Source organism: Marinobacter lipolyticus SM19 (assembly GCF_000397065.2).
Taxonomy (GTDB): Bacteria; Pseudomonadota; Gammaproteobacteria; order Pseudomonadales; family Oleiphilaceae; genus Marinobacter; species Marinobacter lipolyticus.
The window spans coordinates 15,302-110,984 of sequence record NZ_KE007326.1 but is presented as its reverse complement, the minus strand read 5'-3'; the positions used below and the strand labels follow the sequence as shown (position 1 = coordinate 110,984).

78 protein-coding genes and 2 tRNA genes are annotated in these 95,683 nt (G+C 56.4%); 52 read left to right on the top strand and 28 right to left on the bottom strand.

The genetic code is table 11. The features are described 5' to 3' along the window. Window positions 1-95: 95 nt before the first annotated feature. Window positions 96-1,277: a thiolase family protein gene (locus MARLIPOL_RS12565; protein WP_012138534.1), complete on the top strand. Its 1,182-nt coding sequence runs from the start codon at window positions 96-98 to the stop codon at window positions 1,275-1,277. Between the two features lie 6 nt (window positions 1,278-1,283). On the opposite strand, the gene MARLIPOL_RS12560 is transcribed toward MARLIPOL_RS12565, so the two are convergent. Together MARLIPOL_RS12560 and MARLIPOL_RS12555 are read right to left on the bottom strand one after the other, a co-directional pair. Continuing rightward, the gene (locus tag MARLIPOL_RS12560; RefSeq protein ID WP_012138532.1) at window positions 1,284-2,288 is read right to left on the bottom strand and encodes an AraC family transcriptional regulator; all 1,005 of its coding nucleotides are present in this window, start codon (window positions 2,286-2,288) and stop codon (window positions 1,284-1,286) included. 90 nt (window positions 2,289-2,378) lie between these two features. Beyond that, on the bottom strand, window positions 2,379-4,310 hold the full coding sequence (locus tag MARLIPOL_RS12555; protein ID WP_012138531.1) for a sigma 54-interacting transcriptional regulator: 1,932 nt from the start codon (window positions 4,308-4,310) through the stop codon (window positions 2,379-2,381). 300 nt (window positions 4,311-4,610) lie between these two features. Between MARLIPOL_RS12555 and MARLIPOL_RS12550 the strand changes: the two genes are divergently transcribed. Genes MARLIPOL_RS12550 through cynS form a run of 4 tightly spaced genes read left to right on the top strand, consistent with a single transcriptional unit; the run spans window position 4,611 to window position 8,300 of the window. Beyond that, window positions 4,611-6,035, top strand: coding sequence for an ABC transporter substrate-binding protein (locus MARLIPOL_RS12550; RefSeq protein ID WP_012138530.1), 1,425 nt, complete (start codon window positions 4,611-4,613; stop codon window positions 6,033-6,035). Window positions 6,036-6,037: 2 nt separating this feature from the next. Next, window positions 6,038-6,865, top strand: coding sequence for a nitrate ABC transporter permease (gene ntrB, locus MARLIPOL_RS12545; protein ID WP_012138529.1), 828 nt, complete (start codon window positions 6,038-6,040; stop codon window positions 6,863-6,865). A 55-nt stretch (window positions 6,866-6,920) separates the two neighbouring features. Then, window positions 6,921-7,829: an ABC transporter ATP-binding protein gene (locus MARLIPOL_RS12540; protein WP_012138528.1), complete on the top strand. Its 909-nt coding sequence runs from the start codon at window positions 6,921-6,923 to the stop codon at window positions 7,827-7,829. A gap of 27 nt (window positions 7,830-7,856) precedes the next feature. After that, window positions 7,857-8,300, top strand: coding sequence for a cyanase (gene cynS, locus MARLIPOL_RS12535; RefSeq protein ID WP_012138527.1), 444 nt, complete (start codon window positions 7,857-7,859; stop codon window positions 8,298-8,300). 364 nt (window positions 8,301-8,664) lie between these two features. Here cynS and MARLIPOL_RS12530 read toward each other — a convergent pair whose 3' ends face one another. Continuing rightward, entirely contained in the window at window positions 8,665-8,943 is a 279-nt protein-coding gene (locus MARLIPOL_RS12530; protein ID WP_012138526.1) for an ACT domain-containing protein, read from the bottom strand. Further along, on the bottom strand, window positions 8,940-10,640 hold the full coding sequence (gene ilvG, locus MARLIPOL_RS12525) for an acetolactate synthase 2 catalytic subunit (protein WP_012138525.1): 1,701 nt from the start codon (window positions 10,638-10,640) through the stop codon (window positions 8,940-8,942). Before ilvG ends, MARLIPOL_RS12530 begins: the two co-directional genes overlap by 4 nt. Window positions 10,641-10,962: 322 nt before the next feature. Between ilvG and MARLIPOL_RS12515 the strand changes: the two genes are divergently transcribed. The 3 genes from MARLIPOL_RS12515 to MARLIPOL_RS12505 are packed head-to-tail and all read left to right on the top strand — an operon-like array spanning window position 10,963 to window position 15,868. Then, window positions 10,963-12,045 carry an efflux RND transporter periplasmic adaptor subunit gene (locus tag MARLIPOL_RS12515; protein ID WP_012138523.1) on the top strand — a complete coding sequence of 361 codons (1,083 nt, stop codon included), beginning with the start codon at window positions 10,963-10,965 and terminating at the stop codon, window positions 12,043-12,045. A 5-nt stretch (window positions 12,046-12,050) separates the two neighbouring features. Then, window positions 12,051-15,122 (top strand): efflux RND transporter permease subunit, encoded by a 3,072-nt coding sequence (locus tag MARLIPOL_RS12510; RefSeq protein ID WP_012138522.1) that lies wholly within the window; start codon window positions 12,051-12,053, stop codon window positions 15,120-15,122. Beyond that, on the top strand, window positions 15,119-15,868 hold the full coding sequence (locus tag MARLIPOL_RS12505) for a pseudouridine synthase (RefSeq protein WP_012138521.1): 750 nt from the start codon (window positions 15,119-15,121) through the stop codon (window positions 15,866-15,868). The genes MARLIPOL_RS12510 and MARLIPOL_RS12505 overlap by 4 nt, the downstream gene beginning before the upstream one ends. Here the strand turns inward: MARLIPOL_RS12505 and MARLIPOL_RS12500 are convergent. Genes MARLIPOL_RS12500 through MARLIPOL_RS12485 form a run of 4 tightly spaced genes read right to left on the bottom strand, consistent with a single transcriptional unit; the run spans window position 15,856 to window position 22,823 of the window. Continuing rightward, window positions 15,856-17,727: a sensor domain-containing phosphodiesterase gene (locus MARLIPOL_RS12500; RefSeq protein WP_012138520.1), complete on the bottom strand. Its 1,872-nt coding sequence runs from the start codon at window positions 17,725-17,727 to the stop codon at window positions 15,856-15,858. The two genes, MARLIPOL_RS12505 and MARLIPOL_RS12500, sit on opposite strands and share 13 nt — an antisense overlap. After that, complete coding sequence (locus MARLIPOL_RS12495; protein ID WP_145768786.1) at window positions 17,720-19,129, bottom strand: amidase; 1,410 nt, start codon at window positions 19,127-19,129, stop codon at window positions 17,720-17,722. The genes MARLIPOL_RS12500 and MARLIPOL_RS12495 overlap by 8 nt, the downstream gene beginning before the upstream one ends. Before the next feature lie 2 nt (window positions 19,130-19,131). Further along, entirely contained in the window at window positions 19,132-19,902 is a 771-nt protein-coding gene (djlA, locus tag MARLIPOL_RS12490; protein WP_012138518.1) for a co-chaperone DjlA, read from the bottom strand. 47 nt (window positions 19,903-19,949) lie between these two features. Further along, window positions 19,950-22,823 (bottom strand): HD domain-containing phosphohydrolase, encoded by a 2,874-nt coding sequence (locus MARLIPOL_RS12485; protein ID WP_012138517.1) that lies wholly within the window; start codon window positions 22,821-22,823, stop codon window positions 19,950-19,952. Window positions 22,824-22,902: 79 nt separating this feature from the next. Here MARLIPOL_RS12485 and alkB point away from each other — a divergent pair, with 79 nt between their 5' ends. After that, complete coding sequence (gene alkB, locus MARLIPOL_RS12480; RefSeq protein WP_012138516.1) at window positions 22,903-23,571, top strand: DNA oxidative demethylase AlkB; 669 nt, start codon at window positions 22,903-22,905, stop codon at window positions 23,569-23,571. Window positions 23,572-23,591: 20 nt separating this feature from the next. On the opposite strand, the gene MARLIPOL_RS12475 is transcribed toward alkB, so the two are convergent. From MARLIPOL_RS12475 to MARLIPOL_RS12460, 4 genes are all read right to left on the bottom strand, one after another. Then, a complete protein-coding gene (locus tag MARLIPOL_RS12475) occupies window positions 23,592-24,872 on the bottom strand; it encodes an MgtC/SapB family protein (protein WP_012138515.1) in 1,281 nt (426 codons plus the stop codon). Between the two features lie 57 nt (window positions 24,873-24,929). Beyond that, a complete protein-coding gene (locus MARLIPOL_RS12470) occupies window positions 24,930-26,111 on the bottom strand; it encodes a BaiN/RdsA family NAD(P)/FAD-dependent oxidoreductase (protein WP_012138514.1) in 1,182 nt (393 codons plus the stop codon). Between the two features lie 94 nt (window positions 26,112-26,205). Then, window positions 26,206-27,009: a PhzF family phenazine biosynthesis protein gene (locus tag MARLIPOL_RS12465; RefSeq protein ID WP_012138513.1), complete on the bottom strand. Its 804-nt coding sequence runs from the start codon at window positions 27,007-27,009 to the stop codon at window positions 26,206-26,208. Continuing rightward, on the bottom strand, window positions 27,006-27,311 hold the full coding sequence (locus MARLIPOL_RS12460) for a hypothetical protein (protein ID WP_012138512.1): 306 nt from the start codon (window positions 27,309-27,311) through the stop codon (window positions 27,006-27,008). Before MARLIPOL_RS12460 ends, MARLIPOL_RS12465 begins: the two co-directional genes overlap by 4 nt. Window positions 27,312-27,489: 178 nt before the next feature. Between MARLIPOL_RS12460 and MARLIPOL_RS12455 the strand changes: the two genes are divergently transcribed. After that, entirely contained in the window at window positions 27,490-28,899 is a 1,410-nt protein-coding gene (locus MARLIPOL_RS12455; RefSeq protein ID WP_012138511.1) for an aminotransferase-like domain-containing protein, read from the top strand. Here MARLIPOL_RS12455 and MARLIPOL_RS12450 read toward each other — a convergent pair. Beyond that, complete coding sequence (locus MARLIPOL_RS12450) at window positions 28,885-29,532, bottom strand: response regulator transcription factor (RefSeq protein ID WP_012138510.1); 648 nt, start codon at window positions 29,530-29,532, stop codon at window positions 28,885-28,887. The genes MARLIPOL_RS12455 and MARLIPOL_RS12450 overlap by 15 nt on opposite strands. Beyond that, window positions 29,525-31,003, bottom strand: a complete 1,479-nt coding sequence (locus tag MARLIPOL_RS12445; RefSeq protein ID WP_012138509.1) for a sensor histidine kinase — start codon at window positions 31,001-31,003, stop codon at window positions 29,525-29,527. The genes MARLIPOL_RS12450 and MARLIPOL_RS12445 overlap by 8 nt, the downstream gene beginning before the upstream one ends. A gap of 173 nt (window positions 31,004-31,176) precedes the next feature. Here MARLIPOL_RS12445 and MARLIPOL_RS12440 point away from each other — a divergent pair, with 173 nt between their 5' ends. The 6 genes from MARLIPOL_RS12440 to MARLIPOL_RS12415 all read left to right on the top strand — a co-directional run bounded on the left by MARLIPOL_RS12440 (window position 31,177) and on the right by MARLIPOL_RS12415 (window position 38,236). Further along, window positions 31,177-32,805, top strand: coding sequence for an acyl-CoA synthetase (locus MARLIPOL_RS12440; RefSeq protein WP_012138508.1), 1,629 nt, complete (start codon window positions 31,177-31,179; stop codon window positions 32,803-32,805). 95 nt (window positions 32,806-32,900) lie between these two features. Then, window positions 32,901-34,277, top strand: a complete 1,377-nt coding sequence (locus tag MARLIPOL_RS12435; protein ID WP_012138507.1) for a solute carrier family 23 protein — start codon at window positions 32,901-32,903, stop codon at window positions 34,275-34,277. Between the two features lie 223 nt (window positions 34,278-34,500). Further along, on the top strand, window positions 34,501-35,325 hold the full coding sequence (locus tag MARLIPOL_RS12430; RefSeq protein WP_012138506.1) for a metal-dependent hydrolase: 825 nt from the start codon (window positions 34,501-34,503) through the stop codon (window positions 35,323-35,325). A gap of 120 nt (window positions 35,326-35,445) precedes the next feature. Then, on the top strand, window positions 35,446-36,396 hold the full coding sequence (locus MARLIPOL_RS12425; RefSeq protein ID WP_012138505.1) for a DegV family protein: 951 nt from the start codon (window positions 35,446-35,448) through the stop codon (window positions 36,394-36,396). Window positions 36,397-36,534: 138 nt separating this feature from the next. Further along, on the top strand, window positions 36,535-37,569 hold the full coding sequence (locus MARLIPOL_RS12420) for a hypothetical protein (protein ID WP_012138504.1): 1,035 nt from the start codon (window positions 36,535-36,537) through the stop codon (window positions 37,567-37,569). Between the two features lie 31 nt (window positions 37,570-37,600). Beyond that, the gene (locus MARLIPOL_RS12415) at window positions 37,601-38,236 is read left to right on the top strand and encodes a LysE family translocator (protein WP_036191748.1); all 636 of its coding nucleotides are present in this window, start codon (window positions 37,601-37,603) and stop codon (window positions 38,234-38,236) included. A gap of 78 nt (window positions 38,237-38,314) precedes the next feature. Here the strand turns inward: MARLIPOL_RS12415 and fdxA are convergent, their stop codons facing one another. Continuing rightward, entirely contained in the window at window positions 38,315-38,638 is a 324-nt protein-coding gene (fdxA, locus tag MARLIPOL_RS12410) for a ferredoxin FdxA (protein WP_012138502.1), read from the bottom strand. Window positions 38,639-38,777: 139 nt separating this feature from the next. Next, on the bottom strand, window positions 38,778-41,387 hold the full coding sequence (gene mutS, locus MARLIPOL_RS12405; RefSeq protein ID WP_012138501.1) for a DNA mismatch repair protein MutS: 2,610 nt from the start codon (window positions 41,385-41,387) through the stop codon (window positions 38,778-38,780). Between the two features lie 81 nt (window positions 41,388-41,468). Here mutS and pncC point away from each other — a divergent pair, with 81 nt between their 5' ends. The 3 genes from pncC to MARLIPOL_RS12390 all read left to right on the top strand — a co-directional run bounded on the left by pncC (window position 41,469) and on the right by MARLIPOL_RS12390 (window position 43,585). After that, window positions 41,469-41,969 (top strand): nicotinamide-nucleotide amidase, encoded by a 501-nt coding sequence (pncC, locus tag MARLIPOL_RS12400; RefSeq protein ID WP_012138500.1) that lies wholly within the window; start codon window positions 41,469-41,471, stop codon window positions 41,967-41,969. 74 nt (window positions 41,970-42,043) lie between these two features. Then, window positions 42,044-43,096: a recombinase RecA gene (gene recA, locus MARLIPOL_RS12395; protein ID WP_012138499.1), complete on the top strand. Its 1,053-nt coding sequence runs from the start codon at window positions 42,044-42,046 to the stop codon at window positions 43,094-43,096. Between the two features lie 27 nt (window positions 43,097-43,123). Then, window positions 43,124-43,585 carry a flavodoxin family protein gene (locus MARLIPOL_RS12390; protein WP_012138498.1) on the top strand — a complete coding sequence of 154 codons (462 nt, stop codon included), beginning with the start codon at window positions 43,124-43,126 and terminating at the stop codon, window positions 43,583-43,585. 6 nt (window positions 43,586-43,591) lie between these two features. Here MARLIPOL_RS12390 and MARLIPOL_RS12385 read toward each other — a convergent pair whose 3' ends face one another. Beyond that, window positions 43,592-43,966, bottom strand: coding sequence for a PilZ domain-containing protein (locus tag MARLIPOL_RS12385; RefSeq protein ID WP_012138497.1), 375 nt, complete (start codon window positions 43,964-43,966; stop codon window positions 43,592-43,594). A gap of 277 nt (window positions 43,967-44,243) precedes the next feature. Here MARLIPOL_RS12385 and MARLIPOL_RS12380 point away from each other — a divergent pair, with 277 nt between their 5' ends. The 3 genes from MARLIPOL_RS12380 to MARLIPOL_RS12370 are packed head-to-tail and all read left to right on the top strand — an operon-like array spanning window position 44,244 to window position 48,930. Beyond that, on the top strand, window positions 44,244-46,652 hold the full coding sequence (locus MARLIPOL_RS12380; RefSeq protein WP_012138496.1) for a Lon protease family protein: 2,409 nt from the start codon (window positions 44,244-44,246) through the stop codon (window positions 46,650-46,652). Between the two features lie 37 nt (window positions 46,653-46,689). Further along, complete coding sequence (gene fixJ, locus MARLIPOL_RS12375; RefSeq protein ID WP_012138495.1) at window positions 46,690-47,316, top strand: response regulator FixJ; 627 nt, start codon at window positions 46,690-46,692, stop codon at window positions 47,314-47,316. 45 nt (window positions 47,317-47,361) lie between these two features. Next, window positions 47,362-48,930, top strand: coding sequence for an ATP-binding response regulator (locus MARLIPOL_RS12370; protein ID WP_012138494.1), 1,569 nt, complete (start codon window positions 47,362-47,364; stop codon window positions 48,928-48,930). Here the strand turns inward: MARLIPOL_RS12370 and MARLIPOL_RS12365 are convergent. Beyond that, entirely contained in the window at window positions 48,927-49,799 is an 873-nt protein-coding gene (locus MARLIPOL_RS12365) for a MaoC/PaaZ C-terminal domain-containing protein (protein ID WP_012138493.1), read from the bottom strand. The genes MARLIPOL_RS12370 and MARLIPOL_RS12365 overlap by 4 nt on opposite strands. Before the next feature lie 231 nt (window positions 49,800-50,030). Here MARLIPOL_RS12365 and MARLIPOL_RS12360 point away from each other — a divergent pair, with 231 nt between their 5' ends. Then, window positions 50,031-51,062 (top strand): AraC family transcriptional regulator, encoded by a 1,032-nt coding sequence (locus MARLIPOL_RS12360; protein ID WP_036191625.1) that lies wholly within the window; start codon window positions 50,031-50,033, stop codon window positions 51,060-51,062. Between the two features lie 170 nt (window positions 51,063-51,232). Then, window positions 51,233-51,309: transfer RNA gene (locus MARLIPOL_RS12355), tRNA-Asp, on the top strand. A 61-nt stretch (window positions 51,310-51,370) separates the two neighbouring features. Here MARLIPOL_RS12355 and MARLIPOL_RS12350 read toward each other — a convergent pair. Beyond that, window positions 51,371-52,432, bottom strand: coding sequence for an AraC family transcriptional regulator (locus tag MARLIPOL_RS12350; protein WP_012138491.1), 1,062 nt, complete (start codon window positions 52,430-52,432; stop codon window positions 51,371-51,373). 147 nt (window positions 52,433-52,579) lie between these two features. Between MARLIPOL_RS12350 and MARLIPOL_RS12345 the strand changes: the two genes are divergently transcribed. The 23 genes from MARLIPOL_RS12345 (at window position 52,580) to MARLIPOL_RS12235 (ending at window position 81,200) form a co-directional block, all read left to right on the top strand. After that, a complete protein-coding gene (locus MARLIPOL_RS12345; protein WP_012138490.1) occupies window positions 52,580-54,649 on the top strand; it encodes an oxidoreductase in 2,070 nt (689 codons plus the stop codon). Window positions 54,650-54,843: 194 nt separating this feature from the next. Beyond that, window positions 54,844-56,094 (top strand): hypothetical protein, encoded by a 1,251-nt coding sequence (locus tag MARLIPOL_RS12340; protein WP_012138489.1) that lies wholly within the window; start codon window positions 54,844-54,846, stop codon window positions 56,092-56,094. A gap of 127 nt (window positions 56,095-56,221) precedes the next feature. Continuing rightward, window positions 56,222-57,106 carry an NAD(+) kinase gene (locus MARLIPOL_RS12335; protein WP_012138488.1) on the top strand — a complete coding sequence of 295 codons (885 nt, stop codon included), beginning with the start codon at window positions 56,222-56,224 and terminating at the stop codon, window positions 57,104-57,106. A 2-nt stretch (window positions 57,107-57,108) separates the two neighbouring features. Then, the gene (locus MARLIPOL_RS12330; protein WP_012138487.1) at window positions 57,109-58,122 is read left to right on the top strand and encodes a metallophosphoesterase; all 1,014 of its coding nucleotides are present in this window, start codon (window positions 57,109-57,111) and stop codon (window positions 58,120-58,122) included. A gap of 3 nt (window positions 58,123-58,125) precedes the next feature. Continuing rightward, on the top strand, window positions 58,126-58,986 hold the full coding sequence (locus tag MARLIPOL_RS12325; RefSeq protein ID WP_012138486.1) for a rhomboid family intramembrane serine protease: 861 nt from the start codon (window positions 58,126-58,128) through the stop codon (window positions 58,984-58,986). A gap of 165 nt (window positions 58,987-59,151) precedes the next feature. Beyond that, complete coding sequence (locus MARLIPOL_RS12320; protein ID WP_012138485.1) at window positions 59,152-59,442, top strand: YeaC family protein; 291 nt, start codon at window positions 59,152-59,154, stop codon at window positions 59,440-59,442. Window positions 59,443-59,477: 35 nt separating this feature from the next. Beyond that, a complete protein-coding gene (locus MARLIPOL_RS12315) occupies window positions 59,478-60,281 on the top strand; it encodes a DUF2797 domain-containing protein (protein WP_012138484.1) in 804 nt (267 codons plus the stop codon). 87 nt (window positions 60,282-60,368) lie between these two features. Further along, the gene (gene pepN, locus MARLIPOL_RS12310) at window positions 60,369-63,011 is read left to right on the top strand and encodes an aminopeptidase N (protein WP_012138483.1); all 2,643 of its coding nucleotides are present in this window, start codon (window positions 60,369-60,371) and stop codon (window positions 63,009-63,011) included. Window positions 63,012-63,154: 143 nt separating this feature from the next. Then, complete coding sequence (locus tag MARLIPOL_RS12305) at window positions 63,155-64,543, top strand: DUF1329 domain-containing protein (RefSeq protein ID WP_012138481.1); 1,389 nt, start codon at window positions 63,155-63,157, stop codon at window positions 64,541-64,543. 113 nt (window positions 64,544-64,656) lie between these two features. Beyond that, window positions 64,657-65,751 carry a WD40/YVTN/BNR-like repeat-containing protein gene (locus MARLIPOL_RS12300; protein ID WP_012138480.1) on the top strand — a complete coding sequence of 365 codons (1,095 nt, stop codon included), beginning with the start codon at window positions 64,657-64,659 and terminating at the stop codon, window positions 65,749-65,751. A gap of 43 nt (window positions 65,752-65,794) precedes the next feature. Next, on the top strand, window positions 65,795-68,179 hold the full coding sequence (locus tag MARLIPOL_RS12295) for an efflux RND transporter permease subunit (RefSeq protein ID WP_012138478.1): 2,385 nt from the start codon (window positions 65,795-65,797) through the stop codon (window positions 68,177-68,179). A 180-nt stretch (window positions 68,180-68,359) separates the two neighbouring features. Beyond that, window positions 68,360-69,343 carry a TAXI family TRAP transporter solute-binding subunit gene (locus tag MARLIPOL_RS12290; RefSeq protein ID WP_012138477.1) on the top strand — a complete coding sequence of 328 codons (984 nt, stop codon included), beginning with the start codon at window positions 68,360-68,362 and terminating at the stop codon, window positions 69,341-69,343. A gap of 84 nt (window positions 69,344-69,427) precedes the next feature. Continuing rightward, window positions 69,428-72,028: a TRAP transporter permease gene (locus MARLIPOL_RS12285; protein ID WP_012138476.1), complete on the top strand. Its 2,601-nt coding sequence runs from the start codon at window positions 69,428-69,430 to the stop codon at window positions 72,026-72,028. Window positions 72,029-72,182: 154 nt separating this feature from the next. Beyond that, complete coding sequence (gene thrS / locus MARLIPOL_RS12280; protein WP_012138474.1) at window positions 72,183-74,108, top strand: threonine--tRNA ligase; 1,926 nt, start codon at window positions 72,183-72,185, stop codon at window positions 74,106-74,108. Continuing rightward, a complete protein-coding gene (infC, locus tag MARLIPOL_RS18430) occupies window positions 74,105-74,650 on the top strand; it encodes a translation initiation factor IF-3 (protein WP_082446173.1) in 546 nt (181 codons plus the stop codon). Before thrS ends, infC begins: the two co-directional genes overlap by 4 nt. 93 nt (window positions 74,651-74,743) lie before the next feature. Beyond that, window positions 74,744-74,935 carry a 50S ribosomal protein L35 gene (gene rpmI / locus MARLIPOL_RS12270; protein WP_007151842.1) on the top strand — a complete coding sequence of 64 codons (192 nt, stop codon included), beginning with the start codon at window positions 74,744-74,746 and terminating at the stop codon, window positions 74,933-74,935. A 50-nt stretch (window positions 74,936-74,985) separates the two neighbouring features. Then, window positions 74,986-75,339, top strand: coding sequence for a 50S ribosomal protein L20 (gene rplT / locus MARLIPOL_RS12265; RefSeq protein WP_012138471.1), 354 nt, complete (start codon window positions 74,986-74,988; stop codon window positions 75,337-75,339). A gap of 152 nt (window positions 75,340-75,491) precedes the next feature. Continuing rightward, window positions 75,492-76,490 (top strand): phenylalanine--tRNA ligase subunit alpha, encoded by a 999-nt coding sequence (pheS, locus tag MARLIPOL_RS12260; protein ID WP_012138470.1) that lies wholly within the window; start codon window positions 75,492-75,494, stop codon window positions 76,488-76,490. Window positions 76,491-76,551: 61 nt separating this feature from the next. Then, on the top strand, window positions 76,552-78,924 hold the full coding sequence (pheT, locus tag MARLIPOL_RS12255) for a phenylalanine--tRNA ligase subunit beta (RefSeq protein ID WP_012138469.1): 2,373 nt from the start codon (window positions 76,552-76,554) through the stop codon (window positions 78,922-78,924). Window positions 78,925-78,927: 3 nt separating this feature from the next. Further along, complete coding sequence (ihfA, locus tag MARLIPOL_RS12250) at window positions 78,928-79,230, top strand: integration host factor subunit alpha (RefSeq protein WP_012138468.1); 303 nt, start codon at window positions 78,928-78,930, stop codon at window positions 79,228-79,230. Then, window positions 79,211-79,576, top strand: a complete 366-nt coding sequence (locus MARLIPOL_RS12245; protein WP_012138467.1) for a MerR family transcriptional regulator — start codon at window positions 79,211-79,213, stop codon at window positions 79,574-79,576. The genes ihfA and MARLIPOL_RS12245 overlap by 20 nt, the downstream gene beginning before the upstream one ends. Window positions 79,577-79,694: 118 nt before the next feature. Continuing rightward, complete coding sequence (locus MARLIPOL_RS12240; RefSeq protein WP_012138466.1) at window positions 79,695-80,258, top strand: NADPH-dependent FMN reductase; 564 nt, start codon at window positions 79,695-79,697, stop codon at window positions 80,256-80,258. Between the two features lie 21 nt (window positions 80,259-80,279). After that, on the top strand, window positions 80,280-81,200 hold the full coding sequence (locus MARLIPOL_RS12235) for a pirin family protein (protein ID WP_012138465.1): 921 nt from the start codon (window positions 80,280-80,282) through the stop codon (window positions 81,198-81,200). 32 nt (window positions 81,201-81,232) lie between these two features. Here MARLIPOL_RS12235 and MARLIPOL_RS12230 read toward each other — a convergent pair whose 3' ends face one another. From MARLIPOL_RS12230 to MARLIPOL_RS12215, 4 genes are all read right to left on the bottom strand, one after another. Continuing rightward, window positions 81,233-81,853 carry an SCO family protein gene (locus tag MARLIPOL_RS12230; RefSeq protein ID WP_012138464.1) on the bottom strand — a complete coding sequence of 207 codons (621 nt, stop codon included), beginning with the start codon at window positions 81,851-81,853 and terminating at the stop codon, window positions 81,233-81,235. Further along, window positions 81,850-82,692 carry a cytochrome c oxidase assembly protein gene (locus tag MARLIPOL_RS12225; protein ID WP_012138463.1) on the bottom strand — a complete coding sequence of 281 codons (843 nt, stop codon included), beginning with the start codon at window positions 82,690-82,692 and terminating at the stop codon, window positions 81,850-81,852. The genes MARLIPOL_RS12230 and MARLIPOL_RS12225 overlap by 4 nt, the downstream gene beginning before the upstream one ends. A 157-nt stretch (window positions 82,693-82,849) precedes the next feature. Further along, window positions 82,850-82,926: transfer RNA gene (locus MARLIPOL_RS12220), tRNA-Pro, on the bottom strand. Between the two features lie 112 nt (window positions 82,927-83,038). Continuing rightward, on the bottom strand, window positions 83,039-84,682 hold the full coding sequence (locus MARLIPOL_RS12215; RefSeq protein ID WP_012138462.1) for an FMN-binding glutamate synthase family protein: 1,644 nt from the start codon (window positions 84,680-84,682) through the stop codon (window positions 83,039-83,041). Between the two features lie 246 nt (window positions 84,683-84,928). Between MARLIPOL_RS12215 and MARLIPOL_RS12210 the strand changes: the two genes are divergently transcribed. After that, window positions 84,929-86,521 carry a BCCT family transporter gene (locus tag MARLIPOL_RS12210; RefSeq protein ID WP_012138461.1) on the top strand — a complete coding sequence of 531 codons (1,593 nt, stop codon included), beginning with the start codon at window positions 84,929-84,931 and terminating at the stop codon, window positions 86,519-86,521. A gap of 70 nt (window positions 86,522-86,591) precedes the next feature. On the opposite strand, the gene MARLIPOL_RS12205 is transcribed toward MARLIPOL_RS12210, so the two are convergent. The 4 genes from MARLIPOL_RS12205 to MARLIPOL_RS12190 form a co-directional block, all read right to left on the bottom strand. After that, window positions 86,592-87,542: an alpha-L-glutamate ligase-like protein gene (locus tag MARLIPOL_RS12205; protein WP_012138460.1), complete on the bottom strand. Its 951-nt coding sequence runs from the start codon at window positions 87,540-87,542 to the stop codon at window positions 86,592-86,594. Further along, the gene (locus MARLIPOL_RS12200) at window positions 87,542-89,059 is read right to left on the bottom strand and encodes an inactive transglutaminase family protein (protein WP_036191613.1); all 1,518 of its coding nucleotides are present in this window, start codon (window positions 89,057-89,059) and stop codon (window positions 87,542-87,544) included. The genes MARLIPOL_RS12205 and MARLIPOL_RS12200 overlap by 1 nt, the downstream gene beginning before the upstream one ends. Continuing rightward, window positions 89,056-89,757, bottom strand: a complete 702-nt coding sequence (locus MARLIPOL_RS12195) for an ATP-dependent zinc protease family protein (protein WP_012138458.1) — start codon at window positions 89,755-89,757, stop codon at window positions 89,056-89,058. The genes MARLIPOL_RS12200 and MARLIPOL_RS12195 overlap by 4 nt, the downstream gene beginning before the upstream one ends. Before the next feature lie 268 nt (window positions 89,758-90,025). Further along, entirely contained in the window at window positions 90,026-90,388 is a 363-nt protein-coding gene (locus MARLIPOL_RS12190; RefSeq protein ID WP_012138457.1) for a hypothetical protein, read from the bottom strand. Between the two features lie 326 nt (window positions 90,389-90,714). On the opposite strand from MARLIPOL_RS12190, the gene MARLIPOL_RS12185 reads away from it, so the two are divergent. Together MARLIPOL_RS12185 and MARLIPOL_RS12180 are read left to right on the top strand one after the other, a co-directional pair. Then, on the top strand, window positions 90,715-91,995 hold the full coding sequence (locus tag MARLIPOL_RS12185; protein ID WP_145768791.1) for a DNA recombination protein RmuC: 1,281 nt from the start codon (window positions 90,715-90,717) through the stop codon (window positions 91,993-91,995). A gap of 5 nt (window positions 91,996-92,000) precedes the next feature. Then, complete coding sequence (locus MARLIPOL_RS12180) at window positions 92,001-92,861, top strand: hypothetical protein (protein WP_012138455.1); 861 nt, start codon at window positions 92,001-92,003, stop codon at window positions 92,859-92,861. Between the two features lie 10 nt (window positions 92,862-92,871). Here MARLIPOL_RS12180 and MARLIPOL_RS12175 read toward each other — a convergent pair whose 3' ends face one another. After that, window positions 92,872-93,891 (bottom strand): AraC family transcriptional regulator, encoded by a 1,020-nt coding sequence (locus MARLIPOL_RS12175; protein WP_012138454.1) that lies wholly within the window; start codon window positions 93,889-93,891, stop codon window positions 92,872-92,874. Between the two features lie 173 nt (window positions 93,892-94,064). Here MARLIPOL_RS12175 and MARLIPOL_RS12170 point away from each other — a divergent pair, with 173 nt between their 5' ends. Both MARLIPOL_RS12170 and MARLIPOL_RS12165 read left to right on the top strand, forming a co-directional pair. Continuing rightward, window positions 94,065-95,189, top strand: coding sequence for a CaiB/BaiF CoA transferase family protein (locus MARLIPOL_RS12170; RefSeq protein WP_012138453.1), 1,125 nt, complete (start codon window positions 94,065-94,067; stop codon window positions 95,187-95,189). Window positions 95,190-95,300: 111 nt separating this feature from the next. Next, a complete protein-coding gene (locus MARLIPOL_RS12165) occupies window positions 95,301-95,657 on the top strand; it encodes an EF-hand domain-containing protein (protein ID WP_012138452.1) in 357 nt (118 codons plus the stop codon). Window positions 95,658-95,683 lie beyond the last annotated feature (26 nt).

The following is a 95,683-nucleotide window of genomic DNA, read 5'->3' as shown; positions in this document are numbered from 1 at the left end:
GATGTTTTGGTCGAGCGTACATGGACGTATTCACAGCGTGTCCCTGAAAGACTTCCCCATACTCGGCCCTGCACCGAATCAAGAGGACAAATACCATGAGCACCAACGACGTAGTAATAGCAGGATCAGCAAGAACTCCCATGGGCGGCATGATGGGTTCCCTGAGTTCGGTCCGCTCCCCGGAACTGGGTGCGGTGTCGATCAAGGCGGCGATTGAGCGTTCAGGTCTGCAGCCGGCGGACATTCAGGAAGTGATTATGGGCTGCGTACTGCCGGCCGGGCTGGGTCAGGCACCGGCGCGCCAGGCCTCCCGCGCTTCCGGCATCCCGGACAGCTCCGGTTGCACCACCATCAACAAGATGTGTGGCTCCGGCATGCAGGCGGTGATCATGGCTCACGACCAGATCAAGGCCGGAACCAACAACGTCATGATTGCCGGTGGCATGGAAAACATGAGCCAGGCGCCGTACCTGCTGCCCAAGGCCCGTGGTGGCATGCGCATGGGCCACGGCCAGGTGATGGACAGCATGTTCCTGGACGGCCTGGAAGACGCCTACGAAGGCGGCCTGATGGGCGTGTTTGCCCAGCGCACGGCGGACAAGTTCAACATCACCCGGGAAGCCATGGACGAGTTTGCCATCGGCTCCCTGAACAAATCCCTGGCGGCCATCGAGAGCGGCTGGTTCAAACCGGAAATTGTGCCGGTGAGTGTGCCTGGCCGTGGTGGTGAGACGGTGGTGGACACCGACGAGCAGCCGGGCAAGGCGCGCCCGGAAAAGATTCCGACGCTCAAGCCCGCGTTCGCCAAAGACGGCAGCGTGACGGCCGCCAATGCCAGCTCCATCAGTGATGGCGCTTCTGCGCTGGTTCTGGCGTCCGCAGCGGAAGCCGAATCCCGGGGGCTGACACCCCAGGCGCGCATCGTGGCCCACGCGACCCATGCCCGCTTGCCGTCCGAATTCACCCTGGCGCCCATCGGCGCGATCGAGAAGGTGCTGAAGAAGGCCGGCTGGACAGTCGACGATGTCGATCTGTTCGAAATCAACGAGGCGTTCGCCGTGGTGACCCTGGCGGCCATCAACGAACTGAAGCTGCCGGCCGACAAGGTCAATGTGTATGGCGGCGCCTGCGCCCTCGGTCACCCGATCGGGTCGTCTGGTTCTCGCATCATCATCACCCTGATGAATGCCCTGAAACAGCGGGGCCTCAAGCGTGGGGTTGCTTCACTGTGCATCGGTGGTGGTGAAGGCACGGCGGTTGCCATCGAGCTTCTGTAAGCGGGTCTAATAGTCCTGTTTGCGGTAGGCAAGGGGGCTGAGCCCGGTCCAGTGCTTGAAGGCACGGGAGAAGGCGCCGGGCTCGGTGAACCCCAACTGGGATGAAATCTCGGTGATGGTCAGGTTAGGTCGCAGCAACAGTGTGACCGCCTGATCCCGCCGCAGGTTGTCCTTGATCTTCTGATAGGCGCTGCCTTCGGATTTGAGCTTGCGGCTCAGGGTGTTGCTGGTCATGTTGAGGTGATCCGCCATCGTCTCCAGGGTCGGCAAGCGATCCTGGTCCATCCCTTCCAATAGTCTTCTTACCCGCGTTGTCAGGCTGTCGTCATCATCGGTCCAGACCAGCAGGTTGCGGGGCGAACTCAGTATAAACTCGTCCAGTTCCGCCGGTGTCCGTGTGACGGGCATGGTCAGGTACGCCTTGCTGAAGAACAGGCTGTTGCGCGGCTGCTCGAAGTGACACTGGCACGGGAAGACAAAGCGGTATTCATCGAAATGGCCGGGCAGCCCGTGCTGAAACGTGGCGTGGCTGAGCACGATCTTACGCCCGATCAGCCACCCTACCAGCCGGTGCCACACCATCAACAGCCATTCAATCAGGAACTGATCCGGGTCCAGCTCCGGATGGCGATGGGTCATGGTCAGTTCCGCTTCTTCCCCCTCGGTGTTCAGCTCGATCTCGATGTCGTGATTGAACAGCCGGTAGCAGCGAATACTCTGGCGGATAACGTCTTCCAGGGTGGCACTGTGCACCACCAGGGACCCCATCAGGTGGAAATGCCCGACCCTGCAAGGCTGGGTGGTGCGCCCCATGAATTCATCATCCAGCACCTTCCACGTCATGCGGAACAGGCGAATGAACTGCTCGGTGGGCAGCCGTGCCCGTGGCGGGTAGATGAAGTCCGGATCGATTCCGTTCTTGTGCAGCAATTCCGCGATCGGCAGACCACGTTTCTCCAACCCGTGCAGGACGGCTCGGGCATAGTGTGAGGAGAACGTCAGGTTGTGCATGACACGGTTTCCTTGGTGACAATCACGGGTGGGCCATATGATTTGTCAGCATTGTACCAATGTTCGCGTTAATGCTGTGTTCTGGGTTTGTTATGGAAAATCTGACGTTACCGGCCTGACCTGAAACTCCCTGGGTTCGATCTTCAGCTTCTTCAGACGCGAGGTCAGGGTGGTGGGTTTGATGCCCAGCATGGCCGCCGCGCCGTCATCCCCGAATACCCGGCCACTGCTCATTGTCAGGGCTCGTGCCAGGTTCTGTTTCTCCAGCTCCCGTAGCTCCTGCTCTGTCATTAATTCATCGCTGAAATGCCGGGCCGGGGGCGTATCTGCCTTTGTGGTGCGGGCTGCGGAGTCCGGCCCGGGCAGGTCCAGATCCAGCCGGCCGTCGGCGGTGATCACCTGGCGCTCAATGACGTTTTCCAGCTCTCGCACATTGCCGGGCCAGTGGTAGGCTTTCAGGGTTTCAACGTCACGTTCTCTGAGGGCCAGCTGAGGCCTGTTGAATTTCTGGCAAGCCCGGTTCAGGAACTCCTGGGCGAGGATGGGAATGTCCTCCAGGCGACGACGCAGTGGCACGGACTCGATGGGGAACACGTTCAGGCGGAAGTAGAGGTCTTCCCGGAAGGTTCTCTCCTGAATTTCCGCCTTCAGATCCCGGTTGGTGGCGGCGATCACCCGGACATTCACGGCCCGGGTGCGGTTCTCGCCGACCCGCTCGAATTGCTGATCCTGCAGAACCCGCAGTAGTTTGCCCTGCAGTTCAAGCGGAATTTCTCCGACTTCGTCCAGGAACAGCGTGCCACCATCAGCCAGTTCGAATCGGCCGACGCGATCACTGATGGCACCGGTGAAGGCGCCTTTGATGTGGCCGAAGAACTCGCTCTCGAACAGGTCTTTGGGAATAGCGGCGCAGTTGACCCGAATCAGGGGCCGGTCCCGTCGGCTGCTGGACTGGTGAATGGCGCGGGCGATCAGCTCCTTGCCTGTGCCTGATTCACCGGTGATCAGCACGTTGGCGTCGGTGGGAGCTACCATGCCAATGCGGCGGACGATGGCCCTGATGGCCTGGCTCTGGCCAAATATTTCGTGAAAGTGGTATTCGGCGCTGAGCTCTTCTTGCAGGTAGGCGTTTTCCATCTCCAGTCGATGCTTGAGGCTCTCTACCTCTTCCAGTGCTTTCTGAAGCTCCTTCTGTGCCTGCAGGCGCGGTGAGATATCCCGGAATACGACAACAGCACCCACCGGGTGGCCATTATCCAGGATGGGGGTGCTGGTATATTCAACCGTGAATCCGCTACCGTCCTTGCGCCAGAACCAGTCTTCGCCCACCCGTTTGACGCTGGCATCCCGGAAGGCTGCGTAGATAGGGCACTCTTTCAGCGGGTAAAGGCTGCCGTCCTCATGGGAATGATGTACCACCCGGTGAATAACCCGTCCCATTAGCTCATCCATTCGCCAGCCCAACATGCGTTCCGCCGCAGGATTAGCGAAGGTAGTTCGCCCTTCGGCATCGACGCCATAAATACCCTCCCCGACAGCATGCAGGATCAGTTGATTCTCCCGCTCTATGTCTTTGAACAGCTCTTCAACCCGACGCCATTCCAGCAGCCCGCCCCGGTGGTAGTGGTTGGCATCGTGTCGCTCCCGCAGTGTGCGTAGCTGGCGCCGGTCCCGAAGCAACAGTAATACGTTCCGCGATTCCGCCTCGCCCACCCGAGAGGAGGAGATCTCCAGCTCCACTGTGTGGCCGTCCCGATGCTGAAGGATGAAGTCCCGGCTCCAGCCGTGGCTGCGGAACAGGGTCTCCTCAGTAAAGGCAATCAGTTGCGGGCGCTGGTCCGTAAACAGGTGGGTGCAGGGAGTGCCTGTCAGAGATTGCCGATCGGTGCCGATCATCCGCCCCATGGCGCTGTTGGCCGCCAGGATAAGATCCCGGCCAGCGTCCACCAGCAGGGCGGCTTCTGGCAGATGATCAATCCAGTTGGTGGTGGCTTTGGGGATGGCGGTGGTTTCGTGGCTCATGGCGCTGTCCTGTGTCATTCCGTAAAGGACAAAACAAACCTTGTGCCAACTACGAAACATCGCAGTTACGGCTACGAAATATCGTTAACTACGAAATATCGTCGTTGATCCAGATTCGAGTATTATAAAAAAATATATAGTAAACAGAGCTTTAGATAATGCCGGGGACTTGGCACAAACCCTGCGATAGCTCTCCCAGAAATCGCAACCGGTCCGGCGAAATATTCGCACTGGACCCGAGCTGCGCCTTTGCTGCACCGCGAGAGTGCAAAAACAATCCGAGATTAGGGAGAGTGCCCCATGACCACGAAAAGCCTTGGCAATCCGTTTGACGGTGACCAGTCACTGATCCACGCCAAAACCTGCGGTTGTCCGGAATGCAAACCCGGGCAAAAGGCGCCGTCGATGTCTCTGAAACCGCAGCAATCACCGAGCCAGGATGCCTCGGTTCCCGGGGAGGGAATGGATTCCGAGGAGATGATGGATCGGGCCATCGAGAGTGCGGTCGTCCGATCTGTTTTCGGCCATAACGATCACAGCCGCCGGAGTTTCATGAAAATGATGGGCGCGGGCACGGCAGCGGCGTTGCTTGGCAGCGTTTTCCCCATGGATAAGGCCAAGGCGGCTGTTAAGGAATCTCTCGGCAAGCTTGAGAAAACCAGACTGAACGTCGGCTTTGTGCCGATCACCTGTGCCACGCCCATCATCATGGCGCACCCGATGGGGTTCTATGAGCGTTATGGATTGGACGTGACGGTCACCAAAACCGCCGGCTGGGCGGTGGCCCGGGACAAATCCCTGGCAGGCGAATACGACGCCTCCCATATGCTCACACCCATGCCCCTGGCCATGACCATGGGCGCCGGCTCCACGCCGCAACCGTTCATCATGCCTGCGGTTGAAAATATTAATGGCCAGGCCATCGTTCTGCATGTTGATCATAAAGACAAGCGGGATCCGAAGCAGTGGAAAGGCTTCAAGTTCGGGGTGCCGTTCGAATACTCCATGCACAACTTCCTGCTGCGTTACTACCTGGCCGAGAACGGCATCGACCCAGACAAGGACGTGCAGATTCGCGTGGTTCCGCCACCTGAAATGGTCGCCAACCTGCGCGCCGGTAATCTGGATGGCTACCTGTCCCCGGATCCGTTTAATCAGCGTGCCGTGTGGGAGAAGGTGGGGTTCATTCACATGCTCACCAAGGACATCTGGGAAGGCCACCCGTGTTGTGCCTTCGCGTGCAGCCAGCAGTTTGCTACCGAGAATCCGAACACCTACGGCGCGTTGCTCAGGGCAATTATCGACGCCACCCAGTACTCCAATAATCCTGATAATCGTAAAGAAATATCCGAGGCGATAGCGCCCAAAAACTACCTGAACCAGCCAGTGCCGGTGATCCAGCAGGTACTGACCGGCTACTACGCTGATGGTTTGGGAGAGATTCAGAACGTTCCGGATCGGATCGATTTTGATCCCTTCCCGTGGCATTCCATGGGTATGTGGATCCTGACCCAAATGAAGCGCTGGGGTTATATCGAGGGGGACGTCGATTACAAAGGCATTGCCGAGCAGGTCTACCTGGCCGGCGAGACCGGAAAGCTGATGGAGGAAATGGGGTATGCCGCTCCGGATAAAACCTACAAGACCCATACGATCATGGGCAAAACCTTCGATCCGAACCGCCCGGAAGAGTACGCCCGCAGCTTTGCCATAGGGAGGGTGTAACCATGGCCTCCCTGAACATGCGGGCGGCGATCCTGTCGATATCGTTCCTGATTCTGGCTCTGGGACTTTGGGAAATGGCGACCCAGCCGCCGGAAGCTCAGACGGGAATGACTGAGTACGAAATGCTCATGGGCGGTGCCGAACAGGAGTCCCGGGTGCCACCACCGTCGGCGGTAATCAAGCTTGCCTGGGCTGAGTTGTCGAACCCGTTCTATGACGCCGGCGCCAACGACAAAGGCATCGGCATCCAGCTGGCCTATTCCGTGTACCGGGTTCTGACTGGCTACCTGGCGGCCATGGCCATCGCCTTGCCAGTGGGTTTCCTGATTGGCATGTCGCCGCTGATGTACAAGGCCCTGAATCCCTACATCCAGCTACTGAGGCCCATATCGCCGCTGGCCTGGATGCCGCTGGCGCTGTTCATCATTCAGGATTCCGACGCATCGGCCATCTTCGTCATCTTTATCTGCTCGATCTGGCCGATGTTGCTCAATACCGCGTTCGGCGTTGCCAATGTGAGGCAGGACTGGGTGAACGTGGCCCGCACCCACGAACTGGGGCCCCTGCGCACCGCCATTACGGTGATCCTGCCGGCGGCGGCGCCCACTATCCTGACCGGTATGCGCATTTCCATCGGCATTGCCTGGCTGGTCATCGTGGCGGCAGAGATGCTCGTGGGCGGCACCGGCATTGGCTACTACGTGTGGAACGAATGGAACAACCTGGATCTGGCCAGTGTGATCTTCTCCATCCTGATGATCGGGGTGGTGGGCATGTTGCTCGACCTGGCGCTGGGGAAGGCCCAGAAGCTGGTGGAATACAAAGAATGAGCGGTCCGGCACCGGTTTCCGGTGCCGGCCTCAACCCTCCGAATGGAGACCTGTTATGAGTAAATCATTCCTGGAAGTAGATGGCCTGTCCAAGGTGTATCCGGACGGCCAGGGCGGTGAGTTGACCGTCTTCGGGGACATCCGCTTTGCCCTGGAGAAAGGTGAGTTTGTTTGCATCATCGGCCACTCCGGTTGCGGCAAATCCACCATCCTGAACGTTCTCGCAGGCCTGGATGAAGCCAGCGCCGGCAACGTGGTGATGAATGGCAAGGAAATCAAAGGCCCCGGCCTTGAACGCGGTGTGGTGTTCCAGAACTACAGCCTGCTGCCCTGGAAAACCACCCTGAACAACATCGTCTTCGCCGTCCGCGCCCGCTGGCCCGGGTGGTCCAAGGAAAAGGTGAAGGAGCACAGCGAACGCTATCTGAAAATGGTGGGCCTGGACCACGCCCTGAACCGCAAGCCATCCCAGCTGTCCGGCGGCATGCGCCAGCGGGTAAGTATCGCCCGGGCCTTCGCCACCCAGCCGGAACTTCTGCTGCTGGACGAACCCTTTGGCGCACTGGACGCCCTGACGCGGGGTGTGATTCAGGACGAACTGGTAAAAATCTGGGAAGAAACCCGCCAGACCGTGTTCATGATCACCCACGACGTGGACGAAGCCATCCTGCTCTCTGACCGTATCTTCCTGATGTCCAATGGCCCAAACGCCCGCATCGCCGAAAGCGTCAAAGTAAACATACCGCACCCGCGGGCTCGCTCTACCATATTCCAGAACCCCGCCTACCACAAAACCCGGGACTACCTGGTGGACTTCCTGGTTAACCGGAGCGGCTCGGCTCTGCCCGAGAGAGACGGCAGCCCGAAATTCATCGAGCCCGCCAAAGGCGTTGCCCAGTCAAAGCCAGCGTCCGCTGAAACCGAATCCGAATCTGACACTGCTGCCCGTGCGGTGAATGCCTGACGTTAAAACTCAAGAGAGGAAACAGCCATGATGAACAAAGAACTGATGACCGCCAAAATCCTGGAAGCCAAAGTGTCCAAGGGCATGACCTGGGAATCCATCGCCGAAACCATCGGCATGTCCCCGGTGTTCACAACATCGGCAGCCCTGGGCATGAACAGCCTGACCGAAGACAAAGCCTTCGCTTTGTGTGAAATCCTCGGCCTGGACAAGCCGGTGGCGGAAGCCCTGCAGGTCTGCCCCAAGAAAGCCTGGGACGGCGCCGTTCCCCAGGATCCTTTGATCTACCGCCTGTATGAGGTAGTCGGTGTATACGGCGATACCATGAAGGAGCTCATTCACGAGAAGTTCGGCGACGGCATCATGAGCGCGATCGATTTCACCATGGACATCGAGAAGGAAGAGAATCCCAAGGGCGACCGTGTTGTGGTTACCATGAATGGGAAGTTCCTGCCTTACAAAGCCTGGTAATCTCAGGGCCTGTAACTTTGGAGTTTCCGTCCTTGTAGCCTGTGGGTTGTGGGGCGGGCTTGCGGGGTGGCAGGTGGAGTTTTTCTTGGAAAAAGAACTCGCTGCGCTCAGACACCTTTTTCCGGCGAAAAATCCACCTACCACCCCGCGCCGACGTGCAACACGGGTTCACCAAGTTAAAGACTTTCTTCTTTTCTTTTAACTTCGGGATATCGTTTCTGCCCGTCGGTAGGGGGTGGGGGTGTCTTTTCTGCCGGGAATAAAGGTGTCTCAGCGCAGCGAGTTCTTTTTCCCAGAAGAAAAGACACCCCCACCCCCTACCTGCCCGCCAGTACCTAAGGCTACAGAGAGTCCGACTCCCAACTCAGGCCGAACGAGACCGAGCCACGGAACCAGACCCCAAAACAACCTCGGCAACCGTGTGAAGCTTTTCGAGTTGCGACTGCAACATGGCTATCGGCCGAGTGCCTTCCAGGGTGAGGGCGATGTTCAGATGCTCGTCGGCGGTTTCTACCGCCATGGTGGCGATCCGGAACCCGCGGATGCGGACCACCTGGCAGAGCCGTTCCAGGGCGGCGGCTTCGTGGGTCATACGGCAGTTGATGGTATAGCTGGGTGTTGATGGCTGGCTTTGCGGGTTCATGCAACCTGCTCCTTGCTGGCTTTGGCGGTGCGGGCGGTTTCGTCGATCATATCCGTGTTGCTGGCGCCGGGTTTGACGATGGGCCATACGTTTTCTTCCCGGCTGATGGCCACGTGCAGCAGCATCGGGCCGTTGTAGGCGAGAATGGTTTCGATGCCGCGGCGGATCTGGTCGGTGCGTTCAATGTGCAGGGCCGGGATATCGAAGGCCCGGGCCATGGCCACGAAATCGGGGTTGTCGTCCAGGTTTATCTGGCTTTCCCGGTTGTTATAGAACAGTTCCTGTTGCTGGCGGACCATGCCCAGGCACTGGTTGTCCATCACGACCAGTTTTACCGGCAGGTTGTAGCGGCGGATGGTAGCCAGCTCCTGGGCGTTCATCATGAACGACCCATCGCCCGTCACGTTGATAACGGTGCTGTTACGGTCGGCAAACTGGGCACCGATGGCGGCGGGCAGGCCGAACCCCATGGTGCCGAGGCCTCCACTGGTGAGGTGATGGCGGGGGTGGTCGAACTCGTAGTGCTGGGCCACCCACATCTGGTGCTGGCCGACATCGCAGGCAATGACGGTGTCATCTGGCGCGACGCGGGAGAGCTGGCGGATAAAGGCGGGGCCAGTAATGGGCGCCAAAGCTTCTTCATTGTCGGCGGCGTGGAACCCCGCCGTGGTATACCAGGTACGGCACTGTTTCTGCCAGTCGCCGATGGCCAGTGGTCTGTCCTGCAAGGCGGTGGTCAATGCCGTGAGAATGTCATTCAGGTCCCCGCGAATGGCCAAATCGGCCGGGCGCAATTTGTTGATCTCAGCGGCATCTGCATCAATGTGAATCATCTTCGCGTTGGGCGCGAAGCCGTCGAGTTTGCCGGTGGCGCGGTCATCCAGGCGGGCACCGATCACCAACAACAAATCACATTCGTCCACCGCTTTGTTGGCGGCCCGGGAACCGTGCATCCCCAGCATGCCGAGGTTGTAGGGATTGTGCTTGCCGGGGTTGCCAATGCCCTTGAGGGTGACCACGGCCGGCATCGCTGAGGACTCCGCAAACGTGCGGAAACTGTCCTCGGCGTGGGCCAGGCTGATGCCGCCACCGCTGTAAAGCAGGGGTTTGCGGGCAGCGCGCAACATGGCGAGGGCTTCGGTCAGGTCCGGGTTGCTGGTAGCCTGTTGCGTTGACTGGGCAAAGGGGGCTTCGGTAACGTCGGTCAGCAAAAGATCCTTGGGTATATCAATCCATACCGGTCCCGGTCGGCCACTCTGAGCCAGTTCAATGGCCTCATGCATGATGGCGGGCAGGGCGTCCGCGTCGTCCACCAGGTAGCTGTGTTTGACGATGCCCAGGGTCATCCCCAATACGTCGGTCTCCTGGAAAGCATCCGTGCCGATCAGACCGGAGGGTACCTGCCCGGTGATCACCAGCATGGGAATGGAGTCCCGGTGGGCATTGGCCACGCCGGTAATGAGGTTGGTGGCGCCGGGGCCGGAAGTGGCGATACATACACCCAGGCGACCACTGGCGCGAGCATAGCCATCGGCCGCCAGGGCGCAACCCTGTTCATGGCGGCACAGCACGTGCTCCACGCCCACATCGTCCACCAGCGCGTCGTATAGCGGCATGATGCAGCCGCCCGGATAACCGAAAACCGTACTGATGTCGTGGCGGTGGAACGCTTCAAGAATGTGCTGTGCGCCGTTCATGGTCGTTTTTCCTTTTTCTTCCGCAAAAAAAAGCCCCCGGGACCTTTCGGTGCCAGGGGCTCTTGGTGTCTTGTCAGGTTTGTCGCTATCTCACCCGCTTGTCCACGCAAAAGCCCCCGGACGGTACCACGACCACCAGGACTAGCTTCACAAGGACGATTACAGCGTTGAAGTTCATGAGATAAATACGCTTGCTCAAACTCTGCTTACGATGATGGAAAGTTAACCCGGGAATGAAGATCAGTGCAACCCCTGATTCCACTTTTTTGTGATACCGTTTAACTCCCTGATACATAACACATGCGCAAGAAACGAGAAGAACATGAGCAAGAGTAGGTGGGGTTCCATCGGGTTGTCATTACTGGTGATCATTGCACTCGTGCTCTGGCTGGTCAGTGGTGAGGTAAAGGTGGCGCAACAGGAAGCTCCGGACATGGACGGTGCCAGTGTTGCGGAGCCACCCAGCGTCGAGGTGGAAATCCTGCAGTCCCGTCTTTACGAGCCCGGACTGATGTTGCAGGGGCAACTGGAACCCTGGCGGACAGTGGTGATCAGCGCCGGTGTCAGTGGGACGGTGGAAGAACTTACGGTAGACCAGGGTCAGAGGGTCAAACAGGGGCAGACCCTGTTGCGCCTGTCTGATGACGGTCGCAGGGCCAGTGTTGAACGGTGGCAGGCCAGGGTTCGGAAGCTGGAAGCGGATCTGGCCGCCGCTCGCCGTCTTGGCGCCAGCAACCTGGCCAGCCAGTCGGATATCCTGGGGCTGGAGAGCGATTTGTCCGCAGCTCGTGCGGAATTGGCGCAGGTCCGCCATGCTGTTAATGATCTCGCCCCCAAGGCACCTTTTGATGCCATTGTGAACCGTCGCGACGTGGACCTGGGCAATCTGGTGCAGCCGGGTACGGCACTGTTCGAACTGGTTCAGGTGGACCGCCTCAAGGCAACCGGACAGATACCCCAGCAATCGGTTGGGGACGTGGCGGAAGGGCAAAGCGTTTATATCCGCTTGCTCAATGGTGGTTCTCTGAAAGGGACGGTGAGTTTTGTGGCCAGCGCGGCCAACCCGCAAACCCGCAGCTTTGCCGTTGAAGTGACAGTGGAGAACCCGGACCTCAAACGGGTAGCGGGAGGCAGTGCTACATTGCGGATTGCATTGCCGGAAACCCGGGCCACGTTTATTTCACCGGCCTACTTGTCACTGGGGGACGACGGTCGCCCGGGTGTGCGTTATGTGGATGAAGACAATCGGGTGGTATTCCGTAATGTCACCTTACTGAACGTGACCACCGATGGTGCCTGGGTCAGTGGACTGCCAGACGAGATCCAGCTGATTACCCGCGGTGGAGGCTTTGTGTCCATAGGGCAGGAAGTGCAACCGGTTGACCGTTCACGAGACCGGGGCTGAACAGCATGCGCACCCTGATATTTGCAGCCCTTGATCGCAGCCGTACCAGCCTTCTCACCCTCACGTTTCTGATTCTCGGCGGGATCGCGGCCTTCCAGAGTATTCCCAAGGAAGCCAATCCGGACGTCACCATCCCGATGATCTACATCTCCATGACATTGGAAGGGATCAGCCCGGAAGATGGCGAGCGCTTGCTGGTCCGACCGATGGAGCAGGAACTGCGCTCTCTGGAAGGCATCAAGGAAATGAAGGGAACGGCATCGGAAGGCCATGCCTCCGTTATGCTGGAGTTCGACGCCGGTTTTGATCCCGATAAAGCCCTTCAGGATGTACGGGAGAAAGTCGATACCGCTCGCACGAAACTTCCCCAGGAAGCCGACGAGCCAAGAGTCAACGAGATCAACGTGTCGCTATTTCCGGTGCTGTCTGTCGGGCTTTCCGGTCCGTTGTCGGAACGGGAACTGATCACCATTGCGCGACGACTCCAGGATGCCATCGAGGGCATTCCGGAAGTGTTGGAGGTAGAGATTGGCGGCGACCGGGAAGACCAGTTGGAAGTGGTGGTGGACCCCCAGGTGCTGGAAAGCTATGGGGTCGATTTCGATCAGCTTGCCACCCTGATTACGCGTAACAACCAGTTGGTGGCCGCTGGCAGTCTCGACACCGGCGCCGGACGGATGGCGGTGAAAGTGCCCGGGGTGATCGAAAACATCGAAGACGTGATGTCCATGCCCATCAAGGTGGACGGCAATACGGTCGTTACCTTTGGCGACGTGGCCATGTTGCAGCGTACGTTTAAAGACCCGAGAGGATTCGCCCGTATCAATGGCGAACCCGCACTGGTTCTGGAGGTTTCCAAGCGAACCGGGGCCAATATCATAGAAACCGTGGCACAGGTCAAAGGGTTGATTGAGGCGGCGGATTCCGAGTTGCCGGACGAACTGGATGTTCGCTACATCATGGATCAGTCCACGGAAGTCCGCGATATCCTGAGTGACCTCCTGAACAATGTGCTGACGGCCATCGTGCTGGTCATCATTGTGGTAATTGCGGCCATGGGACCGCGCTCCGCGGTTCTGGTTGGCCTCACCATTCCGGGCGCATTTCTGACAGGTATCCTGGTCATCTGGGGAATGGGGCTGACCCTGAATATTGTGGTCCTTTTCAGCCTGATCCTGGTGGCCGGGATGCTGGTGGATGGCGCCATTGTGGTGTCGGAGCTGGCGGACCGGAACCTGTCTGACGGCCTGGGCGTTCGATCCGCCTGGGCGGAGGCCGCAAGCCGGATGGCGTGGCCCATCATTGCGTCCACCGCCACAACCCTGGCGGTATTTGCGCCGTTGCTGTTCTGGCCGGGAGTGGTCGGGGAGTTCATGAAGTTTCTGCCCACCACCGTAATTATCTGCCTTACGGCTTCCCTGCTGATGGCTCTGGTATTTCTGCCGGTACTCGGCGCTGTCAGTGGTGGTAAACGAGCCCGGCATACGGTGGGAGGGGGGGCTATGATGGACGGGTACCGCAAACTCCTCGCAACTTTGCTGAGCAGACCGGGATTCACCCTGTTGGGCGTGCTGGGGCTGATCGTGGTGATTTATGCCGGCTATGCCCGCTTCAATCATGGCGTGGAATTCTTCCCCGAGGTCGAACCCGATTCGGCCCAGGTGCAGGTGCGGGCCCGGGGCGATCTGTCGATCTGGGAGCGTGACCGTATTGTTCGTGAGGTGGAGCACCGTCTGCAGGGTATGCCAGAGGTCAAGGCGCTGTACGCTCGTTCCATGGTGATGGCTGATAACCGGATGGCTCCTGACGTGATCGGGGTGTTGCAGTTCCAGTTTACCGATTGGTTTAACCGGCGATCCGCCAATGACATTCTCGAGGATTTTCGGGAGCGCACCAACGACATTCCGGGCATCCAACTCGAGTTCCGGAAACAGGAAGGTGGTCCGGCGGGTGGGAAACCTGTTGAGTTAAAAGTCAGTAGTCTTGTAAACGACTCTCTTCACGGCTACGTGGACCTGATTCAACAACGTATGTCCGCTATGGGCGGCTTCGTTGACATAGAAGATGACCGCAGCCTGCCTGGAATTGAATGGCGATTGCAGGTGGACCGTGAAGCGGCCGCGCGTTTTGGCACGGATGTGCTGAGTGTAGGCAGCGCCGTGCGATTGATTACCAACGGTCTGGTATTGGCCACCTACCGCCCGGAAGATGTCCGGGATGAAGTGGACATTGCGGTCCGGGTTCCCAACAACTGGCGCGAACTCGACCAGTTCCAGCGTCAAACCATCAACACCAGCCGTGGCCAGGCACCCTTGTCGGAGTTCGTGTCCCTGGAGCCGGCGCCGAAGACCGGTAGCATTGTCCGGGTGGATGGTCAGCGCACGGTCACCATAAAATCCGATATTGAGCCGGGGCAGCGGGTCGACGAATTGCTGCGTAGCCTGCAGGCGGAGATACCGGAACCCCCGGAGGGTGTGACGGTCACGGTGGGCGGAGAGAACGAGGACCAGCAGCAGGCGGCCAACTTCCTGACCACCGCGTTCCTCGTGGCCATCGCGCTCATGCTGCTGATATTGGTGACCCAATTCAATTCCCTGTATCAGACCTTCCTGATCCTCTCTGCGATCGTGCTTTCGACGGCAGGAGTGCTGCTGGGATTGCTGCTGAATGGTCAGTCATTCGGCATTGTGATGGTGGGGATGGGAATCATTGCCCTGGCAGGGATTGTGGTGAACAACAACATCATTCTGATTGATACCTACAATAAGATGCGGAAGAGTGGGATGGTGGCCTATGAGGCGGCACTGGAAACCGGTTGCCTGCGTCTGCGGCCGGTATTGCTGACGGCCGTCACCACGGTATTGGGGTTGATGCCCATGGTGTTGGGCGTCAACGTTGATTTGCTGACCCCATCCCTTGGTATCGGGGCACCCTCCACCCAGTGGTGGACCCAGCTGTCCAGTGCCATCGCCGGTGGCCTGACCTTCGCGACGATCCTTACGCTGTTGCTGACTCCGGCGCTACTGGTTCTGGGTGACCGTGTGGGGCACAGAGTCCGGGGGATCATCAGGAGATGACGTTTGAGCAGAACCCCCTGACTGAGCTGTATCGGGATTCTCAACTGCTGGTTGTGCACAAGCCAGCGGGACTGTTGGTACACCGTAGCCCCATCGACCGACATGAAACTGAATTTGCGCTGCAGTATGCGCGGGCGTTGAATGGTGGGGAGCATGTCTACCCGGTGCATCGCCTGGACCGACCTACATCCGGCATCCTGGTGTTTGCCAGGGATCGAGACACGGCGCGTACTCTGGGCCTCGCGATGATGTCGGGAGAAGTGTCCAAGACTTACCTTGCGATGGTGCGGGGCTGGCCGGCGGAGTGCGGTGAGATTGACCACCCGCTGCGGGACGAGCCTGAAGATCGACGTCTCCGGGGCGTTGAACAGCCAGTCAGGGAGGCGCTCACACGTTATCGGACCCTGGCAACCGCAGAGATACCAGTCGCCATCGAGAAATACCCGACCAGCCGGTACGCGGTTGTCGAGCTTTGCCCGAAAACCGGTAGAAAGCACCAGCTTCGACGGCACATGAAGCATATCCATCATCCGATCATTGGCGATGCCAATCATGGCCGGGGCCGACACAATCGTTATTTCGCGGAGAGATTTGGACAGGGGCGGTTGATGCTGGCGGCTACCCGCCTGGAATTCAGGCACCCCGCTTCCGGGGAGCCGATGTCTATCTGTGCGCCTCCGGAAAGCAGCTTCCTTGACGTATTGTCTGTCTTTCCCGACTTTATCGCCCCGGATCAACCGGAGTAATAGCGGTCAATGATTTGGGAAAACGGGAGCGGTCTACTGTAACGATAGCCTTGGAGATAGTCGCAGCCTTTGTTCAGCAGCCACGCTTCATGGGCTTCATGCTCGACACCCTCTGCCACGACAGAGAGTCCGAGGCCTCTGGCCAAGCCGATGATGGACAGGGTAATGGCGCAATCGTTTTCGTCATCCGGGAGGTTGTTGATGAACGAACGGTCGATCTTGATCCGGGAAAACGGCAGGCTTTTGAGGCGGGACAATGACGAATAGCCAGTACCGAAATCGTCGATGGCAAGTTCGGCTCCGGCCTGGACCAATTGCTCAAGCACCTTCTCGATGATCCCGGAATCACCCTGGATCGAGTCTTCGGTGACTTCAAACTGAAGGGCGCCGACCGGCATCCGTTTGTTGGCGCATATTTCCTTGATCCGATCAGGCAGGTCAACCGTCAGAACCTGTTCGGCAGACAGGTTGACCGAGATGGTCGGCAGTTGGATGCCTGATGATGACGCTTCGGACCAATCTTCGCAGACCCTGCGCAATACGCACTCGCCCAGGGCGTACATCAGACCACTGCCACGGGCAATGTCCAGAAACTCGATGGGTGATAACCATCCCCTCTGCGGGTGATTCCAGCGAACCAGGGCCTCCATGCAGACCACGTTTTTTCCCGCCTGATCAACAATAGGCTGGTAAAAAACATCCAGGGCGTCATTGTTGATGGATGACCGTAGTTCCCGCTCAAGTGCGAATCTCGATTGAGCGCTGGTCTGGATCGCGGAATCGAAAACGGTGGCCTGGGCCCGTCCCAATTTTTTTGCATGGTACATGGCGGATTCTGCACCGCGTAACAGTTCCTGCGGTTCCACACAGTCTTTCGGGAGAAGGCAGATGCCCAGGCTGGCACTGATCCCAAGAGACTGGCCTGATACCCGGATCGGTTGTTCTATGGCCCTCAGAATCTGGTCAGCAGCGTGATTCAGGGCTTCCGGCTGTGTTTGGTGGCGGATCAGTATTGCGAACTCGTCGCCACCGATGCGAGCCAGCATGTCTTTGCCCTCAAGGCTCAATGTCTTGAGGCGTTGACCAATCTCCGCAATAACGCTGTCTCCAGCCTGCGGTCCCAGGCCGTCGTTAATGGCTTTCAGGCGGTCCACGTCGATCCAGATCAGTGCCAGGCTGCCTTTTTGGCGCTTGAGGATCTTTTCCGCCAGGTGAACGACGCGGTCCTTGAGGTAATCGATATTGGCGAGGCCGGTGAGTGGGTCGAACCGGGAGAGATAATCAAGAGCCTTTTGTGAGTCCTTCCAGGCTTCGTAAGTGTTCACCAGGCTTATGGTGTCGGCGATGGATACGGCAAACGAGAGTTCCGGCAACGTCCAGACCCGTGGGTGACAAGCTTCCAGACACACTACACCGCTTAGACGGGAACCATCGAACACTGGCGTATCGAGCATGGAGTGGATTCCGACCGAAGGCAGGTAATCCGAGTTGAAGCTGGATGTTCGAGGGTCGTTTCGAGCGTCATTGACCGACAGAACCCGTTCCTCGCCGATGGCCTGGAAATAATCTGGATGGTCTGAGCGGTAGAGGTTGACCGGACTCAGATCCTCGTCTCCTGAAGCAACACTTTGCGGGCTGATATCGTGCTCCTGCTTAATGTCATGCAGGCATTCGCAGGTAATGCAGTCCCTTTCCGGAGAGAAGTACCACACACTCACTCTCTCCACATTCAGCAGGCGTCCACAAAGAGAGGCCAGCGTCGAGAGTTTGCTGTGTCTTTGTTGCCTGATGAAGCCGGAATCGTGACTTAACTCCATCAGGGCCTTGTGGTAGCTCACAAAGATTTCGCTGTCATGCATGGTATAGAGAATATTCCTCCTCTAGCGAATACGCCAACTCTAGCAGAGTTTGTTCACCACCGTGACGCCCCATCAAGTGAACCGCAACAGGAAGGTTATTGTCAGTTTGCCCCATGGGAACCGAGATCGCCGGTGCACCAGTGGCGTTTGCCAGAGGGGTGAAGCTGACATAGCGGGTGAGCCGCTCGAACAGTGTGTCAAAATCCTGCTCCGGGTTCAGGTAACCGATCTCTGGTGTAGTGTGTCCGAGGACCGGGGTCAGGATGGCGTCAAAGCCGGCCACTGCTTTGGCATAGTCGTGGTAACTGCGGCGCAGCCGCCACAGGGTGGCTGGCAGTTTATAGAACTGCCGGCGGAACATTCTATCGAGGCCATTGGTCAGACTGTCGACCCGGGATTTATCGAATTCCGGATGCATCAGCTTGCGGCCGTTGGCCTTGACGCCAAATGCCAGCATGCCCCAGTAGTGCGCGAAGTCATTCGGGAACGAAGACGCGATGGGTACATCCATCGGCACAATGCGGTGCCCCATGCCTTCCAGTAAACGTGCTGTGTGCTCCACCGTTTCCCGGGTTTTCTGGTCGGTGGCGTGGCCGTTGATGGAGTCCAGTACCAGACCGATGGTCATTGAGCGCCGCGACGGGCCCTCGACCATGCCCATTGGAGGCAGTTTGCGGTTGTAATAGTGCTTTTCCGCCTCGGCGTAGAAGCGGGCAGTATCACGCACGCTGCGGGTCACCACGCCGTCACTGACTATGTTGATGGGCAGGGATTTGGCGGCGTCATTGTCGATCAGGCGACCACGGCTGGGTTTCAGGCCGATTAACCCACAGCAGGCTGCGGGTATGCGAATGGAACCTCCACCGTCGTTAGCGTGAGCAATAGGGACTACGCCGGCAGCGACCAGCGCGGCAGAACCACCGGAAGAGGCGCCGGTGGAATAGGCGAGATTCCACGGGTTTCGTGAAGGTGGCGCACTGGCATGTTCGGTGCTGGCATTAAATCCGAACTCAGGCAACGTGCTTTTGCCAAGGCAGATGTAGCCCTGGGCGAGCATCTGTTCAGCGAAAGCACCGGTTTTTGCGGCAATGTGGGGAGGAACGGCGGCGGAACCGTGGCGGGTCGGCATTCCGGCAACGTCCATGTTGTCCTTGATGAAGGTGGGAACGCCGTGAAAGAACCCACCGGAAGGCTGCGAAGTATCCTGAGTCTTTTGCTCGAAGCTCTCGTAGACGATGCCCCGGATGAATGGCTCGACCTGTCGGGCGCGCTCAATGGCGGCTGCCGTGACCTCGGATACTGATACCTCACCGCGCCGGATCAGATCCGCCAGGCCCGTGGCGTCATGATTGCCCAGTGCGTCGTTCTTGAAGGCATGGACGGACGCCGGTTGTTCCCGCATGGTCATTTCCTGGCGTCCTTGATGACATCGTAGGCGTGGCTGATTTCCCGCGTCCGTTCTTCGGCCATTTCCCGCATGCTTTCAGGTAACCCGCGACCTGCCAGTTTATCCGGATGATTTTCACTCATCAGCTTGCGGTAGGCTTTCTTGATGTCCGCATCGCTGGCGGATGAGGATACCCCGAGTGCCTTGTAGGCGTCGTCAATCTGTTGCGCCGATGAGGGGCGCGCGCCGCCGGCCTGACCGGCGTGAGAGCCGCGCAGCATAGCTTCCAACTGATCCACCTGGCTTTCTGGCAGTCCCAGGCCTCGGGCAATTCGCACCAGCATTTCATGTTCGGCCGGATGCACCACACCATCGGCGGCGACGGCCGATACCTGAACCTGGAGAAACATCTGCAGCAATGCCGGCTGGCCACCACTGATCCGCAGAAAATGGCTCAGTTCTGCTTCCAGGTCAAAGTCCGGCTCCTTGCCCCGGTTGAAGGCGGCCTTGGCGGATGCCTTCTGTTCTTCGGACAGTCGGAAGCGCACAAACAGCGATTCGGCCATCTGGATTTCGTCCTGGCTGACAACGCCGTCGGCTTTGCACAGCGCACCCATGACGGCGAAAACCGAGTCCACGAAGCCCAGCTGTATACTCTGAAGCTTGCCCAGCAGGCGGCTTTTGAGTCGTTGAACGAGAAACGCACCGAGGACGGCGCCGATAATAAAACCGGGGAACTTGCCGAACGCGTACCCGATCAGACCACCAATTATGATTGCAAACAGCATGGATATCCCTTCAAAAACGATAGATCAGTCGCAAAGTATACGGATTTTCAGTCAGCTTTCATGAATTGGCTTTCATCAACCTCATCAATCTGTTCGGGCCTGAGATGTTGTTCTCCATAGCGACGGTAGGTACCGGAACGGACGAACAGCTCAAACACTGGGCGGTCAATGTGGCCGTCCTCCACCATTCGCGCCATGATGGTCAGGGCCTGGGTGAGAGTTTTACCGTCCTTGTAGGGGCGGTCGACGGCCGTCAGTGCCTCGAATACATCGGCTACTGCCATGATGCGTTCGGGAATGCCCATATCGTTACTGTTGAGTCCACAGGGGTAGCCCTTGCCATCCATTCGCTCATGATGGGTGCCAGCGAGGTGCGGCACATTGGCCAGGCGGTCAGGCAGGGGCAGCGCGTCGAGCATGCAGATGGTCTGGACAATGTGCTCGTTGATCTTGAACCGATCTTCGTCCGTGAGGGTGCCCTTGGCAATTGTCAGGTTGTGGACTTCCCCCCGGTTGAACGCGTACTCCGGCAGTTTCATATCGAATCCCCAACGGTTGCGGGGATCGTCCTTTTGCACGGGCGGTACCTGGTTTCCCCATTCGCGCAGGTGTGATGGCTTGTCGGCCAGCAGCGTCTCAGTTGCTGGCAGGGCCTCTTCTGGAATGCCCTCCAGAGCCTGGTGTTCATCGCTCGACAGACCGATTCGGTCGCTGAAATGCCTGAGCCAGCGGCGTCCAGCAATGTTCCGGATGCGGGCAATGTCAGCGTCGTCCATAAACTCGCCACCAATGTTGGCTTTGGCAATAAACGCGAATTCTTCCTGCAGGGACTGCTGCGCTTGATCCCGCTGCTGGCGGGCATGGTCGGCGTCTTCTCCGTCCAGGATGGCGGTCAGGCAGTCAATTTCGACATCCCGGTGCAGTACCTCAAAGCGTGTACGTATTTCGTGGATACGGTTGTGGATGGTTTCCAGTTTAACGGCTTTGTCCACCACGTATTCAGGGCTGGTGATCTTGCCGCAGTCGTGCAGCCAGGCGGCAAGGTGGAATTCGTAGCGCTGCTCGTCGTTTAGCTGAAAGTCGCGGAACGGCGCTTCAGTACTTTTCTCCGCCTCATCCACCAGCATCTGGGCCAGTTTTGGGACCCGGTCACAGTGCCCCCCCGTATAGGGTGATTTGGCGTCAATGGCGTTGGCCACCAGGCGGATAATGCCCTCCAGCAGCGCCTGTTGGCTCTCGATCAGTTCGCGGGTCTCAATGGCAACGGCGGCAGAACCGGCGATTTCATCGACAAAGACAATCAGATCGTCACTGAGGTGGGTGTGGTCTCCATGTTCCATTTCGATGACCATGGCGCCGATCAGCTGTTTCTGGCGGTTACGGAGGATGGCAAAGACCGGATGGCCCGGCAGGAGTTGGCGCAGATGCTTGATGATGTCGCTGTCATCCGCGTCGGATCTGACCTCATTGACGGTGGGTGGCAGGTTGAGGTCCCTGTCGACGGCGAGGGTAAGCTCGCTGTTCTGTCGGCTGAACAGGTAGATAGCGCCCCGGTTCTGGCCAACGATGTGAACGATCTGGTCGAGGATGTCCCGAAGCAGCGTGTTCAGGTCCTGCCCCCGGTTCAGAACCGTGGCAATGTTCTGGAAGCTGTGAATCGTGCTGGCCATATCGTCGAGCGCCACACTGAGCTGCCGTGCTTCACGTATGTGGGAATCCACTTTGATGGAGGTGTCGAACCGGAAGCGGGACAAAGAGCTGACCCGGTCGGTTAGCCGTTCCAGGGGTTTTCCGACCCTGCGACCCAGCAGCCAGCCGATGATCAGCAACAGCAGGGCAATGGCGCCAGCCATTACCGTCTGTCGTGACAGGGCGCTCCAGACGTCGGCAAGCAGCTCGTCGGCGGGAATGGCAACCGCAATGGTAAGGCCTTCGCCGTCGAGTGACGCCAGTGGTTCGGTCATGCCATACCAGTCCCTGTTCGCCGAGGTGTAGCGGCTGACACCGTGACGATCGCCATCCGTTTGGGCGCGGGCCATGGCATCCGCCAGTGCCGGATGGGGCAGGTTGTCTACCTGGACCGGTCCTGCCCCGTTGGTGTCGGTGCTGAGAGACTGGTCTGTGTTGGAATAGGCAAGCACCGCCCCCTCCCGGTTCACGATACCAATCCGTGTACCCGGCGTATGCCTCAGTTCGGCCAGTTGCTGGCTGAGATCCGATACCGTGACATCCACACCGAACACCGCGCCGCTGTCGCCATCACCCGTAGCACGGCGGGAAAGTGTCAGCCCGGTCTCACGGGTAGTGAAGAATACATAGGGATCGGTTAACTCGGTGATGCCGGATATCTTGGCCTGCTGATACCAGGGGCGGCTCCGCGGATCGAATTCATAGGTTTCCGGATATTCGCGGGAGATCAACGTCCGGTCCTGATCGTAGAAGTGCCACTCCGGATGGCGTCTGCCTTCGCTGTCCCGGGTAATGGTCTGTAGCAGGAAACGGGTATTCGACGGCGCGTCGGGGAAGCGCGACACTTCACTTTCGCGGACTTTCCGCAGCAGGAAAAAGTCGCCATCGCCGTAGCCGGCATACACTGCACTGACAATATCGCTGCTGGTCAGGATGTCCGCAATGACGGGTAAACGGGCCAGCCGTTGCTCCAGGCTGTCGGTCTTGGCGAGTGGGTCATGGCCGAGCACGGCCAGAGCCGCCGCAGGCGGCCCGGTAATGGCGCGGATGCGGTCGTCAACACTAACGGCAAGTTGTTTTGCGGTTGCGCTGGCGGCAGAGACTTTGGCCGCTTCCATACCACGAAAACTTTGACCAACGAGTACAATGGTTAAAGTGAGCATGCCCAGGGTAATGGCCGAAGCGATCAGAAAAGCCAGGGAAACCTGGGCCGACTGGTGTTTGGCTGACATCAATGATCCTTGAACGACAAAAAAACTTAGTCTGATCGTATAAAGGTAGTCCCTGAACCGTGATTTTTCTTTGAATGTTATGAAAAACTCTCTCTCTATAACGCCTGATCTGTTTGCCGGGGACCTCCCAGCCCCCTGGGTCGAACCCATTGTTGACGATGCCGTAGTCCTGAGGCATTTCGCCCTTGAACAAGAAGAGGTGTTGTTGGCTGCCATTGTCAGTATTGCTGCTCAGGCGCCGTTCAGGAACATGCAGACACCGGGAGGTCACACCATGTCGGTGGCAATGACCTGTTGCGGAGAATGGGGCTGGGTGACGGACAGTTCTGGATACCGCTACCAGTCTACGGATCCTGACAGCGGGCTTCCGTGGCCGGCGATGCCGAAGGTGTTCAGGGACCTGGCGGTCGGGGCCGCAACCGAGGCGGGATATCGGGGCTTTGAGCCGGATGCATGTCTGATCAATCGGTACCGACCCGGCGCCAAAATGGGTCTGCATCAAGACAAGGACGAGAAAGATTTCAGCCAGCCCATCGTATCTGTGTCACTCGGGATTCCGGCAACCTTTCAGCTGGGTGGTGCCAGACGTCGTGACCGCCCGGTGAATACCACGCTGACCAGTGGCGATGTGGTGGTGTGGGGGCAATCGGCGAGGATGAACTATCACGGGGTGCTCCGGCTCAAATCGGGACAGCACCCGCTGACCGGGGATCTCCGCTACAATCTCACGTTCCGGCGTGCTCGCTGACCCTTCGAATATCGACCTTGCTAGAGCAGCCAGGCGACCGTAAGCCCGGCCAGGAGGGAGACAACCATAGGCGCTCCGACCAAAAGCCCCATCTCTTTCCCGCCAATGCTGCCAGACATGCCTGCTTTTACCAGATTGTTCACTGACGCAGCCAGCACGATGCCTATCACCGCAGTTTGCATGGATATCGCCTCCAGGGACATTCGGGTGAGTGACAGCGTGATGGCATCAACATCGGCAATTCCAGACGTGGCTGCAAGCACCAGAATGCCAATATTCCCCAGCCAGGTTCGCAGATATTCCCCGAGCAACAGGATGGCGGTCAGCAACAGACCGAACACAAAAGCGGACTTGAGGTCCAGGGGGTTCTGCGTCAGCTCCGGTTGCGGTACGTTCAGGCGATTCTCATTACGCTTCCAGATCAATAACGCGGGAACATAAAGTAACGCTGACATCACGACTACCGGCCACAGGAGCTTGGGCAGTAGCGCCGGGTTTATGAGTGCGCAGTACACAAGAATACGGGGGAACATGGTGCCGCAGGCAATCAGCGTGCCGCTCGCGAACTGAGGGCTGAGATTGGGTGCCGTTGAAGCCTGACGTGCAAAATGTAGCGTCAGCGCCGTGGATGAACTGAGACCCGCAAACAGACTGGTGAACAGGATGCCTTTGCCCATCCCGGCCAATCGGATGGCGAAATAGCCCACAAACGAAATGGACGCGATGAGCACCACCAGCCACCAGATCTCGTAGGGGTTGAGTACACCGCCGGGCCCCATGCTCTCATTAGGTAGTAGTGGAAGCATGACCAGGGAAATCAGCAGCAGCTTGAGGGCAGCGTCCAGTTCGTGGGACTTCAGTCGATTCACGGCGTCGTGAATTTCCTGCTTATTATCGAGAATGATGGCAGTAACGACAGCCGCTGCGGCGGCAAGGGCAGGATCCACCGATACGGCGATGGCGCCATAGCAGAAAGTGAGAACCATCCCGACCGTGCCGGTTATGCTGAAATTGCGGATGTGTGCCAGTCGCTCGCTGTAGGCCACCAGCGCCATGGCCACCACGCTGATCAGCAGCACAGGAAAGGCCCATTCGGTAATCTCCCGGGTCAATACCGCGGCAACACCACCCAGAAGCCCCAGTAAGGCGAAGGTGCGGATACCGGCAATTCGTTCACCGGCTTTCTGGTCCCGGGCGCCCCAGCCTCGTTCGAGGCCAATGATCGCCCCCAGAAGCAGGGCAATCGCCAGGTTGAGAGTGGTCTGGTTGCTCGTCAGGAATTGGTTGGTCAGTTCGTCCATTCGTCCGCTCGATTGTTGGCCTGCTCGAGTGTTCAGATTCGGGTATGTCTCTGAAGTCTAGGCGCTATTGCCAGCCGCGACACCCGATGCCCAGGCCCACTGGAAATTATGCCCACCCAGATGCCCGGTCACATCGACCACCTCGCCGATAAAATACAGGTTGGGCTGGTCCAGCACCGCCATGGTTTTGGAGGACAGCTGGCGGGTATCTACGCCGCCAAGGGTCACCTCCGCGGTACGATACCCCTCTGTACCGGCTGGTTTGATGGACCATTGACCGAGGGTGTTTGCCACCTGTTCGATGTCGGTATTCTTGTATCCCTGCAGGGGCCCGGTCCAGCCATTGAGGTCATTGAAGGCTTGGGCAAACCGTTTTGGCAGGTGCTGGACGAGATACTGGCCAACAGTGGATTGCGGCTTCTCCTTGCGCAGTGACAACAGGTCTTCGCGGATCTGGCAGGCGGGCAGCAGGTTGATCGCCAGACTGTCCCCGGGCTCCCAGAAGCTGGAGATCTGCAGCATGGCAGGCCCGCTGAGACCGCGATGGGTGACCAGCATGGGCTCGCGGAAGTGTTCGTTGTTGCAGCTGACATCTACCGGGCAGCTGATGCCGGACAGGGGCGCGAGTTGCTGTTTCAGCTCCGGGTGGAGCGTGAAAGGCACCAGGCCGGCGCGGGTTGGCAACACCTCAAGTCCGAATTGCTTTGCGATGTCATAACCGAAACCGGTCGCCCCCATGGTGGGGATGGACAGTCCGCCACAGGCGACCACGAGGGAGTTGCAGCTCAGGGTGCCCGAACCGGTGCGCAGCTGATAACCGCCGGATATTTCGGCAATGTCCCGCACCTGGGTTTTCATGCGAATCTCGGCGCCGGCCCATTCACACTCGGTCAGCAGCAGGTTGAGGATGTCCTTGGCGCTGTCCCGGCAGAACAGCTGCCCGGCCGCCTTTTCTTCGTGCTCTATAGCGTGGCGTTCCACCAACTCCAGAAAATGCTGGGGCGTGTAGCGCTTCAGGGCCGAGATGCAGAAGTGGGGGTTCTGCGACAGGAAGTTGGCGGGGGTGCTGTTGAGGTTGGTGAAATTGCATCGCCCGCCACCGGACATCAGGATCTTCTTGCCTGGCTTGTTGGCATGGTCCAGAACCAGTACCCGGCGCCCGCGATACCCAGCGGTGGCTGCGCACATCAGGCCCGCCGCCCCGGCACCGATAATAATCACGTCGTAGTCTGAAGCCATGGTATAACCGCAATCCGTTCAAAGGTGCGGAGATTATACGGACTGGCGTCGGCGACGTCTGCCGGGTACGGCGGTGAGATCCTTAATCGACCAGTCAGAGGTACACCTGGCCCTCCATGTAAAAAGCGGCCTGCCCGGAAATATTGACCCGGTCGCCTGTCAGTTCGCAACGCAATTCGCCACCGCGGGCGGACAGTTGCCGGGCTTCAAACGTTGTGCCTCCCAGGCGTTCCGCCCAGAACGGAACCAGCACACTGTGAATTGAACCGGTGACCGGGTCCTCCTCGATACCCACGCCGGGAGCAAAGTAGCGACTGACGAAATCGCAGTCATCACCCCGGGCGGTGACGATCAGGCCCTGGTTACCCAGTTGCTTCAACAACCGAAGGTCCGGTTTGGCGTCAATCACCGCCTGTTCTGAATCCATGACGATCAGGTAGTTGGTGTCATTCGGCACATACAGGGCGGTATCGGGAGCTTCTGGTAGGGCCTGCCGGACGAGCTCCGGTGTGGGCTGCTCCTGCCAGTCGAGGCGCGGGAAATCCAGGGCCAGCCAGCCGTCGTCGGTCTGGCGGACGCCAAGGACGCCGCTTTTTGAGCGGAAACGAATGGTTTCTTTCTCCCAGCCCAGCTTGTTGAAAATGATCCAGGCGCTGGCGAGTGTGGCATGGCCGCACAGGGGTACTTCGGCTCCGGGCGTAAACCAGCGGATATGAAAGTCCACTTCCGGATCGTCTTCCTCGGCTACGAAATAGGCCGTTTCTGACAGATAATTCTCAAGGGCAAGGGCCTGAAGTGTCTCGTCCTCAAGCCAGCTCTGCAGTGGCATAACGGCGGCGGGGTTGCCACCAAACAGTTTGCTGGTAAACGCATCGACCTGGTAAATCGGATAACTCATTGACTTGTCTCCCTGAGAATTCGTTTAGCGTAGTGGTGGGCTTTTCCGGTCGCAAACCGTTCAAGCTCGATTTCACTGTAAAAATGCAGTTCTGGCAATGGCCTGGTGTGGGTGACCACCCAGTGATCCCGGTGTTCACGGTTCACCCGAAATCCAAGATCATCCAACCATTGCAGGGTCGCCCGCATGCCTTTCAGCGATACAGGCGCTGCCGGTCCGTGGTTCAGTGCCAACAGGTCTTTCCTGCTACTGCGTGGCGGTTCAGTGACTGTCTGGGGCAGAGCCCTTGTCAGTGCGTACATGGTGAAATTCCTTCTTCCATTGACGATGATTCCATTGTGTTCTCAGGCTGACATCCATAACAGATTCAGATAATCTGTTTTTGAACCGGTACAGATGTGTTGTAGAGGTATCTGTACTGGTCAGAATTCGGGCCATCTGTACTGCCCGCAGGCTCCTCAGGTTTGGCAGGATAACGCTATGGGTATTCTCTATAATCAGGTGGCAGATCAGCTTCAGGCTCTGATTCGCGATGGTGTCTATCGCGAAGGCGAGCGTTTGCCCGGCGTAAGGGTGTTGAGCCGGCAGTTTGGTGTCAGCATTTCGACGATTCTGCAGGCGCACCAGACACTGGAGGGCAGGGGGTATCTGGAAGCCCGTGAACGCAGTGGCTATTTCGTGCGGTTGCCGGCAAAGGATGCGCCGGAGCCGATCATGCAGCGATACCGGGCGAAGCCGGTGCCTGTCAGCGCACGGGACATGGCCCTGGAATTGTGTGTCGATGAGCAAAAGCGCATGGTGCCGCTGGCCGCCGCGGTACCGCACCCGGACTTTCTGCCAGTACGACAAATTCAGCAGTCTATCCTTTGGGCTGGCCGACGGGGGCTGGAATACCAGGATTACGCCTTTCCCGGTAAGGAATCCTATCGACGTCAGCTGGCCCAGCGCATGGCCACTCTGGGGGTGCCGGTCACCGCTGACGATATCCTTGCCACCAATGGTGCCCAGGAGGCCATTATCCTGGCCCTGCGGGCGGTCACTGTGCCCGGTGATATCGTGGTGGTGGAGTCGCCTTCCTTTCCAGGTATTCTCCACGCGTTGGAAGTGGTGGGTTTACGAGTCATTGAAGTGCCCACGCATCCATCCGACGGGCTGAGCCTGGAAGGTTTACAGGTGGCGTTGGAGCAGTGGCCGGTCAAGGCCTGCGTCGTAGTGGCCAACCACAGCAATCCCCTGGGTGCGTGCATGCCCGATGAGCGCAAGCGTCAGTTGGTGGACATGTTGGAGGACGCACGCGTACCGCTGATAGAGGACGACATCTATGGTGACCTGTTCCATAGCGGCGAACGCCCGCGACCGGCCAAGGCGTTCGATCGGACCGGCAACGTGATTTACTGCAGCTCCTTCTCGAAAACCATTTCCCCGGGGCTCCGGCTGGGGTGGATGGTGCCTGGTCGTTACATGGCTGAGGCCCGGCAACACAAGTACTTCGTTAACCTGGCGACTTCCAGCATCCCGCAACTGGCGGTGGCTCACTTTCTGGAACAGGGTGGCTACGATCGTTACCTGCGTTCGGCCAGACAGAACTATCGACAGGCAACTGAGCGTATGAGAGCAACGGTGGCCCGCTGGTTCCCTGAAGGTACCGCCGTCAGCCGGCCCCAGGGCGGGTTTGTGATCTGGGCTCAGTTGCCGGGGAAGAATACCGGCACTGACGTTTATCGTCGGGCCCGGGAGGAAAATATTAATGTCGCTCCGGGGCTTATATTTTCAACCGCCTCCAAGTACAACAACTGCCTGAGGATTAACAGTGCCAACCCCTGGAGCGATCGTATCGAGGGCGCGGTGCGCAGGTTGGGGGAGCTGGCGGAACAATCACTCAACGGCTGATTTACGCAAATCCAGCGGATCCATCAGCCCGGCGGCAATGGCGATACCGGTGACGTCCGGCATCCGTTCCGCGCCCAGTCGTTTCATAACCCGGGAGCGATACAGGTCGATGGTCTTGATGCTGACATCCAGCATCTCGGCGATCTCGCGGCTGGTGTAACCTTGAGCCAGGGGCAGGAATACGTCTCGCTCCCTCCGGGTGAGGGTGGCGATCAGTGCTTCGGTGTCTTCGTTTCCCTGTGGCTGTGGCTCTGGTTGCTGGTGTTCCTGCAGCGCCTGCTGCACGCTGTCCAGTAGCAACTGTTCATTGAACGGTTTTTCGATGAAGTCGACGGCGCCCGACTTGAATGCCCTCACGACGATCGGGACATCCGCATGCCCGGAGACAAAGATAATCGGGAGGCGGGAGCCGCGTTTTTGTAATTCTTCCTGCACATTCAGTCCGCCCAGGCCGGGCATTCGCACGTCGAGAATGACGCACCCGCTGGCTGTGTCTGTCAGTGCCTCCAGGAACTGACGGCCGTCTGCGTACGCCCGGACGTTGAGACCAACGGACTCCAGCAGCCACTGGGTGGATTCAAGCATGCCGGCGTCGTCATCGACCACGTAGACGGTGGTGGCTGAATCAGTCATGTGGGGGTGTCTCCGTTATCTGGACAGGTTTGTGGCGTGAGGAGGTCGCGGGCGGAAACCGGCAGGTCAGCGTCAGCCCACCATGCTCGGCCCTGGCCGCGTCCAGGAAACCGCCGAACCCTTCGATAATGGAGCGGCTCATGGACAGGCCCAGTCCCAGGCCCTGGGGCTTGTTGGTGTAAAACGGCGTGAACATCTGTCGCAACCCTTCGTCGTCCAGCCCCGGCCCCTGATCGGTCACCTGGATCAGCGTTTCCTGATCCCCGGTGACCATGGTGGTGATGGTGATCCGGGAGGAACCATCCTTTCCGGTTTCGGCGTTGGCATCGATACCGTTGCGAATCAGGTTGATCAGCACCTGTTCCAGTAACACCGGGTCGGCGGTTATGACCGGCCCGGTATTGGCCAGCTGTTCGTGGATAGTAACTCGGTGTTTTTCCGCATCCCACTGGCACAGTCGCACCACATTGGTGATGACGTCATTAACCGCAATGGGAGCGGTGCGCTTCTGGCCCTTGCGCAGGAAGGCTCGCAGTCGCTTGATCACTTCCGACGCCCGGTTGGCGTGATGGGTAATGCGCTGCAGGCCATCGTCTACGCGGTCCAGGCAATCGGGGTTGTTACGTGCCTGTTTCAGGTAGCGTTGGCTGGCGCTGGCAAAGTTCACGATGGTGGCCAGTGGCTGGTTCATCTCATGGGCAATGCCCGAGGCCAGTTCGCCCAGGGTCGCCAGTCGTGCGGTGTGGGCCAGCTCGTCGGCCAGCCTCCGGTTATTCTCCTCGGACTCCACCCGCGCGGTAATATCCCGGGACACGCTGACAACCTCGATCACCGCGCCAGTATAGGTTTCGCGAATGGCGCGGCTGGCTATCTCGAACCAGCGCTTGCTGCCGTCCCGGTGGGTAATATTCAGGGTCATGGTGGCGTAGCCATCATCTCGTAACTTTTGCCGGGTTTCGTCCAGTTGCTGGCTCACCCCGGCTCCCCGAAAGATGTCCTCCAGGGGTTGGCCGCGAAGTTCCTCGGGCCAGTATCCCAGCAAACGCCAGGATGCGGGGGTGGCATCAATGAACTGTCCATCGGGCGCGTGGCGGGAGATCAGATCCGTCGTGTTTTCTGTGATCAGGCGATACAGCCGGCTGGCACGGGCTGCCTCATCCCGCGCCTGGATCTCGTCGGTGGCATTGCGCCCCCGTGCAATGACCTCACCAGTGTCGGGCGCTGGTATAAAGGTCCAGAGCAGGATGCAGTCCGACACCCGGCTTTCAACGGATTCAATGGCCCGCTGCTGGTCCAGGCAAGCCTTGACCAGGGCCCGGGTGTTTGTCGGGAGCAAGGCATATGCTTCGTTGTGATGGCAATGCTGGCACAGTTTTAAAGCTGCGAGGTTTTTACCTTTTACCTTGGCATTGCTATCCAGAATAAGGGTGGCTTCCGGGTCGAGGTCCTGAAGTGGGCTAAGCTTGGTCAAGGGGATAACGTCTCATCATCTGATATTTATATAGTATTAGCTCTATAATACGTTGGTGTAATTTATAGTATATTCCCTATCAAATACTATTCCGACTATATTGAAGTATAGCTGTTATAGCGTACTCCCTGAATACACCATAAGAACAATGCAGCTCGCAGAGGACCACAACCATGACCTCGATTTTTGACCAGGGTCTTGCACCCATTGATGCCAACTACGCTGTTCAGTCTCCTGTTGATTTTATTGAACGTACGGCCAGTGTGTACCCGGAATACCCGGCGGTGATTCACGGGGCGCTGCGCTACACCTGGCAGCAAACCTACGATCGCAGCCGCCGTCTTGCCTCGGCCCTGGCCGGCCGCGGAATCGGGCGTGGTGATACTGTCGCGGTGATGCTGCCCAATATTCCCGCCATGGTGGAGTCCCATTTTGGTGTGCCGATGATCGGAGCCGTACTCAATACACTCAACGTCCGTCTGGATGCTGAAGCCATCGCATTCATGTTGGGGCATGGTGAGGCGAAGGTGGTGATTGCCGATCGTGAATTCGGTGAGGTGATCCGCGATGCGGTCAGCCGTCTGGATGCCAAGCCGCTGGTGATTGATGTGGATGATCCGGAATACGGCGAAGGCACCCAGGTCAGTGACCTGGATTACGAGGCCTTCCTGCAGGAAGGGGATCCGAACTATGCGTGGCGTTTCCCGGAAAACGAGTGGGATGCGATCTCCCTGAATTACACCTCTGGCACCACCGGCAACCCCAAGGGGGTGGTGTATCACCACCGTGGCGCCTACCTCAACGCCCTGGGCAACCAGGCGGTGTGGTCCATGGACATGCACCCGGTGTACCTCTGGACCCTGCCGATGTTTCACTGCAACGGCTGGTGTTTCCCGTGGACCGTTACTGCCATGGCCGGCACCCACGTGTGCCTGCGTCGGGTGGATCCGGAAAAGATCCTGCAGCTGATCCGGGATCATCAGGTTACCCACATGTGCGGCGCGCCGATAGTGCTTAATGCGCTGCTGAACGTGCCCGAATCAGCCAAAACCGGTATTGATCACGAAGTGAAGTCCATGACCGCCGGCGCTGCACCTCCCGCCCAGGTGATTGGTGCCATCGAAGAGATGGGTATCCAGGTGACTCACGTCTACGGCCTGACCGAAGTCTATGGCCCGGTCACGGTCTGCGCGTGGAAATCCGAGTGGGATGCCTTGCCATTGCATGATCGCGCCAGAAAGAAGGCTCGTCAGGGCGTTCGTTATCACACTCTGGCCGGCACCATGGTGGGCGATCCCAATAACATGGCACCGGTGCCGAAGGATGGCAAAACCATCGGTGAAATATTCCTGCGCGGCAATACCGTGATGAAGGGTTACCTGAAGAATCCGAAAGCCACCGAAGAAGCTTTCCGTGGCGGCTGGTTCCACACCGGGGATCTGGCGGTATGGCATGAAGACGGCTACATGGAAATCAAGGACCGCCTGAAAGACATCATCATTTCCGGCGGCGAGAACATCTCCACCATTGAAGTGGAGGACACCCTGTATCGTCATCCTGCTGTGCTTGAGGCTGCGGTGGTCGCCCGCCCGGACGAGAAATGGGGCGAAACGCCCTGCGCTTTCGTCACCCTCAAGCCGGAAGCAGGCGATGTCAGCGAAGAAGACATCATCAGCTTCTGTCGTGAGCACCTGGCCCGCTTCAAGGTGCCCAAGACAGTGGTTTTCTCGGAATTGCCCAAGACATCCACCGGCAAGATCCAGAAGTTTGTGCTGCGTGACCAGGCGAAAGAGCTGGAATAACCCGGCGCCTTTCTGGTCTGGCGCTCGCCCCTCTAACTAAACCCCACAAAAACAACATCAGGTGCATGCATTGGCATGCACCCGGAGGCCTTATTATGCAAATTTTTCATAGAAACAACGGGGAAGAGCAGCCGTACTGGCCCGCCGGCCCCTTTAAGGTTCGCTTGCCGTTTGTCCATTATCGCTGGGAATTCGCGGAGATGGTCCAGGCACTGATCATGTTCGTGGTCAGTCTGGCGATGATTCCGCTGCTGGAGAAATACCTGGGCGTGCCCTATGACGTGGCCCTGGCCTATGTGGTGATCTGCGGTATCGGTTTCATGCTGCCGGCGTTGTTGGGCGTGCCATTGGTGCCGGGCTGGATCACCCCGGGCATTCCGGTGGTGTTGCTGTTTCTGGGTGACTATGAACCTGGTCCCGAAGCCATTCAGGCCCTGTTCGCGCTGCAGTTCCTGGTGTTCATTATCTTCCTTGTGCTGGGAGTAACCCGCCTGGGCAGTAAACTGGTGGAGCTGATTCCCCGTTCGATGAAAGGCGGCATCATCATCGGTGCCGGTATCGCCGCGTTGATGGGGGAAATCGAAGCGGGTGGACGGTTGGCAGAAACACCGATCTCGCTGATTGTGGGTGGTCTGGTGTGCCTGTATCTGATGTTTTCCGTGTCTTTCAAGGGCTTTGTGGATACCAGTAATCTTGCCCGCAAGATCGCCAACTACGGCATGGTGCCGGGGATGGTGGTTGCCATTCTTGTGGGTTTTGCCACCGGCGAGTATGAGGTGCCGAATGTCGAGTGGGGCATTACCAAACCGGCCTTTGACGAGCTTTGGAACTATCTGCCGTTTGCGGTTGGGTTCCCGGATGCCGAGGTGTTCATGTACGCCGTGCCGACCGCGGTGATTGCCTACGTCATCGCTTTCGGCGACATCGTAGTGGGGCAGTCGCTGATGAATCGGGTGGATCACCTGCGCAAGGACGAAGACATCGACAACAGCATTGACCGGGTTCACCTGGTGACTGCTATCCGCAACGGCGGTCATGCGTTCTTCGCACCATACCCGGGGCTGGCCGGACCGATCTGGACAGCCGTTACTGCGACCATGGCCGAGCGCTACAAGTACGGTCGCAATGCCATGGATTCAATCTACAGTGGCGGTGGCACCTTCTGGATTACCGGCTTTATCGCGCTGTTTATGCTGCCGCTGGTGAGTTTCTTCCAGCCGGTGCTGCCCATTGCGCTATCCCTGACCCTGTTGCTGACCGGTTACATCTGCCTGATGGTGGGGCTGGAGCAGCTGGAGAATAACACCGAGCGTGGAATAGCCGGCACCATGGGTGTGGTGCTGGCGGTCTATGGCGCGGGTTGGGGGCTGGCTACCGGGGCGGTTCTTTATTTTCTGATTGAGCGCACCAAATTGCTTGGCTTCACCGCAGACCCGGAAGCGCCGGGCGCGAAAGTCGCGGAAGAGCACTAAACCGGTCGCCTCCGCTGCAATGGCTGGAGGCGATCAACCCCTGTGTGTCCTTCGGGGGGTATAGGTATAGCCGTACCTCCCTTTTTTGACTAAATGTCATTTCGTGACAATTTGTCTGATTTTACCCTTTATCGACTTCCTTCCCTTTGCTTTTCAGGTTTAAACTGATGTGGCTGATTGTTTTTCGTCCGCCATCTCATAATCATAAAAACCGGAGGCAATCATGACCATCAGCTCTACGCCCGACGACGTGAGCGTTGCTCCCCGGCACCTGCGGTTTGACGTCGCCGAGGACCTCAAGACTTTGTGGCACGGTAACGATGCCTTTCGTACCGCGTTTTTCAACGCTCTATCCCTGCAGTTTCCGGACGGTGAGCAGCAATTTATCAATGCCGTGCGCCATTACCGGGACAGGATTGATGACCCCAAGCTGGCGGAAGAAATCCGCGGATTCATCGGCCAGGAAGCGCTGCACAGCCGTGAACACAAGAGCTATAACGAGGCTCTGAAAGCCCGTGGCTATGATATTGATGGGCTGGATCGCCGATTCCGCAAACATATGGACTGGGTGGCCCGCCTTCCCGCGAGCCGACAGCTCGCAGGCACCTGCGGTGCGGAGCATTACACCGCCGTGTTGGCCAATGCGATTCTGAGCCACCCGGAATGGATGGACGGGGCAACCCCGACCATGAGAGCCCTCTGGCGCTGGCATGCCATTGAGGAAACCGAACACAAATCCGTGGCTTTTGATGTCTACCGTCACTGCATTGGCAACGAACGGCTGCGACGCATTGTCTTCCTGTTCGTGACCTGGAATTTCTTCAAGTACACCTTTATTAATACCTGCAGCCTGCTGAAAACCGATGGCGAACTCTGGAATCTCCGGACCTGGCTTGGCGGCCTGAATTTCCTATGGGGAAAACCGGGGGTGTTGCGCAAGTGTCTGCCGGATTTCCTGGCCTATTTCCGGAAAGGGTTTCACCCGTGGCAGCAGGATAACCGTTCACTTTTGGAGGACAATCTGAGGGAGCTGGAAAACGTGGTGTGAGCGTCGTAACAGGTGATTGCTGAACCAGTGATCACTCTGTGCAGGACCGACCGCTGCCAAAAACAACGACAATAAAAAACGGAATTCCATTGCTGGAATATCCCTTACCTGGAGGCACCAATGCGAGTTGGATTAATCGTGGATTCTGCGTGCGACTTACCCTATGAGTTCAGTCGCAAGCATGGTCTGTTTATACTCCCCGTCACCGCCGTGATAGATGGCCAGACCTACGTTGATGAACACGATCCTGTTCTTACCCAGGAGTTCTATCAGAGTGGGCTGCTGCAGCGAGGGCACCACGCCGAGACTCAGGCATTCACCGCAGAACAGATTCATGACCTGTTCATGGAAAAAATAGTGACACAGTATGATTTGGCAATCTGTGAATCGGTTACCAGAACGAGAAGCCTGATTTTCCAGAACGCGACCGAAGCAATGAACAGTGTCATGGCGCATTACCATGAACCCCGGAAGGCCGCTGGACGGGAAGGCCGGTTTTCCATGCGTGTCATTGACAGCAAACAGATATTCGCAGGGCAAGGGTTGCTCGCAGCGCATACGGTCCGGTTGATCGGTCAGAATTTGTCGAAAAATGCTTTGCGTCATCAAGTGGACAGTTTTACGGACAAAATATACACCTGTGTTATCCCCCGGGATTTGCACTATATCCGGGAGCGTGCCCGTCGCCGTGGCGACAAGAGTGTGTCCGCCCTGGTGGCATTTCTGGGTAAGGCTTTGAACATTACTCCGATAATTTTCGGCCAGGGGGCCATTGGCGAACCGGTGGCAAAAACGCGGGATTTCAATGTCGCGGTTGAAAAAGTGATGAACTATGCTGCGGCGAGGGTGGAGGCTGGGCTGTTGACGCCTTATGTGAGTCTTTCCTGTGGGTTGTCCTGGACCGAGATTGAGGCCCTGCCCGGCCTTAATAATCTTCGGGATGTCTGCGAGCGTCACGGTGTGGAGTTACTGCTGTCCCAGATGGGGATCACCAGTAGTATCTATGTGGGGCCTGGCAGCCTTTGCCTGTCTCTTGCTGCGGATCCTCATCATTTCAAGGATTTTCAGTAGTAACCATTCGACAGTGCGGCCGGTGGCAACTGACCCGGCCGCACCCGCCTACCGGTAATTTTGGCAAACCTTTCCCATCAGTCTTCATGTTAGCCTCTGGTCATCGGATCTCATTCCAGAAACAGGACAGCTGACACCATGACAAAAGCCAACACGGATCTCGCCAATGAGCTGCTTGAGCAGCATGTAAAATTCGAACTGGCGGCACTGAAAGGCGCAAAGCTGCGCAAGTTTGTAGAGAATGAAGTCGGTGAACTGCTGAACTACGCCGAAGACGTTACTCTGGGCCGGATTACCTCGGAAGAGCAGGTGATGGGGGTGATTCAGCGTATTGTCGTGGATATGGAATTGGGTGACGGGCTCCCTGAAATGGCTGCGGAAATGGCCACGGAAGTGCTGAATGCTTCGGTACAGGCCGAGACAACTCTGGGCGAGATCTTTACCCGCGAACAGGCCACCGGTTTTCTTGAGGAAGCGCTGGAGTTGCGGCAGCAGCGTGAGCGTATCATCAGCGAAATCATGGCTCACCCGGTGTATCAGGAGCTGGTTTCCAACGTGGTTTATCACGGTCTGGTGAACTACCTCTATGAAGACAATCTGATCACCAAGTCTGTCCCGGGGGTGGGCTCGGTGATGAAATTTGGCAAGCGCATGGCCAATAGGGCGGTGCCTGGCCTGGACGAAACTTTCGAGAGGCGCATCAAGGCCTGGCTCTCCGACAGCCTGCCCGGGCTGATCAACCGCAGCGAACAGTTTCTGCATCGTGCCTTGTCCGACAGTGAGCTGCGAGACAGTGTGATGGCGGCCTGGGTGGCAGTGGAGGATCGCACCATTGAAGACCTGCACGAAGGGCTGGGTGACATCCAGTTGCAGGAATTCGTCGTCATGGGGTACGAGTTCTGGCTGCAGTTCCGCCAAACGCCGTATTTTGAGGGATGTGTCAGGGCGGTGGTGTCTCATCTGTTTGCCAAATACGGCGACCGGCCCATCACCGATCTGCTGAATGACGTCGGCGTTACCAGGGACGTGATCATGGCGGAAATTGATGGCTTCATCCTGCCGGTTGTGGACGTTTTGAGGGAAGAGGGTTATGTTGAGGCCCTGGTTCGTCGCCGTCTGTCGCCGTTCTATAAATCCGCCGCGGCACGAAATATTCTCCAGCAGGAGGCCTGATCACAGGGGCCTTCGCGTCTGAGTGGAGGCAATTGTGTTTTCGGAACTGTTCTGGGCCTATCTGGTCGCCATAACTCTGCTGACGGTGAGCCCGGGCGTCGATACTCTGCTGGTCATGCGCAACACCGGTCGGGGCGGTCTGAGGGACGGTTGCGTGACCAGTGTGGGTATATGCAGTGGTCTCTTCATCCATGCGACATTGTCCGCCTTGGGCATTTCCATACTTCTGGTGGAAACAACCTGGGCATTCTCCGCACTCAAGTGGGCAGGTGCCTGTTATCTGGTGTGGCTGGGCATTGGATCTCTACGGCAGGCCATGAGGCGGGGAGACCTGCCCCGTACCACCGATTCCCCTGTTATCAGGCGGGTCGTTTCCCATCGGGAATCCTTTCAGGAAGGTCTGCTATCCAACGTTCTTAACCCTAAGACCGCGCTGTTCTACATGGCGCTTTTGCCTCAGTTTGTTGACCCCTCCGGCCATGCATTCCAGCAATCGTTGATTCTGGCAGGCGTGCACTTTCTGTTGGCGATGTTCTGGCAATGTGGGCTGGCGTGGGTTGTTGTCCGCTTCAAAGGCCTGGGGGCGAGTGCATGGGTAAAAAGGGTATTGAACGCTCTGACCGGTGGGTTCTTTGTGGCCATGGGTGCGAAGCTCGCGGTGAACTGATCGCCTTTCGTTTGAGGGCAAAGAAAAAGGGAAGCCGAAGCTTCCCTTTTCTGGTTCACGTCATGGGACGAAACGGCATCACTTCTCCAGATACTGGAGCTTGTTGGGCTTGCCATCCCACTCTTCCGCTTCTGGAAGCGGGTCTTTCTTTTCGGTGATGTTCGGCCATTTGCCAGCCAGGTCAGCGTTGATCTCAACAAACTGGACCTGATCGGCGGGCAGTTCGTCTTCGGAGAAAATCGCCTCAGCAGGGCATTCCGGTTCGCACAGGGCGCAGTCAATACACTCGTCCGGGTCGATCACCAGAAAGTTCGGGCCTTCGTAAAAGCAGTCAACCGGACATACCTCTACGCAGTCGGTGTATTTACACTTGATACAGTTATCAGTAACGATAAAGGCCATAGTTTGATTCCTGGTCCAGTGGTCAGTCTCATCAGTTTATAATATGAAGTGCGCGATATTGTAGGGAGCGACCCCCGCTCCCGCAAGCGTCAGGCCGCTATAAACTTATTACATAGATCAATCCGGCCGGTTTTGCTGTCTATTTTTTGGTCAGTTCTTTTAGTTCGTACAGTTGATTGAGCGCTTCCCGGGGTGTCAGGTCGTCCACGTCGAGTTTTTTCAGGGCTTCCTCCACTGCGCTCGGCTCCAGACTGGCGAACATATCCCCTTGCCAGACGGCTTCATTCACCTGCGGTTCTCTGGCAATTTGCTGCGTCGGTGCCACCGGGTCCGCCGGCGTGCTGTTGCCTTCCAGGTGGGCCAGCTGAGCCCTGGCATTGCGGATGACATCCTGGGGTACACCTGCGAGTTTGGCCACCTGCAGGCCGTAGCTCTGGCTGGCCGGGCCGTCGTGGACATTGTGGAGGAACACAATGCTGTCATCGTGCTCGGTGGCAGTCAGGTGCACATTGATCGCATGCCGCAGCTCTTCGGCCAGTTGTGTCAGCTCGAAGTAATGGGTGGCGAACAGCGTATAGCAGCGGGTTTCTTTCGCTAGGTGTTCGGCCGTGGCCCAGGCCAGGGACAGGCCGTCGAAGGTGCTGGTACCACGCCCCACCTCGTCCATCAGCACCAGGCTGTACTCAGTGGCATTGTGGAGAATGTTCGCGGTTTCCGTCATTTCCACCATAAAAGTGGAGCGGCCGCCGGCAATGTCATCGGAGGAGCCCATGCGGGTAAAGATGCGGTCCACCGGCCCCACGATAGCGCGGTTGGCCGGGACAAAACTGCCGGTATAGGCCAGCAGGGCAATCAGTGCCGCCTGGCGCATGTAGGTGGACTTACCGCCCATGTTCGGGCCGGTAATCACCAGCATGCGACGCTGGGTGTCCATCAGCAGGTCGTTGGGGACGTAGGGCTCGCTGAGGAGCTGTTCTACGACCGGGTGGCGGCCTTCCTCTATATCAAAGCCCGGCATTTCGCTGAATTCCGGCGCACAGAAGCGCAGGCTGGTGGCGCGCTCGGCAAAGTTGCTCAGTACGTCCAGCTCAGCAAGGGCCTGTGCGGCATCCTGCAAAGGGGCCAGTTCTGCGGCGACGGTTTCCAGCACGTCATCATAGAGGGATTTTTCCCGGGCCAGGGCGCGGCTCTTGGCGCTCAGGGCCTTGTCCTCGAACTCCTTCAGTTCCGGGGTGATAAAACGCTCGGCATTTTTCAGAGTCTGACGGCGTATGTAATCCACCGGCGCCTGGTCGGACTGAGCGCGGCTGATCTCGATGTAATAGCCGTGAACCCGGTTGTAGCCGACTTTCAGGGTGGAGATGCCGGTGCGCTCTTTTTCCCGGGTTTCCACGTCCAGTAGATACTGGCCGGCGTTTTCGCTGATGTTGCGCAGTTCGTCCAATTCTTCATCGAACCCTTCGCGAATCACACCGCCGTCGCGGATCACCACGGGAGGATTGTCGATGATAGCCCGTTCCAGCATATCGGCCAGTTCCGGGTATTCCCCGATGATGGACGCCAGTTTGAGGACGTGATCAGAGTTGACCGGTTTCAGGGTTTCCTGCAAATCTGGCAGCGCCTGAAACGCATCCCTCAGTCGGGCCAGGTCCCGGGGCCTGGCCGAGCGTAGTGCGACCCGGGCAAGCACCCGTTCAATATCCCCCACGGTTTTCAGCAGGTCATGAACCGGCTCGTAGTGAAAACCGTCCAGTAGGGCGGAGACCGCTTGTTGGCGCTGTTGTACCACGTCCACGTCACGCAGCGGTCGATTGAGCCAGCGGCGCAGTTCGCGGCCACCCATGGAGGTGGCGGTTCTGTCCATTACCCAGGCGAGCGTGTGCTGGTGGCCGCCCATCAGGTTGGTGTCGATTTCCAGGTTGCGACGACTGGTGGCGTCCAGGATCACGGCTTCTTCACGGCGTTCCCGGGTCAGCTTACGAATATGGGGCAGGGCGGTACGCTGGGTTTCCCGGGCGTATTGCAGCAGGCAGCCAGCGGCGCAGATGGCCAGTGTCAGTTCCTCACAGCCGAAGCCGGTCAGGTCCCGTACCTGGAGTTGCTGGGTAATGACCCGGCGTGCGGTATCGGACTCGAACAGCCAGGGGCCCTGCCTGCGAATGCCGGTGAAGCCTTCGAGCAGCTCCTGATAGGGGAAATCCTCACTGATCAGGATTTCCGCCGGGCGGAGGCGCTGGAGCTCCCCCTGCAGGGCTTCCGGGTTCTCCAGTTCGGACACCGCGAAGCGACCGCTTGAGATGTCCAGGGAGGCAAAGCCGAACTGCTCCCGGTGGTTGAATATCGCCACCAGCAGGTTGTCCCGGCGGTCCTCCAGGAAGGCATCGTCGCTCAGGGTGCCGGGGGTGACGATGCGGACCACCTGTCGCTCCACCGGGCCTTTGCTCGTTGCCGGATCACCAATCTGTTCACAGATGGCGATGGATTGACCTGCTCTGACCAGCCGTGCAATGTATCCTTCAGCGGAATGGTACGGAATCCCGGCCATGGGAATCGGGTTGCCACCGGACTGGCCTCGGGCCGTGAGCGTGATGTCCATCAGCTCCGCGGCCTTTTTGGCGTCTTCGTAGAACAGCTCGTAAAAATCGCCCATGCGATAGAACACCAGTTCATTCGGGTGTTCGCCCTTGATTTTGAGGTACTGCCTCATCATCGGGGTGTGCTGGGATAGGTCGGTCTGAGCTACTGACATGAAGACGTCCGGATCATTGGCTTTAAACAGAGTCGGGGATTGTAAGAAAATAACGTCCCGGATGAAACGAGGAAAAGGATTATGTCTGTTACCGATGAGCAACTTGAGAGTGCCGCGAATCGGTTGGGTGACCATCTGATCCGGCACGGCCGCACCATAGCTACCGCCGAAAGCTGCACAGGCGGTTGGGTCGCCAAGGTGCTGACTGATCGGGCCGGTTCGTCCGCCTATGTAGAGGCCGGTCTGGTGACCTACAGTAACGACGCCAAAAGAAAGCTGCTTGGTGTTACCGGAAAATCGTTGGAAGAGCATGGTGCCGTCAGCGAACCGGTGGTGCGGGAAATGGTCGCTGGTGCGCTGGCCGCCACCGGCGCCAGTGTGGCGGTGGCGATCAGCGGTGTTGCAGGCCCCGGAGGCGGCAGCGAGGATAAGCCCGTGGGCACCGTCTGGTTTGCCTGGGGCAGTAGCCTGGACAATACAGTGGCCAGAGTGGAATGTTTCCCGGGCGACCGGCATGAGGTCCGAAGACAGGCCGTTTTGTATGCACTTCAGGGTGTTACAGGGTTTGTCGAGTCAGCCTGAAAACAGGGGTTGGTCTCGCCGACGGGTTATGTTTTAATACTGTTCAAATATACAGGAATGAGGATTTCGCACCGATGGAAGACAACCGCAAGAAAGCATTGAGCGCAGCATTAAGCCAGATCGAGCGTCAGTTCGGTAAGGGCGCCGTCATGAAAATGGGCGATCAGCCCCGTGAGGCCATCCCTGCGGTTTCCACCGGTTCCCTTGGGCTGGATGTTGCCCTCGGTATTGGTGGCCTGCCATACGGTCGGATTGTCGAAATCTACGGCCCGGAAAGCTCCGGTAAAACCACGCTGACCCTGCAGGTGATTGCGGAAGCCCAGAAGCAGGGCAAAACCTGCGCCTTTGTGGACGCCGAGCATGCCCTGGATCCTGTGTATGCTGAAAAGCTGGGCGTGAATGTCGACGACCTGCTGGTTTCCCAGCCAGACACCGGTGAGCAAGCCCTGGAAATTGCCGATATGCTGGTGCGCTCCAATGCGGTGGACGTCATCATCGTCGACTCAGTCGCGGCCCTCACACCAAAAGCGGAAATCGAAGGCGAAATGGGTGACAGCCACGTCGGCCTGCAGGCCCGCCTGATGTCCCAGGCCTTGCGTAAGCTGACCGGTAACGTCAAGCACGCCAGCTGCCTGTTGGTGTTTATCAACCAGATCCGCATGAAGATCGGCGTTATGTTCGGCTCTCCGGAAACCACCACCGGTGGTAACGCCCTGAAATTCTATTCCTCTGTACGTCTCGACATCCGTCGTATCGGTGCCGTTAAAGACGGCGACGAAGTCGTGGGCAACGAAACCCGCGTTAAAGTTGTCAAGAACAAGGTATCCCCGCCGTTCAAGCAGGCCGAGTTCCAGATCATGTACGGCAAGGGTATTTACCACATGGCCGAAGTGCTGGACATGGGCGTGAAGGAAGGTTTCGTGGACAAGTCCGGCGCCTGGTACGCCTACAACGGTGACAAGATCGGCCAGGGCAAGGCCAATGCCTGCAAGTATCTTGAAGAAAACCTGGAAATCGCCCACGAAATCGAAGCCAAGGTGCGTGAGAAGCTGATGCCCAAGCCGGTTTCCAAGAAAGAAGCGGAAGCAGCAAAAGAGCCGGCGGAAGCCAACGGTGAACTGCTTTAAGGTTTTAGCCTTTCGGGGGAGGACGCAATGAAACGACTGCTAATCGTCGCCCATGCGCCTTCCCCAAATACCCTCCGATTGCGCGACGCCGTTAAAGACGGCGCTTGCCATGAAGACATCGAGGCCGTCGAGGTGGTGGTCAAAGCACCGCTGGAGGCCGGCCCCGATGACATCCTCAACTGCGACGCCATCATCCTCGGTACCACCGAAAACCTCGGTTATATGAGCGGCGCCCTCAAAGACTTTTTCGACCGCAGCTACTACCCCTGCCTGGAACTGACCCAGGGCCTTCCCTTTACCTACTACATCCGCGCCGGCCACGACGGCACCGGCACCAATCGCGCCATCGAAAGCATCACCACCGGCTTGCGCTGGAAACTGATCCAGGAACCGCTGATCTGCCGCGGTGAGTACAGGGATGAATTCGAGGAGCAGTGTCGGGAATTGGGGATGTACGTGGCGGCAAGTCTGGATGCCGGTCTGCTATAGCGGGCACTAGGCGCAACGATTGTAAAAGCCTTCAATCCGGGACAGGGCATTGTCCACAGTCCTGGAATATCGCTTTCGATCACAGCAATAGCTGAAATGAAGGCTGAGCCGGTACCCGGTCTGGAACGGTTGGCAGCTTACCACTTCCGCAATGACCCGGGATTCAGAAATGTATTTGCCATCAAAGTCCAGGTGCAGGGTGGTTCCCGGGTCCACTGGGCGGGGGCACAGAACCGCCATGCCGTAACGATTCATGTCCAGGCAGGTAACCGCCACAGGCTTCCGGCTCCGGCCGAAAAAGCGCCGTTCACGTAACCGAACCCTGAGGCACATGGCTGGGTAGCGGTCCTTGATTCTGCGGTCTGCGGAATCATTCGTCATAGGTGCATCCGTTGCGAGTCTTATGATTATTCTGTTTCCGGGCGTCCGCCGGGAGGGAAAGTCTAGTTCCGGTTCGGCTGTCTGAAAAATGACCACTCCTGAAATTGTGAACTGAATAACATAAACAGGATTGTCCTACCGCATACGAGAAATCTTCAGTGGGAACGCGACATAGCGGGCTGCAGATTCTACAATGACCGGCTATCGAACTAACCGGTTGGCGTTTTATCCCGAAACTGGAATCGCCAAAGCATTCTGACCGTTACAGGACCGAACCTTGAAGTCACTGTCCCTGCATCAGCTATACAAAGCCTGTGTCCTAAAAGATTTGCCATTCAAAACCACCCGGCAACTGGAGCCGTTGGCTGAAATCGTTGGCCAGAACCGGGCCCAGGAAGCCGTCCGTTTTGCGTTGGCCATGCCCCACAGCGGTTACAATGTCTATGCCGTTGGCCGTAACGGTTTGGGCAAGCGCACCATGATGCTCCGTTACCTCGAACATCATGTGGACACCGAGCACAGTAGTCACGACTGGTGTTATGTCGCTAATTTCGAGGAGCCACGAATACCGAAGCTGCTTCGTTTGCCGGCGGGTAAAGGCAACGCCCTGAAGCAGGACATGGAACGTTTAATGGGGCGGCTCATGAAAATGATCCCCCAGACCTTTGATAGCGACAGCTTTCTGGAGCGTTCTGAACAGCTCAAGAATGAGTACGGAAAGAAGCAGGAAGACGAGCTGGAGAAAGTGGCCAATCAGGCGAAACGCAAGAAGGTCAGCCTGACGGTGACAACACCGGGCGGCTACCGACTGGTGGCTATGAACGGCGAGGAGCCGCATACCGCTGAGACGTTCCAGGCACTGACTGACGAGGAGCGGGAAAAGTTCGAGGACTCCATCAATAAGCTGGAGAAAAAGCTGCGCCAGGCCCTGCGCAAGCTGGCGGATTGGGAGCAGGAGTATGCCGAGAAACAACAGGCGCTTAACCAGGAAACTCTGGAAGGAATTTCCGGGCACCAACTGGACGAGCTGATCGCCAAGTACAAAGACTTGCCGGACGTGGTGGCTTATTTCGAGGCGGTAAGGACGGATCTTGCGGATAGCCTGGATATTTTTCTGGAAGATAACGAAGAGCAGGCGGCGATTGCTTACGCGTCCCTGGACAAGAAAATGCCCCGCCGGTATCTGGTCAATGTCCTGGTGCACCAGAAAACGGATGAGGTACCGGTGGTGGTAGAGGACAACCCGACCTATCACAACCTGTTCGGTTATGTGGAGAACGTGACCTACAAGGGAACCGTGTTTACCGATTTCTCCCTGATTCGTCCGGGCAGCCTGCACCGGGCCAACGGCGGCTACCTGTTGATGGATGCGATCAAGGTGCTGGAGCAGCCGTTTGTCTGGGATGGACTGAAGCGGGCGTTACGGTCCAAGTCGATTCAGATCAATTCCCTGGAACGGGAAATGACGTTGTCCGGGACCATATCCATCGAACCTGAGGCTGTCCCCCTGGACGTCAAGATTGTCCTGTTCGGTGACCGTGAAACCTGGATGCTCCTGCAGGATTACGATTCGGAGTTTTCCGAGCTGTTCCGGGTGACCGCGGATTTCGAGAATGAAATGTACCGGACGGATGACAGTCAGTTCTTGTATGCAAAGTTTATTGCCAGCCTGGTCAGCGAAAAGCAGTTGCTGCACTGCAGCAATAAGGCTGTGGCGCGGATTATCGAATACAGTGCCCGCATGGCCGATCATCAGGATCGCCTTTCCCTGCACGCGGCGGATATTGCCAACCTGCTGCGGGAATCCGATTTCTGGGCGCGTCAGGCGGGGGCCAGGCTGATTCAGGATATTCATGTGGAGCGTGCGCTGGAAAGTGCCAGGTATCGCAGCAGCCGCATTCGCGACCAGTTCTATGATTCCATCCGTGATGGCTCCACACTCGTATCCACTGAAGGTGCCTGTGTCGGGCAGGTCAATGCCCTGTCGGTACTTTCCACCGGCGGCTTTGAATTCGGGCTGTCAAACCGTATCACAGCCACCTGCTATTATGGTGATGGCGCCGTCATGGACATCGAGCGGGATGTCAAACTGGGTGGGAATATTCACTCCAAAGGCGTGATGATTCTCAGCTCCTGGCTGGCGGCTCATTTTGCCGTAAATGATCCCATGCACTTGTCTGCCAGTCTGACCTTCGAGCAGAACTACGGAGAAGTGGATGGCGACAGTGCGTCTCTGGCGGAGTTGTGTGCCCTGGTGTCCACCTTATCCGGACTGCCGGTTCGTCAGGATCTGGCGATCACCGGTTCGGTGAACCAGTTTGGCGAGGTGCAGCCCATTGGGGGTGTCAACGAGAAGGTTGAAGGTTTTTTCCACACCTGTCAGCTCAAGGGCGGCCTGACAGGCACCCAGGGGGCCATCCTCCCGGCTACTAACGTGCAGAACCTGATGTTGGACAGTGAGGTGGTCCAGGCTGTGCGTAAAGACCAGTTTGCGGTTTATTCCGTAAGTCGTGCGGAGGAGGCGATCACATTGCTGCTGGGTAAGCCTGCGGGCAAGGCCGACGCAAAGGGCCGGTACCCGAAGCAGAGTGTTTTTGGCATTATCCAGCAACGCCTGGAAAAAATGCGCGAGCATGAGCGCCAGGAACACGCTCGGGATGAGCAGAAAGACCCGTCAATTCACTGACCGGCAACGATAATAAAGGACAGGAGAACAAGATCACATGACTGATATCCAGCAAACCGTGTACGTGGTAGAAGATGACGAAGCCGTCCGTGATTCACTGGAGCTGTTGCTCAAGTCTGATGGCAAGCCGGTAAAAACCTACGAGAACGCGACGGCTTTTCTGCGGGATTACTCCGAGAAAATGGCCGGCTGTATTGTGCTGGATATCCGCATGCCAGGGATGGATGGCATGGAGCTCCAGAAAAAGCTCAATGACAAACACTCCATTCTGCCGATTATTTTTGTGACCGGTCACGGTGATGTGCCTATGGCCGTTGATGCCATGAAAGAAGGTGCGGTGGACTTTATTCAGAAGCCATACCGTGAAGAGGCGTTGCTGGAGAAGATTGAGGCTGCCCTGAAACAGGACCTGGAACAGCGTAAGTCGTTGGATGAGAAGCAGGAGATCATCAAGCGAATCAAAAGCCTGACGCCGAGGGAGCATGAAATCATGGATCGGATGATCGCCGGTCAGGCCAACAAGGTGATCGCCATTGAGCTGGAAATCAGTCAGCGCACGGTAGAGATCCACCGTTCGCGGGTGATGCATAAAATGGGGACCCATTCGCTGGCGCACTTGGTTCGCATGGTCCTGTCAGTAAAGGACCTTATCGACGCCCGCTGAATTGGCCGGCATGATACGGTCAACTTTTCAACCGGTCCTGTTTATATGACTGAAGCTGTCAGCGAGACTGCAGAGGTGACGGTTCTGCTTGTGGATGATAATCCGCAGAACCTCAAAGTCCTCTATGAAACCCTGAAGGACAAAGGCTACCGCCTGCTGATTGCCAATGACGGCGAAAAGGCCCTGGACCTGGCCCACCGCCACCAGCCAGAAGTCATTCTGCTGGATATCATGATGCCAGAACTGGATGGCTATCAGGTGTGTGAGCGATTGAAAGCCGATCCGGTCACTTCTGACTGTGCGGTCGTGTTCCTGTCTGCTCTGGATGATGTGCAGGCAAAGGTCAGGGGGTTTTCCCTCGGTGGTGCAGACTATATTTCCAAGCCGTTCCAGGCCCAGGAGGTCATCGCACGGGTAAAAACTCACGCCCGCGTTATCCGCCTTGAGCGGGAACTCCAGGAGCGCAACCGGCAACTGGAAAGTGACCAGGCACGTATCCTGAACTCTATCAGTGAGGGCATTTACGGCCTGGATGCCGACGGCAACATTGTTTTTGCCAACCCCGCTGCCGCACTGATCATGCGGGCCCCGACGGAAGAACTGATTGGTCGTAATTTCTTTGAACTTCACTGCACCGCCAACGATGATGCGGGCACCAGTCAGCATCCGGTGCGGTCAACCTGTAGCGAGGGTATTCCCGAGAACCAGAGGGATATCGTCATGGGGCGGCCGGATGGAACCTCCTTCCCCGCCGAATGCCGTTCCACCCCCAAGCTGGATGGTGACGAACTTCGTGGTGCCGTCGTCGTATTCCGGGATATTACCGCGGAACTGGAAAACGAGCAGGCGCTGGAAGATGCCAGGGCCATTGTACAAGAGCAACGGGATCAGCTTGCGCACGCGTCAAGGCTATCCACGATGGGTGAAATGGCTGCCGGTTTTGCCCATGAAGTCAATCAGCCGCTAACCGCCATAACCAATTACGCCCGAGTCGCCAAGCGACTGATGGCAAAGGACGTACTGGACCGTGATCTGTTGCAGGAAACCCTCGATAAGATTGAGGCGCAGTCTCATCGTGCCAGCGAGATTATTCGCCGTATCCGCCGCTTTATGAAAAAACCTGCCACTGGTAAGGAAATCCTGTCTGTGCCTGCCCTGCTGGAAGACACCCGGCAGTTTGCTGAGGTGGACATGCGTAACAATGAGGGGGGGATTGAAGTCAAGGTGGCTGAGGGTGTTCCCGACGTGCTGGCAGACCCGATCCAGGTGCAACAGGTAGCGCTGAACCTGATCCGTAACGCCCTGGAGGCTACAGGCAGCGCTGGCGCCTCGGCGCCAGTGGAAGTATCCGCGGCCATGTCTGGCAGCCGCTGTGTGCGGATTGAGGTGAGGGATCATGGCACGGGACTGCCGGAGGGTGCGGAAGAGAAGCTATTCCTGCCTTTCTACTCAACGAAGGAAGATGGCATGGGCATTGGTCTTTCCATGTGCCGTTCGCTGATCCAGGCTCAGGGCGGAGATATCGGGTTTGAAAGACCGGAAGACGGTGGCGCCCGCTTTTTCTTCACGTTGCCTGTAGCAGGCGCCGAGGGCAATCCCTGTGGGGCTGATTAGCCCCAGGTGATGTTTCCGGTCAGGTGAGGCGCATCGCCCTTTGCGTTCAGCAACTGGTAATCCCAGTCTCCCTCCCCGGCTCGCCAGTTAAGTTGGGCCGTGCCCGGTAGAAACAGCGGTTTCTTGAATTGGCAGGACACCGATACCGACTCATTTTTCCAGCCTGCTTGCTGTTCAAGCAATGCCAGAACCTGTGCTTTACTCCACATGCCATGGGCGATAGCCCGCGGAAATCCGAACGCCTTGGCGGTTAATGCATGCAAGTGGATCGGGTTGCGGTCCCCGGATACCTTGGCGTACTGACGACCGATGGACTCAGGCGCATTGATGCTCAGGGTGTTGGGGTAGCGCTCCAACTCCGGCGGTTTTCCGGGCTTGCCCTTGTCACCTTGTTGGGGTTGGCGGAACAGGTTTGTGCTGACTTCTTCCCAAACCAGTTTTCCTGCTGAGTAGGCCTCGGTTACCAGATCAAACTCCAGTCCTTTGGTCCCCTGCGTTTGTCCATCCAGCCGAACATCGATATCCAGCGTTTCTCCAATGCCGATGGGCCTGTGTTGGGTGATGGTGTTGCGCAAGTGAACCAGCCCCAGCAATGGTAGCGGAAAGGCCTTTTCAGTCAGGAGTTTGAGGTGGAGTGGAAATGCCAGTATGTGGGGCCAGGTAATTGGTGCATGAGTTTGCTGAGAAAAACCACATACCTTTTGGTAGCGTTTCAGGTTATTGTTGGCCGTACTGACGCCAACCAGGCCGGCGCTGAGGCCAGGTATTGTCAGGTCACCAGGGGTTGTTTTGCCTTTGGGTAGTACGGCTTTGCCGTACAGTGACCAGAGTGACGGCGGATGGCTGCGGTAGATAGGCACATCGGACATATTGAGAAATCTCCAACACTTTGAAACAGTTAGAAGCTGCTTTGTGACCAAAAAGGTGAGATGTGTAAACATTCTGGTACAACTGTGCGTGTCTGGCCTGATATGCTCTAATATAAGACCAAGGTCTTAAAGTCTGGCAAACCCGGCTGGATTCGACATTGACTTGGTTCCCATGGGCGCTTGTCCGGTGGGCCAAGGCGGTTTCTAAACACAACTATAAAGCGGGATGTTATGCAGGAACTTCGTGACGCAGGAGTGATGTTGCGCCTGATCTATGAGGCGATGAAACGGAAGGGTATCGACACAGATGCAATATTCAGCCGGTTGGGTGTAGATGAAAAATATGTTTACACCGAGCAGTTAAGAACACCCCACAGCGCACAGGTGTACTTTTGGCAGGCAGTGGAGGATGTCTCCGGTGATCCTGACATAGGTTTGCACCTTGGGCAGCTGCTCCCCGCATACAAGGGGCAGGTGCTTGAGTATCTCTTTTTAAGCAGCCCGACTTTTGGTGAGGGACTGCGCCGCGCTCAAAACTATCAGCGCCTGTTAAGCGACGCCGCCAATACCGACTTTTTCATTGAAGGTGACAACGCCTGCATGGTACTGGATGCCGCCTCGGAAGAGATCAGCCGTCTCAGGCATTTCAATGAATGTTTCGTTCAGGGACTGGTCATCTTCTTCCAGTCGATCACTGACGGAGAGTTCAAACCTTCACGTATTGAGTTCGAGCATCAGCGTGACCATGGCCTGGAGCACGCCGAGGAAGTTCTGGGCTGTAAAGTCGTGTTTGGCGCGGATGAAAATCGCCTTTATTTCCCGGTCGAGATGCTTTCCCATGCGTCTCCCCACGCTGAGCCAGAGCTGCTGGATCTCCATGAGCGCTTTGCCAGTGAGCAGGTGGCCCGCCTGGAGAAGAAAGACATCGTCGGTCAGGTCGAGCGTATTGTTGCGGAACTTCTGGACAGCGGTGAGGTGACACTGGATGCCGTTGCCGAACGGCTGGGTATCAAGCCCAGAACGCTCAGAACCAGGCTGACCGAAGCCGAAACCAGCTTTAACCAGGTGCTGGCGGATTTCCGCTACCGACTGGCACGTCAGTTGCTGGCAACCACGGATGAATCCATTGATGAGATTGTCTACCTGACCGGTTTTTCCGAGCCCAGTACCTTTTACCGTGCGTTCAAGCGCTGGTCGGGTATGACGCCGATCGAATACCGCAAAACCGCGCAGGGCAAGGATGCGATGATTGATGCCATGTAGGGCAATGAGTGTGTGGAAAGTTTTTTGGAAAAAATCGTTGACATAATTGGGGGCGTCTTTATAATGCGCCCTCGTTGTCACCAAGCACTCAGGCCCCTGATTGCGGTGAGCGGAACAGCCTGATCTCAAACGAGAAAGCGGTGTTCAGTTCTGAAGGTGGTAGCCAACGCGGAGCGGTAGTTCAGCTGGTTAGAATACCGGCCTGTCACGCCGGGGGTCGCGGGTTCGAGTCCCGTCCGCTCCGCCATTTTCCTTCCCTGATTTGATCTCCATTTTTATCTGTTATCTGCAACCCCTGGGATGTCGTCTCAGCGTATGCCTTTGATTTTCTGTTCCTCATAGAACTGCTTGCGATGTTCGCCCGGGCTGATGCCAAACCAGCGTTTGTAAGCTTTGTGAAAGGCTGCCGGATTGGCAAAGCCGAGAAGCCAGGCAATCTCCGCCAGGGATGTCCTGGTTTCCCGGATATAGTCAGTCGCCAGATCCTTCCGTGTTTCATCCACCAGGTCCCGGAACCCCGTTTGCTCCTCCGCCAGTTGCCGTTGCAGGGTCCAGGGGGTTGTCCCAAGACGTGTTGCGATGGTTTCCAGTGATGGGGTTTCCCCTTGCAGCAGTGGGGTTAGCAGATCCCTGACCTTGTCTCCCGTAGTCCAGCCTTGGCGTATTTTCCGTAGCGCGTCGTCGCATTGCCTGATCAGAGCGGCATGAACGGCGCTTTGTGCACCCGTTGATGGAAGGCGAGGTACGTCTGGGGCGAGGGTGATGCCATTACTTTCGGCGCCGAAGGTAACCGGACAGCCAAACCAGTCTTCAAATTGCTCATCCAGGCCAATGGACGGGTATTCAATGGTTACCCGCTCAACTACCGCCTGTTGGCCGCTGATCGTACGTACGAACTGGGTCCAGGCGGCCAACACCGAATCCACCACAAAGAAGTTGAACACATTGTAAGGGCGTATGGAGTAAAAGTGTGCCTGTCGCCCATTGTGGCTGGTGTGTGAGGCACCTCGGCTGTTGTGGCTGGTCAGCAGGCTATAGCGGATCAATGTGGTCAGAGCCTCACCGGCGGTGGCGGCGCTGTGGCCAGCCAGGCCCGCGATACCGGCGTCTACCGGGCGGCTCAGGCTACCCATGGTCAAGCCAATAGCGGGTTGGCCGGTCAGTTCAATGGCTGCTTGCCCCAGGCGCATGAAGCGGGGAATGCTGATGCGGGCGTCCGGGGACGCCAGGCTTTCGTCGTTGAGCCGGAAGCGCTCCATCAGTGAATCGGTTTTTTTGCCCTCGGCGGCAACGGCTCTCATCAGCACCGAAACGTAGAGGACACTGATGTCACCTAGCGAGTTACGGCGTCGGGCTGATGTGGATTCCATGATCGCTTTCCCTGCAATGTTGTTTTAGGATATCAAAATGTAGTCCAGGGATATTGTTCATTGCAAGGTGCATCGGTAGTTTAGCCTCATCAACAGGGCTGGCAGTGGTTGTCAATCAGCCCGGAAAAATACCTGAGGAGAGAGATTATGACCGCAGCAGCGACCCCGGGCGTAAAGAAGTACCCGAACCTTCTGGAGCCACTGGATCTGGGTTTTACCCGTTTGCGTAACCGCACTTTGATGGGTTCCATGCACACAGGCCTGGAAGAGGCGAAGCATGGTTTTGATCGCCTGGCGGCCTTTTACGCAGAGCGCGCCCGGGGCGGAGCCGGCCTGATCGTTACCGGTGGTATCGCACCGAACGAAGAGGGCGGTGTGTTCCAGCATGCGGCCAAAATGAGTACCGACGATGAATCCGACCGGCACAAGGTGATTACCCAGGCAGTCCACGAAGCGGACGGCAAGATCTGTATGCAGATTCTGCACGCAGGCCGTTATGCCTACTCGCCGGCTCTGGTCGCGCCCTCTGCAATTCAGGCGCCGATCAACCCGTTCAAGCCGAACGAGCTTGATGAATCCGGTATCGAAAAGCAGATTCAGGATTACGTCGATTGTGCCGCTCTGGCACAGCGCGCCGGTTACGACGGTGTCGAGATCATGGGTTCCGAAGGGTATTTCATTAACCAGTTCATCGTATCCCACACCAACCATCGTACCGATCGATGGGGTGGCAGTTACGAAAACCGCATCCGGTTGCCTATTGAAATCGTGCGCCGTGTTCGTGAGCGGCTAGGTAACGAGTTTATCCTGATCTATCGGTTGTCGATGCTGGACCTGATCGAAGATGGCAGCACCTGGGATGAGGTGGTACTCCTGGCCAAGGAAATCGAGAAAGCCGGTGCCACCATTATCAACACCGGTATCGGCTGGCATGAGGCTCGTGTGCCGACCATTGCCACGTCGGTTCCCCGCGGCGCGTTTACCAAGGTCACTGCGCGTCTGAAAGACGAAGTGTCGATTCCGCTGGTGACCACCAACCGTATCAACATGCCAGATGTGGCGGAGAAGATCCTGGCGGAAGGGGATGCGGATATGGTGTCCATGGCGCGTCCATTCCTTGCTGATGCGGATCTGGTACTGAAAGCCGCGGAAGACCGTGCGGATGAAGTCAACACCTGTATTGGCTGCAACCAGGCCTGTCTGGATCACACCTTTGGCGGCAAGCTCACTTCCTGTCTGGTGAATCCGAGGGCTTGCCATGAGACCGAGCTGAGCTACGTGAAAACGGCGTCTCCCAAATCCATTGCCGTAGTCGGTGCCGGTCCCGCGGGCCTGGCGTTTGCAACGGTGGCTGCGGAGCGCGGGCACAAGGTTACCCTGTTTGATGCGGGAAATGAGGTGGGTGGCCAGTTCAATGTCGCCAAGCGTATTCCCGGCAAGGAGGAGTTCTACGAAACCCTGCGTTATTTCCGTGTCATGCTGGATAAGCACGGTGTGGATGTTCGCCTGAATACCCGGGTCGACGTGGACGCGCTCAAGGCCGGTGGTTTTGATGAGGTGGTCCTGGCCACTGGTGTCGAGCCCCGCACGCCCGAGATCGACGGCGTGGATCACCCCAAAGTGATTGGTTATCTGGATGCGCTGCTTGAGCGAAAGCCGGTGGGCCAGAAAGTGGCGGTGATCGGGGCCGGTGGCATCGGCTTCGACGTGTCGGAATTTATCGTTCACAAGGGCACATCCGCAGCGCTGGATCCGGAGCATTTCATGCGGGAGTGGGGCGTGGACCTCAGCGTTGAACACCGTGGCGGTATCAAAGGGGTAACGCCAGAGGTGCCTGAGCCGGCACGGGAAGTCTATCTGCTGCAGCGCAAGGCCTCGAAAGTGGGCAAGAATCTGGGCAAGACCACGGGCTGGATACACCGTACCTCCCTCAAGAGCCGGCAGGTCCAGATGGTGCCGGGGGTGACCTACCGCAAGATCGATGATGAGGGGCTGCACATTACCGTTACGCCCAAGGGCGCTGAGCAGGGGGAAGACAGGCTGTTGCCAGTGGATACCATCATCCTCTGCGCGGGTCAGGAGCCTTTGCGTGAACTGCAGCAGGGTCTGGAGTCTGCTGGGCTTCCGGTCCACCTGATCGGGGGAGCTGACGTGGCAGCCGAACTGGACGCCAAGCGTGCTATCGACCAGGGCAGTCGCCTGGCAGCGGAGATCTGATCACAAAACGTTTCAGTTTTTCGCTGTTCCCCGCCGTCAGTCTGGCTAGACTATTATTCAGAAGTCTGTCAGTTTCAAATTTTACCCCGGGCCTGAGGGCTCCGGGGTAAGGGCGCCGGCATCAATCACCAGTGGAACACCTTCGGGGTATGACACGTGTTGAGGTCGGGTTTCAGAATAGCGGGGAGTCAACAATGGTATCTGCCGACCAGGTGAGTGATGGTTATTCGGCGGTGTTTTTTATGGATGGCAGCAATGTGTCGCGGCAAATGCGTGCGACGGAGTTCGGTGCCTTCCTAGATGGCTACGTAGGTCTTTCCGACCTGGCGGAAACCGATGTAAAGGCAGTCCTGGTGGATCTGGGTGGGGATCTTCAGGTGCAGTCACTGGTGTTCTTCCGGATTTATTTCGATGAGGAAGGGCGCGCTGACAGTCATTGGAATGTTCCCATTGAAAAGCTGGCCCTGAACGGCGCAAAAGGACCGGACATGGGGGCTGGCCCCATACGTCTGGTCTGCCGCAGCCAGTGCCCGGATCCGGCGTTTGCGGAGGAACTCTGGGACCCGGATATGACGCCGGGGAGCAATCATTTCCAGTCCATTCGCAAAGCGGTGGACGCCAATACCCTCAAGTTCCGCAAAATCGAACCGTCCCGGGAAGCGGATATTCCGGTACTGGTGGCGGAATCGAAGTCTTCGGACACACCGTCAGACGCTCGTGATCGTGCCAGGTTGGCCCAGCTGATCCGGGAGCAGCGTCTTCGCATCAAAACCCTTCAAAGCGTTCATCGGGATTCATTGTCTGACATCCAGCGTGAACATCGACTGGAAATGAAGGCCCTGCGCAGTGAAATGTCGGCGCTTGAGCAGAAGTATGAGCGTCAGCGCCTGAGTAATGAGCAGCTCAAGACGCGGCTGGCGGAGCGAAATGAGCAGTACCTGACCATGCAGGAGCAGGTAGCCCGGGGTGAGGAGCAGGATGTCCGTAAGGGGGCCAATTCCGATGCGGAGTTGGTGTTGCTCCGGGAGCAACTGGACCGTAAGCAGCGTGAACTTGAGCTGCGGGACCAGAAGTTGGTGGCCCTCGAACAGGAAAACCACGAACTGAGGCACCGGGAACCTTCGGAGAACTCCGTGATGGATCATCTGCGGCGTCAATCGGTATTCCTGGTCGCCTACCACGCTGGTGTTGGTCACATCACCCTGCCATATGACGATATCGAACCCTATTTCAACAACCCTATGGCCTACGCGGCTGAGCGTTGCGGCCTCAACGAGCCGGCGTACCGCGAGTGGCTTGAGCATTACGAGAACCCGGTATGTTTTCATAAAGATGACGCCGGTAATGCCTGTAGCGAACCCGTTATGAGGGTAAGCCAGCCAGCGGAATTCCGGGCAGGGAAGGATGATCGTTGCGAGAAACACCGTGAATCGATCACAGCCTGAGTGGATCTTCCCCCTGGCCTGACTCTTTTTTCAGTATCGGTGTAACTTTCGTTAAACTGTCCCAGAACGTCACCGGGTCTTGCCATGACACAGGCCCGGCTCCATTCCCGACACCACAGGAAGTTACATGGATCAATTCAGGAATATCGGCGTCATTGGCCGTATGGGCAGCGTCAAGGTGGTGGAATCCCTGCGCCAGCTCAAACAGTACCTGGTGAATAACCACTACCATGTCATTATCGAGGAAGACACGGCCAGTATGCTCCCCGGCCATGGTCTGCAAGTGGCCAGCAAGAAGCTGTTGGGTGAGATCTGTGATCTGGTGATTGTGGTTGGCGGTGATGGCAGCCTGCTTGGCGCAGCACGGGAGTTGGCCAAATCCAAGATTCCGCTGCTCGGCGTTAATCGTGGTCGCCTGGGATTTCTGACCGATATCTCCCCGTCGGATCTTGAAGAGCGCCTGGGTAAGGTGCTTCAGGGCGAGTACATTGAGGAAACCCGCTTTCTGCTGGACGGTAATGTGGAGCGTAACGGTCAGCCGTTGGGGTTTGGAACCGCGCTGAATGACGTGGTACTGCATCCCGGCAAGTCTACCCGGATGATCGGCTTCGACCTGTTTATTGACGGACATTTCGTATATAGCCAGCGTTCGGATGGCCTTATTGTGTCTACTCCCACGGGGTCGACCGCGTATTCGTTATCCGCTGGTGGGCCGATCATGCACCCCAAGCTGGATGCCATCGTGCTTGTGCCCATGTTCCCCCATACCTTGAGTAGCCGGCCCATCGTGGTAGACGGTAAGAGTGAGATCAAGCTGGTTATCGGTGAGACCAACGAGACCTATCCGCAGATCAGTTTCGACGGGCAGATGAATGTTGCTTGTGCTCCCGGCGATATCATCCGAATCACCAAGAAACCGTTCAAGATCCGTCTTATTCATCCTACGGATCACAATTTTTACGCCACATGCCGCGGTAAGCTGGGCTGGGCCAGTGAGATTGCAGCGAGTTGAGCATGTCAGGACAGATAAAAACCGCGAACCGTGGTTACGATATCATCGGCGATATTCACGGGTGTGCCCACACACTGATCCATTTGTTGGAGCAGATGGGCTACCGCAAAGTGAACGGAATCTATGAGCACCCTCGGCGTCAGGCCATTTTTATTGGTGACATCATTGATCGCGGCCCACGAATTCGTGAGGCGTTGCATCTGGTTCGGGATATGGTGGACCACGGCTCAGCCCGTATTGTGATGGGAAACCACGAGTACAATGCTCTGGGTTATTGCACCCGGGCCCGGCCTGGCAGCGGCAAGCAGTGGTTGAGGGAGCATAATGCCCGCCACGATCGCCTGATCCGGGAAACTCTGGATCAATTTGAACACTACCCCCATGAGTGGAACGAATTCCTCGAATGGTTTTACACCATTCCATTGTTTATTGAGGAGGAAGGATTCCGTGTCGTGCATGCATGCTGGGATGGTGAGCTGATCGAAAAGTTCAAGCATGCCCAGGGCGGCGCCTGCATCGATGAGGACTTTCTCCATGCCTCATCCGCAATTGAGTCGTTTGCCGGCCAGGTGATGGATACCCTGCTACGTGGGACCGACCTGCGATTGCCGGAGGGTGTGAAGATTACCGGCAAGGATGGTTATGTGCGTGAGTTCTTCCGCACCAAGTTCTGGGCCGAAGATCCACAAACTTATGCCGACGTTGTGTTCCAGCCCGACCCACTGCCTCCGGAAGTAGCACGGATGGAGTTGTCCGATGATGAACGGCGCCAACTGATTTCCTACCCGCTGAGTGAGCCGCCGGTATTTGTGGGGCATTACTGGATGGATAGCAGTCCCGCGCCACTGAAGCCTAACGTTGCCTGCATTGATTACAGCGCCGTTAAATACGGCAAACTGGTGGCTTATCGGATGGATGGCGAACGTACCTTGTGCAAAGACAAATTCGTTTGGGTGGATGTGGATCGGCCAGAGCAGCCCGACTACCCAACCAGCGAAGACAGCGTGGCGAGGTAGTTCGTGTATCGGGTCAAACAGATTGATACCAGTGTCAACCTGGCGGGGTTCAGTCGCTGGCTACGTGAACAGGGCGTCGAGCACCGGATTACCGAAGAGGGTGAATTTCAGGTGCTGTGGCTGGAGCATCCGGATCATGCCGAGCCGGTTCTGAAGGCACTGGAGCGTTTTCTGTCCGAACCGGAGTTACGTGAAGCGGTGAACTACAAAAGCCAATCTCCGGTGTACCGTGGCGGGCGATGGCAGCCATCACCCGGTCATGCTCCACTGGTACTGGGCGTGATTGTATTTGCTTTGCTGATGGCTTGGGTCACCGGGATGGGGCGCAACCAGGTTTCCACGCTGTTGATGATGGTCGATCCCCAGCAGTTTGACTGGCATACCCTGTCATCAAGGGTGTATGCCTTACGGGAAACCCTTGCCGGCGGACAGATCTGGCGTCTGATTTCACCGGATTTCCTGCACTTCAGCTGGACTCATATTATCTTCAACTCGGTCATGCTCTGGTTCCTGGGCAGCCAGGTCGAATGGTTTGATGGTAAAGCGAGGTTGGCGGGGCTGTTTGTTTTCACCAGCCTGGTGTCCAACGGGCTGCAGTATTTTGTGTCCGGCCCCCTGTTTGGTGGCTTGTCCGGTGTGGTTTACGGCATTCTCGGGTATTGCTGGTTGAGTCAGCGGCGTGTACCCAGATTTCAGTTCCCGCCGGCTTTGGTCACGTTTGCGGTGGTTTGGATGGTCATCGGTTTCACGCCGTTACCCGAAGTGCTGGGGTTGGGGCGAATGGCAAATGAAGCACATCTCGGCGGTTTCATTGCCGGTATCGCACTGGCGCTGGTGTTGCCTGTTCGAACGGAGAGAACATAAAAAAGCCCCACCACGGTGGGGCATTAAGAGAGCTTATAGCTCCTGATGAGAGAGACCAAATGAATACGACCTTCGTCATTTGGTGAGGTAATAATAATCATTATCATTTGCGTCTGTCAACCCGTTGCAACTATTTTTATCAGAAGTGTTTTGCAGGAGAAGACCATGACATACGAAGAGCTGATTGAGCGGCTGGATCCAGCGGTTTACCAGAATCTGCGCCGTTCTATTGAGCTGGGCAAATGGCCGGATGGCCGCGCGCTAACGCCAGAGCAGCGCGAGATCTGCCTGGAAGCGGTTATCTATTACGAGAATACACACGGCATTCCCGAGACCGAACGGGTCGGCTACCTGGATCGCGGAAGCAAGGCCGGAACCGCTTGCGACCCATCGGTGAAACAGGCATCTGCCGCCAGTGATGTGGATCCATCGCAGTTTGTCGAGGTCAAGTCTTGAAGGCATTGGTGGATGTTAGTGGCAGGCTCCGGAAGATGCCGGCTGAGGCTGGCCAGCCGGTCGATTATGTGATTCAGGTTGGCGATACGCGGGTTCCCCTTAACGACATGATCGGGTACCCGGTACAGATAGACTATGACGGGATTATCCGTTGTATCCACTGTGATCGTGTCACCAAAAAGAGTTTTGGTCAGGGCTACTGCTACCCTTGTTTCCGCAAGCTTGCGGCTTGCGACAGCTGCATCATGAGCCCGGAGAAATGCCATTATCACGAGGGCACGTGTCGCGAGCCGGAATGGGGTGAGACCCATTGCATGGTGGAGCACGTGGTGTATCTGGCAAACTCATCGGGTCTGAAAGTCGGTATTACCAGGGCTTCCCAGGTGCCGACGCGGTGGATCGATCAAGGTGCGGTTGAGGCTATCCCCATATTGCGTGTTGCCACCCGTCAGTTGGCAGGATTCGTTGAAGTGGCCTGTAAGGAACACGTATCTGACCGGACTAACTGGCGCGCCATGCTCAAAGGTGATGTGCCTGAAACGGATCTGGCGGCCGAGCGCGACAGGTTGCTGGCATTGATCGCCGACGATCTTGAACAACTGAAAGCAGCCCACGGAGAGGGTGCGTTACAAGCAGTGGATGAGCGGGGACTGGGGCTCAGTTATCCGGTCCAGGTCTGGCCGCAGAAAGTCAAAACCCATAACCTGGACAAAGAGCCTTCTGCGGAAGGCACGCTCCAGGGCATCAAGGGGCAGTACCTGATGCTTGATACTGGAGTGATCAATATTCGTAAATACACCGGATATGATGTCCGCTTCCGGGTATTTCCCAAGACCTGAGCCCGTTCGAGAGTCACATTGCGAGAACCAATTTGCATCGGCACTTTTCAACTCGCGCCGACTGACACGAATTTCTGGAGACAGCCCATGCGTACCAACCAGCCAAAGACTACTTACCTGAAGGATTATCGAGTACCGGATTTTCTGGTGGATCACGTTGATCTCAGGTTCGAGCTGTACGAAGACGGTGCCCGCGTCCACAGCACGTTATCCATGCGACGGAATCCGGAGTCGGTCGACAGCCGTGGAGCCCTGGAACTGGATGGTGACAGTCTGAAATTGGAATCCGTGGCCCTCGATGGCGATGCCCTGGATACGGCGCAATACGAGGATCTCGGTGATTTGCTGGTGATTGCCGATGTACCCGATGCCTTTGAGCTTCAGGTGGTCACCTGGATTGAACCCCACAACAACACCCGTCTTGAGGGGCTATATAAGTCCTCGGGAATGTTTTGCACCCAGTGCGAGGCCGAGGGCTTCCGTTGCATCACTTTCTTCCCGGACCGGCCAGACGTGATGGCTCGGTTCCGTACGCGGATAGAAGCAGACAAGTCCAGCTACCCGATCCTGCTGTCCAACGGTAACGATATTGAACGTGGTGACCTGGCGGACGGCCGACACTTTGTGACCTGGGAAGATCCGTTCCCAAAGCCTTGCTACCTGTTTGCACTGGTGGCTGGCGACCTGGTGGAAAAGCGGGACAACTTCTCGACCATTTCTGGTCGCGATATCGATCTGCGGATGTACGTGGAACCACGCAACTCAGAGAAATGCGAACACGCGATGGATTCCCTCAAGCGCTCCATGCGCTGGGATGAAGAAGTCTACGGGCGGGAATACGACCTGGATATTTTCATGATCGTTGCCGTGGATGACTTCAACATGGGGGCGATGGAAAACAAGGGGCTGAACATTTTCAACTCCTCGTGCGTTCTTGCCAGCCAGGAGACCGCGACGGATCTGGCGTTCCAGCGTATTGAAGCAATTGTGGCTCATGAGTACTTCCATAACTGGTCCGGCAACCGTGTCACCTGTCGCGACTGGTTCCAGCTCAGCCTGAAGGAAGGCTTTACGGTCTTCCGGGATTCGCAGTTTTCGTCAGACATGGGCTCGCCCACGGTCAAACGTATCGAGGACGTCACCCTGTTGAGAACGGCGCAGTTCGCCGAGGATGGCGGCCCCATGGCACACCCGGTGCGCCCGGCGTCGTACATGGAAATTTCCAACTTCTACACCCTGACCATTTATGAAAAAGGGGCGGAAGTGGTACGGATGATTCATACCTTGTTGGGCCCCGAGTTGTTCCGAAAAGGCAGTGATCTTTATTTCGAGCGTCATGATGGGCAGGCCGTTACCACGGATGATTTTGTCAAAGCCATGGAAGACGCCAGCGGTCGTGATCTCTCACAATTCCGTCTCTGGTATGAACAGGCAGGCACTCCGGTGCTCAACATCAGCGACCGTTACGATGAGCAGGCCGGTACTTATAATCTGACTGTTGAGCAGGCCATTCCTGATACGCCTGGTCAGGAAGATAAGCGGCCCCAGCATATCCCATTTGCGCTGGGCCTGCTTGATGGCAGCGGAAACGATATGCCATTGAAGATGGCCGACGGTGACGATGACGCGCCTGCCGAGCGGGTGCTGGAGTTGACGGAGACAAGCCACACATTCGAATTCAATGACGTCAGTGAGCGGCCGGTTCCCTCGTTACTGAGGCAATTCTCTGCGCCCGTGCGGGTGACTTATCCCTGGACCAGGGAGCAACTGCAGTTCCTGATGAGTCACGACTCCGACGGATTCAACCGTTGGGATGCCGGCCAGCGGCTGGCGGTGGATGTGATCTCATCTCTGGTTGGCGCCCCGGACAAGGCCGAGATTGAGCCCCGGCTGGTGGCTGCCTATCGCCATCTGATGTCGGATCCCTCTCTGGACCAGGCTCTGGTGGCCAAGATGTTGCAGCTGCCGTCGGAAGCCTACCTGATTGAGCTGGCTGACAGTCCGGATGTGCAGGCAATACACCGGGCGAGGGAGAGGGTGCTTACTCACCTCGCGATTTCCCTCAGGGAAGATCTGTTGGCGTGTTACCGTCGTATCGACTGCACGGGGGTCTATGAATTGACACCAGTAGCCATTGCTGGTCGCAGCCTGCGAAATACGGCGCTGGCCTGGCTGCTGCACATTGATGATGAGGAGGGCAGGGATCTGGCCGTAAACCAGTTCCGGGAAGCGGATAATATGACCGACCGCATGGGAGCGCTACGGGCGTTGGTGAACTCCGGTTTTGCGGCGGACCGTGATCAGGTGCTGGAGGCGTTCTACCAGCAGTTCTCCGATGATCCACAGGTCGTAGAGCAGTGGTTCTCGGTGCAGTCTTCGAGCCCTGCGACCGGAGGCCTTGATCAGATCCGGCAGTTGATGGCGCACGAGGCGTTCGATTGGAAAAATCCCAACAAAGTGCGTTCGGTTATCGGCGTGTTTGCCGGTCAGAACCTGGCGACGTTCCACGCGGCGGATGGTTCCGGGTACCGTTTCCTGGCGGATCAGGTATCGCGGCTGGATGACAGCAACCCGCAGATTGCGGCGCGCCTGGTGACACCGTTGACCCGCTGGAAAAAGTTTGCGCCGGTTCATGGTGACCAAATGAAAGCTGCTCTAGAGCAGATTCGCGACAAGCAAGGGTTGTCACGGGACGTGTATGAGGTGGTTCACAAGAGCCTTGCGGGCTAGGGAAGGCCCGCGAAGGCCAAAATCGCACTTTCGGTCGATAGACAATATTGGCCAATCGTCTAATCTGTGTTGAATAGTCGATAAACCATAAAACGACAATAAAAGGCCCTTCTAAGGGCTTCCAGACGGAAGTAAGGTTTCAAATGATCTATAACAAGAACTTTTTACTGGGCAGCATGCTTGCACTTTCCGTGGCTTCTGTTCCGGCGTTGGCCGCCGTTTCATCCAGTGAGGCTGCCCGGTTGGGGCAGGATCTGACGCCATTTGGTTCAATCAAGGCGGGCAATGGGGCAGGGACCATTCCCGCCTGGGATGGCGGTCTGACCACCCCGCCGGATGGATACAAAGGCAGCGGCCAGCACCACATCAATCCGTTCCCGGATGATGAAGTGCTGTTTACGATCAATGAATCCAACGTGGATCAGTACAGTGAGCACCTTACTGATGGTGTAAAGGCAATGGTTGAGGCTTACCCCTCTACCTTTCGGATCCCTGTCTACAAGACTCGCCGTACCCATGCCGTTCCGGACTGGGTTGCCGAGAACACAAGGGAAAATGCCGTGAACGCGGAGATCGTTGGCGAGGGTGAAGGTCTCGACGGCGCATTTGGCGGCTACCCGTTCCCCATATTGCATGGTAATAATGAAGAAAAGGCATGGCAGGCGATCTGGAATCACCTGACCCGGTGGCGTGGAGTCAGTGTCACTCGCCGTTCCAGTGAGGTGGCGGTCCAGACCGATGGCGATTACTCTCTCGTTACATCCCAGCAGGAAGCCTTCTTTAATTTTTACAACCCGGAAGGCGGTGAAGAAGATCTCGACAACGTCATTTTCTACTACCTCTCGTTTACCCAGTCACCGCCTCGTCTGGCGGGTGGTGCAATCCTGATCCACGAAACCCTGAATCAGATCATCAATCCGCGCAATGGCTGGGGATATAATGCCGGTCAGCGTCGTGTGCGCAGGGCTCCGAACCTGGGTTACGATTCTCCAATTGCAGCTTCTGACAATCTTCGTACGGCGGATGATACCGATATTTTCAACGGTGCCCTGGATCGGTATAACTGGAAATACGAGGGCATGCGGGAAATCTACATTCCCTATAACAACTACCGCATTGGTGAAAAAGGCACGCCTTACTCTGAAATTCTGGGCGTGTCTCATGTCAATCCGGATCTTACCCGTTGGGAACTTCACCGTGTGCACGTTGTGGAAGCCAACCTGAAGGACGGTGAGCGCCACATCTACGCCAAGCGTCGTTTCTATATTGATGAAGACAGCTGGAACATCGTTCTGGTGGATCAGTACGACGGTCGGGGAGAACTCTGGCGTGTCACCATGGGCCTTCCCAAGAACTATTATGAGCTTCCGGGCGTGTGGACAGTGTTGGATGTCTATCATGACCTACAGGCACGTCGTTATCACGTTCTGGGTCTGGATACCGAAGAACCGAATACCCGGATCTTTTCGGATGAAGTTCCCAACAGGCGTTACTTCTCACCCGCGTCGCTACGTCGCCGGAGTGTACGCTGAGGGTTTATTGCCTCGGCACTACAGAGACACAGTTCAAACAACATAAATAGGCAATCTGAATGGCTACAAGGTTGATGTGCAAGACTCTGGGTGCGGCTTGTCTTGGAGTATCCATGGCACTGTCCGCTCCCTCGGTGTTTGCGCTTGCAGATATCATCGAAACTCCATCACGGCCAACCGATCTGGCGCCCCAGTCACTGCTTAACGATGTGACCAAAGCGGGTGACAGGATCGTGGCGACAGGTGAGCGGGGCCATATTATCTACTCGGATGATGAGGGGCAGACCTGGGAGCAGGGGCAAGTGCCCGTATCTGTCACCATGACGGGTATTGATTTTGGTACTGAGCAGCATGGCTGGGCCGTGGGCCACAGTGGGGTCGTATTGCACTCAGGCGATGCTGGCGAAACCTGGGAACTCCAGTTGACCGGTATCGAAGCAGCAAAACTGGCTATTGAGACCAAGCAGGAACAGATTGCCGAGCTTGAAGAGCAGATCGAAGAGGCGCCTGAAGAAGAAAAAGCGGATCTTGAATGGGCCTTGGACGACCTGTTTTTTACCATGGGAAACCTGGAGGCCGATCTTGATGTCGGCCCGGTGAATCCGCTGCTGGACGTATGGTTTGAAAACGAGGACCACGGCTTTGTCATCGGTGCCTACGGTATGATTTTGCGTACCAACGATGGTGGCGAAACCTGGCGTGACTGGTCAGCGCGGATTGATAACCCGCAAAGTTTCCATCTCAACAGCATCACTCAGGTGAGCGGTGGCGCCATCGTGATCGTTGGTGAGGCAGGCAATATTCACGTATCCGCTGATGGCGGGGATACCTGGGAGCGTCGTGAAAGCCCTTATTCGGGGTCGCTCTTTGGCGTTATCGGTACCGGTAAGGCCAACGAAATGCTCGCATTCGGCCTCCGTGGCAACAAGATGCTCTCAACGGACCTGGGGCAGTCCTGGGAAATGATCCCTAATGACGCAGGGGCAACCCTGAATAGTGGCATGGTTGCGGACGATGGGCGAATTACTCTGGTCGGAAACGGCGGCGCTGTTCTGCTAAGCACAGATGGTGGTCGATCCTTCCGTTCATATTTCCGCGATGACCGGGAAAGCGTCATGGCGGTTGTTCCTGTTTCGGGAACCAACCTTCTGATTGTTGGCGAGGGTGGCGTTAAGTTCACCGACGCTCGTGGCAAGAACCTTCAATAACGCCCTGATGTGGCATCAACAAAACGAAATAGAGGGGCTTTGAATGTCGAACCCGAAGCACGACAAGGGCGAACATTACCTGACGACACCGAAGGCAGAACCGTTTCTTGAACGGCTGATCTTCAACAATCGGGCTATCATCCTGATTGTATTCTTTTTCCTGACGCTGTTTCTTGGCTATAACGCCATCAAAATACAGCCGGATGCCAGTTTCGAGCGGATGATTCCGCTTGAGCATCCATACATCGTGAACATGCTGGACCACAGAGACGACCTGGAGAACCTGGGGAACTTTGTGCGTATTGCCGTCGAGGTGAAAGAAGGCGACATTTTTACCAAGGAGTACATGGAAACTCTGAAACAGATCACCGATGAGGTGTTCTACCTGAACGGTGTTGATCGCTCGGGGCTGAAGTCTCTGTGGACCTCTAATGTGCGTTGGGTCGAAGTGACTGAGCAGGGCTTCCAGGGGGGGACTGTGATCCCCGATGGCTATGACGGATCCCGTGACAGTCTGGAAGCATTGCGCCAGAACGTTCTGCGCTCAAACGAGGTTGGCCGTCTGATTTCGGACAACTTCCGTTCCACCATCGTGTATGCGCCATTGTATGAGAATAACCCGGAGACCGGTGAACCGCTGGATTACGGTACGTTCTCCCGTCAACTGGAAGAGAAAATTCGTGACAAGTATGGCGCGAGTAATCCCAATATTGAGATCCATATTGTTGGCTTTGCCAAGAAAGTGGGTGACCTGATTGAGGGTATTGGTTCGATTGCCTACTTTGCCGGCATCACGATTCTGCTGACGACGCTGCTACTGTATGGCTACTCCCGCTGTATATCGGGCACATTGGTGCCGGTGTTTTCGTCCATCGTAGCGGTGTTCTGGCAGTTGGGTATCCTCAAGCTTCTCGGCTATGGTCTGGATCCCTACTCGGTGCTGGTGCCGTTCCTGGTGTTTGCCATTGGTATCAGTCATGGGGTTCAGGTGGTAAACGCCATGGCGATCGAGGCCTCCAAGGGATTCGATCCGATTACCGCTGCGCGGCTTGCATTCCGGGCTTTGTATATCCCGGGCATGCTGGCGCTGATTTCCGATGCCTTCGGCTTCCTGACTTTGCTCTTTATCCAGATTGACGTCATCAAGGATCTGGCAGTCGCTGCTGGTCTGGGTGTTGCCATCGTGATCATCACGAATCTGGTTCTGCATCCGTTGATTATGTCCTACATCGGTATCACCAAGGGTGGTATCCGTCATGTGCAGAGTCATGGTGAGAAACAGGATCGTAAATGGCGGGTCATGTCTTACTTCGCCCATCCTGGTGTCGCGCCAGTGTCACTGCTGATTGCGGTCATTGGCCTGGGCGCTGGTCTTTACTTTAAGCAGGGGCTGAAAGTAGGGGATCTGGATCAGGGGGCACCAGAGCTGCGTGCGGATTCCCGTTATAACAAGGACAACGCCTACATCATCGACAACTACTCGACCAGTGCTGATGTGCTGGTGGTTATGGTGAAGACGCCTGAAGAACAATGCACTCAGTATAACGTTCTGCGTGCCATGGATAGCCTGCAGTGGGAGCTCCAGAACACACCGGGAGTCCAATCGTCCGCGTCGCTGGCGGATGTGTCGAAAATCGTTACCAAGGCGCTCAACGAGGGTAACTGGAAGTGGTACGAAATTTCCCGTAACCAGACCATTATCAACGCGTCCATTCGTGAGGCCCCGGCGGGCCTGATCAACACCAACTGCGATCTGACGCCGGTACTGGTGTTCCTCGAAGACCATAAGGCCGAAACGCTGCAGACCGTCGTAGACCGTGTTGAGAAATTCGCGGAGAACAACAGCAACGAAGAGCACACCTTCCTGCTGGCGGCTGGTAATGCCGGTGTGGAGGCCGCCACCAACGAAGTCATTTCCAGTGCCAAGAACATGATGCTGGCCTTTGTTTATGGTGTGGTCAGTTTTCTGTGTCTCCTGACGTTCCGTTCGATCCGCGCGGTGATCTGTATTGTGACTCCGCTGGGTCTTACCTCGATCCTGTGTGAAGCGATCATGGCGACGTCCGGAATTGGTATCAAGGTAGCGACCTTGCCAGTCATTGCACTGGGCGTCGGCATTGGTGTGGACTACGGTATCTATATCTACACGAAACTGGAGAAGTTCATACTGGAAGGCAAGGCGCTTCAGGAGGCGTATTACGAGACCCTGCGTTCAACCGGTAAGGCGGTTATCTTTACCGGCGTAACCCTGGGTCTTGGGGTGGTCACCTGGATTTTCTCTCCAATCAAGTTCCAGGCGGACATGGGCTTCCTGTTGTTCTTCATGTTCCTGTGGAACATGGTTGGGGCCATTTGGCTGCTGCCGGCGCTGGCGAGATTCTTGCTGCGCCCGGACCACATGCTTGCCAAGGCGCGGTCTAAAGAGTAAGCGCCCTCCGCCCGACAAAAAAGCCCGCATTGCGGGCTTTTTTGTTTCCCGGTCAACTGGTTAGCCAGCTAATGCAACCTTTATTTATGGTGCGAAGTGGTCTATGTTTCAAAACGAACCGGAAGTTTGTCCGTATGTGGATGCGGGCATCATATGATAATGATGAAAAAGGAAGATCCCATGACACTAAAAATTAGAAGCTCCGTTTTCGCGCTTGCTGCCGCAGTCAGCCTTGGTGCCGCCTCCTCAGCCGTCTCCGCTCAGGAGCAGCGGTTTGTCACCATTGGTACTGGTGGGGTAACCGGCGTTTACTACCCGGCCGGTGGTGCGATCTGCCGCCTGGTCAACATGGATCGGAAGGAGCATGGCATTCGTTGTTCTGTAGAGAGCACCGGTGGTTCTGTCTATAACCTGAATGCCATCCGTGAAGGTGAGCTGGATCTGGCGGTCGCCCAATCTGACTGGCAGTACCACGCCTATAACGGCACCAGTGAATTTGAAGACGCTGGCAAGAATGAAAAGCTGCGGGCGGTATTCTCGCTGCACCCCGAGCCATTCACTGTCGTTGCGAGCAAGGGTTCCGGCATCAAGACCTTTGAGGACCTGGAAGGCAAGCGCGTCTCCATTGGTAACCCCGGCTCCGGTCAGCGAGCCACTGCGGAAGTGCTGATGAAGGAAATGGGCTGGGACCAGGATAAGTTCTCCCTGGCAGCCGAAATCAAGGCCGCAGAGCAGTCCCAGGCCCTGTGTGATGGCAATATCGATGCCTTCTTCTACACGGTTGGCCACCCATCTGGTGCGATCAAGGAAGCGACCACTTCCTGTGACAGTGTCCTGGTCAATGTGGATAATGCCGCGACCAAGAAGCTGATCGACGAGAACCCATACTATCGTAAGGCGGTTGTTCCGGGTGGCATGTACCGTGGCAGTGATGATGACGTAACGACCTTTGGTGTTGCGGCGACCTTCGTCTCTTCCACCGATGTGCCGGACGACGTTGTGTATGCGGTCGTCAAGGCTGTCTTCGAGAACTTCGACAGCTTCAAGCGCCTGCATCCGGCTTTCGGGAACCTGAACAAGGAAGAAATGGTTTCTGATGCGCTGAGTGCCCCGCTGCACCCGGGTGCTGTGAAGTACTACAAGGAAGCTGGCCTGATCGACTGATCTGTCTGCGTCTCAACACAGCGGGCCACGTGCCCGCTGTGTTGTCTCTCCGGGGATTAATCTTTCACGTAACAGGAACTATTTATGGCAACAAGCGACCCGGAAAGCGGGACTGGCATGGATGGCGGAAAAGTAAATCAGATTCTGCAGACAGAAACCGGGGGCAGGGTAGGCAGCGGAAATACGGCCATTCTTCTCTTTATCGTCCCTCTGGCGTGGTCATTGTTTCAACTCTGGATTGCGTCGCCACTGCCATTTATTTTCAATATCGGAATCTTCAACTCCACGGAAGCGCGTTCCATTCACCTGGCCTTTGCCGTGTTTCTGTCATTTACTGCCTTTCCTATGATCAAGGGACGGAACCTGCACTGTGTCCCGGTTTATGATTGGGTTCTGGCTCTGGTAGCCGCGTTTTGTGCGTCCTACCTGTATGTTTTTTACAGGGAATTGGCCAGCCGGCCCGGAGCGCCAACAACGACAGACCTATGGGTCGCGATGATTGGCCTGGTGTTGCTGTTGGAAGCAACCCGTCGAGCCCTCGGCCTTCCCCTGACCATTGTTGCCGCTGTTTTTATCACCTATTCCATCGCCGGGCCCTATATGCCCGATGTGATTGCCCACAAGGGAGTCAGTCTCAGCAAGCTGGCATCCCATCAATGGTTGGGCACTGAAGGCGTCTTTGGTGTCGCATTAGGCGTTTCTACCAGTTTCGTTTTCCTGTTTGTTCTGTTTGGCGCCTTGCTTGAGCGGGCCGGAGCCGGTAATTATTTTATTAAAGTTGCCTATGCATTACTGGGGCATATGCGTGGTGGCCCGGCCAAGGCTGCGGTTGTGTCCAGTGGCTTGAGTGGTGTGATTTCGGGGTCTTCGATAGCGAATGTTGTGACCACCGGCACGTTTACCATCCCTTTGATGAAGCGGGTCGGATTTCCTGCCACAAAGGCGGGTGCCGTTGAGGTGGCAGCGTCCACAAATGGCCAGCTTACACCCCCGATTATGGGTGCCGCTGCATTCCTGATGGTGGAATACGTTGGCATTTCCTATCTGGAAGTGATCAAGCACGCCATCCTGCCGGCGTTGATCTCCTATGTTGCCCTGATTTACATCGTTCACCTCGAAGCCTGCAAGCTGAAGATGAAAGGCGTCGAACGACTGGATCGTCCAACGCTTCCTCAGCGAATGCTGAACTGGGTGGTTCTGCTGATTGGTCTGATCGCCCTGACGCTTATCGTCTATTACGGTATTGGCTGGATCAAAGATTGGCTGGGTGAAGGGGCGCCCTGGGTTCTGGGCCCTCTGCTTGTTCTGGTTTATGTCGGGTTGGTCGGATACGCCACCCGCTTCCCCGAACTTGAGATTGACGACCCGAACAAGGAAATGGGTGATCTGCCTCCGGTTGGTCCCACTGTAAAGACGGGGCTGTATTTTCTGCTGCCGGTTGTTGTGCTGGTATGGTGTCTGACCGTAGAGCGTTTCTCGCCCCAGTTGTCAGCGTTCTGGGCGACCGCTTTCATGATTTTCATTGTGCTGACCCAACGCCCTCTGAAAGCATTCTTCCACAAGCAGGGCGCCTTTTTTGACAGCTTCAAGACCGGGTTTTTCGATCTTGGTCATTCTCTTGTCACCGGTGCGCGCAACATGGTCGGGATCGGTGTCGCAACCGCAACAGCGGGTATTGTGGTCGGTACAGTTACCCTTACAGGGATTGGTCTGGTGATGACAGAGTTCGTGGAATTTCTGTCCGGCGGCAATCTTCTGTTGATGCTGATCTTCACCGCGATTATCAGTCTGATTCTGGGGATGGGGTTGCCCACCACCGCAAACTATATCGTGGTGTCGACCCTGATGGCACCGGTCATCGTTACTCTGGGGGCCCAGAACGGGTTGCTCGTTCCCCTGATCGCCGTTCACCTGTTTGTGTTCTACTTCGGCATCCTGGCGGATGATACGCCGCCTGTAGGGCTGGCGGCCTACGCCGCCGCTGCAATTTCCGGGGCTGATCCGATCCGAACGGGGATTCAGGGTTTTACCTACGATATCCGGACGGCCATCCTGCCATTCATGTTTATCTTCAATACGCAGTTATTGCTGATCGGGCTGAGTGGTTGGCTGGACTTGCTGATTACCATCTTCAGTGCGGTGACGGCGATGTTGGTGTTCTCGGCGGCCACTCAGGGGTTCTGGTTTACCAAGAGCTACAAGTGGGAGTCACTGCTCCTCATTCTTATAACCTTCACCATGTTCCGGCCTGGTTTCTGGTGGGACATGATTTATCCGCCCACTGAAGACCGTCCGGGGGTGGAGATCATGGAGTATGTCGAGAGTATTCCGGCTGATAAAACCATTGTGTTGAAAGCTTCGGGTATGTCGCTGGACGGTAGTGAGGTTTCCAAGTACCTCAAGCTGGAGATTCCGGCCGGGGAGACGCCGGAAGAGAGGTTGATCGCTGCAGGCATGGAGTTGCGACCCGATGGTGACGTAATGTCTGTGGACTTCGTCGAGTTTGGTAGCCCGGCCCAGGATGCCGGCATTGACTTCGGCTGGACTATTGAAGCTGTACAGGTAGAACTTGATCGCCCGCCCAGGGAGTTGATGTTTATTCCCGCACTGATTCTGCTTGGCCTTGTGGCGTTCGGGCAGCTGCGCCGAAAAAGCAGGGAAGACGCAGCTGCTACAACGGCCTGACGGTTCCTGCGGTTAGCAAAACCCGGCATTAACCCGCCGGGTTTTTTTCTGTTAAACTCCGCTGCGAATGTGGCCCGCGGTTTGTATCGCGGATGGCCACCAACATGTGATCTTTGGTACGGATCACCGCTGAGTCCCACAGGAGAAGATAATCATGCCCGTAGTTACCCTGCCAGATGGCAGTCACCGCAGTTTTGCCGAAGCCGTCACCGTTCACGACGTGGCCGCTGATATCGGCGCAGGTCTCGCCAAGGCCGCTATTGCTGGCCGAGTTAACGGCACATTGGTGGATACCAGTTACCAGATTGAAGATGACGTTGATCTCGCCATTGTGACCGAGCGGGATGAAGACGGCGTTGATATTATCCGCCATTCCACAGCCCATCTGCTGGCAATGGCCGTCAAGGAATTGTTCCCTTCGGCCCAGGTGACTATCGGCCCCGTGGTCGATAACGGCTTCTACTACGATTTCAAGTTTGATCGCCCGTTTACCAACGAAGATCTGGCGCGTATTGAAAAGCGCATGGAGGAGTTGGCCAAGCAGGACATTCCCGTGTCGCGTTCGGTGATGTCCCGGGATGAAGCGGTCAAGCTCTTTGAAGGTATGGGTGAGGAATACAAGGTCCGAATCATTGAGGATATCCCTGGTGATGAAGACCTGTCTTTCTACCGCCAGGGTGATTTCATTGACCTGTGCCGCGGGCCTCACGTACCCAACACCGGCAAGCTCAAAGCGTTCAAGCTGACCAAGGTGGCTGGCGCCTACTGGCGGGGCGATACCGGTAACGAACAGCTCCAGCGCGTGTACGGTACAGCCTGGGGTAACAAGAAAGACCTCAAGGCCTATCTGCATCGCCTGGAAGAGGCCGAGAAACGGGACCATCGCAAGATCGGCAAGAAATTGCGCCTGTTCCATATGCAGGAAGAGGCCCCGGGGATGGTATTCTGGCATCCGGATGGCTGGTCGCTTTACCAGGAAATCGAGCAGTACATGCGCGATATCCTGCGTCGTCACGACTACAAGGAAATCAAAACGCCTCAGGTCGTTTCACGGGCGTTGTGGGAAAAGTCCGGTCACTGGGACAAATTCCATGATGACATGTTTACCACCGAGTCTGAAAAGCACGACTTTGCTATCAAACCGATGAATTGCCCGTGCCATATCCAGGTATTCAACCAGGGTCTGAAGAGCTATAAGGACCTGCCGCTGCGCCTGGCGGAATTCGGCTCCTGTCACCGTAACGAGGCCTCCGGAGCGTTGCACGGGTTGATGCGCGTTCGCGGGTTTACCCAGGACGATGCCCACATATTCTGCGAAGAAGATGCTATCCAGCAGGAAGTGTCCCGCTTCATCGATCTGCTTCACGAGGTGTACAAGGATTTCGGTTTTGATCAGATCCTCTACAAGCTGTCGACCCGTCCGGAGAAGCGTGTAGGATCCGACGAAGTATGGGACAAGTCAGAAGCGGCCCTGGAAGAAGCATTGAATCGGGAAGGTGTGGATTGGGAATTGTTGCCTGGTGAGGGCGCGTTCTACGGTCCGAAAATTGAATTCTCTCTGAAAGACTGTATCGGTCGGGTATGGCAATGCGGTACCATTCAGGTCGATTTTTCCATGCCGGGCCGCCTTGGCGCCCAGTATGTGGCCGATAATTCCGAGCGCAAGACGCCTGTCATGCTGCACAGGGCGGTCCTCGGGTCGTTTGAGCGTTTCATTGGTATCCTCATCGAGGAATACGAAGGCGCATTTCCGACCTGGCTGGCACCAACCCAGGTAGCGGTCCTCAATATCACCGATAATCAGCGTGATTATTGTCAGAATCTGGCGAAAAAGTGGGATTCTTTGGGCTATAGGGTTAATGCTGACTTGAGAAACGAGAAGATCGGCTTTAAAATCCGCGAGCACACTATTAATAAAGTTCCTTTTTTGGTTGTTGTCGGTGACAAGGAAATCGAGAACAGCGCCGTTGCAGTGAGAACCCGCAAAGGTGAAGATCTGGGAACTATGTCGCTTGAAGCGTTCGAACAGCTGCTGGCTGATGACATTCAACGCAAGGGCAGAACCAAAACGGAGATCTGATTATTAAACAGCGAGCGAATCGGGGTGGGCGCACACCTAAAGCGCCGATCAATGAGAATATTGACGCAACTGAAGTCCGCCTGATAGATGCCGAAGGCAATCAGGTCGGAATTGTTCCGATCGAAGATGCTCTCAAGCGGGCTGAAGAGGCCACTCTTGATCTGGTACAGGTTACGGATTCCGATCCGATCGTCTGTAAGATAATGGACTACGGCAAGAAGGTCTTCGAAGAGAAGAAGGCCAAGGCGGCTGCCAAGAAAAAACAGAAGCAGACGCAGGTCAAAGAGCTTAAGTTCCGTCCAGGAACTGAAGAAGGGGATTATCAGGTCAAACTACGCAACCTGGTACGTTTCCTTGAAAACGGGGACCGCGGCAAGATCACTATTCGCTTTCGTGGACGTGAGATGGCACACCAGGAAATTGGTATGAAGCTCATGGGCCGGATCGAGGCAGATATTGAAGAGCTTGCAACGGTTGAGATGCGGCCGAAAATGGAAGGCCGGCAGATGACCATGATTGTGGCTCCCCGCAAGAAGAAGTGAACCTGATCGGGTGATGATCCCCCGCGAAGCGGGGGATTTGTCGTTCAGGGACACATTTTGTTTTATTTAAAAATAGAATGCGGAGTTTTAAAAATGCCTAAGATGAAAACCAAAAGCGGAGCCACCAAGCGGTTCAAGAAAACCGCCACTGGCTTCAAGCACAAGCAGTCCTTCACCAGTCATATCTTGACCAAGAAGAGCCCCAAGCGTAAGCGTCAGCTCCGTGGTACCAAGCTGATTGCCAAGTCTGATGTGGCTTCCATCAAGCGTATGACAGCGTGCTGATTCAGCCGCTAACCATTCCTGCAAAGGTTTAAAGGTAGAAGGATTAAAGTATGGCTCGTGTAAAGCGTGGCGTGGTAGCACGTCGTCGTCACAAGAAGATTCTCAGTCAGGCCAAGGGTTATTACGGAGCGCGTAGCCGCGTCTATCGTGTAGCCAAACAGGCGGTCATCAAGGCCGGTCAGTACGCATACCGCGACCGTCGCAACCGTAAGCGCGCATTCCGTGCACTGTGGATTGCTCGTATCAACGCGGGTGCCCGTGCCAACGGCCTGTCCTACAGCCGTCTGATCGCTGGTCTGAAGAAGGCTAACGTTGAGATCGATCGTAAGGTTCTGGCCGATCTGGCCATGAACGAGCAGCAGGCATTTGCTGCCGTAGTTGAGAAGGCCAAAGCGTCCCTGTGATCGCTTAAGCTCTTTCATCGATTACTCATCGATCCGGGCGTTCCCATGATTTCATGGTGACGTCCTCTAATAGGGGAAGGGCGCGCTCTTCCCCTATTTTTGTTTACAGATACTTGTTTTAGTACTCCCATTTCTGGTTTGGAGCAGGGTCAATGGAAAACCTGGAGCAACTGGTTCAGGACGGGTTGGCTGCGGTAGAAAGCGCCGACAGCTTGCAGGCACTTGATCAAATTCGTGTTGAATACCTAGGCAAGAAGGGTGTGATCACCCAGCAGGCAAAGACGCTGGGCAAGCTGTCCGCCGAAGAGCGCCCCGCTGCCGGCCAGAAGATCAACGAGGCCAAGGGCCAGGTAGAGCAGGCCATCAATGCCCGCCGTTCTGACCTTGAGCGCGCTGCCATCGAGCAAAAGCTGGCCAGCGAATCCATTGATGTTACCTTGCCCGGCCGTGGCCAGGACCTGGGTGGGCTGCACCCGGTAACCCGCACGCTTCAGCGTATCGAGAACTTCTTCGCCCGTGCTGGCTATACCGTGGAGCAGGGTCCTGAGATCGAAGACGACTATCATAACTTCGAAGCCCTCAATATTCCCGGTCATCACCCGGCCCGTGCCATGCACGATACCTTTTATTTCAATCCTGGTACGTTGCTCCGCACTCATACCTCACCGGTACAGATCCGTACCATGGAAGCAGGAAAGCCTCCATTTCGCATGATCTGCCCGGGGCGGGTCTATCGCTGTGACTCCGACATGACCCACACCCCGATGTTCCACCAAGTGGAAGGGTTGCTGGTAGAAAAGGATGTCAGTTTTGCTGATCTCAAGAGTACGGTTGAAGAGTTCCTGAGGGTGTTCTTTGAGCGTGACCTGGAAGTTCGATTCCGTCCTTCCTACTTCCCGTTCACCGAGCCGTCCGCGGAAGTGGATATCGAGTGGGGGCGTGAGGCCGATGGTAGCATCAAGTGGCTGGAAGTCATGGGCTGCGGGATGGTACACCCGAAAGTATTTGAACATTGCGGTATTGATGCTGAAGAGTACCGTGGCTTTGCCTTTGGTCTGGGGGTTGAGCGCCTGGCCATGCTTCGCTACGGCGTTAATGATCTGCGCATGTTTTTCGAGAACGATCTGCGGTTTCTGCGCCAGTTCCGGTAACACAGCGATCGACAGGCAATTCAATTAACAGGCAAAACCGCATCAGGACAAGGCAAATACCATGAAATTCAGTGAACAGTGGCTGCGCGAATGGGTTAACCCGGCACTCAACACCCAGGAATTAATGGATCAGATCACCATGGCTGGGCTGGAAGTGGACGGCTTCGAACCGGTTGCGGGGCAATTCAGCGGTGTGGTTGTCGGGGAAGTGATCTCCGTCGAGCCGCACCCGGATGCTGACAAGCTTCGCGTATGTCAGGTCAGCAATGGCCAGGACACGGTGCAGGTGGTCTGCGGCGCGCCGAATGTGCGTGACGGGCTCAAGGTTCCGTTTGCTGTGGTGGGTGCGGTGCTCCCCGGTGATTTCAGGATCAAGAAAGCCAAGCTGCGCGGGCAGCCTTCCGAAGGCATGTTATGTGCCGAGTCAGAGCTGGGGTTGTCGGATAGCCACGACGGATTGATGGAATTGCCTGCGGATGCGCCTACTGGTCAGGATCTGGGGGATTACCTCAAGCTCAACGATGTGACGATTGATGTCGACCTGACACCCAATCGGGCGGACTGCCTTTCCATCAAAGGAATTGCCCGGGAAGTGGGCGTGCTGAACAGCATGGTGGTTGATGCGCCGGAAATTGAACCGGTGGAAGCGGTCCACTCTGAAGTACCGGATATCGCTGTAAAGGCTCCGTCTGGTTGCCCCCGTTATCTGGGTCGCATTCTTCGCAATGTGAACCTGCAGGTCGAATCTCCGTTGTGGATGCAGGAAAAACTCCGGCGCTCTGGTATCCGTTCCATTGATGCAGCAGTGGACGTTACCAATTACGTCATGCTGGAGCTGGGCCAGCCGATGCACGCCTTTGATCGTGATGAGATCAAGGGCGGGATTGTGGTACGGATGGCGGAGCAGAGCGAAAAGCTGGTGTTGCTGGACGGTCAGGAAGTGGAGCTGACAGCCGAAACACTGATCATTGCGGATCATGAAAAACCGGTGGCCATCGCCGGTGTCATGGGCGGCGAGCATTCTGGTGTGAGTACGGCAACCCGTGATCTGGTGCTGGAGTCCGCCTATTTCGATCCCATTTCTCTGGCAGGCAAGGCCCGTCATTATGGTCTGCATACGGATGCCTCCCATCGTTTCGAGCGGGGTGTGGATTATGAGCTCGCCCGTGACGCCATGGAGCGTTGCACGGCGTTGCTGATGGATATCGTGGGCGGTGAACCCGGAGATATTGTTGAAGTGGTCAGCGATGAACACTTGCCAGCGGATCGAACTATCGACCTGCGTGAGCAGCGCGTGGCCGACGTACTGGGCCTGGCTATTGACCGCACCACGGTAGAGGAAATCCTGACCCGTCTCGGTTTGCATATCGACAAGCTGCTGAAGGATGGCTGGTGTGTGCACGTGCCGACGTTCCGCCCGGACATCTCTATTGAGGAAGATCTGATTGAAGAGATTGGCCGGATCTACGGATACAACAACCTGCCGGTCACCGAGCCTGTAGGTTCCCTGGGGCTGCGCCCTGAGGAGGAGGCCGTTCGCCCGGTGTCTGCCATTCAGAACTACTTTGTTGCCCGTGGCTATCAGGAAGCCGTGACCTACAGTTTTGTAGATCCCAAAGTTCAGCAACTGGTTGATCCTGAACGTGAAGGCATTGAATTGGCGAATCCGATTTCCTCGGATCTGTCGGTCATGCGTACAAGCCTGTGGAGTGGCTTGCTGAAGACCGTCGCCCATAACCAGAACCGGCAACAGCCTCGTATCCGCTTGTTTGAAACAGGCCTGCGCTTCCTGAAGAATGGCGATGCCATTGACCAGCAGCCAATGCTGGCGGGCGTTGTGGTGGGCTCGCAACTGCCTGAAAACTGGGTGAATGGCCGCAGGGCCGCTGACTTCTTCGATGTCAAAGGAGAGCTTGAAAGCCTGTTCCGTCTCCTGGGTATCGACATTCAGTTTCTGGCCAGTCAGCATCCGGCACTACATCCGGGGCAAACGGCGGAGCTGGTACGCGACGGTGAACATGTTGGCTGGCTCGGCACATTGCACCCACAAGTTCAGAAAAATCTTGAACTTAATGGCGCGATCCTAATGTTTGAGCTATCCTTGAATTCGATCGTCTCCGGATATGTGCCTAATTTCAAAGAAATTTCAAAATTCCCTGAAGTTCGGCGAGATTTGGCTATTATTATCGGAAACGATGTGGCGTTTGCCGATGTGGAGCGTGTAGCCAAAAAACATGCTGGTGAGCGCCTGACGGCGTTGCGTGCGTTTGATGTCTATGAAGGCGAAAGCCTGGGTGAAGGTAACCGCAGCCTTGCCCTCAGCCTTTTCTGGCAGCATCCTGATCGCACGCTCAACGAAGAAGAGGTGCACTCGCTCTTTAACGGTGTCATTGATGCGTTGAAGGAAGAGTTGGGGGCAACACTGAGGAGTTAACAGATGGCGGCGTTGACGAAAGCGGAAATGGCTGAGCGCTTGTACGAGGAACTGGGCTTGAACAAACGCGAAGCCAAGGAAATGGTTGAAGCTTTTTTCGATGAAATCAGAGGCGCACTCAGCCATAACGAGCAGGTGAAGCTCTCCGGATTCGGCAACTTCGATCTGCGTGACAAGAAGCAGCGGCCGGGACGGAACCCGAAAACCGGTGAGGAAATACCGATCAGTGCACGGCGGGTCGTTACGTTTCGTCCAGGGCAGAAATTAAAACAGAAAGTAGAAACGTATGTTGGAACCGAGTCATAACAACGAATTACCCGTTATCCCGGGTAAGCGCTATTTCACCATTGGTGAAGTGGCGGAGTTGTGTGCCGTAAAAGCGCACGTACTCCGTTATTGGGAGCAGGAATTTCCTCAGTTATCGCCGGTCAAGCGCCGTGGGAATCGCCGTTACTATCAAAGAGCGGACGTGATTACCATCCGCCAGATCCGGAGCTTACTCTACGATCAGGGCTATACCATTGGCGGCGCCAAGCAGAAGCTGAGCAGCCATGAGGTGAAAGATGACACCTCACAGTACAAGCAGCTGATCCGGCAAATGATAACCGAGCTGGAAGACGTGCTCGACGTGTTGAACGCGCCATTGCGTTGATCCGCGCGGGTCGGTCGAAAAACCGAAGGTTCGCCTTCGGTTTTTTTATGTCTGCAATAAGTATCGACTATGCTGATTGATGTTGTTGCGTCTACTAACCGAAACACAGGGACAGGATATGGCCTTGAAACTTCACACTATTGTTTGCAGTACCCGCCCGGGGCGTGTTGGCCCTGCGGTCGCTACCTGGTTCAATGACTTTGCCAACAGTCAGGGGCAGTTTGAAAGCAGCCTGGTGGACCTGGCTGACTTCAACCTGCCAGTCTACGATGAGCCCAGGCATCCGCGTATGCAGCAATACGAGCATGAACACACGAAAGCGTGGTCCCGGAGTGTTGCCGCGGCTGATGCCTACGCGTTTGTGATTCCCGAATACAATTACTGCCCGTCTCCGGCCTTTATCAACGCACTTGATTATGTTTACAGCGAATGGAACTACAAGCCCTGTGGCTTTGTCAGTTACGGCGGTGTGTCTGGCGGTTTGAGGTCGGCACAGGTCTCAAAGCAACTGGTCACGACCCTGAAAATGATGCCGATGGTCGAAGGTGTCATGGTGCAGATGCCGTGGGAGTTAATAGACGAGAATAAAACCTTCAAGGCCTCTGAGCACCACGAAAGCTCGGGTAAGGCCATGCTGGAAGAAATGGCCAAATGGGCGCAGGCTCTCAAGACCATGCGTTGAATCAATGAAAGGAGTGATGCCGTGAGTAATATATTGGCAGAAGCGGGGCAGACGTGTGATGTGACCGTTTCCCCTTGCAGTGCTGTTGAGCTGATTCTGACGCCAAGAGAGACCGATCTCGGTGGCTTCTCCGTCAGGCGTTTGTTGCCCACAGCGAAACGGAAAATGGTTGGCCCCTGGATTTTCTTTGATCACATGGGACCGGCACATTTCCCCGCAGGGCAGGGTATCAATGTGCGACCTCATCCACACATTGGTATCGCGACCGTCACGTACCTGTTCGAAGGGGAGATCCTGCACAGGGATTCTCTGGGAAGCCTGCAACCCATTCGTCCGGGGGATATCAACCTGATGGTTACGGGAAGTGGCATGGTGCATTCCGAACGGGAGCGCCCGGAAGTCACGGCGACAGATCATACCCTCCATGGCCTTCAACTCTGGCTCGCCCTGCCAGAGCAAGACGAGGAGATTGAACCGTCGTTTCATCACTACCCGAGCAATGACGTGCCAGCGGTAGATGTCGACGGCGTACCCGTGAGGGTGATGATGGGGAGTGCCTACGGCAGGACATCCCCGGTCCGACTGTTCTCCGATACCCTCTATGTAGAAGCCCATTTGCAGCCTGGACAGAGCCTGACTCTGCCTGAGGCAGAAGAGCGAGGGGTATACGTCGCCAGCGGTTCCCTGAGGGCTCAGGATACCGATATGCCCGCCCAGTCTATGACGATCTTCGCCAATCAGCCGGGTATTACGATTACAGCAGTGGAAGAATCACGGATTGCGCTGATCGGCGGTGCTCCAGTGGGCAAGCGGTTTATCGAATGGAATTTCGTGTCCAGTCGTAAGGAGCGCATTGAGCAGGCCAAAAATGACTGGACGGAGGGCCGGTTTGATAAAGTGCCCGGGGATGAGGTGGAGTTTATTCCGTTGCCCCACAAATGAGAGGAAACCGGCGCCCGGTTCTCAGCAGGGCGTCAGGAGTTTTCCCTGGCCAGTGCTATAAGGTCCTGGCGAATCTCGTCTGTGCTCAGGTCAGGTCTGAGTAACAGGCGAGCTTTGCCGTCCCGGTCAAATACATACACAGCGCTGCTGTGAGAGACCGCGTAGTTGCCGTCAGCATCGGGCTCGTCATAACCGAAGGTGGTGCGATAGCGTTTGGCAAGTTCCCGTAGTTCTGGCTCGTTGCCGGTCAGGCCTACGATCCGCTTATCGAAAAAATCAACGTAACGGGCCAGACGTTCCGGGGTGTCTCTTTGAGGATCGACGCTGACAAACAGGGTCTGTGTTTGAGACTGTAGTTCAGGTGGCATGGCCTTTATCGCCTGGCTGAGCTTCTGGAGTGTCGTTGGACAGACATCCGGGCAGGAAGTGAAGCCAAAAAACAGTAACCGTATCTGCCCGTCCAAATCGCTCGCCGTGACAGTTTCGCCCGAGGTGCCGGTCAGCTCAAACGCCAGCTCTGGCATCAGGCCCTGAATATCTTTGCCATGCCACGAACTGTCTTCTCCCAGGCAACCACTCAGCACGATTGTCGCGATCAGGATCAGGGGCAGATTCAGCCATGACCGAAAGTTAGCGGGAAAGTGGGAATTCATGAAGTTGTTACCTTGATCGAGGTGGATCGAGTCGAGTATTTGCCATCTTCGTGCATCGCCCGTCGCAAAATGATCAGAATACCCAGAATGCTCATCATGGCGGGCGGAATCCAGGTAATCAGTCCTCCGATCAGTTGGTCGGTTGCCGGTTCCATGGGCCATGCCCGGCCACACACTTCGTAGACGTCGTAAACCATGCCCCGGGAAAAGACGATGATGGCCCCTAGAATCATCTGAGGTATCGCGACCAACGCAAGGATCAGCATGCGCTTGCCATAGCCCAGAGAGGAGCTGAGAGCGGGAGAGCGGGGGTCAAAGATCAGCCACCAGAAGAGCAGGCCATCAAGCAGCATGCTCCAGTTCATGATCCAGTAGAGATTGCGGCTCAGCATCGCGTCAAAGTGGATTGGTGGCCATAACCAGAAATAGATCAGTCCCACGAACAGTGCGGAGGCGATTAACGGCTGCTGGAGGCCACGATACACAAATCCCACCGGTTGCAGGGCACCTTTGAGTCCGGGGCTTATCCGGTCGTACCAGAAGCGCATCACCGGTAACGGGTTGGACAGAGCAATCAGGAAGGGGCCGAGGTGGTGAAGAATCAGGTGTTGGCCCCGGTGAACGAAAAACATGTACTGGGAGTAGTAATCAAATCGGGTCTGCATAACGCCGTAGCACAGCATCACGCCCAGTATAAAGGTCATGGTTCGACCGGTGCCCGGTCGGTCACCTTCTGGCATGCGCAGAACACCATAGCCGTAGAAGGCCAGCACCAGCATATAGCTCAGAACGGTTAATGCTGAGAAATCGTAGGGTGCGACATAGTCAATAATGGACATGAGGGCGCCAGCAATTAGAACGCATTGGTGTTTTTGTTAAGGATTCTGAGTGTTGCCGGAAATGAAATGAATTACAAGATGGTGGACTCTGAAAGTCTGACTTGCATTCAGATAAAACAAAGCCCGGACCTTTCGGCCCGGGCTTTGTTTGAGGAATTGGTCGGGACGGCAGGATTTGAACCTGCGACCCTCTGCACCCCATGCAGATGCGCTACCAAGCTGCGCTACGCCCCGAAACGCTGTTAGCCAGAGAGAAACTTGGGAGAAATCTCAGTGGCTTAGCGGGAGCGAAGTCTACACCAGCCCAAACCAAAAATAAACAGGCTTTTGGCGATTAGGCTGGATTTTAATGGAGCTTGGTTTCTCGCAACTTGATGATCATTTCCGGTGGTCCGAAGGTGTCTGGTTGAGCTTCCGGCCAGTATTTATCGAATACACCGAGACCGGTTTTCCCTTTCAGCAAGGCCCCTGGCTCAAGAAAGGGCAGCATGTCCATATAGGAATGAACCTCGCTCTTCGATGTGCGTTGAATGATGTGCTCCGGTCCCAGTTCGGATGGATGGTTCAGACCGGAAGCTTCAAGGAGGTTCTGGAGGGCGTCCAGGGTGTTTTTATGATAGTTGTAAACCCGGCGACTCTTATCGGCTACGTCCAGTTTGTTGCCGCGACGGGGATCCTGCGTGGCAACTCCGCTGGGGCAGCGACCGGTATGACAGTTCTGGGCCTGGATACACCCCAGGGAAAACATATAGCCGCGTGCGGCGTTACACCAGTCTGCGCCGAGGGCAAGAGTGCGGGCGATGTTAAAGGCGGATGTGATCTTGCCAGCGGCGCCAATGGCAATGTCTTCGCGCAGATTGGTGCCTACGAGGGTGTTGTGTACCAGTAGCAAGGCTTCCTTCATGGGCATTCCCAGGCGGTTGATGAATTCCAGCGGGGCAGCGCCGGTGCCGCCTTCACCGCCATCCACGACGATAAAATCCGGCCTCCTGCCGGTTTCCAGCATGGCCTTGACGATCGCAAACCATTCCCATGGGTGTCCGATCGCGAGTTTGAAGCCAACTGGCTTGCCTCCCGACAGAATCCTCAGTCGTTCGATGAATTCCAGCATCTCTATGGGAGTACTGAAGGCCGAGTGTTTTGCCGGAGACACCACATCTTCACCAACCGGCACCCCTCTCGCTTCCGCGATTTCCGGTGTTACTTTGGCGCCGGGCAAGATGCCGCCATGGCCGGGTTTTGCCCCTTGGGACAGTTTGAGCTCTATCATTTTCACCTGATCCAGAGTGGCGTTTTTAACGAACATGTCTTCGTTGAACGTGCCATCCGGATGGCGACAACCGAAATAACCGGAACCAATTTCCCACACCAGGTCGCCGCCTGGCTCACGGTGGTATCGGGAAATCGAGCCTTCCCCGGTATCGTGGTAGAAATGGCCCATTCTGGCGCCTGTGTTCAGGCTGAGAATGGCATTGGCGGAGAGAGAACCAAAACTCATGGCCGAGATGTTGAACACGCTGGCACTGTAGGGTTTATCGCACTGTTTACCAATAAGAATCCGGAAATCGCTGCCGTCCAGTCGCGTCGGGATCAGGGAGTGGTTCATCCACTCGTAGCCTGGCTCATACATGCTTAGTTGGGAGCCGAATGGGCGCTTGTCCAGCACATTTTTGGCACGTTGATAGACAATGCTTCGTTGTTCCCTCGAGAAAGGACGTTCTTCGGTATCGGATTGAATAAAGTACTGGCGTATTTCCGGGCCAATAGATTCCAGGATATAGCGGAAATTGGCGAGGATAGGGTAGTTACGGCTCACGGTGTGCCGGCGCTGCACCATGTCCCAGGTGCCGATGGCGGTAAGAGCACCGAAAATGACCGGCAGCAGGTACCATCGTTCCAGAAAGATGCTGAGCGGCGCGGTGATCAGCAGTCCCGCGATACTCAAGGCATAGGTGGTGTACCTCAGGGGGAAGGTCGTGGTTTTCTCCATGGCGTCCTCTCGGTTCCTCTATTGTTTTCCGGCTGCTGACCAGTGTACTTGTTTACGGGCCAGATCCATCAACTCCGTCAGTCGATCTCGCTTTGACGGCGACACCTGACAATTTGGTCTATGCTCAGAGTGTTAGTGGCTGTGGGATGCGTCTTTGATGTTTTGAACTCAAATCACTAGACTGGCGTCCCTGTAAAGCTTTGAATCTTAATTGTTAGTAATCATTCTGAACGGGAGATTCCAACTGTGGGCGACGTTGTAAAAGACGAGTACCAGACGGATTACGTCGCGGGCCAGGATAATGTAAATCCTTTTGGCCTCGACCTACATGCACCGGTATTCCCGATTACGGCGATATTGGTGGTGCTTTTTGTTGTCGGAACGCTGATGTTTCCGGCCGAGTCAAAAGAAATGCTCGATGGGGCGAAATGGAACATCATTGGCACCTTTGACTGGTTTTTCCTGCTCAGCGCCAACGTTTTTGTGGTGGTATGTCTGGCGCTTATCTTTATGCCGGTAGGAAAGATTCGGATTGGCGGTATGGATGCCAAGCCTGAGTTTTCGACCATCTCCTGGTTCGCCATGCTGTTTGCGGCTGGTATGGGGATTGGCCTGATGTTCTGGGCGGTAGCTGAACCAACGGCCTATTACACCGGGTGGTACGAAACGCCCTTCAATGTGGAAGCGAATACCCCCGCAGCGAGTGAGATGGCGATGGGCGCCACTATGTATCACTGGGGTCTTCACCCGTGGGCCATCTATGCGATTGTCGCTCTTTCCCTCGCGTTTTTTGCCTACAATAAGGGGATGCCGCTGACTATCCGCTCGGCGTTTTTCCCGCTACTGCGTGATAAGGTTTGGGGTTGGCCCGGTCACATTATCGATGTGCTGGCAGTGCTTGCGACTATTTTTGGTCTTGCCACTTCGCTGGGTTTTGGTGCCCAACAAGCGGCCTCGGGCCTGGAGTATCTGTTCGGAGTTTCGTCCGGTATCAATGTCCAGATGGCCATCATCACCGGTGTTACCGCAGTCGCTCTGGTTTCGGTTCTGCGTGGTCTTGACGGTGGTGTGAAAGTTCTTAGTAACTTCAACATGGCGCTGGCGGGCATCCTGCTATTCTTCATTATCTTTGCTGGTCCCACCATGACCATCATTGAAACTATGTGGGTGACTTCATCCACTTATGTGGCCAACATTATTCCGTTGAGTAATCCATTCGGCCGTGAAGATGAAGCCTGGTTCCACGGCTGGACGGTGTTCTACTGGGCGTGGTGGATTTCCTGGTCACCGTTCGTCGGCATGTTTATCGCCCGTGTTTCCAAGGGCCGCACAGTGCGTGAATTCGTGACAGCAGTGCTGATCATTCCCACCGTTATTACGGTTGTCTGGATGAGTGCTTTCGGTGGTTCTGCCCTGGAACAGATCCAGCAGGGAATCGGTGCGCTGGCAGAGAATGGCCTGACCGATGTGTCCCTGGCCATGTTCCAGATGTTTGCCAACCTGCCGCTGACGGGCATTATCTCCTTTATCGGGATCGTGCTGGTGCTGGTGTTCTTTGTGACTTCGTCGGATTCAGGTTCCCTGGTGGTTGACAGCATTACCGCCGGTGGTAAAACCGATGCCCCGACTGTCCAGCGTGTCTTCTGGGTAATCATGGAAGGCGCGATTGCCGCGGCGCTGATCTTCGGTGGCGGTGAGGATGCCCTTGGAGCCATTCAGGCAAGCGCCATTTCCGCAGGTCTACCGTTCACTGCCATATTGCTGATTATGACGTGGGGGCTGTTGAAAGGCCTGACCCATGAACGGAAACTGCTGATTGCCGAAGGCAAGCTGTCATAGTTTTAGGTTGAATAAAAAACCGGAGCTCAAGGGCTCCGGTTTTTTTTTGCCTACATTTCGGGGCAGGACGCTATTGTTGGCTTGAGAAAGCATCCATGGCGAAGCGGGCGCGCTGCTCCGGGGTAAAGTGATGCCTCTTGAGGCCCTCAATGGCGCGCAGGCGTGGTACAAGCCCCCGACCATTAGCCATCTGAATAGCCAGTCCCGGGCGTGCATTCAATTCCAGAAGCAACGGTCCCTCGTTAATGTCGACCACTAAATCCACACCCATATAGCCAAGGCCGGTAGCTTCATAGCACCGGGATGCCATGGTCAGCATCTCTTCCCAGTCAGCTATATCAATGTTTTCCAGGGCAAGGCCTGTGTCCGGGTGCAATGTGATCGGTCGGTTGAATTGTACGGAGTTCAGGCTCTTTCCCGTACCGATGTCCAGGCCTACACCGACTGCACCCTGGTGAAGATTGGCCTTGCCGTCGGAGGCGGTCGTCGCCAGCCGAAGCATCGCCATGACGGGATAGCCCTGGAAGATGATAATGCGAATGTCAGGGACACCCTGATGCGAGTATTTGGCCAGTCCCGGCACTGACTCCACCAGATTTTCGACAATAGCAACGTCTGGTGTTCCAGCCAGGGAGTACAAGCCCGCGAGTATGTTGGACAGGTGCCTTTCAAGGTAAGCGGCAGGCACTCGGGCGCCAGAAGCCTTGATAAACTCATCTCCGTCACGGCCAGTGATGACCGTGATGCCCTTGCCGCCGGAACCCTTGGCGGGCTTTATCGCAAAGCCTGTCAGGTCTTCCGCCATTTCCCGGAAGTGCGGGATTTCGTGTTGCTGTCGAACAACTTGCAGCAGCTTGGGTGTTTTGACACCGTATTCAGCTACCACCAGCTTGGTTTTCAGCTTGTTGTCCACTAACGGATAAGACGTTCGGTCGTTGTACCGGGAGATATAATCGACATTTCTCCGGTTCATGTTGAGCATGCCCAGCCGGGTCAGTGCGCGGGGAGAAATCCAGTCCATCAGTCGTAAGCCTTCATCGGGGTGAAGCGACGAAGTTCACTCAGCTTGTAGCCTGTATACTGACCCATCAGCAGAATGAGGCCGAGCACGACGAAGTGCAGCTCCGGGAAGTTGAAGGTCAGGTGCCGGGACAGTGGCGCGTCCATCACCAGGAACGCACATACCGCCACAAACAGGCTGCCGGCTCCCTGCACAACGACTTCATGGGCGCCTTCTTCTTCCCAGAGTATGGACATACGTTCAATCGTCCAGGCAATGATGACCATCGGGAAGAAGGTTACGGTCATGCCGGTATTGAAGCCCATCTGATAGCCGACAATACTCAGGCCCGCAGTGATAAATATCACCAGGATGATCAACGCGGATATTCGTGACACCAGTAGCAGGTTCAGGCTGGACAGGTAACCGCGCATCAGCAGGCCTATGGCAACCACCGAGGTGAAGGCAATAAGTCCTGGAAGCAGGTTGGTCTGAACAAATGCCACCGCAATCAGGACTGGCATGAAGGTGCCTGAGGTTCGAATACCGATCACGATGCGCATGAAGGCAACCATGAGGGCGCCGAGCGGAAGCAGGAGCAGCATCCGGAACATGCTCTGTTCTTCTACTGGAAGCTGGTAGAGGCTCAGGAACCCGAAGCCATTCTCTTCGGATTGCATGGCAGCCAGCTGCAAGGCAGGTATGGTCTGCCTCAGTATTGAAAAGCTGACGCTGGAATCGTCCCCACCTACAACATCCAGCAGGGATGCCGCCCCCTGACGCCAAAGAAGTGTGTCTTCCGGTAGCCCCTGTTCCCCGGATTTGGGATCGAAAGTAAGCCACTCGTCACCGTTATAGATCTGCAGGAACGGCGTCAGTCCCTGGCGTCGCCGGGCATCTTCGAGCTTGAGCCCATCGGCGGTTCGCGCGGGAATGCCTGCATGGTTTAGCATGCGGACCAGGAGGTCCAGGTGGTTGGTTCCGGAGACCAGCAGTGTTGTGTTCTGTGCCTGGGTATCCGGTTGCATCAGCCGGATCAGCTCGCGCGTCATGCTTTCAGGCGTGCTGGAACGTTCCTCAGCCTGCATGAGTATTTCACGTACGGCGGTTGCCTGTGGTTCTTCCCAAAAGACGGAAATCGGCTTTGGCGCTCTGCGAGGGCGGTCCCGGTTGGCATTCGGATCGGGAATGAACTGAGTCTTGAAGTAGAGGGTTTGCGGTCCTATCACGTCACGTTTGGACCATTCGGCTCTCCGGCTCCCTTCCTTTTCGACGACCGAAAAGCCATAGCCGGGAGAGGCTGCCTGTTCTGAAAGGATACGGAATCCCGGAGACTGCTCAGGAATGTTCAGGCTGGCCAGCACTGGTTCGTTTGCGGCGTTGAAATCGATCCTGGCTTCAACCATCCAGACCGGGCGTTGTTCTCCTGTGAGCCAGGGTATGCCCAATTCTACATGGCGCCAGATAGCTAGTGCCGTTCCGGCTAAAATCAGCAGGGCAATAGCGGTGAAAAATGGAATTCGGGAGCGGGAAGTCACGAGTCATCCCCGTTGTTTTGGGTGAGTGATGAAGGCAGTTCGGTGGCAAACTCTTTGCCAACGTCGATGAGCATCATGTCCCGGAGTATATTTCTCCCAATCAGGACATTGTGTGACAGGTGTCTGCGGTCGGTCAGGGTGAATTCAGCGACTTGCTGGTGATCTCCTATGGCAAACTGGAGCTCGACCACCACCCGCCGGTCTGCTTCGTCCGCGCTGGACTGGATGATTCTGACGCGGCGGGAAACTTCTTTTTCCATAGTGACGTATTCTTCACTACCCGGAACCGGGACTTCAAAGCGAACCCAGTTATTGCTGTCGCGTTCGAACTTTGTGATGTTGCGTGCGTCAATGGACGACGTTTCCGCGCCGCTGTCTATGCGGGCGTTATACACAATGCCGGGGCCCGCCAGGTAGAACTTTTCCAGCTCACCGACAATGAGCTTGCCTTTCAGTCTGTCAGCGCGGCCTTTCGAAGGCTGGTTTGTGACTGAGGGGCATGCTTGTGCGGTGACCGGAGGGCACTCGGGTTTTTCGATTTTCTGTTCGATGGCTTCGAGGATAGTCCGGGTGGAGGTGTTGTTGATCTCCACCAGCTTGTCGTGTCGGGCCGTGGCGTTTCCCTCCATGGTAACCAGGGTGGCGCGCTGGGATTGAACAGAACCGTTAAGTTTGTCCAGGTTTTCCTTGGGCACCATTAAATAACGGTCCGCTGAACAACCGGACATTACAAGCAGAATAACGAGAATAGCCAGCGGCTTCCCGCATCGAAAACGCGTTGAGAACATCTAAAACCCCTGAACCTGCGACCCCGTCAGTTTGTCAATCTGGGCCCGCCATGAAGACCTGCAAATATCCGCAGTAAGATACTCGCAGGAGGAGTATACAACAACCGATGTGTGTGGTTGCTTTACAGTTGGTTAAGAGTCAGAAATTTTTACGGTTTTGCGGGGTATTCAGGCTTCGTTAAATAAATTGCTGTTGCCCCAGTACTTCCTCGGAGCGCAGGTATTCCTGAATGACGGGGGAGCAGTTCAGGTAAAACAGCAACAATTCCCTTTGGATATCCTGATCCTGAATGCGTGAAGCAAAGTGAATCAGCGCCCGGATATTTTCGTCTCGGGATTCATCGGCGCCGCTGAAGGACTTGCCATACCGGCCTTTCAGCAGCGCGGTCAGTCGCTCAAGGTGGAATTCACCCGTGTGGGTAATATGGGGCAGTAGCCGAAAACGGGTGCCTCGGGCGTCATTATTTCTGCAGCCCAGGCCACCCGCGTAGCCGGATTGGGAAAATTCCGATCCCAGTTTTCTCCAGAGCTCTTTCAGCATAATGAAATCCTGTTCTTCCTATCGCTCCGGAACCGCGGCGACCCGGTTAAAAACCGTTAATGCAATCGTGGCGACAGAACACATTACTCTTTTAGTTTATATTACGGCTTGAGTCCATAAGTGAAGGCAACGTCTTTGCCTGTTTTGCCAAGCCGTCGAGGTTTGCATATTCAGGGTATCCAACAGGACGTCCAGAAATGAAAAAAGGTTCCCGTTAACAGGAGGAAAGTGTGCCCGAGGCCGTTGCAGAAATTGTCCGGAATGAGCCCGTGATTTTCAGTGTTGTTGCCTCTCTTTTGTTACTGGTTGGTGTGCTGGTGATTGTGATGGCCCGGAGCAGCCGCGTGAGAATAGCTCAGTTGGAATCGGAGAGAGCCGAGTATCAACGGCGGTCTGAATCCCTGGCGAATGAGCTGGGAGAGGCACGGATAGAGTTACGTGAATACGAAGTGACTCTGGCCAGTGAACGGCGTTCCAGTACAGAGAAGCTGGCGTTGCTGGAGCATAACCGGGATGCCCTGAAGCAGGAATTCGAGAACCTGGCCAATCGTATTTTCGATCAGAAAAGTGAACGTTTCAGCCAGCAGACCCGCACCAGTCTGGACAGCTTGCTTAATCCCTTTCGAGATCAATTACAGGACTTCCGCAAACGTGTGGAAGACGTTTATACCTCCGAGACCCGGGACCGCCAGGCATTGCGGAGTGAAATCAAATCCTTACAGGATCTTAACCGACAAATCACTGAAGAGGCTGCTAGCCTTACTCGCGCTCTGAAGGGCGATAAGAAAATCCAGGGTAACTGGGGCGAGTTGATACTGGAACGGGTTCTGGAGCGCTCGGGGCTGCGCAAAGGAGTGGAATACGAAACCCAGGGCAGTTATCGCGATGATGATAATCAGCTGCTGCGCCCGGATGTGGTGGTGCATCTGCCCGACAACCGTAATCTGGTAGTGGATTCCAAGGTCTCACTGGTGGCATATCAACAGTGGATCAACGAAGAAGACGAGGGCGCAAAGGCGGAGGCACTTCAACAACATGTTGAGGCCGTTCGCACACATATCCGAACCCTGAGTGAGAAAGACTACAGTCAGTTGAACGGGCTCCACTCGCCGGATTTTGTGCTGCTGTTCATGCCGATCGAGCCATCGTTCGTGGCAGCTTTCCAACAGGACGAGAACCTCTTCGCAGAAGCGTTTGAGCGAAAGATTATTGTAGTAACACCAACCACTTTGTTGGCCACGCTTCGGACCATCGAGAATATCTGGCGTTACGAACGGCAAAGCCAGAACGCACAGCGTATTGCCGACCGGGCCGGAGCGGTTTACGACAAGCTTCGGGTTTTCGTGGAGTCCATGGAGAAACTCGGGGCGCAGCTCCACACGGCACAAGGCAGTTATGACGCTGCCATGAATACGTTGACCCGGGGCCGTGGAAACCTCGTGTCCCAGGCGAACCGCTTTGTCGAGCTTGGGGTTCGTGTTAAAAAAGAGTTACCCAAGGTCATTATGGATCAGGCAGAAGTGGATCCCGATGACGACGAAGAGTTCAGAGCGTCCGACCCGGCATCCGCAAGCGCCGGTGAATTTGCGGACAACCAGCAGGAGTAGAGGCAATGGTAAAAACATCTCGAAAGGGGCATAAACTGGCCTGTAGCCTGGTTTTTGCCTCGTTGCTCGTGACCACTGTGGCCCAGGGCACGTCGTTGGCCCAGGAGCATGAAGTCCGCCGCCTTATGCTGGCTACCGAGGAAGCCGTCGCCGCCAAGAGCTGGGGGGAGGCCGCTGAATATCTTAACCGGCTACAAGGCCTCGAGGGCGTAAAACCCGTGGATTATTATTATTTCCGTGGGCGTGTCATGCAGGAATCGTCCCATTTCAATGAAGCACAATCTGCACTGGAAGCCTATGTTTCCCGTGCCGGTGCTGAAGGCAGGCATTATCGGGACGCGCTTACAAGGATCACTGCTATCGAGAAGTCCCGCAAGGAGCAGCGTTCCATGCAGGATCAAAGCCGGGCCAGTAAGCAGGAATCGGTCGCCATCATTGAGCCCGCCGGCCAACAGGCGATGACCAGTATGCGTAAGCTGTACCTTGCAGACTCTGACCGCGAAGCGCTCACTATACACCTGAACAGTTTGCTGGAAGTGGCAGGCTGGCGTGCCGACCAACGCGTGGTCAGGCTGGATGTGCCTGCGGATGTGAGCTACAAGATTGCTGCCGTCGAAAGTCGGATAGAAGTTCAGGAATCCCGCAGGGAAGAAGGCGAGCGAGTCACCAAAAGTACCCATTCCATCAACGTATACGGCATTAGTCCCCGGGTTCAATGGGATTGCCAACCCTCGGCGGCAACTTGTTGGGTGTATGATCCAAGGGATGGCTCCCGATTGTTAAAGCTTGGTCCAAACCGGGACCGGGCAGAGGAAATTGCTGGCACGCTGGGGCGCTTGATAAAAACGCTTCAGAATCCCGGCTGATCGGCAGCTCTCACTCTCCGATATTGCTTCGTTCCCCTTCCCGGTATGCGCCAGGGGTAACCCCTGTCCACTTCTTGAACGCACGGTGGAAGGTGGAGGGTTCTGTGAAGCCTACTTTGGAGGCGATGTCATTAATGGGCAGATCCTGGCGGCCCAGATAGTAAATGGCCATGTCGCGCCTGAGCAGATCCTTGATCTCCTGAAACGACGTATTTTCTTGTTTGAGCCGCCGGCGCAGGGTTTGTGGACTGGTGTGCAGTTCGGCGGCAATCCACTCAAAATCCGGCAGAGGTTTGGAGAAATCCCGACCGATCAGTGCACGGATTCGGCCGGTGAAAGTGTTACTTTCATCCGGCCGCGACAGAAGATCCGCCGGGGAAGTCTTGAGGAACTGGTGCATTTCCGGCCGATCCCTGATCACCGGTGCAGAAAGAAAGCGTTTGTCGAAGGTGAGCGTCGTGCGTTCCGCTTCGAACGCCAGTGGGCAGTGGAATATGTGGCGGTATTCGTCGCCGTGAATGGGACGTGGATAATCAAACTCAGCCTTCAGTAACTCCACCGGCTGGCCCACAAGCCAACTGCCAAGGCGGTGCCAGATCACCAACAGACTTTCCCGCATGAAGTACATGGGGTCGGATATGTCACCTTCGATAACGGTAACCAGTCGCGCTACCTGATCATCGACTTCAAGTTCCATGGATACCATGGGCTCGAACAGACGTGAAAACTGGAATGCCTGCCGGTAGACCGCTTCCAGGTTGGGGCAGTCAATGACCAGGGCGCACATGGTGGCGAAGGTGCCGGCACGGCATTGTCTTGGCCCGAATCCCATGAATTCGTCATTCATACGGGTCCAGATGACCTGCATCAGCCGGCTGAACTGGTCACTGTTCACACGGGCCATCTCGATCTTCAACAGGTCGGGAGAGATACCTGCTTCCCGCAGCATATCCCGGGTGTCATAGCCGGCGCGCGCAGCGCCGATCAGAGATGCCTCTACAAAGTGCCTGGAAACCGTCAGGTTTGACATGCCACTCGCTATTCCTTGGAAAACGAAGCCCATCATAAAACCCCCCAGCCACAATGCAACCTGCAGGCGCGCCAAACGCTGGAAGAAATGGCCAATTGGAATGACGGAACCCGCAGTTGGCCCCATAGGAAAAAAACGGCAGCATAGAAGCAATCACCAACAAGGAGAAAAATATGCCAGGCCCACTGACGTCCCTTAAAATTCTCGACTTCAGCACACTGCTACCCGGACCCTACGCCACCATGCTCCTGGCGGATATGGGCGCGGATGTACTGCGCGTGGAAGCACCGGACCGAATGGAGCTGACCCGGGTCATGCCACCCCACGATGGTGGAACGAGCACCGCTCACGCCTACCTGAACCGTGGTAAGCGTTCCCTTGGGCTTGATCTCAAGAAAGAGGGTAGCGCCGACGTTATCAAGGAGCTGGTCAAGGACTATGACGTCGTCATCGAGCAATTCCGCCCGGGTGTTATGGATCGCCTGGGGATCGGTTACGACACCCTCAAGGCAATTAATCCAAAGCTGATTTACTGTGCCATCACCGGCTATGGTCAGACTGGTCCCTATAAAGACCGAGCGGGCCACGACATCAATTACCTGTCTCTGGCCGGTGTCTCCAGCCATTGCGGTAGGGCTGACAGTGGCCCGCCCCCCATGGGCATCCAGATTGCCGATGTGGCCGGGGGCTCCCATCATGCAGTCATGGGGGTGCTTGCGGCAGTTATCCACCGGCAACAGACCGGAGAGGGGCAGTTTGTCGATATCAGCATGACCGACGCCGCCTTTGCCCTTAATGCCATGTCCGGCGCTGCCTGTTTGGCCGGAGGGCAGGAACAGAAGCCGGAGAGCAGCCTCCTCAATGGTGGTAGTTTCTACGATTACTACCAGACCGGTGATGGCCGTTGGCTGTCCGTAGGCAGCCTGGAGCCCCAGTTCTCATCCCGCCTGTGCGACACCCTGGGCCTGTCAGAGATGAAGAGCTTTGCCCTGAGCCAGAATCCGGAACACCAGCAGAAGATGAAAGCCGCGCTGAAAGAAAAGATTGCCGAGAAATCACTGGTGCAATGGCAGGAGATTTTCGCGGATCAGGACGCGTGTGTGGAACCGGTATTGACCATCTCCGAAGCGGCGGAACACCCTCAGTTAAAGGACAGGGGCATGGTGATCGGTGTGGATCGGGAAGATGGCACTGAGCAAAAACAGATTGGCTACCCCATCAAGTTCAGCCAGACCCCCTGTTCCGCAAAGCACGTGGGTAGGAAACTGGGGGCAGATAACGACGCTATTCTGTCCTGAACTAAGCGACCCCCTCAGGTTACTAAAGCGTCATTGGCATTTTATGGAAATAGGGTCCTTAATTGAAAATGCAGCCAACCATAGATCAAAAAATGATCAAGGAGGTGTCTGATGAGCATTAAAACCCTGGGGCTTGCCACCGTGATGTCCATGACGCTCTGCATTCCGGCCGTTTACGCCGCCGGTTCCTACGGAACCGAAGAAGGTGCAATGGAAGGTGGCGGCGAAAAGATGCAGCAAAGCGAAACCATGGAGCAGGGTATGTCTTCCCCGTCCTTCGCCGAACTTGATGCCAATCAGGATGGCGTTCTCACCGAGGACGAGTTAAACGTATACGGTAGTACTGCAGCTGGTAACCCCGATAGCGAGCCAATGTCAGGTCAGGAAACCCGCGACATGATGATGGAGCTGGATCGGGACAGTGATGGTCAGCTTACTCAGGATGAGTTTGAGAGTATGGAGGAGTAGCTTCGCCCATTGGCAATATTGGACGG

Bases quoted from the DNA above. Each gene is read 5' to 3' on its own strand.
- MARLIPOL_RS12555 (WP_012138531.1), bottom strand. From the start codon at position 4,310: ATGAGCCACGAAACCACCGCCATCCCCAAAGCCACCACCAACTGGATT.
- MARLIPOL_RS12300 (WP_012138480.1), top strand. From the start codon at position 64,657: ATGGCACTGTCCGCTCCCTCGGTGTTTGCGCTTGCAGATATCATCGAA.
- MARLIPOL_RS12315 (WP_012138484.1), top strand. From the start codon at position 59,478: ATGCCGGCTGAGGCTGGCCAGCCGGTCGATTATGTGATTCAGGTTGGC.
- fdxA (WP_012138502.1), bottom strand. From the start codon at position 38,638: ATGGCCTTTATCGTTACTGATAACTGTATCAAGTGTAAATACACCGAC.
- MARLIPOL_RS12360 (WP_036191625.1), top strand. From the start codon at position 50,031: ATGCAGGAACTTCGTGACGCAGGAGTGATGTTGCGCCTGATCTATGAG.
- MARLIPOL_RS12365 (WP_012138493.1), bottom strand. From the start codon at position 49,799: ATGTCCGATGTGCCTATCTACCGCAGCCATCCGCCGTCACTCTGGTCA.
- MARLIPOL_RS12185 (WP_145768791.1), top strand. From the start codon at position 90,715: ATGGCCCGGAGCAGCCGCGTGAGAATAGCTCAGTTGGAATCGGAGAGA.
- MARLIPOL_RS12465 (WP_012138513.1), bottom strand. From the start codon at position 27,009: ATGAGTTATCCGATTTACCAGGTCGATGCGTTTACCAGCAAACTGTTT.
- pheS (WP_012138470.1), top strand. From the start codon at position 75,492: ATGGAAAACCTGGAGCAACTGGTTCAGGACGGGTTGGCTGCGGTAGAA.
- MARLIPOL_RS12440 (WP_012138508.1), top strand. From the start codon at position 31,177: ATGACCTCGATTTTTGACCAGGGTCTTGCACCCATTGATGCCAACTAC.
- MARLIPOL_RS12370 (WP_012138494.1), top strand. From the start codon at position 47,362: ATGACTGAAGCTGTCAGCGAGACTGCAGAGGTGACGGTTCTGCTTGTG.
- MARLIPOL_RS12550 (WP_012138530.1), top strand. From the start codon at position 4,611: ATGACCACGAAAAGCCTTGGCAATCCGTTTGACGGTGACCAGTCACTG.
- MARLIPOL_RS12390 (WP_012138498.1), top strand. From the start codon at position 43,124: ATGAAACGACTGCTAATCGTCGCCCATGCGCCTTCCCCAAATACCCTC.
- MARLIPOL_RS12540 (WP_012138528.1), top strand. From the start codon at position 6,921: ATGAGTAAATCATTCCTGGAAGTAGATGGCCTGTCCAAGGTGTATCCG.
- djlA (WP_012138518.1), bottom strand. From the start codon at position 19,902: ATGCTGTTTGCAATCATAATTGGTGGTCTGATCGGGTACGCGTTCGGC.
- MARLIPOL_RS12460 (WP_012138512.1), bottom strand. From the start codon at position 27,311: ATGTACGCACTGACAAGGGCTCTGCCCCAGACAGTCACTGAACCGCCA.
- pncC (WP_012138500.1), top strand. From the start codon at position 41,469: ATGTCTGTTACCGATGAGCAACTTGAGAGTGCCGCGAATCGGTTGGGT.
- alkB (WP_012138516.1), top strand. From the start codon at position 22,903: ATGAAAAACTCTCTCTCTATAACGCCTGATCTGTTTGCCGGGGACCTC.
- MARLIPOL_RS12305 (WP_012138481.1), top strand. From the start codon at position 63,155: ATGATCTATAACAAGAACTTTTTACTGGGCAGCATGCTTGCACTTTCC.
- MARLIPOL_RS12560 (WP_012138532.1), bottom strand. From the start codon at position 2,288: ATGCACAACCTGACGTTCTCCTCACACTATGCCCGAGCCGTCCTGCAC.
- MARLIPOL_RS12170 (WP_012138453.1), top strand. From the start codon at position 94,065: ATGCCAGGCCCACTGACGTCCCTTAAAATTCTCGACTTCAGCACACTG.
- pheT (WP_012138469.1), top strand. From the start codon at position 76,552: ATGAAATTCAGTGAACAGTGGCTGCGCGAATGGGTTAACCCGGCACTC.
- MARLIPOL_RS12215 (WP_012138462.1), bottom strand. From the start codon at position 84,682: ATGGAGAAAACCACGACCTTCCCCCTGAGGTACACCACCTATGCCTTG.
- MARLIPOL_RS12175 (WP_012138454.1), bottom strand. From the start codon at position 93,891: ATGTCAAACCTGACGGTTTCCAGGCACTTTGTAGAGGCATCTCTGATC.
- MARLIPOL_RS12500 (WP_012138520.1), bottom strand. From the start codon at position 17,727: ATGCATGACAGCGAAATCTTTGTGAGCTACCACAAGGCCCTGATGGAG.
- MARLIPOL_RS12470 (WP_012138514.1), bottom strand. From the start codon at position 26,111: ATGGCTTCAGACTACGACGTGATTATTATCGGTGCCGGGGCGGCGGGC.
- MARLIPOL_RS12295 (WP_012138478.1), top strand. From the start codon at position 65,795: ATGTCGAACCCGAAGCACGACAAGGGCGAACATTACCTGACGACACCG.
- MARLIPOL_RS12530 (WP_012138526.1), bottom strand. From the start codon at position 8,943: ATGAACCCGCAAAGCCAGCCATCAACACCCAGCTATACCATCAACTGC.
- MARLIPOL_RS12195 (WP_012138458.1), bottom strand. From the start codon at position 89,757: ATGGTGCCCAAGGAAAACCTGGACAAACTTAACGGTTCTGTTCAATCC.
- MARLIPOL_RS12340 (WP_012138489.1), top strand. From the start codon at position 54,844: ATGGTATCTGCCGACCAGGTGAGTGATGGTTATTCGGCGGTGTTTTTT.
- fixJ (WP_012138495.1), top strand. From the start codon at position 46,690: ATGACTGATATCCAGCAAACCGTGTACGTGGTAGAAGATGACGAAGCC.
- MARLIPOL_RS12285 (WP_012138476.1), top strand. From the start codon at position 69,428: ATGGCAACAAGCGACCCGGAAAGCGGGACTGGCATGGATGGCGGAAAA.
- MARLIPOL_RS12495 (WP_145768786.1), bottom strand. From the start codon at position 19,129: ATGCGGGAACAACCGGCGTCCGTCCATGCCTTCAAGAACGACGCACTG.
- recA (WP_012138499.1), top strand. From the start codon at position 42,044: ATGGAAGACAACCGCAAGAAAGCATTGAGCGCAGCATTAAGCCAGATC.
- MARLIPOL_RS12475 (WP_012138515.1), bottom strand. From the start codon at position 24,872: ATGGACGAACTGACCAACCAATTCCTGACGAGCAACCAGACCACTCTC.
- MARLIPOL_RS12515 (WP_012138523.1), top strand. From the start codon at position 10,963: ATGAGCAAGAGTAGGTGGGGTTCCATCGGGTTGTCATTACTGGTGATC.
- rpmI (WP_007151842.1), top strand. From the start codon at position 74,744: ATGCCTAAGATGAAAACCAAAAGCGGAGCCACCAAGCGGTTCAAGAAA.
- MARLIPOL_RS12345 (WP_012138490.1), top strand. From the start codon at position 52,580: ATGACCGCAGCAGCGACCCCGGGCGTAAAGAAGTACCCGAACCTTCTG.
- mutS (WP_012138501.1), bottom strand. From the start codon at position 41,387: ATGTCAGTAGCTCAGACCGACCTATCCCAGCACACCCCGATGATGAGG.
- MARLIPOL_RS12230 (WP_012138464.1), bottom strand. From the start codon at position 81,853: ATGAATTCCCACTTTCCCGCTAACTTTCGGTCATGGCTGAATCTGCCC.
- ihfA (WP_012138468.1), top strand. From the start codon at position 78,928: ATGGCGGCGTTGACGAAAGCGGAAATGGCTGAGCGCTTGTACGAGGAA.
- MARLIPOL_RS12330 (WP_012138487.1), top strand. From the start codon at position 57,109: ATGTCAGGACAGATAAAAACCGCGAACCGTGGTTACGATATCATCGGC.
- MARLIPOL_RS12240 (WP_012138466.1), top strand. From the start codon at position 79,695: ATGGCCTTGAAACTTCACACTATTGTTTGCAGTACCCGCCCGGGGCGT.
- MARLIPOL_RS12320 (WP_012138485.1), top strand. From the start codon at position 59,152: ATGACATACGAAGAGCTGATTGAGCGGCTGGATCCAGCGGTTTACCAG.
- ntrB (WP_012138529.1), top strand. From the start codon at position 6,038: ATGGCCTCCCTGAACATGCGGGCGGCGATCCTGTCGATATCGTTCCTG.
- MARLIPOL_RS12180 (WP_012138455.1), top strand. From the start codon at position 92,001: ATGGTAAAAACATCTCGAAAGGGGCATAAACTGGCCTGTAGCCTGGTT.
- MARLIPOL_RS12420 (WP_012138504.1), top strand. From the start codon at position 36,535: ATGACAAAAGCCAACACGGATCTCGCCAATGAGCTGCTTGAGCAGCAT.
- ilvG (WP_012138525.1), bottom strand. From the start codon at position 10,640: ATGAACGGCGCACAGCACATTCTTGAAGCGTTCCACCGCCACGACATC.
- MARLIPOL_RS12510 (WP_012138522.1), top strand. From the start codon at position 12,051: ATGCGCACCCTGATATTTGCAGCCCTTGATCGCAGCCGTACCAGCCTT.
- MARLIPOL_RS12190 (WP_012138457.1), bottom strand. From the start codon at position 90,388: ATGCTGAAAGAGCTCTGGAGAAAACTGGGATCGGAATTTTCCCAATCC.
- cynS (WP_012138527.1), top strand. From the start codon at position 7,857: ATGATGAACAAAGAACTGATGACCGCCAAAATCCTGGAAGCCAAAGTG.
- MARLIPOL_RS12435 (WP_012138507.1), top strand. From the start codon at position 32,901: ATGCAAATTTTTCATAGAAACAACGGGGAAGAGCAGCCGTACTGGCCC.
- MARLIPOL_RS12505 (WP_012138521.1), top strand. From the start codon at position 15,119: ATGACGTTTGAGCAGAACCCCCTGACTGAGCTGTATCGGGATTCTCAA.
- MARLIPOL_RS12450 (WP_012138510.1), bottom strand. From the start codon at position 29,532: ATGACTGATTCAGCCACCACCGTCTACGTGGTCGATGACGACGCCGGC.
- thrS (WP_012138474.1), top strand. From the start codon at position 72,183: ATGCCCGTAGTTACCCTGCCAGATGGCAGTCACCGCAGTTTTGCCGAA.
- MARLIPOL_RS12485 (WP_012138517.1), bottom strand. From the start codon at position 22,823: ATGTCAGCCAAACACCAGTCGGCCCAGGTTTCCCTGGCTTTTCTGATC.
- MARLIPOL_RS12165 (WP_012138452.1), top strand. From the start codon at position 95,301: ATGAGCATTAAAACCCTGGGGCTTGCCACCGTGATGTCCATGACGCTC.
- MARLIPOL_RS12335 (WP_012138488.1), top strand. From the start codon at position 56,222: ATGGATCAATTCAGGAATATCGGCGTCATTGGCCGTATGGGCAGCGTC.
- MARLIPOL_RS12205 (WP_012138460.1), bottom strand. From the start codon at position 87,542: ATGGACTGGATTTCTCCCCGCGCACTGACCCGGCTGGGCATGCTCAAC.
- MARLIPOL_RS12425 (WP_012138505.1), top strand. From the start codon at position 35,446: ATGCGAGTTGGATTAATCGTGGATTCTGCGTGCGACTTACCCTATGAG.
- rplT (WP_012138471.1), top strand. From the start codon at position 74,986: ATGGCTCGTGTAAAGCGTGGCGTGGTAGCACGTCGTCGTCACAAGAAG.
- MARLIPOL_RS12350 (WP_012138491.1), bottom strand. From the start codon at position 52,432: ATGGAATCCACATCAGCCCGACGCCGTAACTCGCTAGGTGACATCAGT.
- MARLIPOL_RS12290 (WP_012138477.1), top strand. From the start codon at position 68,360: ATGACACTAAAAATTAGAAGCTCCGTTTTCGCGCTTGCTGCCGCAGTC.
- MARLIPOL_RS12385 (WP_012138497.1), bottom strand. From the start codon at position 43,966: ATGACGAATGATTCCGCAGACCGCAGAATCAAGGACCGCTACCCAGCC.
- MARLIPOL_RS12225 (WP_012138463.1), bottom strand. From the start codon at position 82,692: ATGTCCATTATTGACTATGTCGCACCCTACGATTTCTCAGCATTAACC.
- pepN (WP_012138483.1), top strand. From the start codon at position 60,369: ATGCGTACCAACCAGCCAAAGACTACTTACCTGAAGGATTATCGAGTA.
- MARLIPOL_RS12455 (WP_012138511.1), top strand. From the start codon at position 27,490: ATGGGTATTCTCTATAATCAGGTGGCAGATCAGCTTCAGGCTCTGATT.
- MARLIPOL_RS12245 (WP_012138467.1), top strand. From the start codon at position 79,211: ATGTTGGAACCGAGTCATAACAACGAATTACCCGTTATCCCGGGTAAG.
- MARLIPOL_RS12565 (WP_012138534.1), top strand. From the start codon at position 96: ATGAGCACCAACGACGTAGTAATAGCAGGATCAGCAAGAACTCCCATG.
- MARLIPOL_RS12430 (WP_012138506.1), top strand. From the start codon at position 34,501: ATGACCATCAGCTCTACGCCCGACGACGTGAGCGTTGCTCCCCGGCAC.